General features: G+C 42.4%; 72 protein-coding genes, 1 rRNA gene and 4 pseudogenes. 42 read left to right on the top strand and 35 right to left on the bottom strand.

Annotated features, from left to right (window positions below):
• From rrf to ACROAE_RS17050, 4 genes are all read left to right on the top strand, one after another.
• Window positions 1-108, top strand: a 5S ribosomal RNA gene (rrf, locus tag ACROAE_RS17065); the annotation flags it as partial.
• Window positions 109-694: 586 nt separating this feature from the next.
• Window positions 695-1,720 carry an HlyD family secretion protein gene (locus ACROAE_RS17060; RefSeq protein ID WP_432403965.1) on the top strand — a complete coding sequence of 342 codons (1,026 nt, stop codon included), beginning with the start codon at window positions 695-697 and terminating at the stop codon, window positions 1,718-1,720.
• Between the two features lie 15 nt (window positions 1,721-1,735).
• Window positions 1,736-4,492, top strand: coding sequence for a ribosome-associated ATPase/putative transporter RbbA (gene rbbA, locus ACROAE_RS17055; protein WP_432403962.1), 2,757 nt, complete (start codon window positions 1,736-1,738; stop codon window positions 4,490-4,492).
• 3 nt (window positions 4,493-4,495) lie between these two features.
• Window positions 4,496-5,620, top strand: a complete 1,125-nt coding sequence (locus ACROAE_RS17050) for an ABC transporter permease (protein ID WP_432403958.1) — start codon at window positions 4,496-4,498, stop codon at window positions 5,618-5,620.
• Between the two features lie 98 nt (window positions 5,621-5,718).
• Here ACROAE_RS17050 and ACROAE_RS17045 read toward each other — a convergent pair whose 3' ends face one another.
• The gene (locus tag ACROAE_RS17045; protein WP_432403955.1) at window positions 5,719-5,949 is read right to left on the bottom strand and encodes a hypothetical protein; all 231 of its coding nucleotides are present in this window, start codon (window positions 5,947-5,949) and stop codon (window positions 5,719-5,721) included.
• Window positions 5,950-6,312: 363 nt separating this feature from the next.
• Between ACROAE_RS17045 and ACROAE_RS17040 the strand changes: the two genes are divergently transcribed.
• Window positions 6,313-6,759, top strand: coding sequence for an Hsp20 family protein (locus ACROAE_RS17040; RefSeq protein WP_432403952.1), 447 nt, complete (start codon window positions 6,313-6,315; stop codon window positions 6,757-6,759).
• A 135-nt stretch (window positions 6,760-6,894) separates the two neighbouring features.
• Here ACROAE_RS17040 and soxR read toward each other — a convergent pair whose 3' ends face one another.
• Entirely contained in the window at window positions 6,895-7,341 is a 447-nt protein-coding gene (gene soxR, locus ACROAE_RS17035; RefSeq protein WP_432403948.1) for a redox-sensitive transcriptional activator SoxR, read from the bottom strand.
• Window positions 7,342-7,438: 97 nt separating this feature from the next.
• Between soxR and ACROAE_RS17030 the strand changes: the two genes are divergently transcribed.
• Window positions 7,439-7,858, top strand: a complete 420-nt coding sequence (locus tag ACROAE_RS17030) for a VOC family protein (RefSeq protein ID WP_432403945.1) — start codon at window positions 7,439-7,441, stop codon at window positions 7,856-7,858.
• 57 nt (window positions 7,859-7,915) lie between these two features.
• Here the strand turns inward: ACROAE_RS17030 and pepE are convergent, their stop codons facing one another.
• On the bottom strand, window positions 7,916-8,626 hold the full coding sequence (pepE, locus tag ACROAE_RS17025) for a dipeptidase PepE (protein WP_432403942.1): 711 nt from the start codon (window positions 8,624-8,626) through the stop codon (window positions 7,916-7,918).
• A 265-nt stretch (window positions 8,627-8,891) separates the two neighbouring features.
• On the opposite strand from pepE, the gene htpX reads away from it, so the two are divergent.
• Complete coding sequence (htpX, locus tag ACROAE_RS17020) at window positions 8,892-9,755, top strand: protease HtpX (protein ID WP_432403938.1); 864 nt, start codon at window positions 8,892-8,894, stop codon at window positions 9,753-9,755.
• A 280-nt stretch (window positions 9,756-10,035) separates the two neighbouring features.
• Complete coding sequence (locus tag ACROAE_RS17015; protein ID WP_432403936.1) at window positions 10,036-12,531, top strand: EAL domain-containing protein; 2,496 nt, start codon at window positions 10,036-10,038, stop codon at window positions 12,529-12,531.
• A gap of 62 nt (window positions 12,532-12,593) precedes the next feature.
• Here the strand turns inward: ACROAE_RS17015 and ACROAE_RS17010 are convergent, their stop codons facing one another.
• Window positions 12,594-12,956, bottom strand: coding sequence for a hypothetical protein (locus ACROAE_RS17010; protein WP_432403933.1), 363 nt, complete (start codon window positions 12,954-12,956; stop codon window positions 12,594-12,596).
• 22 nt (window positions 12,957-12,978) lie between these two features.
• Complete coding sequence (locus ACROAE_RS17005) at window positions 12,979-13,242, bottom strand: hypothetical protein (protein WP_432403930.1); 264 nt, start codon at window positions 13,240-13,242, stop codon at window positions 12,979-12,981.
• 135 nt (window positions 13,243-13,377) lie between these two features.
• On the opposite strand from ACROAE_RS17005, the gene ACROAE_RS17000 reads away from it, so the two are divergent.
• The 4 genes from ACROAE_RS17000 (at window position 13,378) to ACROAE_RS16985 (ending at window position 17,918) form a co-directional block, all read left to right on the top strand.
• The gene (locus tag ACROAE_RS17000) at window positions 13,378-14,880 is read left to right on the top strand and encodes an ATP-binding protein (RefSeq protein WP_432403926.1); all 1,503 of its coding nucleotides are present in this window, start codon (window positions 13,378-13,380) and stop codon (window positions 14,878-14,880) included.
• Window positions 14,877-15,581 (top strand): response regulator, encoded by a 705-nt coding sequence (locus ACROAE_RS16995; RefSeq protein ID WP_432403922.1) that lies wholly within the window; start codon window positions 14,877-14,879, stop codon window positions 15,579-15,581. The genes ACROAE_RS17000 and ACROAE_RS16995 overlap by 4 nt, the downstream gene beginning before the upstream one ends.
• Window positions 15,582-16,110: 529 nt before the next feature.
• The gene (locus ACROAE_RS16990; RefSeq protein WP_432403919.1) at window positions 16,111-16,983 is read left to right on the top strand and encodes a 6-carboxytetrahydropterin synthase; all 873 of its coding nucleotides are present in this window, start codon (window positions 16,111-16,113) and stop codon (window positions 16,981-16,983) included.
• A 119-nt stretch (window positions 16,984-17,102) separates the two neighbouring features.
• Complete coding sequence (locus tag ACROAE_RS16985) at window positions 17,103-17,918, top strand: M23 family metallopeptidase (protein ID WP_432403975.1); 816 nt, start codon at window positions 17,103-17,105, stop codon at window positions 17,916-17,918.
• Window positions 17,919-18,189: 271 nt separating this feature from the next.
• On the opposite strand, the gene ACROAE_RS16980 is transcribed toward ACROAE_RS16985, so the two are convergent.
• Window positions 18,190-19,809: an NAD(P)/FAD-dependent oxidoreductase gene (locus ACROAE_RS16980; protein WP_432403916.1), complete on the bottom strand. Its 1,620-nt coding sequence runs from the start codon at window positions 19,807-19,809 to the stop codon at window positions 18,190-18,192.
• Window positions 19,810-20,027: 218 nt separating this feature from the next.
• On the opposite strand from ACROAE_RS16980, the gene ACROAE_RS16975 reads away from it, so the two are divergent.
• Entirely contained in the window at window positions 20,028-20,693 is a 666-nt protein-coding gene (locus ACROAE_RS16975) for a DUF3047 domain-containing protein (RefSeq protein WP_432403913.1), read from the top strand.
• Window positions 20,694-20,875: 182 nt separating this feature from the next.
• Here ACROAE_RS16975 and ACROAE_RS16970 read toward each other — a convergent pair whose 3' ends face one another.
• The 4 genes from ACROAE_RS16970 to ACROAE_RS16955 all read right to left on the bottom strand — a co-directional run bounded on the left by ACROAE_RS16970 (window position 20,876) and on the right by ACROAE_RS16955 (window position 25,363).
• A complete protein-coding gene (locus ACROAE_RS16970) occupies window positions 20,876-21,211 on the bottom strand; it encodes a DUF1971 domain-containing protein (RefSeq protein WP_432403911.1) in 336 nt (111 codons plus the stop codon).
• Between the two features lie 259 nt (window positions 21,212-21,470).
• Entirely contained in the window at window positions 21,471-22,616 is a 1,146-nt protein-coding gene (gene norW, locus ACROAE_RS16965; RefSeq protein ID WP_432403907.1) for an NADH:flavorubredoxin reductase NorW, read from the bottom strand.
• Window positions 22,613-24,106, bottom strand: a complete 1,494-nt coding sequence (gene norV, locus ACROAE_RS16960) for an anaerobic nitric oxide reductase flavorubredoxin (RefSeq protein ID WP_432403904.1) — start codon at window positions 24,104-24,106, stop codon at window positions 22,613-22,615. The genes norW and norV overlap by 4 nt, the downstream gene beginning before the upstream one ends.
• 423 nt (window positions 24,107-24,529) lie before the next feature.
• Window positions 24,530-25,363 (bottom strand): LysR family transcriptional regulator, encoded by an 834-nt coding sequence (locus ACROAE_RS16955; protein ID WP_432403901.1) that lies wholly within the window; start codon window positions 25,361-25,363, stop codon window positions 24,530-24,532.
• Window positions 25,364-25,488: 125 nt separating this feature from the next.
• Here ACROAE_RS16955 and ACROAE_RS16950 point away from each other — a divergent pair, with 125 nt between their 5' ends.
• From ACROAE_RS16950 to ACROAE_RS16940, 3 genes are all read left to right on the top strand, one after another.
• Window positions 25,489-26,700 carry a YbfB/YjiJ family MFS transporter gene (locus tag ACROAE_RS16950; RefSeq protein ID WP_432403898.1) on the top strand — a complete coding sequence of 404 codons (1,212 nt, stop codon included), beginning with the start codon at window positions 25,489-25,491 and terminating at the stop codon, window positions 26,698-26,700.
• Between the two features lie 120 nt (window positions 26,701-26,820).
• Window positions 26,821-27,135 (top strand): hypothetical protein, encoded by a 315-nt coding sequence (locus ACROAE_RS16945; protein WP_432403895.1) that lies wholly within the window; start codon window positions 26,821-26,823, stop codon window positions 27,133-27,135.
• A gap of 331 nt (window positions 27,136-27,466) precedes the next feature.
• The gene (locus ACROAE_RS16940) at window positions 27,467-27,925 is read left to right on the top strand and encodes a GNAT family N-acetyltransferase (RefSeq protein WP_432403892.1); all 459 of its coding nucleotides are present in this window, start codon (window positions 27,467-27,469) and stop codon (window positions 27,923-27,925) included.
• A gap of 45 nt (window positions 27,926-27,970) precedes the next feature.
• Here the strand turns inward: ACROAE_RS16940 and ACROAE_RS16935 are convergent, their stop codons facing one another.
• Both ACROAE_RS16935 and ACROAE_RS16930 read right to left on the bottom strand, forming a co-directional pair.
• Complete coding sequence (locus tag ACROAE_RS16935; protein WP_432403890.1) at window positions 27,971-28,540, bottom strand: VOC family protein; 570 nt, start codon at window positions 28,538-28,540, stop codon at window positions 27,971-27,973.
• Between the two features lie 39 nt (window positions 28,541-28,579).
• Window positions 28,580-29,062, bottom strand: coding sequence for a L,D-transpeptidase family protein (locus ACROAE_RS16930; protein ID WP_432403972.1), 483 nt, complete (start codon window positions 29,060-29,062; stop codon window positions 28,580-28,582).
• A 210-nt stretch (window positions 29,063-29,272) separates the two neighbouring features.
• On the opposite strand from ACROAE_RS16930, the gene ACROAE_RS16925 reads away from it, so the two are divergent.
• Both ACROAE_RS16925 and ACROAE_RS16920 read left to right on the top strand, forming a co-directional pair.
• Window positions 29,273-30,103: an ion transporter gene (locus ACROAE_RS16925; protein ID WP_432403887.1), complete on the top strand. Its 831-nt coding sequence runs from the start codon at window positions 29,273-29,275 to the stop codon at window positions 30,101-30,103.
• A gap of 87 nt (window positions 30,104-30,190) precedes the next feature.
• On the top strand, window positions 30,191-31,687 hold the full coding sequence (locus tag ACROAE_RS16920; RefSeq protein WP_432403884.1) for an MATE family efflux transporter: 1,497 nt from the start codon (window positions 30,191-30,193) through the stop codon (window positions 31,685-31,687).
• A gap of 523 nt (window positions 31,688-32,210) precedes the next feature.
• Here ACROAE_RS16920 and ACROAE_RS16915 read toward each other — a convergent pair.
• From ACROAE_RS16915 to ACROAE_RS16900, 4 genes are all read right to left on the bottom strand, one after another.
• Window positions 32,211-32,438 carry a DUF2986 domain-containing protein gene (locus ACROAE_RS16915; protein WP_432403881.1) on the bottom strand — a complete coding sequence of 76 codons (228 nt, stop codon included), beginning with the start codon at window positions 32,436-32,438 and terminating at the stop codon, window positions 32,211-32,213.
• A 203-nt stretch (window positions 32,439-32,641) separates the two neighbouring features.
• Entirely contained in the window at window positions 32,642-33,091 is a 450-nt protein-coding gene (locus ACROAE_RS16910; protein ID WP_432403879.1) for a hypothetical protein, read from the bottom strand.
• A 163-nt stretch (window positions 33,092-33,254) separates the two neighbouring features.
• A complete protein-coding gene (locus ACROAE_RS16905; protein ID WP_432403876.1) occupies window positions 33,255-33,611 on the bottom strand; it encodes a glutaredoxin family protein in 357 nt (118 codons plus the stop codon).
• A gap of 107 nt (window positions 33,612-33,718) precedes the next feature.
• Window positions 33,719-36,991: a DUF748 domain-containing protein gene (locus tag ACROAE_RS16900; protein WP_432403873.1), complete on the bottom strand. Its 3,273-nt coding sequence runs from the start codon at window positions 36,989-36,991 to the stop codon at window positions 33,719-33,721.
• Between the two features lie 369 nt (window positions 36,992-37,360).
• Here ACROAE_RS16900 and ACROAE_RS16895 point away from each other — a divergent pair, with 369 nt between their 5' ends.
• The 4 genes from ACROAE_RS16895 (at window position 37,361) to ACROAE_RS16880 (ending at window position 39,230) form a co-directional block, all read left to right on the top strand.
• Window positions 37,361-37,744 (top strand): GNAT family N-acetyltransferase, encoded by a 384-nt coding sequence (locus tag ACROAE_RS16895; protein WP_432403868.1) that lies wholly within the window; start codon window positions 37,361-37,363, stop codon window positions 37,742-37,744.
• Window positions 37,745-37,905: 161 nt separating this feature from the next.
• The gene (locus ACROAE_RS16890; protein ID WP_432403866.1) at window positions 37,906-38,604 is read left to right on the top strand and encodes a DUF445 domain-containing protein; all 699 of its coding nucleotides are present in this window, start codon (window positions 37,906-37,908) and stop codon (window positions 38,602-38,604) included.
• Between the two features lie 97 nt (window positions 38,605-38,701).
• Window positions 38,702-39,052 (top strand): VOC family protein, encoded by a 351-nt coding sequence (locus ACROAE_RS16885; protein ID WP_432403864.1) that lies wholly within the window; start codon window positions 38,702-38,704, stop codon window positions 39,050-39,052.
• Window positions 39,033-39,230 carry a DUF1289 domain-containing protein gene (locus tag ACROAE_RS16880; protein ID WP_432403862.1) on the top strand — a complete coding sequence of 66 codons (198 nt, stop codon included), beginning with the start codon at window positions 39,033-39,035 and terminating at the stop codon, window positions 39,228-39,230. Before ACROAE_RS16885 ends, ACROAE_RS16880 begins: the two co-directional genes overlap by 20 nt.
• Window positions 39,231-39,274: 44 nt before the next feature.
• Here ACROAE_RS16880 and ACROAE_RS16875 read toward each other — a convergent pair whose 3' ends face one another.
• Both ACROAE_RS16875 and asnB read right to left on the bottom strand, forming a co-directional pair.
• Window positions 39,275-39,778 (bottom strand): GNAT family N-acetyltransferase, encoded by a 504-nt coding sequence (locus tag ACROAE_RS16875; protein ID WP_432403860.1) that lies wholly within the window; start codon window positions 39,776-39,778, stop codon window positions 39,275-39,277.
• Between the two features lie 87 nt (window positions 39,779-39,865).
• A complete protein-coding gene (gene asnB / locus ACROAE_RS16870; RefSeq protein ID WP_432403858.1) occupies window positions 39,866-41,530 on the bottom strand; it encodes an asparagine synthase B in 1,665 nt (554 codons plus the stop codon).
• A gap of 509 nt (window positions 41,531-42,039) precedes the next feature.
• Here asnB and ACROAE_RS16865 point away from each other — a divergent pair.
• On the top strand, window positions 42,040-42,441 hold the full coding sequence (locus ACROAE_RS16865; RefSeq protein WP_432403856.1) for an ACT domain-containing protein: 402 nt from the start codon (window positions 42,040-42,042) through the stop codon (window positions 42,439-42,441).
• 207 nt (window positions 42,442-42,648) lie between these two features.
• Here ACROAE_RS16865 and ACROAE_RS16860 read toward each other — a convergent pair whose 3' ends face one another.
• Both ACROAE_RS16860 and ACROAE_RS16855 read right to left on the bottom strand, forming a co-directional pair.
• Window positions 42,649-44,301 (bottom strand): M28 family metallopeptidase, encoded by a 1,653-nt coding sequence (locus tag ACROAE_RS16860; RefSeq protein ID WP_432403854.1) that lies wholly within the window; start codon window positions 44,299-44,301, stop codon window positions 42,649-42,651.
• 139 nt (window positions 44,302-44,440) lie between these two features.
• Window positions 44,441-45,187, bottom strand: a complete 747-nt coding sequence (locus ACROAE_RS16855) for an HAD-IIA family hydrolase (protein ID WP_432403851.1) — start codon at window positions 45,185-45,187, stop codon at window positions 44,441-44,443.
• Window positions 45,188-45,716: 529 nt separating this feature from the next.
• On the opposite strand from ACROAE_RS16855, the gene ACROAE_RS16850 reads away from it, so the two are divergent.
• On the top strand, window positions 45,717-47,330 hold the full coding sequence (locus tag ACROAE_RS16850; protein ID WP_432403849.1) for a methyl-accepting chemotaxis protein: 1,614 nt from the start codon (window positions 45,717-45,719) through the stop codon (window positions 47,328-47,330).
• A gap of 150 nt (window positions 47,331-47,480) precedes the next feature.
• Here the strand turns inward: ACROAE_RS16850 and ACROAE_RS16845 are convergent, their stop codons facing one another.
• Window positions 47,481-48,857, bottom strand: a complete 1,377-nt coding sequence (locus tag ACROAE_RS16845) for an L-serine ammonia-lyase (protein ID WP_432403847.1) — start codon at window positions 48,855-48,857, stop codon at window positions 47,481-47,483.
• 220 nt (window positions 48,858-49,077) lie between these two features.
• Here ACROAE_RS16845 and nagZ point away from each other — a divergent pair, with 220 nt between their 5' ends.
• Window positions 49,078-50,106, top strand: coding sequence for a beta-N-acetylhexosaminidase (gene nagZ, locus ACROAE_RS16840; protein WP_432403845.1), 1,029 nt, complete (start codon window positions 49,078-49,080; stop codon window positions 50,104-50,106).
• 769 nt (window positions 50,107-50,875) lie between these two features.
• Window positions 50,876-51,066, top strand: a pseudogene (locus ACROAE_RS16835) (IS66 family transposase); the annotation flags it as partial.
• Window positions 51,067-51,164: 98 nt separating this feature from the next.
• On the opposite strand, the gene ACROAE_RS16830 reads toward ACROAE_RS16835, so the two are convergent.
• Both ACROAE_RS16830 and ACROAE_RS16825 read right to left on the bottom strand, forming a co-directional pair.
• Complete coding sequence (locus ACROAE_RS16830; protein WP_432403843.1) at window positions 51,165-53,195, bottom strand: TonB-dependent receptor; 2,031 nt, start codon at window positions 53,193-53,195, stop codon at window positions 51,165-51,167.
• Window positions 53,196-53,238: 43 nt separating this feature from the next.
• Window positions 53,239-54,234 carry an alpha/beta fold hydrolase gene (locus ACROAE_RS16825; protein WP_432403841.1) on the bottom strand — a complete coding sequence of 332 codons (996 nt, stop codon included), beginning with the start codon at window positions 54,232-54,234 and terminating at the stop codon, window positions 53,239-53,241.
• 319 nt (window positions 54,235-54,553) lie between these two features.
• Between ACROAE_RS16825 and ACROAE_RS16820 the strand changes: the two genes are divergently transcribed.
• From ACROAE_RS16820 to ACROAE_RS16805, 4 genes are all read left to right on the top strand, one after another.
• The gene (locus ACROAE_RS16820; RefSeq protein WP_432403839.1) at window positions 54,554-56,974 is read left to right on the top strand and encodes a TonB-dependent receptor; all 2,421 of its coding nucleotides are present in this window, start codon (window positions 54,554-54,556) and stop codon (window positions 56,972-56,974) included.
• Window positions 56,975-57,082: 108 nt separating this feature from the next.
• Complete coding sequence (locus ACROAE_RS16815) at window positions 57,083-57,850, top strand: SDR family NAD(P)-dependent oxidoreductase (RefSeq protein WP_432403836.1); 768 nt, start codon at window positions 57,083-57,085, stop codon at window positions 57,848-57,850.
• Between the two features lie 145 nt (window positions 57,851-57,995).
• Complete coding sequence (locus ACROAE_RS16810) at window positions 57,996-59,060, top strand: VOC family protein (RefSeq protein WP_432403834.1); 1,065 nt, start codon at window positions 57,996-57,998, stop codon at window positions 59,058-59,060.
• Between the two features lie 62 nt (window positions 59,061-59,122).
• Window positions 59,123-61,552 carry a PQQ-binding-like beta-propeller repeat protein gene (locus ACROAE_RS16805; protein WP_432403832.1) on the top strand — a complete coding sequence of 810 codons (2,430 nt, stop codon included), beginning with the start codon at window positions 59,123-59,125 and terminating at the stop codon, window positions 61,550-61,552.
• A gap of 76 nt (window positions 61,553-61,628) precedes the next feature.
• On the opposite strand, the gene ACROAE_RS16800 is transcribed toward ACROAE_RS16805, so the two are convergent.
• The 4 genes from ACROAE_RS16800 to ACROAE_RS16785 form a co-directional block, all read right to left on the bottom strand.
• Window positions 61,629-62,270: a TetR/AcrR family transcriptional regulator gene (locus ACROAE_RS16800; RefSeq protein WP_432403830.1), complete on the bottom strand. Its 642-nt coding sequence runs from the start codon at window positions 62,268-62,270 to the stop codon at window positions 61,629-61,631.
• Window positions 62,271-62,660: 390 nt separating this feature from the next.
• Complete coding sequence (locus ACROAE_RS16795; RefSeq protein WP_432403828.1) at window positions 62,661-63,665, bottom strand: peptidoglycan binding protein CsiV; 1,005 nt, start codon at window positions 63,663-63,665, stop codon at window positions 62,661-62,663.
• On the bottom strand, window positions 63,665-67,189 hold the full coding sequence (gene mfd / locus ACROAE_RS16790) for a transcription-repair coupling factor (protein ID WP_432403826.1): 3,525 nt from the start codon (window positions 67,187-67,189) through the stop codon (window positions 63,665-63,667). The genes ACROAE_RS16795 and mfd overlap by 1 nt, the downstream gene beginning before the upstream one ends.
• A 65-nt stretch (window positions 67,190-67,254) precedes the next feature.
• A complete protein-coding gene (locus tag ACROAE_RS16785; RefSeq protein WP_432403824.1) occupies window positions 67,255-67,863 on the bottom strand; it encodes a hypothetical protein in 609 nt (202 codons plus the stop codon).
• A gap of 157 nt (window positions 67,864-68,020) precedes the next feature.
• Here ACROAE_RS16785 and ACROAE_RS16780 point away from each other — a divergent pair, with 157 nt between their 5' ends.
• The 5 genes from ACROAE_RS16780 to ACROAE_RS16760 all read left to right on the top strand — a co-directional run bounded on the left by ACROAE_RS16780 (window position 68,021) and on the right by ACROAE_RS16760 (window position 71,997).
• Window positions 68,021-69,265 carry a lipoprotein-releasing ABC transporter permease subunit gene (locus tag ACROAE_RS16780; protein WP_432403822.1) on the top strand — a complete coding sequence of 415 codons (1,245 nt, stop codon included), beginning with the start codon at window positions 68,021-68,023 and terminating at the stop codon, window positions 69,263-69,265.
• Window positions 69,265-69,978 carry a lipoprotein-releasing ABC transporter ATP-binding protein LolD gene (gene lolD, locus ACROAE_RS16775; protein WP_432403820.1) on the top strand — a complete coding sequence of 238 codons (714 nt, stop codon included), beginning with the start codon at window positions 69,265-69,267 and terminating at the stop codon, window positions 69,976-69,978. The genes ACROAE_RS16780 and lolD overlap by 1 nt, the downstream gene beginning before the upstream one ends.
• Entirely contained in the window at window positions 69,975-71,216 is a 1,242-nt protein-coding gene (gene lolE, locus ACROAE_RS16770) for a lipoprotein-releasing ABC transporter permease subunit LolE (protein ID WP_432403818.1), read from the top strand. Before lolD ends, lolE begins: the two co-directional genes overlap by 4 nt.
• A gap of 17 nt (window positions 71,217-71,233) precedes the next feature.
• Complete coding sequence (locus ACROAE_RS16765; RefSeq protein ID WP_432403816.1) at window positions 71,234-71,473, top strand: DUF3624 domain-containing protein; 240 nt, start codon at window positions 71,234-71,236, stop codon at window positions 71,471-71,473.
• Window positions 71,474-71,565: 92 nt separating this feature from the next.
• Window positions 71,566-71,997 (top strand): MarR family winged helix-turn-helix transcriptional regulator, encoded by a 432-nt coding sequence (locus ACROAE_RS16760; RefSeq protein WP_432403814.1) that lies wholly within the window; start codon window positions 71,566-71,568, stop codon window positions 71,995-71,997.
• A 97-nt stretch (window positions 71,998-72,094) separates the two neighbouring features.
• Here the strand turns inward: ACROAE_RS16760 and ACROAE_RS16755 are convergent, their stop codons facing one another.
• Window positions 72,095-72,604 carry a DUF2062 domain-containing protein gene (locus tag ACROAE_RS16755; RefSeq protein ID WP_160054206.1) on the bottom strand — a complete coding sequence of 170 codons (510 nt, stop codon included), beginning with the start codon at window positions 72,602-72,604 and terminating at the stop codon, window positions 72,095-72,097.
• Between the two features lie 45 nt (window positions 72,605-72,649).
• The gene (locus tag ACROAE_RS16750; RefSeq protein ID WP_432403978.1) at window positions 72,650-72,787 is read right to left on the bottom strand and encodes a hypothetical protein; all 138 of its coding nucleotides are present in this window, start codon (window positions 72,785-72,787) and stop codon (window positions 72,650-72,652) included.
• Here ACROAE_RS16750 and ACROAE_RS16745 point away from each other — a divergent pair.
• The 5 genes from ACROAE_RS16745 (at window position 72,735) to ACROAE_RS16725 (ending at window position 79,145) form a co-directional block, all read left to right on the top strand.
• Window positions 72,735-75,095: a DNA internalization-related competence protein ComEC/Rec2 gene (locus tag ACROAE_RS16745; protein ID WP_432403969.1), complete on the top strand. Its 2,361-nt coding sequence runs from the start codon at window positions 72,735-72,737 to the stop codon at window positions 75,093-75,095. The two genes, ACROAE_RS16750 and ACROAE_RS16745, sit on opposite strands and share 53 nt — an antisense overlap.
• Window positions 75,096-75,131: 36 nt before the next feature.
• Window positions 75,132-76,943 carry a lipid A export permease/ATP-binding protein MsbA gene (gene msbA / locus ACROAE_RS16740; protein ID WP_432403812.1) on the top strand — a complete coding sequence of 604 codons (1,812 nt, stop codon included), beginning with the start codon at window positions 75,132-75,134 and terminating at the stop codon, window positions 76,941-76,943.
• 12 nt (window positions 76,944-76,955) lie between these two features.
• Window positions 76,956-77,963 carry a tetraacyldisaccharide 4'-kinase gene (gene lpxK, locus ACROAE_RS16735; protein WP_432403810.1) on the top strand — a complete coding sequence of 336 codons (1,008 nt, stop codon included), beginning with the start codon at window positions 76,956-76,958 and terminating at the stop codon, window positions 77,961-77,963.
• Window positions 77,953-78,129 carry a Trm112 family protein gene (locus ACROAE_RS16730; protein WP_160054202.1) on the top strand — a complete coding sequence of 59 codons (177 nt, stop codon included), beginning with the start codon at window positions 77,953-77,955 and terminating at the stop codon, window positions 78,127-78,129. The genes lpxK and ACROAE_RS16730 overlap by 11 nt, the downstream gene beginning before the upstream one ends.
• A gap of 260 nt (window positions 78,130-78,389) precedes the next feature.
• The gene (locus ACROAE_RS16725) at window positions 78,390-79,145 is read left to right on the top strand and encodes a serine/threonine protein phosphatase (RefSeq protein ID WP_432403807.1); all 756 of its coding nucleotides are present in this window, start codon (window positions 78,390-78,392) and stop codon (window positions 79,143-79,145) included.
• Between the two features lie 158 nt (window positions 79,146-79,303).
• Here ACROAE_RS16725 and ACROAE_RS16720 read toward each other — a convergent pair whose 3' ends face one another.
• The 4 genes from ACROAE_RS16720 to ACROAE_RS16705 all read right to left on the bottom strand — a co-directional run bounded on the left by ACROAE_RS16720 (window position 79,304) and on the right by ACROAE_RS16705 (window position 87,698).
• Window positions 79,304-80,194: an MBL fold metallo-hydrolase gene (locus ACROAE_RS16720; protein ID WP_432403805.1), complete on the bottom strand. Its 891-nt coding sequence runs from the start codon at window positions 80,192-80,194 to the stop codon at window positions 79,304-79,306.
• Between the two features lie 104 nt (window positions 80,195-80,298).
• A complete protein-coding gene (locus ACROAE_RS16715) occupies window positions 80,299-83,364 on the bottom strand; it encodes an efflux RND transporter permease subunit (protein ID WP_432403802.1) in 3,066 nt (1,021 codons plus the stop codon).
• The gene (locus tag ACROAE_RS16710; RefSeq protein WP_432403800.1) at window positions 83,361-86,612 is read right to left on the bottom strand and encodes an efflux RND transporter permease subunit; all 3,252 of its coding nucleotides are present in this window, start codon (window positions 86,610-86,612) and stop codon (window positions 83,361-83,363) included. Before ACROAE_RS16710 ends, ACROAE_RS16715 begins: the two co-directional genes overlap by 4 nt.
• Before the next feature lie 12 nt (window positions 86,613-86,624).
• Window positions 86,625-87,698: an efflux RND transporter periplasmic adaptor subunit gene (locus ACROAE_RS16705; RefSeq protein WP_432403798.1), complete on the bottom strand. Its 1,074-nt coding sequence runs from the start codon at window positions 87,696-87,698 to the stop codon at window positions 86,625-86,627.
• Window positions 87,699-88,013: 315 nt separating this feature from the next.
• Between ACROAE_RS16705 and rhlP the strand changes: the two genes are divergently transcribed.
• A complete protein-coding gene (rhlP, locus tag ACROAE_RS16700; protein WP_432403796.1) occupies window positions 88,014-88,853 on the top strand; it encodes a rhombotarget lipoprotein in 840 nt (279 codons plus the stop codon).
• Between the two features lie 381 nt (window positions 88,854-89,234).
• Here the strand turns inward: rhlP and ACROAE_RS16695 are convergent.
• Window positions 89,235-89,844 (bottom strand): annotated as a pseudogene (locus ACROAE_RS16695) (ISAs1 family transposase).
• 8 nt (window positions 89,845-89,852) lie between these two features.
• A pseudogene (locus ACROAE_RS16690) lies at window positions 89,853-90,421 on the bottom strand (IS3 family transposase); the annotation flags it as partial.
• A gap of 67 nt (window positions 90,422-90,488) precedes the next feature.
• Here ACROAE_RS16690 and ACROAE_RS16685 point away from each other — a divergent pair.
• Window positions 90,489-90,630: pseudogene (locus ACROAE_RS16685) on the top strand (IS4 family transposase); the annotation flags it as partial.

Below are 90,630 nucleotides of genomic sequence, written 5' to 3'. Positions count from 1 at the left end.
CCATAGAGCTGTGGCACCACCTGATCCCATTCCGAACTCAGAAGTGAAACACAGTATCGCCGATGGTAGTGTGGGGTCTCCCCATGCGAGAGTAGGTCATTTCCAGGCGCCTAATTTACTCGAAAGAGTAGTGATAAGCCCGTTGCTAACGCAACGGGCTTTTTTACGTCTTGAATTTGAGCAAATAGTATTGTGGTTGAAATATTCAGTGCTTGAATGCGTAGCAGAGAATGATCAAACTTTTGTACTTATTTTAAGTTATGTCCGCTTATTCACTCTAACTGTGAGGCAGATCAAGGTTTAACCTGTTTTATTGATACAAAATTTAATTGAGTTAATACACTAATTTATCGTTTGAATGGGGGGGAGCGTTGTGAATACCGTTTTCTACCTTGCTAAATATCATCATTTGCTGCACTTGTGCGTTAAATAAATACATCGACAAATGAAATCTAGATTTATCTGTGAGGATAGCGGTTTTTACAATCTGATATTGATTCGCTTTAGTTGTTATTGCAACTAGGTAACATATTACGAGCCGTTGTCTCTTCTCATTTTATGCATGTCTGGCTCTCTAGCCGATTAATACTGTTCAAGGTTGTGGTGCCGAGACAAGGTTTTTGACAGAGATTGAATAATGTCAGCTTGTTGCGTTAAAAAAGATTGCTGTCACTCATAGAAGGATTTTTAGACAATGAATAACATACTGAAGAGAGTTATATATATCGTTGTTTTTATAGTGCTTATTTTTTCTTTTTGGTGGGGGTGGCAATATTTACAAGTCGCTCCGCTAGCCGATGGTTTAGTGTCAGGTAACGGCAGAATTGAAGCTGTAGAAGTTGATGTATCAACTAAAATAGCGGGACGGGTCGATACCATTTTGGCTCAGGAAGGGGACCTTGTTAAAGAGCAACAAGTTGTCGCGCAAATTAATACCGATCAATTGCGTGCTCAACTGCTTGGTGCTGAAGCTAATGTGGCCAGTGCTGAAAGCCAAGTTGCTTCTGCTCTGGCAACCATCGAGCAGGCAAAGGCTGAGGAAGTGTTAACCGAACAAGAATTGTCTCGGGCTAGAGCACTGGTAAAAGATAACCATATTAGTAAAGAAACCTACGATACAAGAGTCAGTCAGGTTGCTGTAGCTAAAGCTGCGCTTCAAGCGGCTAAGGCAGGCCTTGTGTATCGTGAACGTATGGTGGATGCTGTTAGGGCCAGTACCAAAGAAATCCAAACTCAAATTGATGATTGTGTGCTGAAATCCCCAGTGACTGGTCGAGTGATATACCGACTTGCCGAACCAGGTGAGGTGCTTGGCAGTGGTGGCAAAGTGTTGACTATGATTAACCTTGCTGATGTCTATATGGAGATATTTGTACCTTCGGCACCAGCAAATCGTATTGCGATAGGTGCAGAGGCGAGAATTAAATTAGATGTTCTCGATTATACCATTCCTGCATCGGTGAGCTTTGTATCACCCGAATCACAATTTACCCCAAAGCAAGTTGAAACCCTCAGCGAACGTGAAAAACTGATGTTTCGTGTTAAGGTGCGGATCCCTCAATACCTAGTTCAAAAACACATAGAAGATGTTAAGACTGGCGTGCGTGGCGTGGCTTATATACGCCTGACACCTTTACCCGGAGAGCAGCTGACTCCGTGGCCTGATTTTCTTCAACAATTGTTGCCAGACTCTGAGCCTAATTCAGTCAATCAACATTAATGTGGGTACATAATCATGGACCAACAACACAATCCGATCGTCTGTATTAACAATGTTAGTCATAGATATAAAAAAGTCATGGCGATTGAAGATGTCACACTCAGTATTCCTTCAGGACAAATGGTGGGTTTGCTCGGCCCTGATGGGGTGGGTAAATCAACCTTGTTGGCACTGATTTCTGGGGTCAGAAAATTACAGAGTGGTAATCTTGAAGTGCTTGGCGGTGATATGGCCTCGGCTCGACATCGCTCAAATGTTGGCCCTCGTATTGCTTACATGCCTCAAGGACTTGGCAAGAATTTATACAGTGAGCTCAGTGTCGCCGAAAACCTCGACTTTTTTGGTAAATTATTTGGCCAGGGAGCCTCTGAACGTAAAACCCGCATTGACCGACTCACCCATGCAACGGGCCTTAATGCATTTTTATCACGGCCAGCAGGTAAGTTATCCGGCGGGATGAAACAAAAACTCGGTTTGTGTTGTTCGCTTATTCATGACCCGGATTTATTGATATTAGATGAGCCAACTACCGGGGTCGACCCTCTCTCTAGACGACAATTTTGGCAGTTAATTAACACAATACGCAGTGAACGGCCTAGCATGAGCGTGATAGTGTCTACCGCTTATATGGATGAAGCCGAAGGATTTGATTGGTTGGTGGCTATGGATGCAGGCCATGTGTTGGACTCGGGCACACCTGAAGCACTCAAACTCAAAACCCAATCTGAAAATATCGAACAAACTTTTACTCGGCTACTACCAAAAGAAAAGCGCGGCAGTGGTAATGAGCTTGTTATTCCTCCTTTTGAAAAAACCGATGCTTCACCTGCAATTACTGCCAAAGGGCTAACCCGGCGTTTTGGGGATTTTACTGCTGTCAGTAATGTGAGTTTTGACATTCAAGCCGGTGAGATTTTTGGCTTTTTGGGCTCAAATGGTTGCGGTAAAACAACCACCATGAAAATGTTGACCGGACTGTTACCTGCGTCAGAGGGTGAGGCGTTTTTATTTGGTAAGCCTGTCGATGCCAGCAATATCGACATGCGCAATCGAGTAGGGTTTATGTCGCAAGCTTTTTCCTTGTATGGTGAGCTGACGGTTAAACAGAACTTGACCTTGCATGCGCGTTTGTTCCATTTATCTGCGTCGAAAACCACAGAGCGAATTGATGTACTGGTTGATCGCTTTGGTTTGCGTAAGCAAATGGATGATTTGGCATCATCACTGCCACTTGGGATCCGCCAACGCTTGTCGCTTGCCGTTGCGGTGATCCACGAGCCTGAAATGCTGATCCTTGATGAGCCCACATCGGGTGTTGACCCTGTTGCACGTGACGAATTTTGGGAATTGCTTGTTGAGTTGTCACGTCGCGATAAAGTCACCATATTTATTTCAACCCACTTTATGAATGAAGCGTTACGGTGCGACCGTATTTCATTAATGCATGCAGGTGAAGTCTTAGTTTACGATGAGCCACAACACCTTGTTGAAGCCAAAGGGTCAACGTCGCTTGAAGAAGCTTTTATCAGTTATCTTGAAGATGCGATAGGCCAGCCCCCTCAAAAGCAAGCGCAATTTGAAATAGCCCCTACCTCAGAACCGACGGCATTAACCCAAAGCCAACCACAGCATGCAAAACGCTTTGGCTTTAATTTATCGCGGTTGCTAGCGTATAGTTATCTTGAAATGATGGCGGTAATGCGTGACAAAATTCGCCTCGCATTTGCGTTTTTTGGCAGTGTGATTTTGTTGATTGTGATTGCTTATGGGATCTCGTTAGATATTGAAGATCTGACTTTCGCGGTGCTCGATTATGACCAAACACCGCAAAGCCGAGAATACGTTAGTCACTTTCAAGGCTCTCATTATTTTATCGAAAGACCTGTATTACAAAGTAAAGACGAACTTGAGCGGCGTTTACAGTCTAACGATATCACCTTGGCGATAGAGATCCCGGCCGGTTTTGGTCGCGATATTAAAAAGGGTCAGACTGCACACGTTTCGGCATGGATAGATGGTGCTAATACCACCCGAGCCGGCACTATCGAAGGCTATGTCACTGGTGGCTATATTTGGTACCTGACACAATTAGCGACAGAATCCGGGGTTGATGCCAGTGCACTGTATAATGTCGATTTGCAGTCTCGTTATCGCTATAACCCTTCATTTGAAAGTATTTATTCCATTGGGCCTAAAACGCCAGCGTTATTGTTATTGTTCTTTCCGGCAATACTCATGGCTGTGAGTATCGCCCGTGAAAAGGAAGTCGGCACTATCACTAACTTTTTTGTTACGCCAACCAATAAGTTTGAATTTCTTATTGGTAAACAGCTGCCGTATATCGCTATTGGCATGATCAACTTTTTTATTTTGACATTTTTGGTGGTGTTTTTATTGCAGGTTCCATTAAAAGGCAGCCTATTGGGGCTCACCGTTGGGGCGTTTTTTTATGTGTGCGCTTCAACCGGCATTGGTTTAGTGGTGTCATCTGTCACTAAAACTCAAGTCACCGCGGTGTTTGCCACCACTATTGTATCGTTATTACCCACAGCGCTGTTTTCGGGGCTAGTGCAACCTACATCCACGTTAGAGGGGGGCGGGTACATTATCGGTATGGCGTGGCCGGCAACCTATTATATGCATTTGAGTGTGGCGGCATTTACTAAAGGTTTGCACTTTTTTGACCTGATAGGCGACATCATGATGTTGTCGATATATGGTCCTATTTTAGTGGTTTTTGCTGCGGCGTGTTTGAAAAAGCAGGAGGCATAACCGATGAAAATCTGGAGCAATATTTTCTGGCTTGGTACTAAGGAGCTTCGCAGTGTCATGGGTGACGTGACCATGATAATACTGATTGTGTTTTTATTCAGTGCGCAGATTTATTCGCGTTCAACCGCCATTAGTGAGTCGGTGAATAATGCATCCATTGCGATTGTCGACGAAGACCACTCAACGCTGTCGCGTAACATTGCCAATGCTTTCTATCCTCCTTATTTTAAGTTTGCAGAGCAAATATCTGCCAGTGAGGTAGACCAAGTAATGGATCAAGACCGCTTTATGTTTGTGGTGAGCATTCCACCACGTTTTGAGGCAGATGTGCGTGATGGACGCTTACCGAGTGTGCAAATCGATGTTGATGCAACCGCTGTGACTCAAGCAAGTTTAGGTAATAGTTATATTCAAAGTATCATCACCAAGGAGGTTAACTTTTTTGTTAATCGCTCTAATGTAACCATCGATTATCCCGTAGTATTAGTCCAGCGCCGTGCATTTAATCCTAATGGCACCATGAGCTGGTTTAGTTCAATGGGAGCGCTGCTCGATAATGTCACCTTGTTGGCTATTATTCTGACAGGCGCTGCACTGCTGCGTGAACGTGAGCATGGCACCATTGAGCATTTACTGGTTATGCCGCTGACGTCATTTCAAATCATTATGTCCAAGGTATGGGCAAACGGACTTATTGTGCTGGTTGCTTTTTCGTTGTCACTTTTCTTTATGGTCGAAACCTTGCTGGATGTCCCCATTGCTGGATCCCGTTGGTTATTAGTGGGTGGAACAACGATTTACTTATTTGCCGCAGCCTCGATTGGGATTTTTCTTGGCACCATAGCCCGCACCATGGCGCAGTTTGCCTTACTGTTAATGATTGTGATTATCCCCATGATGTTACTGTCTGGAGGGATTACGCCCATTGAGAGTCAACCTGCCATTGTTCAACCATTCACATGGATATTCCCTTCGCGGCACTTTATGGCATTTTCGCAGGCGGTGGTTTTTCGTGGTGCCGATTTTAGTATTGTGTGGCCAGAGTTGCTGAATATTATTGGGCTTGGGATGGTGTTTTTTGTGAGCAGTTTAGCGCTATTTAGGCGCTCAATTTCGGTCAATAAATAACCGTAAACAGTTAACTGGTTGTTTGTTTCGACATGCCGTTAAATCATTAAGCCACCGATAATGGTGGCTTTTTGGTGTTAACAACAATAAATACTCTGTTATGCGTTATTAATTTTTTGTTTTAAGTCATACGCGTCTTCAGTAATCACTCGTTCTAACACTTCAATACGTTGACGTAACGATCTGATTTCATCGTGCAGTGACTTATTGTTGTTTTCTTGTTGGTTTGCCGCCAGGCTTTGGCGCTCTTTAAGCTTCATAATACTCACAATAAAACTGCCTATAATGGCGATAATTGGGATTAATAGTGCCAGTGTTGCAGGGTTCATAACATATCCTTATTGATGTATTGCGTTGAGAGTTATTGTGACGTTTTCAAATATAATTACCAGTGACAAAAGTCATTTAAACAGGTTTGCAGGCGTAATTGATTATAATGGGTTGTATTTAAGCTATTGAAATATTGTTGTAATTTAATATTTTTATCTATTTTTTTAAATTTATTTATTCATTTGCCTTGATATCAAACACTGTGTCCATATATCTAATTTTGTAGCAGGATAGATAACGAAACGCTCGAATGAGGTTTTACTACTCTGACTATGACAGTGCCGTAAGGGCTGTTACTCACATTGCCACTGTTATGAAATAGTGGTCATTTTTTACATATTGCTTTAGACAAGGATATGAACATGCGAAACTTTAATCTTACACCAGATTTAACACCTCTTTACCGTAGTGCGATTGGTTTTGACCGTTTAGCCCAACTGGCTGAACATGCAGCTGCCAATAATGCTAACAGTGGTTACCCTCCCTATAATATTGAACTGCTTGGGGAAAATCGTTATCGGATCACTATGGCTGTAGCAGGCTTTGCAATGTCTGAGTTAGACATTATGAGCGAGGGTGAGAAACTGTTAGTTAAAGGTAATAAGACGACAAAAACCGATGACCGTAAGTACTTACATCAAGGCATAGCAGAACGTGGCTTTGAGCGGACATTCCAACTGGCCGATTACGTACGCGTTGTGGGTGCGGAATTAGAACATGGCTTATTAAATATTGATTTAGTACGTGAAATTCCTGAAGCAATGAAGCCTCGTAAAATTGATATTGTCAGTACAAACACACTCGGTTAACCCAGTGTAGTTCAGCATATGGGCAGGTAAAGTGGTGGCTTAAAACTTAATGCGACCACTTTATCGTTTATCTTCTTCCTATTGTTTATCACTCCCCAATTTAGCTTATTGCTTACGCCTAGTGTCTATTTGATACTAGGCTTTTTTGTTTAACAGTACAGGCCCCGGACCTTGTGGTTCGAGCAGGTCATCTGGGTTATACAAAGGGCAATGATTCATCGATAAACAGCCACAACCGATACAACCTTCAAGTGAATCTTTCATACTTTGTAATCGACTAATACGCTGAGTGAGTGTGTCTTTCCAATTAACTGATAATGCCGCCCAGTCTTGTTTGGTGGCTGTCCTGCCATTCGGCAGAGAGGCAAATGCGCTGCCAATTTCATCTAAAGATATGCCTAATTGTTGCGCCGCTTTGATAAGTGATATTCGTCTAATGACATCGCGTGAATAACGACGTTGATTACCTTGGTTACGCCAACTGCTAATCAGGCCTTTTTGCTCGTAAAAATGGATTGCAGAGATGTTAATTCCACAACGCTTTGCCACTTGGCCAACACTCAATACTGCTTCTTCTGACATATACACTCCAAATTTTTTATTATTTTGGCAAAATTAGCGCTTTACCTCAAGTTAACCTGAGGTATTAAGCTGTGTTGCATTAATCATAAGGAGATAAGTGATGCGATTAGAACATTTAAATTTGGTAGTGAATGATTTGGAAGAAACATTGGGTTTTTATCAGGCTGCGTTTCCACATTGGCGAGTACGTGGTGGCGGTGAGTCTATATGGCATGGCACCCCACGGAAATGGCTACATTTTGGTGATGATTACCATTATTTATCATTGAATGATTCTGGTACAGGAAATATGCGTGATGTTAAAAGTAACGCTTTGGGTTTAGCTCACTTTGCCTATGTGGTGGATAATATCGATGCGTTAGTGACACGGTTAGCGTTGGTGGGGTTTGGCGTTGCTATTATGGGCGCAGAAGATTTTGCTTATAAAAGTCGTTATTTTATTGACCCTAATGGATTTGAAATTGAATTTGTTGAGTATTTGACTGATATTCCCAGTGAGAGAAATCAATATGATTAATGATACAACCATGGGGCTTATGGCTTTATTTCATAAACCCCATAGAAATGATCTTAGTTATTTGAGGTATTCAGATAAGTCACTGTTGGCGTCAATTTCGACTTCTTGTTGCTTACCATGAAATAAATAGGCAGTTTGATCGCCAATTAACGTCAATTTATCTCCCTGACGCCATAATGCACTACCTTCTTGGATACCGATAACGGGGGTTAACGGGTCGACAATGGTAAACTCTAATAATCGTTGCGCACGAGTTTCGCCGTTATGTCCTGGCATTTGGTAATTAGTGTAATGCGGGTTTAACTGAAAGGGCAGAATACTTAATGCAGTAAAAGAAGGAGGCTCTACAATAGGCATATCATTGGTGGTACGAATACTGGTACCTGTGATGTTTGAGCCTGCACTCCAACCTACATACGGCATGCCATTTTGAACTTTTTCACGGATTAAATGCACTAAATCGTAGCGGTATAGCTCGTTTAACAGTTGGAATGTATTGCCTCCACCAACCAAAATCCCCGCAGAATCTTGAATGGCTTGTTTAGGGTCGGCAAATTGATGAATACTGCTAATGGTTATTGGCAGAGGGTCTAGTGCTGTTTGCACTTTTGTTAAATATTCATCATAACTGACACTCACGCCTGCATAAGGAATAAATAGCCATTGTTGCCCTGGTTGAGTGAGTGGGCGGATAAGCTCAACCGTGTGAGTTAAATAGGCTGAATCACCGACGCGCGAGGCGCTTAACATTAATGCATTAATGCTCATAAAAATTCCTTTTTTGTTCTTATTTTCGATAGTTTATCAAAGATTAACCATTGCATACACTGAGTTTATCATCGATTGATGTTTTTCAGTTTCAATTAATAATCTCTCCCTAGACTCTGCTCGCTAGATTTTTAAGTAGGGTTTTATCGATGTAAAAAGACTCATAAATCTTTTTTAATATAACTAAGCTTGAATTCTAAAATTATGGACATATTATGTCTGTAGTAACAATCGTAAATCGGCATTTTGCCATACAGGAGCTTAAATGAAGCGTATATTTTTGTTGATCGCAACCAACCTTGCCATATTACTGGTTGCCTCAATTGTTATGTCTATTCTAGGGGTTAATACCCAATCTATGGGTGGACTGTTAGTATTTGCTGCCATTTTCGGTTTTGGTGGCTCGTTTATCAGTTTAGCCATTTCAAAATGGATGGCTAAAAAGACAATGGGTTGTGAAGTCATTACCCATCCACGTGACAATACAGAGCGCTGGTTAGTTGAGACCGTGGCTCGCCAAGCAGAAAAGTCTGGCATTAAAATGCCTGAAGTTGCGATATATCAATCACCAGAAATGAATGCATTTGCCACTGGTCCAAGCAAAAACAACGCACTTGTCGCGGTTAGCTCGGGTTTACTTTACGGGATGACTCAAGATGAAATCGAAGGTGTACTTGCCCATGAAGTGAGCCACGTTGCTAACGGTGACATGGTGACATTAACCTTAATTCAAGGTGTGGTGAACACCTTTGTTATTTTTGCTGCTCGCGTGGTTGCTGGCATTATCAATAATGTTGTGTCTAGCAATGATGAAGAAGGTGAAGGCTTAGGCATGTTTGCCTACATGGCAGTGGTTTTTGTATTAGACATGCTGTTTGGTATTTTGGCCTCGATGATCGTGGCTTACTTCTCACGTATTCGCGAATTTAAAGCTGATGAAGGTGCAGCTCGTTTAGCGGGTAAAGGTAAAATGATTGCTGCGCTAGAGCGTTTACGCCAAGGCCCTGAATCAGGCGCGATGCCAGCACAAATGTCGGCCTTTGGCATTAACGGTAAACGGTCAATGGCAGATTTTATGATGAGCCACCCACCGTTAGAGAAACGCATTGCAGCATTAAAAAATCTTTAATCACTAATATTTACAGTTTGTTAGATGGTAAAGTTAAATAAGGAGCCTTAGGGTTCCTTATTTGTTTTAAAAACCTAACTTATGATTGAATATTGTGATTAATTTGTTCATCCATAGCGTGTTATCAATATTTATAGCTTATAGTTATCCATTGTTATGTTGTTTATACTGGGATTAAGATAGGCTGGTCTATTGCCTGTTATATGCTCAATGAAAGACTAGTGGCTTTGCTGGCGATAAGTAGGTCGCGATTATTAATGTATAGATTTAGGAAGGTGTTATGCTAACAAAAGCTATTTCTCAAGCTCAACTCAGAGAATGGCAGCAAGAAATAAATGATATTTCTGCCGAGTTTCGTCTCACCGTTACCTTTAGTCAAATAAACATTACTGATCATCGAGTGCAGGACATTTGCATTAGCCAAAGCGCAGATGAGCGTACTCGTCAGCAACACCAAATCAGCTTGTTACAACATCTTTGTCTTATCCCTACCGTCACAGCATCAGATGGTCAAAATGCAAAAGTGTACCACCAGTTAATCCGCGATCAGCATGGGTATGTATTAGCTGCACTCAGCTTTAGCTCAATCAATCATAATCTTAATAAACCAGAATTATTCCAAGAGCTCACCGCGATTCAAACACGCATTGCTGATATGTTGAGCAGTGCCATACGAGTCTATGTGCAAAATATCGATCTCGAGATTAAACATGATCAACAGGTGACACATGATGTTGATGTTCAGGCTTTTATTGATGCATTTGATGAACATGTGTGGATAAAAAATACTCAAAGTATTTATATCGCTTGCAATAAAAGTGTCGAACGCGCTTGGCGAAAATCAAAAGAGCAAATCGTAGGTAAAACCGATTTTGATTTATTTGACCAACGTACAGCAGAACAGTTTCTTGAAAGTGATAAATTGGCTATTGATACTGGCTCTACGGTAGTGGTGTCTGAATGTGAAGAAGTGGATGTTAATTTTAATAAAGTCTGGCTAGAAACCATTAAAGCGCCCGTGTTTAATGCCCAAGGTGAATTGACGGGTGTTATTGGCATGACCCGCAACATTGCCAAGCACAAAGAGGCACAAGACCAACTCATTCTGGCTGCTAATGTATTCCAAAATGCTGTTGAAGGAGTCGTTATAACAGATAGCGACGGCAATATTACTGAAATTAACCAAGCATTTACTGATATTACCGGATACAGCCGCGAAGAAGTGTTAGGCCAAAATCCACGAATGTTAAGATCAGGTCGTCATCCCAAAAGCTTTTTTGATAAGTTATGGAACACGCTATTGGTGCAGGGAAAATGGCATGGTGAGATATGGAATCGCCGTAAGCATGGCGCAATTTTTCCTCAAGCCATTACCATTAGTGCGGTATTTGATAAACAAAATATCATTCAATATTACGTCGCGGTATTTGCTGATATTTCGACACAAAAGCAAAATGAAGAAAAGCTGAAGAATTTAGCTTATTTTGACCCATTGACGCAGCTGCCTAATCGCATGCAATTTATGTCTTTGTTAGAACAAGAAGTTAACCACTCTCATAGAGCCAAAAAGCAACTTGCGGTTGTTTTTCTTGATATCGATTTTTTTAAGCATATTAACGACAGCCTTGGCCATGTTATGGGCGACGAAATATTAGTTGAATTAGGCAAGCGCTTGTCTTATGCATTATCAGATTTCGATGTGTTAGCCCGTCTAAGCGGTGATGAGTTTGTTGTAATGCTGCCCAATATTATGAGTACTGATTATGTTACATCAACTCTCGACCGTATTCGCAGTGTTTTTGAATTACCCTTTATCCTTGATAATGCACAGTCTGTAAGACTGACGGCCAGTATGGGGATCAGTATTTACCCCAGCGACGGTGATGATCATGACAGCTTATTGCGCAATGCGGACGCCGCAATGCACCGAGCCAAACATGACGGCCGCAATAACTATGCGTTTTATACTGAGTCGATGACCAAGCAAGCTATTGTGCAAATAAAGTTACAAACGGCGTTACATCAAGCTCTCATCAATGAAGACTTTTATTTAGTGTATCAACCTAAGCTGGCATTAAGTGATTTATCAACGTGCGGATTTGAAGCGTTAATACGCTGGCATGACTCCATTTTAGGGGATATATCTCCTGGTGAGTTTATCCCTATTGCTGAAAAAATTGGTTTAATTTGGGATATCGGCTTATGGGTGTTAAAAACGGCTTGTTTGCAAGGTGTTGCGTGGTTAACTCAAGGGAAATCTTTTGAGCGTATCTCGGTCAACGTCGCCAGTTTACAATTGCAGCGCAGTGACTTTGTTGAAAAAGTTAGGCTGATTTTATTGGAAACAGGCTTGCCGGCAAAACACTTAGAGTTAGAAGTGACAGAATCTTGCATGATGCACGATCCTGATGCCATTATTCGTGATTTAAAACTATTAGGTGCGATGGGTATTGCATTGAGTATTGATGACTTTGGTACTGGATATTCGTCATTAAATTATTTGAAGAAACTCCCCATTGATAAGCTTAAAATCGATCAATCTTTTGTGCGTGATATTCCGCACGACTCGAATAATACGGCCATTGCCAAGGCGGTAATTGCATTAGGCCACGCATTGAATTTACAAATTATTGCTGAAGGGGTCGAAACGCAAGCCCAGGCAGATTTTTTACGCATTAATGGTTGTGACTTTGCCCAAGGTTATTTATACAGTAAACCAAGATTACCAGATGCATTAGCCGATTTTTTACCACCAGTGGCTGGTGTTAGCCCTTAAATATTGGCATAACGAAAAAAGCCAGCAATGTTATGTGCTGGCTTTTTATTTACGCAGGAGTGTTATGCGTATACGTCTACATTCACGGTAGATGATTTACTGTTAGCGGTTTGTGTCTCGCCACTATTGTAAATACTGTTTAAAGCTTCATAAAAAATACTGCCGATATCATCATCTGATAATCCTTCAGTCATTGGCTTTAACTCATCTAAAACTGACTTTAATTCAATTTGCTGTTCTTCAGTTAATGATGCCAGCATCTCTGTCGTTGATTGCTGCTCTTCTTCTGTCAATGTCGACACTGCACTGTCTAATCCTGGTGGAACTCCACCTTTTGGTGGTGGCGGACCGTCAGGACGAGGTGGACGTTGTGTACTCTCTGTCGATGACATTTGCATCGAGGTACTGCCACTAGTTACTTGCATATTCCCTCCTTAATATTTTGCGTTAACTACTTTTTTTCGGTGGTTTATTCGAGTCATCTGGCGCATTGTCTGGCACAGCTACTAATTTACCGTCTATCATTTTGCAGGTCGCTTCAAGGGTATCACCACGTCGATTTTCAAAGCTGACTTGACTGTTTTCAGAACTGCTTGCACAGGCATCAATTGCCTCCTGTGGTGGTTTGCGACCGGGAGGATTGGCAAACACAGCTGCAGAGACAACTAAACTCAATGTAAGTAAAGTGATATTGATTGGGTTAAGGGTCATGATGGCATTCCTAAATGGGTTTCTTAAGGTAATATAAACCAACAATGTGGAGAAAATGTGCAGAATTTAAGGAGATTGTATTCAGATTTTACGCGTCACTAGTGCAGCGTTATATTGCTGGTTATACTGTATTTTATGCAAATATCCCAAAAACTATTTTTAGCCTTTGTTGGCTTAACCAGTATTGTGCTTATCGCCACGTTATCGTTAGCGCGGTGGAGCTTTGACCAAGGTTTTTTAGATTACATTAATAGCTTAGAGCAAGAGCGCCTGGCCAGCTTGTCTGAAGATATATTGACACTCTATGCAACCAGTTTACCTGCAGTAACAGAAGAAGCAGAGTCGGTACTTGGTTGGTACAAGCTTAGCCAAAACTCACTAAACCAAACTATTTTGACACACTCTCGTTTGCCGCGTATTCCCAGAGACAATAACGCCAATGGCTTTGATAAACCACCTCGTCCGGCTGGTCGATTAGCAGAACAACCACGTCAAGGCCCTCGTCAACCACCACCTAATATGCGTCCAGGCGCTTCGAGCCATCGCGGTGGCCCACCGACAGGGTTATATTCGGCTGACGATCAATATATTGCAGGTACTGTAATCGATAAGAAAGTCGATACCATTAGTTATCCGCTGATGTACAACCAACAAGTGATTGGCTACTTATACAGTAATCCCATGCGAGAAATTGTTTCGTCATCTGCAACGGCATTTGCCCAGCAACAGCGATGGACGAGCGTTGGCATTGGCCTTGTGTGTTTATTATTAGCCAGTGCAATTGCATGGTGGTTAGCACGCTTTTTATTGGTGCCGGTAAAACAAGTGATGTTAGGTGTGTCGTATTTGTCTAAGGGCGATTATGACCAGCGAGTCATGGACACTCAACGTGCCGATGAACTCGGGCAGTTAATGGCTAATATTGATCATTTAGCGATGACGTTATCGAAAAACCGCAGTGCTAAAAATCGTTGGTTGGCAGATATTTCCCATGAGTTACGCACACCGTTGAGTATTTTATGTGGCGAGATAGATTCAATTAAAGCAGGGATCAGAGCATTTGACTCAACACAGCTCATATCGATTGAACAAGAAGTATTAAGAATGAAGCATTTGGTCGACGATTTGTATGAATTGTCATTGTCAGATGTGGGTGGACTTCGTTATCACTTAACGACGGTAAATATTAGCGAGTCGTTAGACAGCACCTTGGTTAGTATTGCTTCATCTATGCATGAAAAAGGCTTAACGCTGAGTAAACAGATTGCGCCAATGCTATTTGTTTCTGCTGATGTTAGGCGTTTAGAACAGTTGTTTATTAATTTATTGATGAACGCGATGGCGTATACCGACAGCCCTGGCAATATAGACGTACAGTTAACATCGCAAGCAAGTACGGTTATTTTAACCATTAACGATACCAAACCCAGTGCGACAGAAGCGGAATGTGAACATTTGTTTGAACCTCTGTATCGCCAGGATACAGCAAGGACTCGCAGAGGCAGTGGTGCAGGTTTAGGGCTTACTATCTGTAAAAATATCGTCGAAGCGCATAACGGTAGTATTACCGCAACCCCATCATTAATGGGTGGATTATGCATTAGAGTCCAATTACCTTTGTTAAGGAAGTCAATATGAGTGGATTTGCTCATCAACAGCCAATGACCGTATTAGTGGTAGAAGACGAGCCAAAGATTGCACAGATATTGGTTGATTTTTTATCGCTAGAAGGCTTTAACACACAAGTGCAATATGACGGTAGGGATGTGATTGAAACGATTAAAACTCAGTCAATCGACTTTGTCATTTTAGATTTAATGTTGCCTTATAAAGACGGCCTAACGATTTGCCGTGAAATTCGTCAGTTTTCTATGATGCCAATATTAATGCTCACTGCTCGCGTTGACGAAATTGACCGATTGATGGGACTGGAACTCGGAGCCGATGATTATGTGTGTAAACCTTTTTCGGCAAGAGAAGTGGTTGCAAGAGTTAAAACCATTTTAAGACGGGTTGAAAATACCCAAGGCAGTCAAAATGAACAAATTATTCGATACAAACACATTGACTTAAATATTGAGCGATTTAAATGCCATGTTGATAAGCAAGAAGTTGAGTTAACACCGGTTGAATTTAGGTTGCTACAAACAATGCTCAAACGTCCCGGTGTCGTGCACTCTCGCGACAGCTTAATGCAAGTGTGTTATGTCGATGATCGTATTGTTAGCTCTCGTACTATCGACAGTCACGTCAAAAACTTACGGCATAAACTGGCTCAGGTGACTAAACAAAAAGAAGTATTACACTCTATTTACGGAGTGGGTTATAAGGTCGAGTAATCGATACCCTGTTTACATTAACTCCTTGAAGTCTGCACATTTTCTGCACGGTTATTTGTTATTGTACTGAAAAGGATTTCGTAGGGATAACCGCATGTCTTCATTGATGATTTATTTACTATTGTGTTGCCAGTGTGTGATTCTTATCAGCTTGCTGGTGGTCTTTTTTAACGCAGAACTAGACCCAAATTTAACCGATCCCGATTAACGTGGTTCATTTTACCGCTTTCATATCTCACCGTGACGCTTACCTGACACCATGTTCATATCAATGGATTAAATTACTCGTTAAACATTAGCGAGTTTTTTTAACTAATCGCTTATGTTTACTCGCTCCGTGGCTGGCTTTTGTTTAGAATGTCTGTGTTATTGGCATTAATTATGAGTTGGATGACTTTTTCGTCTAAGTATTAGACCAAGGAGTGATAGCTCATCGTATAAAGATGCCATAAGATACTTTTTCCACTGGCAAGCGCCATTCGGAATACATTTAAACTGAGGTGGACTGTTTTTCTGCCTAGGAGCATTAATGCAACTGTTTGTAAAAGATTTAACCGTTATCGATTTTTCATACCTTTGCCCCATTCGTGGCATGGTAGGAGAAAGCTGGATCGTCGATATATTGTTAGATGGTGGTTTAGATGACCAAAATATGGTGTTGGATTTTGCTAAAGTAAAACGCATCATTAAAAATACCATAGACGATGTTGCTGATCATCGCTTACTTATCCCTACCGCCTGCAGCGAAGTACGTTGGCAGCAAAAAGGCGATCGGGTATGGATGGATTTCTCAAGTCAAAAAGGTGACATTCACCTAGCGTGCCCGTCGCAAGCTTTTGCGCTTATTCCAACCGAAATTATTGATTACGAAAGCGTTAACGACTTTCTCAAAAAAGCCTTGCGTGAAGCATTACCCGAAAATGTTCAAGGTATTAGCATAACGTTACGTAGTGAAGTGCTTAATGCACCGTTTTACCATTACAGTCATGGTTTACGTAAACACGACGGTAACTGTCAGCGTATTGCACACGGCCATCGAAGCCCTGTTACCGTATTTGAAAACGGCATCGCAGAACCTAAGTGGGACCAATACTGGGCTGAACGTTGGCAAGATGTGTATCTCGGTACCGAAGAAGATCTTGTACCGGTTGATACCTTAGCATTGTCTAAACAAACCAATATTAGCGATAAAACCCATTTTGGTTTCCATTACATGGCGCCTCAAGGTGATTTTCAACTTGCGATGCCAAAAGAGTGCTGTGATTTGATCCCGCACGACACAACGGTCGAATTACTCGCAGATTACATGGCCAATACATTGGCGAATAAAGTGCCAGAAAGTCACTTTAAAGTGATTGCCTATGAAGGTATTGGCAAAGGGGCCATTGCGGTAAAAGGTTAATCGAGTAATATAAACGGGCTGCCAAAAGGTGGCCCTTTTTTTATTTATTTCACAAGGAATGCGCTTTAATGTTATTAAAAAAATCTCCTGGTAAAGTGATTTCTGTCGCCGCCATATTGATGGCGAGCTTATTGTGTTTTAGCACCTTTGCAGCAGCCGTGACATTTCAAGGCCAATTTGAGCAAGGGGCATTAGTCAGAGGTAGCGTGCCAGCTGGCAGTAAAATATTACTTAATGGTGAAGCGGTAAAAGTGACTCCTAATGGACAGTTTGCGATTGGTTTTGATCGTGATGCCGCCGTTGACCAACTCTTTAAAGTGACTTACCCAGACGGATTAACCGAAATTAAGCCGCTAAAAATTGCAACCAAACAATACAAAATTGACCGTGTGACTGGGATTAGTCAAAAAATCATGAAACCTGATCCTATCGCGCAGGCAAGGGCGGCGAAAGATGCGATACAAACCCGAGCAGCGCGAGATATCTTTAGTGAACAACAGGCTTTTATGCAATCGTTTATCTGGCCAGTAACTGGCAGGATTTCGGGCGTTTATGGTAGTCAGCGGGTTTACAACGATGTACCTGGCAATCCACACTTTGGTGTTGATGTCGCGCGTCCAACTGGCACCGTTGTCGTTGCACCTGCTGATGGTGTGATTACGTTAGCCGAGCCAGATATGTTTTATTCTGGTGGCACTGTGATTATCGACCACGGTTATGGCGTGAGCTCTACCTTCTTGCACTTGAGTAAACTGTATTTAAAGGTCGGTGATAAAGTTGTGCAGGGTGATAACGTCGCTGAAATCGGTGCCACCGGTCGAGTAACGGGTCCGCATTTAGATTGGCGTTTAAACTGGTTCCAAATGCGTTTAGATCCCGTCTCGATTGTACCGCCAATGGCGGCCGTGCTGGCAGCTAAAAAAGCGGCAAAATAGTATTAAGCCACATGTAGGGTTTAGGTATGGTTATTGAACCTGAACCTTCTATTGATGGGTCATGTTATTTGATAGTCATGTTATTGAATTGAACGTGGACTGCTTATTTTTTAATGCTTACTGCTTACTTCTTACTTCTTGAGCTATCAGAAGATTTCATCATGAGTAGCGGTAAGTTAGAGCGTTCGGGTTAAGTAGAATATTATTGTTGCGGTGAGCAAGCAGTAAACAGAGCATTCAATTATGATTGCTCTGTTTACTCAGGATGGATTTAACTGTTTGTCATTTCTTTAATCATGTCTAACGCAACGGCTTCTGCAATACTGATACCGTCAATACCCGCCGATAAAATCCCGCCAGCATAACCGGCACCTTCACCTGCAGGATATAAACCTTTGGTATTAATGCTTTGGAAATCAGCACCACGTTTAATCTGTACCGGTGACGAGGTACGAGTCTCAACGCCGGTTAACATGGCATCTTTACTGTCAAAACCACGAATTTTTTTACCAAATGCCGGGATGGCTTCACGAATAGCATCGATAGCAAATTGCGGTAATGCATCGCTTAAATCGGTCATTTTTACGTTAGGTTTATAAGAAGGCTCAACGTTTTCAAACGGTTTACCCACTCCCGCCGCTAAAAAATCGCCAACCATTTGTGCAGGAGCGTCGTAATTACTGCCGCCCATGATATAGGCGTGGCGTTCTAATTTACGTTGTAACGCAATACCTTGAAGTGGATCGTTATCAAAATCACTTGGATCAATGCCAACTACGATGGCACTGTTGGCATTACGTTCACTGCGCGAATATTGGCTCATGCCATTAGTCACTACCGCATGTTCTTCTGACGTAGCCGCCACAACCACACCGCCAGGACACATACAAAAGCTGTAAACACTGCGACCACTTTTACAATGGTGGACTAACTTATAATCAGCTGCCCCTAACATTGGGTGACCCGCGTTAATGCCAAAGCGATCTTTATCAATCATCTCTTGCTTGTGTTCAATACGAAAGCCAATCGAAAATGACTGCGCCTGCATATACACGCCTTTATCATGTAGCATTTGGAAAGTATCGCGGGCGCTGTGACCAATAGCAGCAATGACATGCTTAGAATGTAATACTTCGCCATTTCTCAGCGTCACACCCGTGACTTGGCGGTCAGTAATATTGATTTCATCAACACGGGTTTCAAAGCGAATCTCACCGCCTAATCGAATGATCTCACGGCGCATTTTTTCCACCATGGTGACCAACTTAAAGGTACCTATATGTGGTTTACTCACATAAATGATTTCAGCGGGTGCACCCGCAGCCACAAATTCTTGTTTAACTTTTAAGCCTTTAAATCCAGGGTCTTTAACTTGGCTATATAACTTACCATCAGAAAATGTACCCGCGCCACCTTCACCAAATTGTACGTTAGATTCTGTGTTTAACTCACTGGTACGCCAAAAGCGGAAGGTATCTTTAGCACGTTCGTGGACAGATTTTCCACGCTCTAAAATAATCGGTTTAAAGCCCATTTGTGCCAACATAAGCCCAACAAACAAGCCGCAGGGTCCCATGCCGATAACCAGTGGGCGTTCCGTTAAGCCTTCAGGTGCTGTTGCGACATATTTATAGTCGGTATCTGGCGATACGCGGATATTATGGTCGTCAGCAAGTGATGCCAATAACGCGGCTTCGTCTACGTTGGCTAATGTCACATCTAATGTGTAAATTAACGAAATTAAATTCTTTTTACGGGCATCATATCCACGCTTAAACACATGTATATCAACCAGTTGATCCGCTGAGATAGAAAGCCTTTGCAATACGAGCTCTTGCAGCGCATCTTCATTATGGTCGAGAGGCAATTTTATTTGGTTTAAACGGATCATGATTTACCTAAAAATAGACTTAAAAAAACAGCGCGTAGTTTACGTGATTTAACATTAAAATGAAATTATCTATTGATGGTACATGAGCTATGTCTTGCTGCATTCTTTATCATCATGATTAATGGGTAAAATAGCTCACTCAGTGTAGCCCATTCTAGTGGATGAGCTGAGCGTATGAGCTGAGTGTTTATAAGTGAGTAGGGGAATAGGAGATGCATATGTTGCGATGGATGATATTACTTTGTAGCGTAACCGTTTGTGTGAACGTGCAAGCTGCTATTAATGTGACTTTATTGAGTGATAACGGGATTGAGAGTTGGACTTCTAAAGTATTCTCTGGTGAATCAATTTACAGCGTTGAAGACTATAAAGGGCGCCTAGCATTAAAAGCACTCAGTCATCATTCTGCATCAGGACTGGTGCTAGAAAAGCAAATTGACCTCATTGCTACGCCTTATCTAAACTGGAGTTGGTTAGTTGAACAGACGTTGTCGCCGTTAGACGAGCGCAGTAAAGCGGGAGATGACTTTGTGGCGCGAGTTTATGTGGTTATGGATGGCGGTTTTATGGTGTGGAACACCAAATCATTAAACTATGTTTGGTCGAGTAATCAAGACAAAGGCTTGGTGTGGAACAACGCTTTTGCTGGCTCAAGTGTTAAAATGATGTCTGTGCGAGGACAGCAATCGCAACCCGGTCAGTGGTATGACGAAAAACGCAATGTGTACCAAGATTTGATTGACACATTTGGCGATAAAGGCAGTGAAAAAGCTAACCGCAAAGCGTATCAATACATCGATATGATTGCGATTATGACCGATACCGACAACAGCGGCAAAAATGCAGAATCGTATTATGGTGACATAATATTTACTGAAAAATAGTCACTGATCAACCGGAATTCACTGGGTACTAAGCGGCCTAACTAAGCCACATTGCTTGTTACTTTACCGTTAATTAAAGCGCTGATTAAACTTTATATCAATCGCTTGCATGTATCTCATACAAGCGATTTATCTGTAGAGGATATGTCTTTAATAGCTTTATTAATCAGAATAGTAGTGCATTATTTTTTGTTAAACATCGCCTGGCCGGTTTTATCTTTTTCAGACCAGAAATTAATATTGAACTGGGCATCAGGGCTTAATTCAATACGGTGCCAGTACTCCGGTGGGCTGGTAGCAAATTGGCCTGCATTAATCACGACTTTCACTTCAGGTTCAGTCGCTTCGCTGTTGGCAAAACCATAATACGTGACCACGCCTTCCATGACACAGAGCTGACCAAAAACACCTTCGGCGGTATTGTGGTGACTTAGCAATGCATCTGGCACATTGTCTTTAGTGAAAAATGGTGTAGAACGCTGAATAGTCCAATTTGCTGGGATACGTTGATGAGACATAATGTTCTCCTAAATAATCTGAACTTGGGATAATAAACGTCTTTCAATCAGTCCTTTGCCCTGCTAACTGCGTTGAATCGACTTACAATAGGCTAGGTATTGACACGTCAACTCGCCTTGTTAGCATAACAAATGACAAGCTTGAAAGTGAGGGGGTTTACATGCTGATGTTAAATAGCATGAGTTCATCCCTTATCCACAATTCAGGTTAAATTGATTGATGAGTAGGCTTTAAGGGTAAAGCCTACTCGATTAAATACTAAAGGCTTGCTGGTAAGGCTCTAAGTAATGGGAATGTATTGCTCATGTGTCCTTGGGTTACCACAAAGCCAATAATTTGTTTTTGCTCGTTGTAGGCTTTTACTGAGCAACCAGTGGCGTCAATATCAATTTGCCATGAAGCCACATCCTTAACGGTGCTGCCGCCTAATTGAATTGGCATGTGTGGCGTTTTAACTTTCACTAGCATAGGCGGTAGCTTCAAATCTGTTGGTTGACCGAGTAAGGTTTTTGCTAATGCATTGGCACTTAACAAGATAGGCTGTAAATAGGACATCACCTTACCGTTGATTTCGGCGCAATCACCTAAGGCGTAAATGTTATTCACAGAGGTTTGCAGCTGGTTATTAACCACTAAACCGTTATTCACTTTACATCCAGATTGACGGGCTAAACCAACATTAGCCTTCAATCCAGCAGCTGAAATGACGCAATCAATATCCACTGTTTTACCTGAGCTCAGCGTGGCGCATATTGCCGAGCAGTTGTGATCTAATGAGTTTATTGTTTGACCAAATTCAAACTCAACGCCAGCCTCAATTAACTTGTGTTGCAGTGCGGTCGCGACGAGCTCTGGCAACATATTCGCCATTAAGCCTTTGCTTGGCTCTACCATCACGATTTGTTTACCGCAGTGACTTAAATCCATGGCGATTTCGGTGCCTATAAGCCCAGCGCCAATAACCAATACTCTCTTTGCCTCGCGTAATTGCTGCTGTGCGCTTTCAAACTCTTGTAAGCTGTTTAAGGTAATGACTTTATTGGTTGCGTTACCTTGCATGGGAGGCACAAATGTTTTTGCTCCAGTAGCCAATACCAATTGTGAATAAGGGTAGGCAGTACCATTAACCAATACACTTTGTTGTTGGCTATCAATGCTGTCTACTCGAGTGAGTGCATGCAAGGTAATATTGTACTCTGAAGCAAACTCCTGAGCCGACTGACGAATTAAATCGGCGCTTGTCTGCTGGAGACTGAATGCATGGCTTAAATCTGGTTTATTGTAATCATGACCGTCATCAAGAGTAAAAACCGTTATGGGTATGTGCTTGTCTGTGCGCCTAATCGTTTTGATTAACTGATATGAGCCAAAGCCGCTACCGATAATGATGATAGGTGCATTCATGATGCTTTCCTCGCGTCAATAGGCACAAATACGTCTTTACCTAAACCACAATCAGGGCAAAGGAAAAAGTCAGGTACCTCACACCAAGGGGTTCCCGGCTGCACATCTTGATTTGGCTCACCTAATACCGGTTGATAAACCCAGTTACATACCGTACATAACATGTCTTGTTTATCGTCACTGCTGGTGGTTGATGCGCAAGATGTTTGAGCAGTAGGTGTTTTCACTTCTGGCATTTTTAAGGGTTTGTATTGGGTAAGGGAAGATGAAATGGAATCGACATTACTGAGATCATGTAACGCCCAGCTCTTGGCTATTTGGCGGCCATGCTCACGGCATTCGCGCATTGCTTTACCGTCTGGTTTCCATTTTGTTTTTAGGCCAACAGTGGTTTCAAACCCGGCGTCAGTCAGGCGGGTATGAATACGGTCAACAGCGCCGCCATTCCAACCGTAACTTCCAAAAGCACCGGCTTTTTTATCTTTAAAACGTAAACCGGTTATTTCTTCTAACATGCCCGCGACTTTTGGCATCATGACGTTGTTCATGGTTGATGAGCCGACTAAAATGCCTTTAGAGCGAAATACATTCGCAAGAATGTCATTTTTGTCGTGACGAGCCACATTAAACACTTTTACAGACACACCAGGATCGACATCATGGATCCCTTGAGCAATGGCATCGGCCATCAAACGGGTATTGTTAGACATTGAGTCGTAGAAGATTGTGATGCGATCCTCTTGATAATTATCAGCCCATTGTAAATACTGATGAATAATCTGAGTTGGGTTATCTCGCCACACGACACCGTGGGCAGTGGCAATCATATCAACGGGAAGGTTAAAGCCCAAAACTTCGTTAATTTTTGCGGTCACTAATGCGCTAAATGGAGTTAAAATATTGGAATAATAGCGCAAGCATTGATCCATTAATTCAATTTGATCAACTTCGTCATTAAACAGGCGTTCATCGCAATAATGCTGACCAAATGCATCGTTACTAAATAACACCGCATCTTCGGTTAAATAAGTCATCATGCTGTCTGGCCAATGTAGCATTGGGGTTTCAATAAAGACCAATTGCTTGCCATTTCCGATATCTAGGCTGTCGCCAGTTTTGACAATATTGAAGTTCCATTCAGGATGGTGATGTAATCCGGTAATGGAATCGATAGCATTTTCGGTACAATAAATTGGGGTATTAGGAATTTTTGCCATGAGTGCGGCTAATGCGCCAGAGTGATCTTCTTCAGCATGATTAATGACAATGTAATCAATTTTATCGAGATCAATTTCCATCTCAAGATTTTGAATAAATTGCAGGCTGAAGCGATGGTCAACTGTATCGATTAAGACATTTTTTTGTTCACGAATAAGGTAACTGTTGTAACTCGTGCCTTTAGTCGTTTTATATTCAGTGCCATGAAAGTCTAATATTTCCCAATCGCGTTGGCCAACCCAGTTGATGTTATTTTTAATGTGAATGGTCATAAGTACACCTGTAATAAAGTAGAAGTTAATGTTTAAAGATGAAGTTTCAAAAGTTAACTTCGTTATTGCAGATGGCATGCCAACTAGCTAAGTGATTGATAAGTATGTGACTGATGATATTTTTGTGGAATAAGCACTGTCATAATGACATTTATAATCAGTGTCTTTATGACTGCGAATTGTCATTTTGACTATATCGGAGTGATTGTATTGGGCGTGGCTTTACTCAAGTGGCGTTATTGATGAGACTTTATTCAAGTGATTCTATTCAAGTGATTCTAATCAAGTGATTCTATTCAAGTAGCTACCAGAACAAATTGTGATTGAGTTGATTGTCGTACTTTATAAAGGGTTAGTTGATTTGTATGGCAGAGCCATCACGGTAATGAATAAACCATTGTTGATGACTTGAACAGACCGTTATTACTTGGTTAACAGCTTTGCAAGGGTCAATATTCCTGACTCTAGCGGGCTATTTTTGTGGTAGACAATCGATAGCTGAACATGTTTTGGACCATGGCTCACAGGCGTCATAACCAGAGACTTTTCATAACGACTGCCAGCGACCATATTTTTGCCAATAATGGTATAACCTAACCCCGCAGCGATGCAGCCTAACACACCATCAGCACTACTCATTATCATTAGCTCATCACTGCCACGACCCGCTTGTTGTCGCCAGAGCATGGCATGTTGTCGATAACCACACCCTTCATCTCTAACCAATAATACTGGATCATATTCGCTGTCTCGCGGTGTTACCATGATCAACTCTTCTTTAACGATTGGGATCACTACCAGATTTTCATGCTGAGGAGCATTGCCTATTGCAGCGCAATCGACTTTATTATTGAGTACCGAAAACACTAGGCGTTCGCTAGTATCGGTATGGATTTTGGTTTTAATTTCAGCATGGTTGAGCTTAAGTTGTTTGAGCGCTAATGGCATGTGTACGGCAGCAAATGTTTCAGGCATGCCAACACGCAGTTCATAGGTGTTTTTATTGCGTGATATCGCTGAAATAGCTTGGTATTCCAGTTCTAATATTTGTTCTGCATATTCGTATAACAGCTGTCCGCTGGGCGTGAGTTGCAGTTTTCTGCCTGTTAGGGTAAACAGCTTGGTGTCTATTTCGGTTTCAAGCTTTTTAATCCTATTGGTAATATTGGACTGAACGGTATTGAGTTTATCGGCTGCGCCTTTAATACCTTGTTCGTCTACTACCGCTTTGAACGTTTTAAGCGTCAATATTTCCATATAGCTCCAATATAGTGCTCAGTATAGTTCTCAATACAAGAAGTTTAAGTTCTCAATAATTCAATTTTTTAGATTAACAGGTTGACGTATTGTCAGTGAATCATTTTTCGATTAGGCGACAATAAATGTTAATGGAACTGACAAAATTTCGGGTTTATTTGGCAGGGATCTGCAGTTTAATCGTCACCGTTGGCGTAGCACGGTTTTCCTACAGTTTGCTACTCCCCGTAATGCAGGACAGTGCTGGCCTAACCGAGTCTGGAGGTGGTTGGTTGGCAACCGCTAATTTTATGGGTTACATGAGTGGTGTTTTGCTTGCTGCGAGCCTGCATAATCTGCACTACAAATACCATTTACAGCGAGTGTATTTACTCTTGAGTGTGGTGACTTCTGTCGCCATGGTGATGACGACTGACATTGTTGCATGGGCTGTATTGCGTTTTATTGCAGGGATTTGTGCCTCTGGCGGCTTTATTATTGCATCTGGGCTTATTTTAAAATGGTTGGTAAGACACAATCATCGTGCAGAATTAGGTATTCATTTTGCAGGCGCTGGCCTGAGTATTATTATCACTTCACTCTTGTTCGAACTGATGCTTGGGTTGTCTGCTGATTGGCAACAACAATGGTTAGCGCTTGCGGTGTTGGCGCTAGTGGTTTCTGTTCCCGCCTGGTTATGGATGCCGCATCCCTCTGCGGGTGAACAACAAGGGGAGGTTGCGCAGGACAATCCACCAACAAACACATTTAAGTTACTGATGATGTCTGCCTATTTTTGTGCCGGCTATGGATATGTTGTGAGTTCAACCTTTATTGTCGATATTGTTGAGCGAACTGAAGGGCTGCAAGGCCAAGGTGGATTAACTTTTTTATTGATTGGACTCGCCGCCACTCCCGCCGCGTTAATATGGGACCGGATTGCGCGTAAAACAGGTTTCCTTAAAGCACTGTTAGCCGCGTATTGTTTGCAAGCTGTGGGGATTATTCTGCCTGTACTTAACGACAGCTTAGCCGTGGTCATTATTAGCGCATTGTTATTTGGTGGCACCTTTATAGCGTGTGTCAGCTTAGTGCTTACCATGGCAGGGAAGTTCTACCCCAGTAATCCCGCGAAGTTTATGGGTACCATGACATTAGCCTATGGCGCCGCGCAAATAATTGCACCAGTGCCAACGGGTTACCTCGCCGAATTTTTTGGCAACTATGACATTGGTTTATACGTTTCTGCCAGTGTGGTGATGATGGGAACGCTATTTTTACTCGGCTTACTTAGACTCGAAAGCCGCGCAGTGGTGAGTAAGCGTATAGGCAAAGAAAATCAGGTGGTTATTGGTTAAATACAGAAGTACATCATAATGTTAAAACCAAGCATTTAATTTCTAGCGGACAATAAAATAATCAGTTAATTTATTGTGTATTTTCCATAAGATTTTATGTCACGCGAGGGATGACGATATATGAAGTGTTTAGGACTAATTGCGTTATGTATATCACTAAGCGGTTGTGCGACTGGTTATCAAGCTTATACGTGGTCTGGTGGATATAAAGACAAAGTGTTGGCTGAAAATCATTACCTTGTAGAATATTATGGTAATGGCACAACCTCAATTGAAATGCTGAACATGTTTTGGAGTACTCGCGCCATTGAATTATGCCCAAATGGCTATGATGTTATCGATGAAAATAAAGGCAAAACGGATGGTGGGATTTTTTTAGGCGGGGTGACGTCTATTGATCATCCCTGGTTAAAAGCTGAAATTCAGTGTAAATAATAAGCAGTATTATACCAATTCCATTAATTATGTGACCAATCAGAGTCACTCAGATTGTTCAGTTTGAGGCGCATTGTTGAAATAATGGTTATTCCCTTCTAAGACAATGCAACAAAGAAATGAACGGTCTGAGTGCCTCCTGCAAGGCGGGTTTCTGTGCCTTCTATGCTGCTTAATAGCATTTTGACGTAGAACAACTATGCCTACAATTCTATTACTTGCCTAAAAGACACAGAACTCCCGCTGAATGACCAGATAATTAATAGAATTGGTATTATATCTGTGGTTGGACGCTTAATTAATAATCTCAACGCAAAAGGAATGTTAGTCGATGGATATTTTGGTGGATGATTTACAAGGTGCTGGTGTGATTGAATTATTACAAGCGCACTTGGCTGACATGTATGCGACTTCACCACCAGAGAGTGTGCATGCGTTAGATATCGATGCGCTAACTCATCCTAGTATTACGTTTTGGTGCGCGAAGCTTCAAGGCGAAGTGTTAGGTTGTGTGGCGATAAAAGAGCTCAATGAAGCCCATGACGAAATTAAGTCAATGCGCACATCCGCAGCGGCGAGAAACCAGGGTGTGGCGACAGCCTTGTTATTACATCTGCTCAATGAGGCTAAACGTCGAGGTTATCAGCAGTTGAGTTTAGAAACTGGCTCGATGGACTTTTTTGCCCCCGCAAGACGTTTGTATCAACGTCATGGTTTTGAATATTGCGGCCCATTTGCGAATTATCAGGCTGATCCTAATAGTCTATTTATGACCCGATTCATTGATTGAGTGAATAGATATCAGCGTTGATTAAGCTCGAGCCGAGTAATGTGGTTACTGTTCGCTGGCGATAATAGTTTGAATATCATGCGGATGCACTTTTAAACAAATGCCATTGGCTTTAAATGCGATGGTTGGGTTGGCTAAGCGTTCGTTATCACCTTTTGGTGAACTCTGTTTCACTTTAATCTTTCCAATCCCAGCTTGAGCATTCTCTATGATGCTGGCCAATTGTGGTGCTTGTTCAATTAGCTCGGCAACAAGGGCTTCACAGGTTTGTGCTTGAGAGGGAAACACCAATTCAATGTGTTCCCATCCTTCTACCGGATAGGTTTTATCTGATGGGAAGGGCAGCTCAACACAATTAATCTGCATTTTACCTATCACTAAGGGCTCAGTTAACTTGATGATTAAAATGGGTCTGCCATTAATCATGTTATTTGAAATAATCTCGCCATATTGGCTAAATTCATCAGCAAGTAACTGCGCTGTTTGGTTGTTATTAACCCGCAATGCGGCGTGATCAGCCTGTAAAGATAAACGGTCTAGCCCTAACTGCTCAATAAAGGCGGTTATCCGCACGCTAAAGTCAGCCCAGGTTTGTTGTAGATGTTGGTAGTTCATGTGCACACTCAAACAATTATTAACGTAAAACGGCAGTGGCTATGGCCAAATTTCAATTGGAGTGCCGGCATCAATCATTTGCCAAAGCTCGTCCATTTCTTTGTTGGTTACCGCAATACAACCGTTGGTCCAATTGTACTTTTGAGCTTCTTCTGGCGGTAAAGGTGAGCGTGGGTTTTCACCGTGGATCATAATCATGCCACCGGCGCGAATGCCTAATGCATCAGCACGTAATTTATCTTCTTCATTAGGGTATGAAATATGAATCGATTTATAAAAAGCGCTGTCAGATTTTTTATAATCTAAGGTGTAACGACCTTGTGGGGTGCGCTGATCACCTTCTTTGAGTTTGTGTCCTTGCGGTACATCGCCCATGGCTATCAGGTAACTCTTAACTACTTTACCGTCGCGCATCACAGACAAGCGAGATTCTGATTTGTTCACCACCACGAGGTCAACTTTGGCTTTTAATGATTGAGATGAAGAAGCATTTGCCAACAGTGGGCAAAAAAACATAACCATAAATAATATAGACAACGCGCGCATGAAATCTCCGTAAACCAATGACCATTTTAATTTTTATTGTAAAATGACTAATTCCGAATGTTAAAACTCGGCAGTCAATGTTAGATTTTAACGACATCAAGGGTTAATTGATATTAGTTAACCGAGTTTATTTGCAAGTTTTTTGCAAGTTCGTCTAAAAGATTGCCTAATATAGCGAAACCTGAAATGAATGCCGAAGAAAAGTCCGACAGTCCGCTAAAGCAAAAACTCCGAAATGTTATTTTTGGCACTGAAACGCCAGAAGGTAAACGTTTCGATATCATTTTGATGATATGCATTGTGCTGAGTGTGGTGTTGATTTTTATTGACACTATTGAGCACATCAATGAGCAATATGGTCAGCTTATTAGTATCGCTGAATGGAGCTTTACGGTATTGTTTACCGTTGAGTACATATTACGCTTATATTGCTCGCTCAATCGCTTACATTATGCTCGCAGCTTTTTTGGCCTGGTCGATTTAGTGTCGATTTTGCCCAGTTATTTAGGCTTGATTTTCCCAGGGGCAAACGTGGCCTTAGCACTACGAGTGCTGCGTTTATTCCGGGTATTTAGAGTGTTAAAGCTATTGCGCTATTTAAGCGATGGCCACTTGTTATTAAAAGCCATGGTGCAGTCTAGCCGTAAAGTGTTTATGTTTTTCTTTTCGGTCAGCCTCATCATCATGGTGCTCAGTGTGATTATGTATGTCGTCGAAGGGCCTAATAATGGCTTTACCTCGATCCCTAAATCCATGTATTGGACCGTAGTCACGATTACCACCGTAGGGTATGGCGACATTACGCCACAAACGCCACTAGGTCAGGGTATTGCCGCATTAACCATGTTAATTGGTTATTCGATTATTGCCATACCCACGGGGATTTTAACCGCGGAGATTTCTCATGAGATGGTGAGAACCCGTGATTTACGTAAGTGCAGTAATTGTGGCAAAAAAGGTCACGACAACGATGCTGATTACTGTAATCACTGTGGCAGCGAGTTAGAAAAACTCTGATGTGCATCATTAATGTTGCCATTTTATAGACCCAGCGCTTTATCATCGAGATTGGTTTTGCTGGGTGATTTTTATTAAAGGATACGCATGACCACAGCTAAGTTTGTCGAAGGTCCTATTTTACGTCACATATTGGTGATGAGTTCGACCGCGGCGGTCGGCATTTCGGCGTTATTCGTTGTTGATTTACTCGATATTTTCTTTTTAAGTTTATTGGGTGAAATTGAGCTTGCAGCCGCAGCGGGTTATGCCAGTACGATTTCATTTTTCACCACCTCGATTGGCATAGGTTTATCGATTGCGCTTGGCGCTTTGGTGTCCAAAGCCATCGGTTCAAAAAATATCAAGTTAGCCAAACGGTTATTTTTAAACAGTGCCATAGTGACGCTGTTAACCAGCGTGCTGGTGGCCATTGTTGTATACCTCTTTATTCCAGAATTACTGGCACTTGTTGGCGCTACTGGGCGAACTGCTGAACTGGCTGAAAGCTACTTAACAATATTAGTGCCTTCGTTACCGTTTATTTGTTTAGCCATGGCGTTAGGCGGCGCACTGCGTGCGGTGGGTGATGCTAAATTGTCGATGATGTCGACACTCGCGGGTGGTGGCGTTAATGCCGTGCTCGATCCGATCTTTATTTTTACCTTGTCTATGGGCATAGAAGGCGCTGCTGCTGCGTCGGTATTGGCGCGTATCGCGGTATTTATTATCTCTGCTCGCGGGGTTGTCGTTAAGCATAAGTTATTAGGTCAATTTTCCTGGGTTGAGTTTAAACAAGATTTAGGGGTTATTTTTGCGATTGCAGCGCCAGCCATGCTGACGAATGTGGCGACTCCTATTGGTAACGCTGTAGTAACGCGAGCGATTGCAGATTTTGGCGACAGTTATGTGGCCGGCTGGGCGGTGCTAGGTCGGTTAATTCCGGTGACCTTTGGGATGATTTTTGCTTTATCGGGTGCCGTTGGCCCAATCGTGGGTCAGAATTTTGGTGCGAATGAGTTTGAGCGAGTAAGGCTAAGCTTGACCAAGGCTATTCAATTTTGTGTTGTGTATGTATTAGCTATGTCGTTGCTGCTGTTTTTACTAAAAGATGTGATTATCAGTAGTTTTGATATGAAAGGCGATGCTGCCGAATTGATTTTGTTTTTCTGTCAATATATCGCTGTGTTCTTCATTTTCTCGGGGATATTATTTATTGCCAATGCCTCATTTAATAACTTAGGCAAAGCGAAGTATTCGACGATGTTTAATGTTGGCAAAGCCACGATTGGCACGATCCCTTTTGTGTATTTTGGTGCGCAGTGGGGCGGGGTGTACGGCGTGTTAATTGGCCAGGTGATTGGCGCGATTATCTTTGGCGTTATCGGTATTGTATGTGCTTATCGATTAGTGGATAAAATCAGCCAGCAAGGCTTGGTATCAGCCGGTGCCAACAAGCAATTACTGGAAGATGATGCCATCAATATTGATATGGTTGCCGCGCCATCGCCTATGCCAGGACGAACTCAGATGGCGCAGTTAGACGAAGAGCCCTTGTGCAAGCAATTAGCTGAGCAAGAGACACGTAATACCAATCGGCATTAATAAAGAACCACTCAGAATACGTTCAGCTGTTTTTGATTAAAGCGTCGCTATAGCGTCATGGTTGTTCTTGTTCGAATGGCGAGTGCGCAGAGCAAAAACGGCTAGGACATTCCTTTTAGGCGAGTGTTTAATACCAATTCCACTAATTATCTGGTCATTCAGCGGGAGTTCTGTGTCTTCTAGGCAAGTAATAGAATTGTAGGCATAGTTGTTCTACGTCAAAATGCTATTAAGCAGCATGGAAGGCACAGAAACCCGCCTTACAGGAGACACTCAGACCGTTCATTTCTTTGTTGCATTGCCTTAAAAGGGAATAACCATTATTTCAACAATGCGCCTCAAACTGAACAATCTGAGTGGCTCTGATTGGTCACATAATTAATAGAATTGGTATAAAGGGCTTACACTGCGTTGCATGACTTTGACAGAGAACCACTATACATTCAGTCATACGCCATTAAAAAAGCCCTTATTGCATGCAATAAGGGCTTTTTAGTCATTAACGTCTAAGGTATTAATGAGCTTATTTGTTGTCTGAATCTTCTGTCGCAGTGTCAACAACGGTCGTTTCAGTTGTTTCACTCGTATCAGCAGCTTGCTCAGCCGCCTGTGCTAAGGCGATTTTTTCGCGATCAGCTTTAGAAATATAACGTTCAACCGTTTTAGTGCTTGGGTTCGATGGCACCACTTTGTTGGCACGTGCTTTGGCACGTTTGGCCAACTTTTTGATCATCTCTTGCTTTCTATTCATCTGACTTCTTACTGTGTAAACGACAAACTATTCATATCATTTCAGAAGATAAATGGCTTATCAAAGCGTGAAGGCGCTGGTCTAACGGCCGTCGGCAACTTCACGAGAAAATTGGAGGCTAATTCTAGCTCAATTGCGGTGCTGGATACAGCAATTTATAACAAGCACAACAAAGCGCCGCTCAAGAAGCTGTTGCTGTGACATTAGCGACCGAATTTTTTAATGTCTTCTTCAGTCGCGCCGTCATTACACTCACCGCGCACTTCTGCACGATCGGGTTCCACATAACGACTTAACTCGACAAAACTCGTTTTGCAGTAACCACTCATTTCGATGGTTTTTTGTAGGCCCAAATCAACTTGTTGATGCCACAACTCAAGGCGTTCTTCGGCGTTGCGTTGTTCAATTAAATAACTTTGCATGTCTTGCTTACGGCGGTTTATACGTTGGTCGTGAGGTTGTTCGCCAGGCAGAGGGCGATCTGTTGCCGTGGCCAATTTTGCTCTATAGGTGAATAGCTTAATGCCGTCACCTTTTATTTGCGTGCTAAAGGTGTCGCGAAATTGTCCGGCAAAATCCATTGGGTCGGGTGGGCTTGAACTGCATGCACTCAATAACACCACGCTACATATTACCAGACTATTTTTAAACACAGATAAACCCCTAAAGCAAAATAATGGCGTAAATCATAACCTAAGCGGTTGGAAGGATGATAGCCCACAGCAAGGTAAATTAACTTAAAGAGAGGGTTTACACTGTTAAACAGCCAAAAATAAGCCGCAACAAGTGCGGCTTATTTATTAATGCTCAGGGCATCTAGGCAAAACGTTCGTTCAAATAGCTCGTAATGGCTTTAGACTCGTACAACCATTGTGTTTGGCCATCTTGCTCGATACGTAAGCAAGGTACTTGTAACTTACCACCTTCTGCTGTGAGTAAGGCTTTGTTGTGTTCTTGTTTGGCATCAACAATATTGATGTTCAAGTTTTGACGGCGCATTTCACGACGTACTTTTACACAAAACGGACACGCAGCATATTGATAGAGCGCCAGTGCCTGAGTTTGTTGGTCGACAACGGCTTGTTGTTCTTGCGGGCGTTGACGTTTTTTAGGCGCAAATACAAAATTTAATAATAAAATAATTCGACCTAAAATCCAGCGAACAATGAACATATCTATCCTCAAGTATCATCATGTGAAGACCAAAACCTTGTGGTGGCATGGCCTTAATTAAATTAGCCGCAGTCTACTCCAACTTAAGCGCAGATAACAAGCTCGGGTTATTTTGCTTGTAGCTCTAACAACGCCGATGCCGCAGTTTGATTGGTGTTTATACGGCTTTCGAGTACAAAAACTTTTCCAGCATCAATTTGGCCCTGTTCGACTAAATAGGCTTTCACTGCTCTGGCGCGTGCTTGAGCAAGTAGACCTAAATCATCAATGCTGACGTCTTGATTGTTTTTTAACATATTGTAAAGCGCGATGTGCCAGCGCGTAGTGAGCTCTTGTGGGCTAAGCTCTGGGGCTTCTGTTAATAAAGCCTGCTTAATGTCGTCTGGCAATTGTCCTAACTCTTGTTCCACTAATGTATAAAGCGCATCGGTTAGCGGGCCTGACACTGGGAACTGGCTTGCCGATAAATGTTTAGGCAGCGCACGCAGCTTAATAGAAGCCGTTTTAGCCAGTTTTTTATGTAATTTCAGTTCTGCCAGCGCAGGTTTGTCGTTAGCCACATCAACACTACCCTTAATATTAAGATTCAATAACGGTCTTTCGATTAAGGCGCTGGCCAATTTATCCAGGGTGACTTGTTGTTGATGCTCAATGGCGCTGACACCATAATCAAAGCCGACTTTATCGATGGCTTCTTCACCGCCAACTAGCCCTGCAATAAATGAGAATGGTGAGGTTACCGCCTTGGTGATTAAGTTACCGATGGCATTTATAATAATACTGCCAAAACTAAAACTGGGTGAGTTAATGTCGCCAGACACATCTACCCCTAAATCAATCACTCCGTGACGGTCTTGCAGCAATGCCACTGCCAAGCTAACCGGTAAACTGGTTGCTAAGTCGCTATTACTGCGTTTACCCAGTTTGAGCTGGTCGATAACCAGATGATTGCTGCCAACAAGCACGTTGTCTTTTAATTTATAGTTTAAATCAAGCGACAGCTGGCCTTTATCGATGTAATAGCCAGCGTAAGTGCCCGAATAAGGGTTAACCGATGTGAGCTCTACTTTTTTGAAGTTGAGGTTTAAGTCTAAATACGGTTGTTCTAACAGAGGATTGACATCACCCTTTAAAGTCACTGGTGCATATTTATCTATTTTACCGGCTAAGTCGACTGATGCAGTGGTTTGCGGGTTAGACGATAAATTAGTGATTTCGCCATTGAGCATTTCGATGCCGGAAGCAAAATTGGGCGTTAACGAGTTATCTGCGAAAAAGGCTGAACTGTCTTTAACGCCAATTTTGTTAATGTTGAGCTGCATTTCAGGCGTATCTGTTGTGGTTTCTTGTTTGGCGTTTTCATTTGCAGCCGCTAACTTTGGCTCCGTCGAACTATCCTTTGCAGTCGCGTCTGCTTGGTCAGGGCCATTGTCATGGATCAATTGGCTAATGTTTGTGCTTCGGTCAGCTGAAATAATTAAACGCGCGAAGAGGGCGTCGAAGTTAATCTCGTCTATGTCTATTTTGGCTTGTTTACGGTCATAAGACAGTTGGTTTATCGCCATGGTTTCCCAATTTAATAAAGGCCGCTTAAGCATATTATCTGTAATGTCGAGTTGTTCAATTTTGGCACTGCCTTGATAAATTAAGGTTTCGTTAGCGTCTGCAATGAGTTTTCCTTGCGTTGAAAATACCCCATCTTCTAACGTGACGTTAATATAAGGAGCGATATACGGCTGCAAGCGCGTCAACATCATGTTGCTAAAATCTATGTCAGCAACAATACTTTGCGCCAATACATCGACTTGGCCAGTGGAACTCAATTGGCTCTGCTCGTTAATCACGGTTGAGAATTGATAATCTATCGGGCTAGAAAAGTCTGATATAACTTTGCCGGTACTGACATTAATCGGGCCGAGTTGCCATATGATAATGTTGTCGCTAGCAATGCCTTCACCTAATGTTACCTGGTACTGTTCAAGCTTGAATTTGTTGAGCGTAACGAGCCATGGCTTGCCTTGACTGTCTGTGCCCGAGGATTCAATTTGCACCGCAGTGTCTGGCGTTTCTGTAGCTATCGTTTCAGTCGCTGTCGTATCAATAGCTATCGTTTCAGTAGCTGCAGTTTCAATAGTTGTAGTATCAATAGCGGCGGTTTTTGTTTCTGGGTTTTCAATCTCAGAAGTTGCAGTTGCTGTGGTTTCCGTTTCGGCAGTTTTTGTATTTGTGTTTGTTGTTGCAATCGCTGCATCGTCACTGCTAACCACAAGCTCAGTGTTTTTTGGGAGTAACAAGGCAACGAGATCTGCACCTGTGGGAGTAATATTCAGGTTGATTTTGCCATTTTCGCTGTAAAACTCATCAATGGTGACCTGTTGTTTTGGGGTATCAACATTGATGTTATTTAACGCCAGAACGCCAATCGAGATTTTTTCATCTTGTAGGTGTACCGCTTTTACGTTTTCAATCACCACGCGTGCTTTGGCAATGTGAATGTCGCTTATTGGCTCAAATTCGGCATTTTGCAGCGCAACACGAAAGTGTCCATTCACGCTGAGTTGGCCTTGGGCTAAATTGATGGCAAACAATTGGTCGATAAAAGACCAGTAACGCGATAAATCGATTTTGGCAACGTTGATATCACCCTGGAGCATGAGCGGTGCCAGCTGTAGCTGACCTTGAAGGCTTAATGCCCCTTGGAATTGATCTTCAATGGCGATATTAAATTGATTAACCAAGTTTTGCTGATCATCAATAGCCGCCATAATGCTGTCAAATTGGCTTAGTTTTAGTTGAATATTCGGGTAGCTGATTTTAGTGTCAGTGACCTTATCGTTTAACGTAAATGTCCCGTCAATGAGTTGAATGTTTGCCATGCGCATCGACAACATTTCTGCCGATTGAGGTTGTTGCTCTGCTTGCTGCGCGCTGCTATTACTGGCAATACGTTCAATGATATCAGTGAAGTTAAACACATCATGTTGCTGGCTATCTTGGCTGCGGCTAACTTGAATTTTAGGTTGTTCAAGCACGACATCTTCGAGGACCAGGCCCATTAACCGTATAGATTGCCACACTTGTAAGTTGGCATATAAGCGCTCAAAACTGACAAACTGAGTGTCTTGTTTTTGTTCGTTTATCGCAAAGCCTGTGACGGTGAGTTCTGTCGTAAACGGATTAATTTCAACGTTTTGCAATGTCACCTGACGACCCAATATATCGCTTAATTGCTGTGGCAGTTGTTGTTTAGCAACCGCAGGAATTAATCCGCCTAAAATGGCACACAAGAGTAGATACACGCTTACGAGCCAAAATAGCCATTTTTGATAGCGAGGACGGCGTTTAAAACTTGTGCGAAGTTGAGCAAAAAAGGATTTCATAGGAGATTTCTTGATAAATGCAGGGTCACAGTGAGTTATAGTAACAAATAAATTTCGTTACTAGGGATTATTTTACAGTAGAAACAGATTAATTTACTTTGGTCTTTATTGATGCTAGATTGTTAAATATCTAAATTAAGTTTATGTAATTAATAGGTTTTATATTCGTATTGTGATGATGTTTTGTTCGCTTAGCAAACTAATGCTTTGTTAACATTTAGATTCACAATCACAATCACAATCATGATCACATTCATTGTCTGTTTGCGCATAAAACCACTGGGTTGTTAACGGCGCGTAGCATAATGACTCATTAACTTAATCAATAGCGACTCATCTCGCTGTGATGACTATTTTCAAGGATGATAAATGCAAATTCGTCTTGCTTCGAGCATCGATTTAGAACCACTGAGCGCCTTATTTGATTTGTATCGCCAACAATTTCATCAACCTAAGGATTATGCTGCTTGCCATGCCTTTTTAAAGCATCGTCTTGCTGAAAATGACACCATGATTTTTGTGTGTATTAAAGACGATCATATGGTGGGCTTTACGCAATTATACCCATCATTTTCATCTTTATTACTCGCCCCCGTTTGGTATTTAGAAGACGTGTTTGTGTTAGCGGAATATCAACAACAAGATGTTGTTGATAAAATGCACCAAAAGGCTGAACAGTTGGCACAAAGCACTGGGGTGTTATTGATCAACCGTTATGAGCAACAGGTGTTAAAGGAACAATGTACTGCTTAAGCTTTATTAGTTTGCAGTTTATTGACGGCCACTCATAACAAGCTATAAACCTCGGTTCCATTTTCTGATAAAATGACCGAGGTTTTTTTGTGTCCTCTATATAGTTACTGCATTCAAGGTGTGGCCGATTATCGGGACGGGATAATGTTAAGGAACAGAGATTGAACAAGAGCGTAGCGACAAATTTAATAGCCGCCATTTTTGTATTGGTCGGTTACGGCTTAGAGCAGCAAATCGTATTAACCATAGGCTTATTTGCATTATCTGGCGCAATCACTAACTGGTTAGCGATCCATATGCTGTTTGAAAAAGTCCCAGGGTTATATGGTTCTGGCGTCGTGCCATCACGTTTTGAAGAATTTAAAGCCGGTATTCAACATTTAATGATGCAGCAGTTTTTTACCCAAGAAAACATTGACCGTTTTTTAACGAGCAGCAGTGCCAGTCATATTGATTTAACGCCCGTGATTGAAAAAATTGATTTAGCGCCGTCTTTTGATGCGTTGGTTGATACGATTGAGAAGTCATCGTTTGGTGGCATGTTAGCAATGTTTGGCGGCACTGAAGCGCTTATCCCATTAAAAGAGCCCTTTATTGAAAAAATGAAGCTATCTTTGGTCGAATTAGCGCAAAGTGATCAATTTAACGCTATTTTAGTTAGTGAGCTTGAACAACCGAGTGTCATGGCAGATATGCAAGCTAAGGTCGCCAATATTGTTGAGCAACGCTTAAACGAGCTAACCCCAGAGTTAGTCAAGCAGATAATACAAGATATGATTAAAACCCACCTCGGTTGGTTAGTGGTATGGGGCGGGGTGTTTGGTGGCATTATTGGTGCTGCAGCGGCACTGATACAGTAAGACGTCACTTAAGGCATTTTGCTCACATTAATCATCGACTCGTTTTATGCTCATCATCTAATAGCCAGTGTGTTTAACACCTTTAATTGAGGTCAATATGAGCCAGCACAACAAAATTAATTATTTAGAAATACCGGTAAAAGATGTGTTGGCCACTAAAGCCTTTTTTAAGCAAGTGTTTGGTTGGCAGTTTCAGGATTACGGTCCTGATTACAGTTGCTTTTTACAAGTGGGTATTGACGGCGGTTTTTACCAGTCGTCTACCCAGTTTACATTAGCAACAGGCAGCCCATTGATTGTACTTTACAGTCAAGATTTACTGGCGACACAAACTGCAATTACTCAAGCGGGCGGTGCTATCAGCCGTGATGTTTTTACTTTCCCCGGAGGTAGACGTTTTCACTTCACCGACGTAAATGGTAACGAATATGCCGTATGGTCAGAATAATCGCTCGACAGTTGAAACACCTTGTGTCCGCCATTGTTGCTTAGACAGCAACGATGTGTGTTTAGGTTGCCATCGCTCGTTAGATGAAATCCTAGCGTGGCATTCGATGAACGATCAACAAAAAACTGCCTTGTTCGGCATTATGCAGCAACGCGCAATTGCGAGTAAACATCGCTAATCTGTGGTTTCACCAGCCTATTTTTCCTATTTTTCCTGTATTGCCTAATTTGTTTGCGGTTCAATATCGGTTCTAAAGAGCGTAAACCCACGCGCTTGATAGTTATGTAATGCACTGGGGTGATCTAACGAACACGTATGCACCCAAACACGTTGAGTATTGGGTAATGCCCACGCATGTTCGATGGCTTGTGTGAGTAAATCGCCACCAAAGCCCTTACCAATAAACCGCTCTCCTAGGCCAAAATACATTATTTCTACATTGCCAGCTTCTTGTTGCTGTAATTCAAAATAACCAGCTGGTGCCCCCTCAACATAAGCAACATACAAGTGCAGGTTTTCCGCTTCGCTATAGGCTTGCCATTGGTTGTCTGTCCACGCCAGTTTATCGGTCCATTCCCATGCCGCGCCGACAAACTGATACAGAAATCGATTGAATTCAAATTGTTTAACCTTGGTCTGGATTAACGTTAAACCGTTAGATTGCGGCTTAGCGTTAAGTTGACTGCGGTCGGTCATTTCTAAATTAAAAATACTGATTTCTGGCATCTATCGGATTCTCTTTTTGTGCTTTTGAGTGGTTAGTATAAACAAAAACACCACCTAGGTAGGTGGTGTTTGCTATGCGACTTGCAATTAATAAGCGCTGGCGTGAACGTTTTTCACTGCACGGCCCGATGGGTCGTTAATGCCTTGTAAGCTTGCATCCCACAATAGCGCTTCTGGTGTAGAGCAGGCCACTGTTTTGCCACCTGGTACCGTTTCTGCTGCACTGGTTAGTGGGAAGAACTCTTCAAAGAAGCTGCGATAGAAGTACGCTTCTTTTGACTCTGGCGTGTTGTACGGGAAACGGAATTTAGCGTTAGCAAATTGCACGTCATCAACGTTGGCTGCCGCGTGAGCTTTTAAGCCGTCAATCCACGAATATCCCACACCATCACTGAATTGCTCTTTTTGACGCCACACCACTTCTTTAGGCAATTTGTGCTCAAATGCCTGGCGTAAAATGTGCTTCTCGATGCGACCGTCTTTAGACATCTTCGCTTCAGGGTTAATGCGCATTGCTACATCAATAAACTCTTTATCTAAGAAAGGTACGCGTGCTTCTAGTCCCCATGCTGCCATGGCTTTGTTAGCACGCAGGCAATCAAATAAGTGTAACTTATCAAGTTTGCGCACTAATTCTTCATGAAACGCTTGGGCGTTAGGCGCTTTATGGAAATACAAGTAGCCACCAAATAGTTCGTCAGCACCTTCGCCAGACAACACCATTTTAATGCCCATAGCTTTAATTTTACGTGCCATTAAGTACATTGGCGTAGCGGCACGAATAGTGGTGACGTCGTATGTTTCTAGGTGATAAATCACTTCTTTAATCGCATCTAAGCCTTCTTGGAAGGTGTACACAATTGGGTGATGAATAGTGCCAATAGCATCGGCCACTTTTTGCGCCGCAACCAAATCAGGAGATTCTGCTAACCCTACTGCAAATGAATGCAGTTGTGGCCACCATGCGCCTGTTTCTCCATCGTTTTCAATACGGTGTTTTGCATATGTTTGGGTAATGGCTGAAATCACTGATGAATCTAGGCCACCAGACAATAATACTCCGTAAGGAACATCCGACATTAATTGGCGTTTCACCGCCGCTTCTAATGCGTCACGTAATTCTTCAATGCTAGCTGGGTTATCTTTAACGGCGTCAAAATCGCGCCAGTCACGATGATAATACTGAGTTGGTTTACCGTCGGCAGAATATAGATACTGTCCTGGATAAAACTCAGCAACAGTTTTACATACTGGCATTAATGCTTTCATTTCAGAGGCAACGTAGAAGTTACCAGACGCATCAAGACCGGTGTAAAGTGGGATAATACCCATGTGGTCGCGACCGATTAAGTAAGTGCCTTTGGCTTTGTCATACAGTACGAATGCGAAGATACCGTTCAGTTTGTCTAAAAAGTCACAACCGTATTCTTGGTAAAGTGACAAAATCACTTCGCAATCTGAGTTGGTTTGATACTGGTATTTGTCACCTAGCTGAGCTTTTAACTGCTTGTGGTTATAAATTTCACCGTTTACGGCTAATACTATGTTGCCATCAAGACTGATAAGCGGTTGCGCTCCGTGGTCAACGTCAACAATCGATAAACGTTCATGCGCTAAAATGGCTTTGTCATCAGCATAGATGCCAGACCAATCTGGACCGCGGTGACGCAGTAGCTTTGACATTTCTAACGCCACCTGGCGAAGTTTACTTGCATCAGTTTTGATGTCTAAAATTGAAAATATTGAACACATAATACGGCTCCAGCAGCGTTAGCTAATCTTTATCTGTTTTCTACTTTGCCAGTATTTTTGTTAACTGCCAAGTCAATTTTTTGAGATAACATCATAAATATGGTGTTTTTAATGGTTTTATCTCTTTTAAATATCTTTTTGTTTGAGTAATGTTTTGTGAAATTGCTATTTATCTGCAGTATCTTTATTTTTATCGCGATAATGGCTATTTTTTTTAAGATTTCATAATCAAATCCCACTAAAAGCCATAATTGCACTAATGCTGTGCGCTTGATGTTTATTTGAGCAAAAGTGGGGCTTAATGGTCATTTTACGGCATTAACATGGCCATAATAGCGCCTACGGGACATGCAGATGCGCGATAATGGGGCTTCTATTCACTCACAGGTAGCCAATCATATCTAACGAGTGATGTGTTTTAATACTCGATATGATCACTTTTTTTGCTCACTCAGCCGAACCTGATGAATAACATCATTTTATAACGAAAACTTATTGAAGGAGAAAGAATGGTAGGTGAAACAAATTTAACGACATTACTCTCATCAATGTCACCGGTATTGTTAGATGATGAATACGTTTTTTGCTCAGTGCCGGGCGGCCAATATGGTGATTATCAACGCTTATCGCCACTGGCGACCTTTCGCGAATCAGAAGGGTTGACGTTAGTATTAACCAAAACGGCAGCGCTAGAGGGTGGCTTGTCTTTTGAGTCAGTGTTTAAAGGCATTACCTTAACGGTACACTCTAGTCTTGATGCCGTTGGTTTAACGGCAGCTGTGGCTAATAAACTCACCGAAAAAGGCATCAGTGCCAATGTCATTGCCGCTTATTATCATGACCATATTTTTGTGCAAACCGAAAAGGCGGCTTTAGCCATCGAAGCCCTAAATGAATTTAGCAACCTGTAGTCACGTTTATCCAGCGGCTTGGCTCACACAACGCTTACATGACACAAAGATTAATGGCACAGATGGTTACTAGCAAAATAATAGCCAAATACTAGCCAAATACTAGCCAAATACTAGCCAAATACTAGCCAAATACGAATAAAAAAAGCCCATCAAATACATGATGGGCCAATCCTTGCTGGGGGGAAGGAATTCGGTGGTGCTGCGCTAATCTGCAGGACGTAATTGATTAAATTCAGAACCGGCAAAGTAGCCAGGCCAATCTTGATTGTTACCTAACTCAGCAGCTGCTTGGTAGTACACGCCCAAATCTTGCAATGCACCAGATAAATCCCAATCTGCATGGTAATGATCGCATACGTTGTGATAACAGCCTTTCATTTGCTCACTCATTAGCGCTTTATATTTCGCGGTTGCTTCATCAAGCGGCTCTGCGCCGCCACCGGCAAATACGGCTGGAACGCCTAACTTGGCAAAACTGAAATGATCTGAGCGGAAAAAACCGCCAGAGGCTGGATTGCTTTCACCAGTGGTGACCCGGTTTTGACTTGCCGCAGCCTTATCTAAATACACTTCTAACTCGGACTGGCCTTTGCCGACAATGGTGTAATCTTTGGTTTTGCCATACACATTGGTACTGTCGAGGTTAAACACTGCAACCGTTTTATCGATAGGATAAAGCGGATTGGCTGCGTAGTAGCGAGAACCGAGTAAGCCTTGCTCTTCACCCGTGGTAGCAATAAAGGTTAATGAGCGTTTAAGGCCATTCCCCGCTTTAGCTTGCTCGGCAAATTGACGCGCTATTTCTAATATGCCCGCTGTGCCTGAGGCATTATCTAGGGCGCCATTGTAGATTTTGTCGCCTTCTTTACTGTCATCGGTACCAATATGATCCCAGTGGGCGGTAAACAGAATATGCTCATTAACCTGGCTAGTACCAGGTAAGGTAGCCACGACATTATAACTGTCGGCATAGTCCGCTTTATTGGTAAATTCGATAGAGGCATTTTGGGCTAAATCAACGTTTAATGCGCTGTCTGCCGCGCGGTCCATTAACGAGGGTAATGATAAACCCGCTTTGTTAAACAAGTTGTTGGCACTGTCTAAGGTTATCCAACCTTCAACTTGTACTCGTTTGTCTTGTTCAGTTTTGTTCAGCACTAAATCTTGTTGCGCACCTGTCCAGCTATTTTCAACCACCGACCAAGGGTAGGATGCGGGTTTGGTGTCGTGGATAATAATCGCGCCCAGCGCACCTTGACGGCTGGCTTCTTCAAATTTGTAGCTCCAACGGCCGTAATACGTCATGGCATTGCCGTTAAACTTTTTATCATTAGGATGCGCAAAACCGGGATCATTAACCAATATAATGGCTATTTTTCCTTGCATATCGATGTCTTGATAATCGTTCCACTCGTACTCAGGTGCATTAATGCCATAACCCACAAACACCAATGGGGCATCCTTGATACTGACTTGTTGGTTGTCGTGGCGACTGCCCAGCACAATATCTTGGCGATATTGCATTGCTATACCCGCTAAATTAACCTTTTGTTGTTCGCTCGCGGTGTAACTCACCATCGGCACAGGCTGTAAAAAGCTGCCATTATTTGCACAGGTAAGACCCATTTTAGTAAAAGCGGCAGACAGATAGTCAAGGGTGAGTTTTTCACCGTGGGTCGTGGGCGCACGGCCTTCAAATTTGTCTGATGATAAGGTTTCGATATCGGTTCTAAAGCGCTGCTCGTCAAAGCTCACTTGAGTTGTTTTTGTTGGGGTATCTTGTGGTGGGGTGGTTGACTCACCACCATTACATGCACTGAGCAGCGCTACGGCGCAAAGAGGAAACAGTCGTTTCATGCTCTATCCTGATTATCGTTTTTATTATTTCGGACCAGCATAATGAATCAAGCCAGCGCGCTATGACAAGGGCTCTGGCTTGATAATGTGTTACCTAATGTAAATGTAATGGCTTAATGTAATCGTTAAATGTGTGGCCTTACACCACGTCAATATCACCGGCGCAGGCAAACACATGGTTTGGTCTAAACGGTTCTTTATCGATGTCGCTCATTTGGCTCACGCCACTGGTGACTAAAATAGTTTCAAGCCCTGCTTGAAAGCCCGCTAAAATATCGGTGCGCATATTGTCACCAATAATAATGGTATTTTCAGAATGGCCTTGAATGTGGTTCAGTGCGGAGCGAATAATCCATGAGCTTGGCTTGCCCACGTAAAAGGGCATTTTGCCTGTTATACGTTCAATAGCAGCACACAATGCGCCACACGCGGGGCTAAATGCTGGGCCATGTGTATCTGGATTGGTGGCAATAAATCGTGCACCGCCCGCCACAAAACGTGACGCTTTATGGATCATTTCCCAGTTGTATGAGCGCGTTTCGCCCACAATAACAAAATCAGGGTTAATGTCGGTAATCGTAAAGCCTGCGTTGTACAACTCGTGGGTGAGGGCGCCTTCACCAATCACATAGGCCTTGGTGCCGGTTTGGTGTTTAAGAAAATCCGCCGTTGCCATTGCCGAGGTATAAAAGCAGGTTTCGGGTACATTAATGCCCGCCGCACCCAGACGGTTTTGTAAATCTTTACCGGTTTGTACAGGATAATTGGTGAGAATAACCAGCGGATTGCCTTGCTCTAAGATGCGGTGAATAAATTTATCACTACCAGGGATTAACTTGTTGTCGTGCAGTAACACACCATCAATATCACATATAATATTTTTCATTCTTTCATTTCTTCCTTCAAATACAACCTACTTACATCTAATGCTAATTCAGACTAGAAAACAACGATTAAATGCAAAAAATGCAGGTATTGAATTAACAGCACTATTCGTTAAATGAAGGTTATTTGAAGGGATAAATAAGAGTGATGGTTATGTTAATTATTACTTTCATTGTGCTAACACATATACCTCCTGTCGTGCAGTCACACCTTTAGCTAGATCGTTAGGTTACCTTTTTCATTTCGGACCTCCTTCCTAAAGCGTTCCTAGCACACTCAGTGGGTCTTTCAAGCGACAAAATAACGCAAAAAACAGCAAAGCCATTTCTATGTGCTTCAGGCTAAAGTATGATGATGTTATAAATTTGTGAGGGATTATAGGTTTTTAAGGGTTTTGGACTGTCTGTATAATGCATTTTCTATGTTTATAAGATGTAGTGCATATAATTGATTTACACTTAATGACAGTCAATATACCGAGCGTTATCCTATAAACAGGATCTACTTATTCCGATACAGGTGCCTCAATAATGTTTGATTTATCTATCAAAAAAATGCTCCAAATCACAATCACGCTTTCCTTGTTGGCTTTAGTGATTTTGATTTCGGTCAGTAATATTCAACAAACCCATATTCATGAAGGTGTCGTGCACGAAGAGGCGCAGGTTAATGCTATTTTCGCGCTTAAAGACACGCGTTATTTTGTGGTGCAAATTCAGCAATTTTTAACCGATGTTGGCGCCACCAAGAGCGATGAAGCTAAAGCGGAAGCATTAGAAAGCCTAAACGGCGCACTCGAAAAGCTTGATTTATTGATTGCTGTTGCGCCAGAGGTGAGTCAAAGAGCGCAAGAGATTAAACGCAAGGTCAATGATTTGCATGCCTCTGGCGTTAATATGGCTGATGCTTATTTAACTCAAGGTACTGAAGCGGGTAATCAGCTTATGAAAGGGGCGGGTGGATTTGATGAAGTGTCATCGAACCTTGCTGATGATTTAGATTTATTGGCTGATGAAATTGATGGTAAATTTGATGCCGCGGTGAAAGAGACCTTATTCGCCACGCAATCTGCTGCCAGCGTGCAATTGTGGGGTAATATTGGCCTCGGCGTGTTTCTGACCATTATTTTATTGCTGCTTTACCGCGCGATTGTTAACCCTTTGAGAATATTAGATGATTCGATGCGCAATATCGCCTCTGGTGCAAAAGATTTAACGGTCAAATTGGATGACAGCGGCAATACTGAAATTGCCAAAGTGGCACGTAGCTTTAACCTGTTTGTACGCCAAATACGCGAGTTAATTACTGACTTTAATGACAATAGTCAACAATTGGGCACGGCAAGCGTGCAGTTAACCTCTTCAAGCAATGAAACCTTAGCCGGTATGCAGCGTCTACAAAGTGAGACCGAGCAAGTAGCAACAGCGATGAATCAAATGCAAGCCACCGTGATAGAAGTGGCGAACAATGCCGAATTAGCCGCCCAAGCAGCCAAGGACTCTGATACCCAAGCGGTGCAGGGTGATAAAGTGGTTCAGCTTACGATTACCTCAATTGAAGCATTAGCCAATGGCGTTGAGCACGCAGCCACCGCGTTACATCAGCTTGAAAAAGATACCGATAATATTGGCAGTATTTTAGATGTTATCCGCAGTATTTCTGACCAAACCAACTTACTGGCTCTTAACGCCGCGATTGAAGCTGCACGTGCGGGTGAGCATGGCCGAGGCTTTGCGGTAGTGGCGGATGAAGTACGAACATTGTCAAAACGCACGCAAGATTCGACCAATCAAATTCAGCAAATGATTGGTCAGTTACAAAACGGTGTGAAAGATGCGGTGACCGTAATGGATTCAAGTCGTCAGCAAGCATTTAAGAGCACAGAACAAGCCGCGCAAGCGGGTGAGGCACTCAGTAAAATTACTGAATCGGTTGCGACTATATCGAATATGGCGACTCAAATTGCTACTGCCGCTGAAGAACAAACCGCAGTGACGGATGAGATTAATCGTAATATTGTTAATATCAGCGACGAAGCAGGATTAACGGCGAACAACGCGCAGCAATCTTACAGTGCCAGCGTGCAAGTAGATGAGTTATCGCAGCAACTGCGTGGACAAATTGGTCAATTTAAAACGCATTAGTTAATGGTTTAATCCACCATACGATCACTATATGTGGTTATTGATTTGATTGATAAAATGATACAAAAATGCCTGTTAGCGATAACAGGCATTTTTTATTGTGTTGATGTGGTTAATGGTTAATGGTAAGTAATTAACCGCTAATCAGGCTTAACATTCAACGATGTTAACCGCTAAACCACCTTTGGCAGTTTCTTTGTATTTGCTGCGCATATCTTTACCGGTGTCCATCATGGTTTTGATGACTTTGTCTAACGACACCTTGTGATTACCGTCGCCGCGCAGTGCCATGCGTGAGGCATTAATGGCTTTCACCGCGCCCATCGCATTACGTTCAATACACGGCACTTGTACGAGGCCGCCAACAGGATCGCAAGTTAACCCAAGGTTATGTTCCATGCCGATTTCGGCGGCGTTTTCGACGTGCTCAACCGTACCGCCCATAATTTCGGTTAATGCACCTGCTGCCATCGAGCAAGCTACGCCTACTTCACCCTGACAGCCTACTTCAGCGCCAGAGATAGAGGCATTTTTCTTGTATAAAATACCAATTGCAGCTGCCGTGAGTAAGTAACGGCTACAGACATCAATGTCGACTTCTTGCACAAACATATCGTAGTAACACAATACCGCAGGGATAATGCCCGCAGCACCGTTTGTTGGTGCGGTAACAACGCGGTCGCCCGCGGCATTTTGCTCGTTAACCGACAAGGCAAATAAATCAACCCAATCCATTGCGGTTAGCGGATCAGTATTATTACGACCTTCGGCTTTTAGGCGGCGATAAAGTGCAGGGGCACGACGACGTAGCTTTAAGCCGCCAGGCAAAATACCTTCTTTTTGATAACCGCGCTCTACGCAGCTTTTCATGGTTTGCCAAATTTTCCACAAACCTTGTTTAATGTCTTCTTCGCTGGCGATGCTCATTTCGTTAGACATCATTAACGATGAAATGCTTAAACCGTTATCGCAGCACAGTTGCAATAAATGCAAAGCACTGTTGAAGTCGTAGGGGGCTTGTTCAATCGGTGTGGCAGGTGAGGCATTACGTTGGGTAATTTCATCTTCATCAAGAATAAAGCCGCCGCCTACAGAGTAATAGGTGCGCTTATAAATGCATTCGCCTTTTGATAGCGCGTATAACGTCATGGCGTTTGCATGCGCAGGTAAGGTTTTACGTCTGTGGTAAGTGACGCCATCATCACGGGTAAACTTAACTAAACGACCATCGGCCAGAGTGAGTTGTTGGTTTTTTGAGACCGCGTCTAAAATGGCATCAACCCCATCGGTGTCAACGGTTTCAGGATCTTCACCCATTAAGCCTAAAATGACCGCTTTACCGGTACCGTGGCCTTTGCCTGTTTGACCTAAAGAACCAAACAATTCGGCTTGTAATTCATCGGTTTGATCCAATAAATTGTTGTCTGCTACATGTTGAATAAAAATTTTACCAGCCTTCATCGGGCCCATCGTGTGGGAGCTTGAAGGACCAATACCAATTTTGAACATGTCAAATACACTAATCATCTTGTGTAACCCTTGCTGAGTCGTTTATTGTTTTCGTTATTAGTGAGTATAATCGCCTTATATCAACTTGGCGGTTTATCTCTTTTGTGAGCAGAGTATCCCACAGTTTGATGAATGACAGTTCATTAGATTTTTTTATGCATAATTTTCACATTAGCTTGTCTTATCATGCACAATAACCGCAATATTTAGACGTTGACGATACGATTAGGGGAACAGTTTGAGCTATTTAATGATGGATTTAGCCGGTTTAACAGTATCAAATCTGGAAACCGAGCAGTTACAACACCCAAAAGTGGGTGGGATAATTTTATTTACACGCAATTTTGAAAATAAAAACCAGCTAATTGAGCTAGTTAAGCAAGTTCGCCGCATTCGGCCAGAATTGTTAATTGCCGTAGACCACGAAGGTGGCCGGGTACAGCGTTTTCGTGAAGGTTTTAGTTTAATTCCTGCGATGGGTGATATTTTACCCGCTGCGAACATGGATTTAACATTAGCAAAACAATGGGCGAAAGAATGTGGCTTTTTAATGGCGATAGAGCTACTTGCGTGCGATATTGATTTAAGTTTTGCACCGGTCTTAGATGTAAACGGTATAAGTGAAGTGATTGGTAAACGCAGTTTTAGTCCTAACCCTGCACACGTCAGTGCGCTAGCTGAGCAGTTTATTATCGGCATGAACGAAGCGGGTATGGCAGCAGTAGGTAAGCATTTTCCTGGACACGGCAGTGTTGCTGCCGATTCGCACATTGCAATGCCAGTAGACCCTCGCACTAAAGATGTGATTGACGCATTTGATATGGTGCCATTTAAGCAACTGATTGGCCAAAAACAGTTGCAAGGAGTGATGCCCGCGCACGTAGTGTATTCAGCTATTGACCCTAATCCTGCTGGGTTTTCAGCATACTGGTTACAAACGGTATTACGTCAACAATTGGCGTTTGACGGGGTGATATTTTCTGATGATTTAGGCATGAAGGGCGCGAGCTTTGCGGGTAACTATCAAGGACGTGCTAAAGCGGCTTTAGAGGCGGGATGTGACATGATTTTAGTGTGTAACGACCCGACAGGCGTTAATGCATTACTGACTGATTTTGTTTGGCCAGCAGATGAGCCGCTGCATACGGCATTGGCGCTTAAAAGTCAGCCTGCGCAAGTGTGCCATGCTCTAGAGCAGCAATCCCGCATTCAAGCGGCGCAAGTGCTCATGTTGGAAATAAATAATTTCATAAAATCGCTAATGTAATTATTAGGGTATTCAAGTATTTGTCATTGCGGCCATGGTGATCATTTATTTTGAATTATTCGGCATTCAATACAGGGTAAAATCGCGCTTCGATACGACCCTGTTTTGCTTTAGCTAGTTTAAACCGAAAAGCGGTTTTCAGTGTCTCTGAAAATGCTTTTCTACTGTGTTATGTCTGTTGCTTTAATTACTTTTAGGGGCAAAAAGTAATCTCGACCTTGCTTACTAATGTGATCTGCAATGTTAACTTGGTAACCCGTAACATTGATTGAAATAAAAGCACCTTCGATGTTCAGAAGTTTTATTCAAGCTAGGTGGTAGTGATTCCATTAGACTTTTCAGAGGTTTTTATTTGGTAAGAACAACGTCGTTTTATTAAGAAAGCATATTCATCACATGCATGTAAACGTCTAACGAAGTAAACCTAATACTGATGTTATGTTTCTCTAATAATACCTGCTCAATGAGCAATTTGGAGCTGGTGATGAAAACTTACAGAACCACTACTCAGTGGCAGATGCTACTTCAGCAACGTAGCTTGTTTAGTGGCACTACTATCGAATTTTGCCAACTACATAAAATCTCTATCATCACTTACTATAATTAGCGTGCTTTACTGGTTGAGTACAAGCCTAATTCAACTTTGCCAATGCTGTGCCTGGCTGCGTGGTTGATTATCTTTAATGATATTAAGATCATACCAAAAAAGAGACAAGCTTAATTGACTGTTCTGCTTAGCCGTCTGAGTTGGTCTACCTTCATGCTGTCATGGGCTCATACTCGTCGTAAATTTATCGACGAGAAAAAACTACAAAGGAAAAATATAACCGGTAGAGTTGATGTGATACTAAGCCTTATCCAAAAGTTGTACGGTGTTGAGCCACGGGTAAAAGTGTAAAGCAGTGATGAAAGTACGTCGCTAGACAAGAGGTTAGTCTGCCTATTCTAAGCAAGCTTAAACATCACTTACCTTGATGAACAGTGTCAACTCAAGCCGGACATTGGCAGCCTGTTACATCTGACTTTAAACAATCGGTGCAGTTAGCTAGTCGATTACACTAGAAAGTATATTTTAACGAAAAAAATAAAGAACGGGGTTCTCCGATAAAATACGAGTATTGATTAAAACTAAAATCCGCTCTTTCTGCATAGTTTTGATTAGTTAAATTTAATATACGTGCACTAAATGTTAAATTCCTATGGATGTCAGTATTCATTCTCAAGTTCAATAAATTATGACCTTCATATTCAGAGGTATTCTCAGGGTTCAAGAAATAATTACCTAAGTGAATCCATTCAAGTTCAACTCTTGACCCTTGATCACTGTTCCATCCTAACTGCACACTCCCCATGTGCTGTGGTGCAGTGTCTATTTCATTTCCTTTGATATCATTATGACTTAGATTCAGTGTTGAATTATATTTGTGGTTTGCCAAAGTACCATTAGCATTTAGGTATAATCTATACGGTAATTGATAATTAAGACTTAATTCAAAGCCATTGTGTGACGTTTTGCCATCACTGATATTCTGTCGATTAGTATCTTGAAATATAAAATTATCTTTTTGCATCGTAAACGCGGTTATATCGTAGTAAATATCTGAATATTGCCCTCGTAATCCAATTTCAAAGGAGCTGATTTGCTCAGGTTCTAAGTCCGCGATTTGTTGCCCTGCTTGCAACCGAAATAACTCTGTAGCTTGAGGTGCTCTATAACCTATTGAATAAGTGGAGTAAATACTATGTTTATCACCAAGTAAATATTGGCTGCTTAACTGATATGCTGGTTCAGCAAATGTAACATTTTGATCTTTAGGTCGAGTGAATCTACATTTAGTGACATTAACATTGCAAATATCACCATCGGATAAATGATTTTTATAATTATACTTAGTTTGTTCTAATCGAACCCCTGCAGAGAGTGAGCCTTTCGATGACCAAGCCCAATTAAGTTGGCTGTATAAGGCTAAAATCTTTGCATCTACGGTGTAATTATAATGAACTCCAGTGGGGGTTGTAGGTGAAAAGTCTGCAGCTTGGGTTTCTGTTAAGTCGCCTGCTGTAAGATCTATATCTGCACCTAAATGCCATTGCGCATCGCCAAATTTTTTTACCATATTTGTTTTTAACCCAAGTCCCAGTTGATCATTTTCTTCTAATGGTTTCCAAGGCAAATAATGTTGCAAAAAGGCCATATCGGTCCAACGAACATATGGAGTAATACTGTAGTTTGTATTTTGATCAACCTGTATATCTACTTTGCTATATGCTCGCACCGATTTACTGTCTCGAAACGCTTCTGGATTTGGATTAACTTGTCTTAAACTGTGATCTTTATAAGCTTCAAATCCGGCAACTAATCCTGCCGTTTCTTGATTTAAATTTGTAACAGCGATAACGCTTTTAACATCGAGTTTATGTGTTCGATATTGATGTATTGCCGTCGCTTTTTGTTGTTCATAACCACTGTCATTTTTATAACCACCATCTTGGCTAGTATTGCCAAAAAACATGATGGCGTGGTCATCCATTAAACGTGTTACGCTTATATGATTATTCAAATAATCGTGGGGACCAATGCCAATTCCTATGGAGTTTGTTGCTTGATCTATTGGATTAGGAGTAATGATGTTAATAACACCATGAACAGCATTTGTGCCAAATAAAGTACTTGATGGCCCTCGGAGTACCTCAATGCGTGCAGCTTGTTCACTATTCACATCAAATAACTGATTTGCATTACAAAAGCCTGGAGCTCGAACTGAAATACCATCTTGTGCTATGACAAATGCCCCACAGCCTCCTGCTCCCGTTAATACGGGGGAGCGGATCGCCGTTAAATGCTCTTGTCCATTTCCGCGGCTAATCCAACCGCCAGCTACGCGTGAAAAAGCTTGATTAATGTGTTCATGTTCAATAAAACCTAATTCTTCGGCATTGATTACCGCCAAATTACTTGCAACAGAGAGTAACGGACTCTCTGTTGCAGTAGCTGTTACTGTTATTTGTTCAATAGATTCATTTGAGGTGTTTGCTAATACAGCGCCATTAGCAAGTAGAAGCGAAAATGTAATTATTTTTAGTTTCACAGGTATTCCTAATCTTCATTTGCTCAAGGTTTTAAAATGATACTTATTGCGTACTAATAAATTGCCCAATATAATCAATAACTTGGTTTGTGTGATCTAAAAAGGGTGTATGACTGCTTGTATTGATTACTTTTATCTGTAGATTATCGACAAAACGAGGTATTTCTCGAAATGTGTCGTTAGAAAACGCTTTGTCATCTTTCGACCAAATTAATAAACTGGGAACAGTGACCCGAGCAGCTTTACTCGGCCAATAACTCTTTTCATTAATATCATCAAAATTAGGAATATTGGCTTTATACCAATTAATCGCTGCTTCTGCAGCACCTGCCTGACTCCATGCCGATAAGAATGCACGCTTAAATTCATCACTTAACACACCTTGTTCATGCAGTTTAGCCAGTGCCTCGCCCCACATTAATTCAGGTCCTTTAATATAAAAGTAGAGTTTTCCAACCCAACTTGTCATTTTACTGATATATCCAGATGCAGCCCTTTGTGAATCACTGTTTGACAGCATATTTAACATGACATTATATGGTGGTGCATTAATAACGATAAGTTTATCGACGAGTGCAGGATGTTGCTGAGCCACTGACCAAGCTAAAACGCCTCCCCAATCATGACCAATGATAATAACGGGTCTATCATCTGCTACATATTTAATTAATTCAACAACATCGCTCACTAAACACTCGATTTTATAATCATTTATTTCGGGTGGTTTTTCAGTAAAACCATAGCCTCGATTGTCTGGTGCAACTACATGAAATCGTTTGCTTAATGGTTTTAGTAATGGATCCCACGTTTCACCGAAATATGGAAAACCATGCAAGAGTATTATTACAGGGCCTGAACCTGACTCAACATAATGAAACCTAAGTCCATTTATCATTACAGTGTTTGATGAATAACCCAAATAGCTCTTTGGCTCGTTAACTTGTTGTAATGTCAGTGTGCCCTGATTGTTATCACAACCAGAAATACTCACAAAACCTGCTATCGAGATCAAAAAAGACAACATAATTGTTATTTTCATATTTCCTCTATGTATTAATTAAGTTCGAACAAATCAAATTACTAGTGAACACTTCGACATTAAAATGAAAAACAAAATTAAAAACAGGTTTAACACCTTTAAAACAATGACTAATCCACATTTATCGTGTTTTTAAATAGATGTTGAATCATATTTATAGCGCCAAACCATAAGTTTATCAAATAAAAATATTGACTACTGAACAATATGTCAATAAGTTATCAGTCATTAGTGACACATTGCGTAATAGCGCTGCTGGTTTGTCAATTAACGCCGTATCTTGATTAAATAAACATTACAACAAGGGATGCACTTACGTATGACTACATATATAAAAAAAATAAAAATCATTGGTACAGTGATGGCTATACCATTTGCGTTATCGTCTATTGCGCAAGCAATTGCAGCTGAATCTAATGGGGCACAAAAAGAACAGACTGAAATTGAAGTCATTACTGTCACGTCTGAAAAACGGGTATCAACTCTGCAAGAAACGCCTATTGCAATTAGTGCATTTAATGCAAATGAATTAGCCCGCCAAGATATTGAAGAACCCAATGACATTCAATTTGCTATACCGAATGCAATGTTTACCGATCGCGGCACTTACAATATTCGCGGCGTGGGAAATAATGCAATTGGCGCATCAGCAGAATCTGGCACAGGGGTTCATGTTAATGGGATATATTTAACGGCTCCGTCAGCGTCAAATGAGTTTTATGATTTACAGACCATTGAAGTATTACGTGGCCCTCAAGGTACCTTATACGGGCGCAATACCACTGCGGGTGTAGTGAATATGATCACGCAACGCCCCACAGAAGATTTTGAAGCCAGCATTAACGTTGAGGTTGGTAATTACAACAGCCTTCGTACTGTTGGCATGGTCAATATCCCCATTAGCGACAATATTAAACAACGGTTTGCGTTTAACACCGTTAAACGAGATGGGTTTACCGAAAATATTGCCACGGGTAATGACATTGACGGTCGTGACCAATTCTCTGTTAGAAGTACAACAGCATTTCAGCTCAGTGATGCACTTGATGCCACTTTATTTGCGCAATATTATAAAGAAGATAGCAACCGCTCTAATCGACGAGGTGTGCGTTGTATCTCTGATCCCATCTTAGGTTGTGCCTCTGACAAAACTGGCTTTGAATTTGTTGATTCAGACTATTTAGACGGTAATCTTAAGGCTGCATTAGGTGCATCAGCCGCTATTGTTAGATCTGACTTTTTTAATACCAATCCAGATGGGTCAATAAAAATTAACCCTAATGACCCGCATAAAGTCAATCTTGATAATGACCCTATCGCTATAGCCGATGATTTGCTAGTCTCTTTCGAACTCAATTATGTCATTGATTCTGGTATATTTACCAGCGTAACTGCATATCATGATAGAGACAATGCTGGTCAACGAGATTACGATAATGCCAATGGGTCTAATGCTTTTTTGATCCCTGTTAATTACGTTTTCAATGATGATGTTGTATTACAAGGCACTCGCAATTACGAAGCGGTACAAGTGCTAGAGGCGACATCAAAGCAATATAGCCAAGAGTTTCGTTTCGTGTCTGATTTAGATGCTAATTTCAACTACACGGCTGGGGTCTATTGGTTAAATTATGAATCAGACTCAAGAGTCGCCACCTTCGTCCCTTATCTTAGTTTATTAGCTTCGGCACTGCGTCTTCCAAATGAATTCCATGAGTTTGACACTCGCACGCCTGAACTTGATACAAGCTCATGGGCGATTTTTGGTGAAACCTACTTTGATTTAACCGAAAAGCTTAAATTAACAACGGGTATTCGCTATTCAAATGAAGAGAAGAGTCAGTCAACACAAACCGTGTCTCCGTTAAGTTTTTTACAACCAGGCTTCGATCCAACCGCATTTGAGTATTTAGAAAATGACTGGCAAGAAACCACCGGAAAAATTGGCTTAAGCTACGACGCTGATATCAGCTTTACTGATGACACACTATTTTTTGGTACATTAGCCCGCGGTTACAAAGCTGGCGGCTTAAACCCAGGTGGTGCAAGCAAAAAAGCATTTGACGCTGAATATATTAATTCTATTGAGTTTGGTACCAAAAACACCATGCTTGATCGCCGCTTACAAGCTAACGTCACCGTGTTTTACTATGATTACTCAGACATTCAACTGGGTGCATTAGAGCAAGGTGGAACCGGCGCAGCGATTACAGATAACACAGATGCAAAAGTATCTGGTGCTGAGTTTGAATTTGTCGCAATGCCAATTGCCGATTTAATGTTTAATTTGAATGTGGCATTACTTGATTCAGAAATCACCGGCACATTCTCAACACCAGACGGTAGCTTAGGTCGCACGGCAATAGCGCCAGATGTTAAAGGTAATTCTTTGCCTTATGCACCAGAATCTTCAATTCAATTCGGCGTGCAGTACACTCACGGGATTTTCAACGATTTAGAAATTACCTACCTTGCACAAACATACTGGCAGGACGATTTCTATGCCCGCGTATACAACACGTCTACAGATAACATTGACAGCTGGAACCAGACTGATTTTACCGTATCAATTTCAGACACTTACAAACTATGGGAAGTTGAAGCGTTTGTGAAGAATGTCAGCAATAACGACTCAGTCACAGGCTTATCTGTAGAAAACTCATTAACGGGTAGATTCCGCTTACCCGCTATTTTAGACCCGATTCAATATGGGGTGAGATTTCAGTACCGTTTTGAATAATAAAAACTGACGCAATGGATATTACAGTAAATAGTATCGCCCTCTGTTAAATGTTGGCGTTACTACTTATCTAGATTTTTTAATTTTTTCAGATAGAAGATACACAATATGAATTTAAATTTAAACGGTAAACGCGCGATCGTAACGGGTGGAAGCAGAGGCATTGGTAAAGCAGTTATTGATAACTTTGTCGCTGAAAACATGCAAGTTGCCACTTGTGCTAGAGGCTTAGCTTCTTTAGAAAAAAGCTTAACAGAATGGAATAAAGCGGGTACTTGCGTAACAGGTCAGTCAGTTGATGTTACTGACGAACAGGCATACGCAAATTGGTTTGAGCAGTCGGTTCAGCAACTTGGCGGATTAGACATACTCGTCAGTAACGTAACAACCCGTATTGAATCTAAAGGGATAGAGCGCTGGAAAGACACCTTTGAAGTTGATTTATTACAACATATTCGTGCAACTGAATTAGCACTGCCCTACTTAAAAAAAGGAAACCAACCTGCCATTGTTTATGTGGCCTCTATTGCCTCGGTGATGACAGCTAATATGCCAAGCGAAGTTGAATACGGCACGATGAAAGCCGCGTTAGTGTCTTACGCCACTCAGCTAGCAAATCAATTAGGTCAATTCAATATTAGAGTCAATTTAGTCTCGCCTGGTCCCATACATCACGAACAAGGGTTTTGGGAAATGGTTAAACAAAAACAGCCTGATTTATATCAACGTGCATGTGCTGTGTCGGTCTTTAATCGTATGGGTACACCAACCGAAGTAGCTAACGCGATCACTTTTTTATCAAGCCCAGCAGCATCAAATATTACTGCGGTAAACTTACGAGTTGATGGTGGAGCAATTAAAACGGTGAACTACTGATCCTTAATTACGTCGCCACAAATACGGTGTTAAAAACTCGCTATTGACACTTTAACCAGTAATAAGGCGTAATATATTATTCCCCCCCCTTATTAAGGCATAATCTGTGTTTAATGGGGGTATATTGAACAAGAGAGGAAAAATCGTGCGTACTATAAAAATTATTGTGGGTTTAATCATATTTCTGTTGTTAACCGTACTCAGCGGTTACTACTGGTTGACTCAACCACCGGTACAAGCCAGTAATCCTGTTATTACCGGTGTTCATTATGTAGGCATGACAGTAAGCAATCTTGAACGAGCTTCTACTTTGTATCAGCAAGCAATGGACCTTAAAATCGCTCACCAAGACACGATTGATAATAGCCCGGTAATTAATACGCTTACGGGTAGAGAGAATACTCAACTTAACACTCAATTAATGGCCAGTGTGAACGCCCAATTACGTTTTATGGATTTTGGCACAACTTCACATTCAGCACACTCACATAAATTTGTCGACGCAAATGGCCCTGGAATTGCTCATGTCTGTTTTCAAGTAAATGAAACAACTAAGGCTTATGATAAATTCTTAGCTGCTGGTGCGACGCATATCGGCGCCGCCGAAATGATACAAATTAACCCTAAAAATCCTGTTTATTACGCATATGCGAGGGATCACGACAACATCATGGTTGAAATTGAGCATGTTGATGTTGCGGCACTGAATTTACCCACTCCACCGAGTAATGAATACCGTATTAGACACATCTCGTTAGCAACCACAGATATGGAGCGTGCAGTTAAATTTTACTCCCACTTGTTAGAGACTCAAAACCCTCGACGAGCAGGCCGATTGATTGCGCTAAAAGGTGAGAAAGTCGATAAAGTTTCAGGCTTTGACAAAACTGAATTAGAAATGGCTTGGTTTCAAGTTCGTAATTTAGAACTCGAGATTATTCAATACCACAACCCAGCTCCGACCTCTTCAGACACACCACGTCCTATTGACGCACTTGGATATAATATGATTGTTTTTGATGTCGTTAACCTCGCTAAAGCAAAAGAGAAACTGCTTGAAGCAGGCGGAACAATTGTGTCTGAGAATCAGCCATTAGATGGTAATGACATTTTATTTGGTCGTGATGTAGACGGTAATTTATTGGGTTTCCAATCCTTACCCACAGACTCTATTTTTTCAGCTAAACAATTTGCAAATAATGGTACTTAAATAACCTCAACCAATTTAATACCAAAGACCCTGTAAAAGTATTGTCGGAGAATTAGCTCATTATGCTAGCAAGAATTATTAACTGGTTTGTCATCATTGTATTCATAGTCATCGGACTATGTTTAACCTTGGGTGGCGGTTATCTGGGCTACCTTGGTGGCAGTTTTTATTATGTGATCACGGGCATAAGTTTGATTGTCATTGCTTACTTAATGATAAAACACAATCCCAATGCAGCAAAATTTTACGGCCTAATGCTGCTGATATCATTATGTTGGTCAGTGTATGAATCACACTTATACTTATTAGCGTTACTTCCCCGTTTAGCCACATGGTTAGGCTTAGGTTTATGGTTTATTACACCTTGGTATCGCTCTACATTAATCCAAACCGAAACAACTTATCGCCATCGCTGGATAGCATTGCCTAGCATAGCAACAATCTTATTATTAACCGTAGCATCGCTGCAAGGTTATGAGCAAAATGGTACAGGTACCGTTCGCGATATAGCCAAAAGTGAGCCAATAACTGACTGGCGTCAATACGGTAATACCGATGGCGGCACTCGCTTTGCTGAATTAGATCAAATCAACAAAGACACAGTAAGTGGGCTTAAAGAAGTATGGCGCTACCGCACCGGTGTTTCCGAAGATTTTAAAATGACCCCGCTGCAAGTGGGCAATACTTTATACATTTGTGGTGCTCAAAATGTCTTGATGGCAGTTGATAGTGACACGGGTACAGAGTTATGGCGTTATGACCCTAAAGCGGTTGTGCCTGATGCACATCAATACGCACGTACGTGCCGCGGGATAAGCTATTACGAATCCCCTCCAGATTATCAAGGCCAATGCCCAACTAAAATTGTTACGGGTACGGTTGATGCTAGATTATTAACCGTCAATGCCAAAACTGGTGAGTTATGTACTGATTTCGGTGATAACGGCATTGTCGATCTCCGCCAAGGTTTAGGTGAGCATTTAGCAAAACAATACTATGTTACTTCACCAGTATTGGTTGCCGATGATGTGTTTGTGGTGGGCGGGCTTGTTTTAGACTCACAAGATCTTGGTTTACCATCGGGTGTAGTTCGTGCCTATCATGCTGATACGGGTAAGTTTGCCTGGGCATGGGATTTAGGTAATCCAGGTTATTATGGCGAACCTAAAGCTGGCGAAACATTCACGCCTGGTACACCCAATGTATGGTCGATAATGAGTTACGATGCTGAATTAGATCTCATTTATGCGCCGACAGGTAATGCCAATCCAGACTACTTTGGTGGTGCTCGACGTGATTTTGATGACGAATGGTCATCGTCAGTTGTGGCATTAAAAGGCGCAACAGGCGAGCCTAAATGGAAGTTTCAAACGGTTCATCATGATATTTGGGATTACGATGTTCCGGCTCAACCTGTATTGGTTAACGTAGAACGTGAAGGTGAAATGGTACCTTCTGTCGCCGTACCCACTAAAACAGGAGAGATATTTCTGTTAGATCGACGAGATGGCACTCCGGTTCATCCCATCGAAGAAAAGCCAGTACCACAAAACCCTGTGATTGATGAATACTTATCTGCCACACAACCGTCATCGCCATTACCTAACTTTCATCCGCATCGTTTTGAAAAAGACATGTGGGGTTTAACACCTGTAGATCAACTAGTCTGCCGCATAATGTATAAACGAATGCGCTATGACGGACTATTTACTCCGCCGACGCCAGAAGGCACATTGGCTGCACCGGGGAATTTTGGTGGCTTTAATTGGGGCAGTGTTTCAGTAGACGCAGACAATGGTATTTTAATTGCCGCTCCGATGTTGCTTGCACATACCCTTATTGCCGTATCACCAGAACGAGTTGCTGAAGCGGGTCCTAGAGCTGCATTATTATTGGGTGAAGAGCATCCTGCTGTAAGAATGGATATTAATGCGCCTATGCCAGTAAGCCGTGAACCAGATCCGACTGATCCCTATGATTATGCTCGTATTAAATATTACGGATTAATCTTACCCTTTATGTCAATCATCGGTTCACAAGTGCCTTGCTTTGAACCTCCTTGGTCATTGATTGCTGCGATAGATCTTAATACAAAAGAGCTGCTTTGGAGTCGACCATTAGGCAGTATGAAAGATTCAGGACCATTTGGAATACGTTCTGGCTTACCTTTTGATGTTGGTACTGCTGTACGCGCTGGTACACTAACAACACGTGGCGGACTGACTTTTATTAGTTCGACGATGGACAGTACTGTACGTGCTTATGATATACGTACTGGTGAACTGAAATGGTCTGACGCGTTACCGGGCAATGGTCAAGCAACACCAATGTCTTACTTGTCGAACAAAAACGGTAAGCAGTATTTAATTGTGACTGTACCAAACCCAAGCTGGCGTTACCCGCGAGATCCTAAATCCAATACCTACTCTGATTCTCAAAGTGTGGTAGACGGTAAAGGCGGTTATGTTATTGCTTATGCTTTAGAAGATTAAGTACCATCACAGTAATAGAAAAAGCCGAATCATCATCGATTCGGCTTTTTTTATTTAAAAACTAACGCAGTCATTTTTATATTTGTACTGGTTTTTTCTTGATAAGCTTAAATGAGGTTTTATAGCTTTTTGCTAATGCTTCTATACTGCCAATAATCATCGCAACGGTAATGTCTTCAATCGTTTGGCGTGGCACATTGTTTTTAATCAAATAATGTCCCGCAGCCGCTGGCATACCAAAAGAGATATCGACTGCCGGCAAAGCTATCTCCATATCAATATCAAAATGATCCCGTACAATTTTGGCTAAATGCCGTACGGCGGTGTCTCGACTAAACTCAGTAGGATCGCTTATATCTGTCAAGTTTGGTTCAGCGGTTAATCTATCTAGGATCAGTCCACGTTCTTCCATATAGGTTAAATAAGCGGTTGTGACTCGACGTACTAATTGTTCAAATGTTTCAGCACTTTGAGCTGCCTGGTCTTGTAAAGCTCTTAAACGTTCGTATTCTCTTTTAAGTAACGTCTGAAGCATTTCTTTAATAGTAGGAAAATAGGAATAAACCAGCGATTTACTTATTCCAGCCTCTTTGCCTATACGATCCATACTTAACGATGATACGCCTTCAGTTGCAACAATATCAGCTACTCTATCTAGAATTAAATCTTTTCTAACATCAGGAGCAAGTCGAGTTCTTTTTTTCTTTACTGTAGCCATACTGTAGACGGGACCTTTATGCTGCTAATTCATGAATGGGCTGGATTAAATAGAAAGTTCATCATTCGCTTTAGAAAATCAGTATAACTATTTTCAGCGTGTTGTTACTACATTTGAAGAAGTATAAGCGTCAAATAATTCATGTTATCTAAAAGATATACTTCGTTTATATCATTTGAATAATGTGTCATATTTACATTGTTTGCACAGGAGGATTACTTTAAAACTTATATTTTATAGATACTTGCGAAAGTGTGAATGCCACGTCAAGTTGAGAACAGCTTTTGATAAATAAGTTATCGATATAAATGCAAAAGACGCTTAATCAACAGATTAAACGCCTTTTAGTCTCTCTTGTTTTAACTCAAATTAATATCTTAATAATAGAAGCTAATTTGAGCCAAAGTCTGAACTGGTGGCGTTACTCACAGAACGAGGCACAGTTAAATCAATAGGCTTTACGTTGGTAGGTTGCGCCATTTTACGAATTTGCATCACAATGCCCATTTGTGGGTGGTCAAAATAATGTAACTCGCCACTTTTTACTCGGCGGTTTTGAATTAACGGAATACTTTGCAGGTAAGGGGCTAATTGCTTTTTACCATCAATATCTAATGCAGCGTATTCGTTAAACGCAGCAGGAGTCGATTCAATCATTTTTTGGGTTGGTTTACGCAACGCCAAATTATTTTCGATGTACAGGTAATGGCTTAGGTAAATGTTAATTGAGCCATCTAATTCCCACACAGGGCTGATTTTCGGTGCATCATAAAACCCACCCAATGCACTGTAATCACCTGCAGGCATGCTGTTACTGCTGTCTGCGGGTTTATTCACGCTTAAGCCGTGGTAATCAAAAGTTTTAGAGAAATCTTTACCACCAAAAATACGCACCGGTTTTGCCGCTCGACGAGACTGCATATTTTGCTGCCAGGTTAAGTGCACTAAACCTTTAACATAGGGTTCACGACTGATGGTGCGAATAATATCGCTAAATTGCCCTTGGCTTTGTGCCAGCAATAATGGACCTTGACCTAAGTAAGCCGATTGTGGGCTACTTGCACCAATATTAAAAGGCACCTGGCTTGGGTGAGTGGCAATATTATTACTCACTTTAGGGTCGTTGCAGTTGCTGGTGTCACTGGCCCAGTCGGTAGACGAACAACCATTGAGTCCCACAGCAACGCCAGTGATGTCGGTGCTGATCACCGGAGTGATAATATCGACAGTATTATTGGCTAATTTGGGTGGTGATGCATCGAGCCATTTTTCAACTGATGGATGTTGGCGTTCAAATACAAATACTTCTACTTCAAACCATGATTCTGCATGGGCTGAAAAGCTGTGGGATAGCGCTGTGATAGCGGCGATAGACATCGCAAATTTACGAAGCACTATTTGTCTCCAGTTTGGTGTTTAGCGAACTGTTCAAGCAAGGTATTGACTAATTCAAGACGCTCTTTGCTTGTTTCAGCAGGAATGGTGAACTTTAACTTATTTGGCCCGTCCATTCGATAGATTTGTGGCTGGTTTTGCAACAAACCAATAATAAACATTGGATCAACGCAGTTTTCAGGGCCAAATTCAACGCTACCACCTTTGGCATGCATTTCAATTTTAACGATTCCCAGTGCGGTTGCTTGATGTTTAAACAAGGTAATGGCCATTAAATTACGCGTTGGCTGCGGCAACATGCCAAAACGGTCAATAAATTCGACTTTAAGCTCGTCGAGCATATTATCGTTTTCGCAATTGGCGATACGTTTATAAAGTGACAAGCGCATATTGACGTCGCTGACATAATCTTCAGGCAGCAAAGCAGGGATACGTAAATCGATTTCCGCTTTGGCGCTCATCATGTAGGCAAGTGAGGGCTCTTTACCTTCTTTTAATGCTTTAACTGCAGACTCGAGCATTTCCATGTACAAGCTAAAACCAATTTTAGAAATATGACCGCTTTGCTCATCACCTAATAATTCACCTGCGCCGCGAATTTCTAAATCTTGGGTGGCAAGCATAAAGCCTGCGCCAAGGTCTTCTAATGCGCCAATGGCTTCAAGACGTTTACGGGCATCGGGTGTCATGCGTTTTGGATGCGGCGTCATCATGTAAGCATAAGCTTGATGATGCGAGCGCCCCACACGACCACGTAATTGGTGTAACTGGGCTAAACCAAACATATCGGCACGGTCGATAATAATGGTGTTGGCACTGGGTACGTCGATACCCGTTTCGATAATAGTGGTACACACCAACACGTTAAAGCGCTGGTGATAAAAGTCTGACATCACTTTTTCAAGATCGCGTTCGCGCATTTGCCCATGGGCCGTCACTACACGAGCTTCGGGTAATAAGTCGCGTATGTCTTGTGCTGTCTTTTCAATGGTTTCGACATTGTTGTGTAAATAATATACCTGACCGCCGCGTAATATCTCACGTAAAATGGCTTCGCGCGCAGTGGCTTTGTCGTATTCGCGCACAAAGGTTTTTACCGCTAAACGTTTTGCGGGTGGCGTGGCGATAATCGACAAATCACGCATGCCAGACATGGCCATGTTAAGTGTGCGTGGAATGGGTGTGGCGGTAAGGGTTAAAATATCCACATTGGCTCGCAATGCTTTAATCTTTTCTTTTTGACGCACACCAAAACGGTGTTCTTCATCGATAATCAACAAACCTAAATTGTTAAAGTCGGCTTCTGCTGACAATAGTTTATGAGTACCAATAACAATATCGACTTTACCTTCAGACAGTTGCTCTACGACACTTTTTTGCTCTTTGGTGGTTCTAAAACGCGACATCACTTCGATGACGATAGGCCAGTCTGCAAAACGGTCTTTAAAGTTTTCGTAATGTTGTTGCGCCAATAGGGTGGTCGGCACCAATACAATCACTTGCTTACCTGCATTTACGGCGACAAACGCCGCGCGCATGGCGACTTCGGTTTTACCAAAGCCCACATCACCACACACCAGACGGTCCATAGCCAGCGGGGCTTGTAAGTCTGCCAGTACGGCATGAATCGCTGTTTCTTGGTCGACGGTTTCTTCAAAAGGGAACCCCTGGCTGAATTGCGCATATTCTTGCTCATCAATGGCCATGGCTTCACCTGGGCGAGCTTGACGACGGGCGTACACATCTAATAACTCTGCCGCAACGTCTCTAATACGCTCAATGGCTTTGCGTTTTGCTTTTGCCCAGGTTTCATTTCCCAGTTTGTTTAAATGGGCGTCACCGTCGCCACTGGCATTAAAGCGACTGATCAAGTGCAGTGATGACACTGGCACATAGAGTTTATCGCCGCCTGAATATTCTAGCTTTAAGTATTCGGCGACTAAGCCACCGGTATCAAGTGTTTCAAGACCTTGATAAAGCGCCACACCGTGTTCTAAATGCACAATAGGCTGACCGACTTTTAGCTCGGCTAAGTTTTTAACTAAGACATCTGAACTGACTTGTTTCTGCTTTTCGCGGCGACGTTGCTGTGAAATTCGTTGGCCGAACAGCTCTGTTTCACAAATAACGCTTACCATACCTCTTGGTGTGTCTGTTAATACACAACCACGGCTGAGCGGCGATACCATTAAGCCGATGGCATCTTTGGCTGCGAGGTAGTCATTTAAATGATCGAACAGCTTGGGTTTAATGCCAATTTTGGCAAACAGTTCAAGTAAGGCTTCGCGGCGACCTTCGGATTCGGCGCTAAACAATAATTGCGACTGTGTCGCGCTGTACTCTTGCAGCGCAATTAAAGGCTGCTTGAGTTTGTGGTTGGCATTAATGTCGGGCAGTTTTTCAACATTGGCCATAATGGCGTGTGCTGGTAAATCGATTTGCGCTAGAGGCTGACCGGCATTGTCGGTGTCGTTAGCATGGATTTGCTGAATAACTTGCGTGCGCGATAACGGTTTGAATGCGGCAAATAATTCATCTTGCAATAAATACAATTCTTGCGGCGCCAGCAGCGGCCTTAATGGGTCAATGCGTCTGTCTTCATAACGCACCGCCACTTCGTGTAAATGATTTTTACTGGCTTTATCGATATCACCTAGGGTAATTAATTGACTGTCGTTAGGTAAATAGTCAAATAGTGTTGCGGTTTCATCAAAAAACAGCGGTAGGTAGTTTTCAATGCCAGCGGGCATCAAATTGCGGCTAACCAATTGATAAACAGACTCTGCTTCTTTTGATATCACTTCAAAGCGTCGACGATAGCGCTGTCTAAAGCCTTCAATAGCGTGGCTGTCTGTTGGGAATTCTTTTGCTGGCAACATGCGAATGGCATCGCGCGCCATGCCAGAACGTTGGGTGTCGACATCAAAAAATCGAATCGATTCGACTTCATCATCAAATAATTCAATGCGCAGTGGTTGGCGAGAGCCAGTAGGGAAAATATCAATGATAGAACCGCGGATCGCAAACTCACCGTGCTCATACACTTGGTCTACTAAGTGATAGCCTGTGTCGGTAAGATGTTGTCTTGCTTGTTGCAAACTGTATGTGTCGCCTTTATTGAGCACCATGACATTGGCGGTCATAAATGATTTTGGCGGCAGGCGCACCATTAAGGTATTAACTGGAACAATAACCACGTTGTGCTGGCTTTGACTAATATTGGCGAGGGTTTCGAGTCGCTGAGAAATCAAATCTTGATGTGGTGAAAAACTGTCGTAAGGCAGGGTTTCACGGTCGGGAAATAAGCACACATTAACTTGGCTGTGTTGCAATAAATAGCTTAGCTCTACCTCAAGCGACAACGCACTTGGGGTGTCGTGGGTGACCACTAGGCTGGTACCAGAATGTTGCTGAATTAACTTGGCTAAGGTGATGGCTTGAGATACCCCACCTAATGTTGCCAAAGTTTGCATTTGTTGGCCTTTTTTTACACTCGGCGGCGTGAGTACACTAAATTGTTTCATTAAAATCTTTTTCAGTTCCGTTTGCTGTCAATTTGTATTGAAACGCCATTATGTTTACGCGGTTGTTAGCGTCGTTGCTTATCAATATTCTGTTTACGTTTTTTAAGCATTTTTTGTTGCACGCCTAAGCTGGCTTTAACAAGTTGTTCAATATCATCTTCAAGAATTTGACTAAACTCAAGTTCAGCATGCCATTGTGGTGTGCTGTCTTGATCTTCTCGGTCATCTTGGTTAATAGGCGAACACTGTGTGACCTGGCAAATGCATAATAAGGCGACCACTTCTGTGTGCAAATAAATATGGGTTTTATAATAATCTCCCACGTTTAGTGCAAACGTACTGGTGATGCTGATGCCACTACCGCCGAATTGATTACCTTTAACGTGCTGACCTTCTTGCACTTCTTTTTCAAGGACATGTTGCAATACTAAATCGACCTTGCGAGATTGCAACTTTAAAAAATCCACTACCGCTTTGGCGTCATTATCTAAATTACGTAATTGTAAAAGGCAACTGGCTTCGAGGGTTTTGACTTCAGTCAATAACCTTAAGCCCACCGATTGCATGTCTTTTAGCTCATCTTCACTTGGTAAACCTTGGCTTGCATCCCACGGCGACAAGTAAGCGTTAAAGTTATGAGGCACACTAAAATAAGAATTGCTGTCAGGTATCAAGGTTTGCCTCTTTATTTATCGCACTAATAGCCCTATTATCGTGCCCAACTTAATGATTTAGCAAGTCATACACAATGGCTTGTTGTTTTCATCTTCTAAATTAGCTTGATTGTCAGACTAATACGCTGTGATTAGCGCATAGGATTAGTATTTTTTTATGAATTTCGGATTTTCGTTTTTTATCGGCTACCGTTACTGGCGTGCCCGAAAAGCCAATGCTTTTGCCTCATTTATTACCTTTTTTGCTGTTTCGGGTATTTTTTTGGGTGTAGCAGCATTAATTGTGGTCAGCTCGGTAATGAATGGCCTCGAAGGCCAATTAAAAAACCGTATCCTGGGTGCTGTGCCGCAATTAACCTTAATCAGCGAGCCAGGCTTTACTGATTGGCAGCCGCTGAGCCAGCGTGTGTTGGCTGAAGATGGATTAAGCTCTAGCATCCGAGGCATGGTGCCAAGCACGACCACACAGGCGATGATCCAATCGAGCAAAAACATCAGTGCGGTACAAGTGTATGGCGTGTATCCACAGCTTGAGCAAACATTGTCGAGCATTGCCTCGCATACCTATTCAAATGCCTTTGAGCAACTTACTGCGGGTGATTACCATATTGTCCTTGGCAGCGAGTTAGCGCGAAAGCTTGATGTGAATACCGGCGATAGAATTCGATTGCTCAGTGGCGATGGTGTGGTGTATTCCCCTATGGGCCCGGTGCCGAGCCAGCGTAAATTTACTGTGGCGGGCGTATTTGAAATGGGCTCACAGGTTGATGGCAGTGTGGCGTATGTGCATTATCAAGATGCGCGCAAGTTGATGCGTCAAAACAGCCAACAAATAAATGAGTTACGGGTGTATTTGTCCGACCCTTTTACGGCTCCGCAAATGGCCTCAAAAATGGTGAATGCCTTTGCCAAGCAAGGCGTTGAGATTAAAACCAGTGATTGGCGTCAAGACTATGGTCATTTATTTTCTGCTGTGAAGATGGAAAAGAACATGATGTCGTTAATGCTGAGTTTAATTGTGGCCGTTGCCGCATTTAACATGGTGTCGGCACTCGTGATGATGGTGGTGGATAAAACCACTGACGTTGCCGTGCTTAAAACCCAGGGCGTGACCACATCATCTGTGATGGCTATCTTTATTGTGCAAGGCCTGTTAAATGCATTACTGGGTTTAGTTTTAGGCACGATAGTCGGCATAGGCTTAACCCTTAATTTAAACAGTATATTGTCGGCGCTCGGCATTGCCATTTTAGGGGCAGGGCAAACCTTGCCGGTTGCCTTGTCAGTCACCCAATTGAGTTTCATCATTGTTGGCTCGCTATTAATTACCTTACTTGCCACTCTTTACCCTGCGCTGTCGGCTGCAAGGGTTCAACCCGCTTCTGCTTTGAGATACGAATAATGAGTCAAACACACACAGCGTTATTACAAGTTAACCACGTTAGTAAGCAATACCATGATGGCGAAGTCACGACTCATGTGTTGTCTGGCGTTGACTTAACGGTTTATAAAGGCGAGCAATTAGCCATTGTGGGGAGTTCTGGCTCAGGTAAAAGTACCTTGTTGCACATAATGGGCACCTTAGACACCCCGACAGCGGGCTCTGTGCTGCTTGACGGCGAAGACTTGTATAGCATGTCTGCCATGAGACAAGCTCAGGTGCGTAATCAAGATTTAGGCTTTATTTACCAGTTTCATCATTTGTTGCCCGAGTTTACCGCATTAGAAAACGTGGCAATGCCGGCATTTATTCAAGGCAGAGATAAAAAGCAAACCTTAGCCGATGCGCAAAAATTACTTGAGCGTGTGGGGCTTGGGCATCGTCTAAACCATATTCCGGCGCAATTATCAGGTGGCGAGCGTCAACGAGTAGCGATTGCTCGGGCGTTAATTAACAAACCTAAATTGGTACTGGCCGATGAACCCACTGGTAACCTTGATGCCAGCAGTGCCGATAATGTCTATGCGATGATCCGTGAATTGGCTCAGCAGTTTGATACCGCATTTGTTGTGGTGACGCACGACCATAAACTCGCCGCTAAAATGGACCGTCAATTAACCATGAAAGATGGTGTGTTACAAACCGTAGCTAACACAACAGGGCAAGCCGAATGAGTAAGTGGTTACCGTTAACAATAGGTTGGCGCTTTTTTCGTGCTAAACAATCCAATAGCTTTATTGGGTTTATTTCGTTTGCCTCAACGGCGGGTATCGCATTGGGTGTGGGCGTGTTGATTTTATTGCTGTCGACCATGAACGGCTTTGAAAAAGAGTTACAACAACGGTTATTGGGCGTAGCGTCTCATGGTGAGCTAGTGGGTGTTAATGAGCCGATAGCCGATTGGAAAGTGATTGCAGACAGTGCGCAACACTTAACACAAATTACCGGTGTGGCGCCGTTTATTCGCTTGCAAGGTTTAGTGCAAAAACCGGGAGGCTTTCAAGGCCTTGTGGTCAGCGGGATTGATATTAATCACGAAGCTGATGTGTCGACTATTAATCAATATATGTCTGCTGCAGCGTGGCAATCTTTGCAAGGTAATCAAAATAATATCGTTTTAGGACGCAGTTTACTCGATAAGCTACAGCTCAAAGTCGGCGATACCGTCGCGATGTTCACCCCTGATGCCAATAATAGCCAATTGACCTCGGCCAAAAGCCATCGTTTTGTGGTATCGGGTGTTTACAATGTGGGCGGCGAAATTGAATCAACCCAAGCTTTTGTGCCCATTGAATATTTAGCCGAAGTTTTAGGGTTAGGTACTGGTGTTAGTGGGGTGCGTATACAAGTCGCTAATGTGCTGAATGCCGCTTCAGTCACACGTGATTTAGGCTTTGCTCAGGAGCAATATTTATACATTAATGATTGGACCCGCTCGCAAGGGCACGTTTATCAAGATATTCAATTAGTGCGCTTAGTGATGTATTTAGTCTTGGCGCTGGTGATTGCAGTGGCATGTTTTAATATTGTCTCGACATTGGTGATGGCCGTGCGCGACAAAGCCTCAGAAATTGCTATTTTAATGACTATGGGTATCAGTCGCGGTGCGATAATGACCATTTTTATGCTGCAAGGGGCGTTAAATGGCATCATGGGTTGCACGATTGGTGGCATCTTAGGGGTGATTTTTGCGTATAACTTAAGTGCTATTGCTCAGGGGCTTGAACAGCTTTTTGGCTTTCAGTTGTTGGCATCTGATATCTATTTTATTGACTTTTTACCGTCTGAATTACATAGCCAAGATGTGGTTGTTGTCATCATAATGGGCTTGGTAATGAGTTTGCTCGCCACGATTTACCCAGCCTGGAAAGCAACTAAGATTGCTCCTGCAACGGCATTAGCGGGTCGTTAAGGTGTGCAGGTAGTTTGATGGCATGTAATCAATGTACTGACTCAATATTTAAACAAAAGATTGGCCGCTGTAAGCGCTGTATGCTGCAACTCACGGTATTGAGCTTACTGACCTGGCCAATGTGGTGGTATTACTTTATTGATACGCCTAAAACCGTTGAATCTATAGCACTCTTATTTTTTGCCATTAGTTTTAGTGGGTTGTTGGTTTTGCATTTATTGGTTTGGCTTTATCGCCGTATAATGTTTAATGAGTGAGTGACTAGCCTTGAGCGCACTCGATCATGTTACTAATAATGAATAACCGTTTCTCTATCATTGTATGAGTAAGTTAACACTGAGGATGGCTTGTGTCTGAGAATATAAAAGAGCCGCTGTTTAATTTATTACACAGCATGAAGCGTTCGTTACGCCAGGCAATGGATAGTAATGATTTAGGCATCACACCGCTACATATGCGGGTGCTTAAAATAATATCGTTTAACAATAAGCAGGTGACTGCTAACGATATTGTTCAGAAAACCCTACTCGATAAAGCTCAGTTGGCGAGACTGATTAAAGAATTAATCAGCTTGGATTATGTGTTTAAGTTAGACAATCCGACAGATAAACGCAGCTATTTTTTAGGCATCAGCCCAAGTGGAAGCGAAGTGGTGAAACGGTTAACGGTTACCGAGGATCGTGTTAATGAGATAATGAAAACAGGCTTAACCGAACAAGAAATTGCTGATTTTGCGCGGTTAGCAAAACAAATGGCGCATAATTTAAATCATCAAGACTGACATCTCTGCAACCGCGGATAACCCATTTACAAAACAAAAGGCCACAATATTCATTGTGGCCTTTTTTGATCTACTGAGCTTGTGTCACAGATCCGTATTACTCGCCTTTACGCTTTTGCCATTTAAACAAAATTGAATAACGCCACATGCTTTTTATCACCACAAAACCGATCAGCGCAGAAATAATGGCTAATGCTAAGCAGCCAACCAAAAAAGGTGGACCGATAGTCGACACTGAGGCTTCAATCCACGCCCATGTGGCTTCAAATTGAAATGCTTGTGCTTTATGGCCAAGGATTTTAGTCCCTAACAAATACGCGCCATAAAACATAATGGGCATAGTTAATGGGTTCGTGATCCACACAAGAGCAACTGCGACGGGTAAGTTAACATTAAATAAAATGGCAAAACCGGCTGCCACGACCATTTGAAATGGCATGGGGATCCAAGCCACAAACAAGCCTACAGCAAACGCACCAGGTGCTGATTTTCGGTTTAGAGCCCATAAATTTGGCTTGTGTAATAATTTGCCAAACATCCGTAAATACTTATGTTCACGGAGTGTTTCTGGTTTTGGCATAAACCTTTGTATTAATTTTTTTGGCATATTCGTCGATTAATGTCTTAACTCATTCACTATGAATCGATTTATCTATGGCTTTTGTGCCTGTTCTTTATCAGCGATGTTATGGCCATCGCTGGCACCCATCTGGTGTTTGCCTATCTTGTGCTTACTGGTGTTGTTCTGCCTTAAAAAAGCGTCCTTTTTAGCAGGATGCTTTTTCGCCATTCTGTGGCTCAGTGCGTTTTTTCAATGTCTTTATTTGCACCAAAATGCTGAAAAACCCCAACAAATTCAATTTACGGCGCAGATAGTAACACTTGTTAGTCAAAACAGCGACTGGATAAGTTTCGATGTGCGGGTTATGCCACCACGACAAGACCGATCGTTATTTGAAGCCATAGCGTTCTCTAATGTGCAGCGATATTACCGATTAACTTGGCAAAAGCCAGCGAAAGTTGAGCCTGGGCAAATTTGGCAATTTAGTGCTCGAATGAAAGGGATCAGCAGTATTCAAAACCAAGGAGGGTTTAACCAGCAAAAGCACTTCATTAGTCAGCATATTGTGGCAAAGGGACGGGTTAAGCAGGCTGCATTAATCAGCAGTGATACATCGGTTAGACAATATATTATGGATAGGACACTGCCTATCCTACAGGGCTTATCCCAAGGTGATATTTTACAAGCCCTCATATTTGGCGATAAACGTGCGCTCGATGAAACTCGATGGCAACAACTTAGGCAAACAGGTGCAGGGCATTTGGTGGCGATATCTGGCTTGCATTTATCTGTGGTCTTTGGCCTGTTTTATGGTGTATTGCTGTTCTGTTCCGCTGTATTGCCTGCGTCGCAACATGGTGGGAAAGTGCAAGTTATTATGCTCGCAGCAGCGCTGATTACCTTGGGTTATGGCTACTTATCGGGGTTTGGCATTGCAACTCAACGTGCGTTATTGATGATGTTATTGTTAGTTGTCTTTAGTGTCATTAAGCAATTTAGCCACAGTTGGGACCGATTGCTATACGCGCTATTTTTTGTATTACTGTTAGATCCCGTTGCCACCTTAGGAGCTGGTCTGTGGTTATCATTTTTAGCACTCGCTATTATTTTACTTGCCGTAAAACCGCAATCGTCCACAGCGCCATCAGCTTCAATACGCGCAGAAGTTACTGTGATCAATATCTGGCAACGGCTATTCATCAAGTGCCGTGAAGTAGGGGGTTACTTGTTGAATGCGGTTAAGACGCTGTGGTCTATCCAATGGCGTTTAGCATTGGGATTAGGTGGATTGCAGGCCATTTTATTTGGGATGGTGACGCCGCACAGCATTTGGTTAAATTTATTGTTTGTCCCCTGGTTTAGTGTGGTGGTTATTCCATTGACCATGTTGAGCTTTTGCTTGTGGTTATTGAGTTCGACCTTGTTAACTAGTCTCGGTGTTGAACAACACGTGATTGAGAATATAGGCACAACAATACTCAGGTTGGCAGATGTCAGCTTAGTGCCGTTTGTTGAACTATTGCAGTTTAGCGACCATTTACCTTTAGCACTGTTGCCTATTACAGAGCAGGTGCTTGCTGCGGTGTTGTTTATGTTGATAGGCCTGACATTGGTCTATCTGCGGCCTCATATTGGTGTTGATAAACGCCTTATTCGTTATTGCTTAATGATAATGTGCCTGCCTGTAGGGGTTCACTTACTGAGCTCGTTACAACGGCGTGATGAGCCCCATCATCAGTTTAATGATGTGTGGCAAATGCATGTGTTAGATGTCGCCCAAGGCATGGCGATTGTGTTGCAGCAGGGCAAGCATGGTTTTATTTACGATGCTGGTGCCGCTTTTGGTGAGTTTAGTTATGCTGATAGAGCGATACTGCCCTTTTTGACTTCTAGAGGTATCACGGATATTGATTACATTATTGTTAGTCATGATGATAACGATCATGTCGGCGGATTAAGGGTATTATCCAATGCATTTCCTGCCAGCCAATTGATTGCTGATTTTGACTTAGCAGGGCACACCAATAAACCGTTGAGCCAACGGTGTCGTGATAATCTGGTTTGGCACGGTTTGGATGTGCATTTTATAGATAATCAATTGCTTAATGGCAATGATAATAATAACTCTTGCGTGATGAGTGTGACCGATGGCAATACACGTGTTTTATTTACTGGGGATATAGAATCTCCACGCGAGCAATCGTTACTGCAAACTCAAACGGATGTTGAAGCCGATATTTTACTGGTTCCTCATCATGGTAGCCGAACATCTTCTACTCCCGCCTTTATTGATGCGGTTCGCCCTGATCTTGCAATTGTGACGGCAGGCTTTGCTAATCAATATGGCTTTCCTAAAAATGATGTTATGGCGCGCTATCAACAGCGGCATATCCGCACATTACAAACCGGACACGAAGGTCAAATTAGTATCACGTTTACAAAAAATGACTACAGAATAGCCACTTATCGACAACATTTAGCGCCATTTTGGTATAACCATTTGTTTAAATTTGGTGAGTCACTTAAAGCAGAGTAGAATATACTTATGTTTGCTAGTTAAGTATTGGATTCAATGTCAGCATCAACTTCTAATGAAAAAAATGAAATGTGGATCGTTTTTAAGCGCCTAATGACTTATGTCGCGCCAATGAAAACCATGTTTATTATGGCCGTGCTTGCGCTCCTCACCTATGGTGCAGTCGACGCCGCTTTTATTGCCTTTATTAAACCGTTTATTGACGAAGGTTTTAGCCAAACGCCAACTGTCGTAGCTGGGGTCGATGTGCCTACGCACGGTGGGTTTAATGCCGATAACGACATTATGTTTATGGCGCCGATTGTGGTGATTTTAATGTTCACGTTGCGCGGGGTGGCTAACTTTGTGTCTACCTATTGTGTGTCATTTATCAGTGCACAACTGATTATGGATATGCGTCAGCAAGTGTTTGAGCATTATTTACGGTTACCAGTAAGTTACATTGACCGTGAAAATAGTGGTAATTTAATCTCTCGCGTGACCTTTGATACAGAACAAATAGCTAGAGCATCTGGCAGCGCGCTTATTTCTATCGTGCGCGACAGCATGACTGCAGTGGGTATGCTGGCGATTATGTTTTATTACTCGTGGAAACTGTCACTGTGTATTTTAGTGATAGGACCCATTATCGGTATCGTGATAAGCGTGGTTAGTCGCCGCTTTCGTAAAGTCTCTAAGCAAATTCAATCAGCGATGGGCGGTGTTACCGCAACCACTGAGCAAATGATTAAAGGCCATAAAAACGTGTTGGTGTTCGGTGGTCAGAAAACAGAAGTAGACCGTTTTTTTCAGGTGAATGATCGTAACCGTTATCAAAATATGAAACTCGCCGTCGCTCAGGCGGTGAGTCAGCCATTGATTATGGTGATAGGGTCGTTTGCACTGGCATTTGTATTGTATGCCGCCACATGGGACAGCATGAAAACTGATTTAACCGCAGGTACGTTTGCGGCTATTTTAGGTGCCATGCTTGCTATGTTACAGCCGATTAAAAACTTAACCCGTGTTAATGCTGAGTTTCAGCGCGGTATTGCCGCGTGTACCACAGTATTTGAATTATTAGACACCGCGCCTGAACCCGATAATGGCCCGTTTTCTATTGAGCGAGTTAAAGGGAAGTTGCGTTTTGACAATGTGACTTTTGCTTATCCAGAACAAGCAAAACCGGCACTTAATGGGATTAGCTTTGAAGTTCAGCCAGGTAAAACAGTGGCGTTAGTTGGCCGTTCTGGCTCTGGTAAATCTACCATTGCCAGTTTGATCACCCGTTTTTATGGTGGCTTGAGTGAGGGTGATATCACCCTCGATGACACCAGCATTTATGACTATCAGCTCAAGTCTTTGCGTAACCAAGTGGCACTTGTGTCGCAGCAAGTGACGTTATTTAATGACACCATTGCGAACAATATTGCTTACGCCTACCCAGGTGAAGTGACGCGCGAACAAATCGAACGCGCAGCTGAGCTTGCTTATGCCATGGAGTTCATTAGCACTTTACCGGATGGGCTGGATACACAAGTAGGCGAAAATGGCGTGCTATTATCTGGTGGTCAACGTCAACGTATCGCCATTGCTCGAGCCATGCTTCGTGACGCGCCAGTGCTGATTTTAGATGAAGCAACCTCAGCGTTAGACACCGAATCTGAAAAAGCCATCCAAAAAGGCTTAGATAATTTGCGTCACAATCGTACTTCAATTGTCATTGCCCACCGTTTATCGACGATTGAAAGTGCCGATGAGATTTTGGTCATTGATCAAGGGCAAATTGTGGAGCGCGGTAATCACAGTGAGCTGATATCCCATGCGGGTATTTACGCGAATTTATACAAGATGCAGTTTAGTCAGTAAGGGTTCGGTGGAATGCAGCAATTAATCCATCGTATCTGGTACCACAATCATTGGGCTAAATGGTTATTCTTGCCACTGTCCTGGTTGTTTGGTGTGATATCCATGTTAAGACGAACTTTGTTCAGTCTGGGTATTCAGCACGCTACCACATTACCTGTGCCTGTCATTGTGGTGGGCAATATCACCGCTGGTGGCAGTGGTAAAACACCTACCGTGATCTACTTGATTGAATTGCTGCGTAAGCAAGGCTACACCCCAGGCGTGATTAGCCGTGGATATGGCGTAGAAATACCAGGTTGCTTAGCGGTTAATGCGGGGGCTAAAGCCACTGAGGTGGGTGATGAACCGGCCATGATAGTCGCTCGAACTCAGGTGCCTATGGTAGTGGGCGCGAAACGTGTCGATGCTGCCAATATGTTGTTAGCCAATAATGATGTAGATGTGATTATTAGTGACGACGGCTTGCAACATTATGCGTTAGCACGAGATATTGAAATCGCCTTAGTCGATGGTGAACGTCGATATGGTAATCAATGTCTTATCCCAGCAGGCCCGCTACGCGAAGGGCTTTGGCGTTTAAACAGTGTTGATTTTGTGATCAACAATGGCGGCCCAGTACAACAAAATGAAGTGTTAATGAGTTTAACGCCAGCACCGCTTATTCAAGTGAGTCAACCCGATAGTGTGCCACTGTCCATATCGCAAGACGTGGTTGCCATGGCGGCTATTGGTAATCCACAACGTTTTTTTAATACACTGACACAATTAGGCTATAACCTAGCCAAAACCGTTGAGTTTACCGACCATCAAGCTTTTTCGGCGACAGAGTTACATACCTTGTCGCGCGAACACCCATTAGTGATGACTGAAAAAGATGCGGTTAAATGTCGCGATTTTGCTGAAAGTCACTGGTGGTATTTACCGGTAAATGCGAAACTTACCCCAGAATTTGATCACGCATTGTTGAGCCAATTACAGCAAGTGGCTCAAACTAAAAAAGGACTGTCTCATGGCATTTGATAAAAAACTACTCGAAATTGTGGCTTGCCCAGTATGTAAAGGTAAGTTGGAATACGACAAAACAGCACAACAATTGATCTGTAAGTTTGATAAGTTAGCTTACCCTATTACAGAAGGTATCCCGGTGCTATTAGAAAACCGTGCGACACCTTGGGTTGCTGAATAAACCGTAAACACGTAAACCGTGATATGGTGCTTTAAACGTCCTTCGGGGCGTTTTTTTATGCCCGTGTTTCAAACTTGACTGAATTCGACAACGGATGTTATCGGTGTATTTAGAATGTTAACACGCTATAAGGAAAGTGAAGCTAAAACGCTAAAAGCATATCTAATAACAAGAAAAACCATTGGTTTAATTGAACTTATTATCAGTGAGGCAGATAATTTACCTATCAGTAATACACGTGTTTTTGACTAGGTAGTCTTATGGCTGAACATGAAGGTTTTCAACAATTAGTTGCTGAAGTCATTCGTGAACATCGCGGTGAGCGAGTGGTCTCGTTTGAGTTTGAAGGCAAACGTTATTGGCTTAAGCAAGTGGAGAAACTGGCAGGCGCGATGCGTTTGCTTAAACAAAATTCAACACTCGCATTACACAAAGAAATAAACGTACTCACTGAGTTGGCTAAGCATGGCGCACCAGTGCCAGCGGTGGTTGAAGTCGGTGATGGTTATATGGTGATTGAAGATGCGGGCGCAACGATTAAAGATTTGCTTGCCCATGATAAAGCAGCGCTCTTGCCCATTATTCTTAATGATGTCGCGATTGCCTTGGCAAGGTTGCACGCTATGCATTTTTCACACGGTCGTCCAGCTCTGCGTGACATCAGTTGGCAAGATGGCGAGGTCAAGTTCATTGATTTTGAAGCGCATCAACAGGACAAATCGATAGTATCGCAACAAGTGAGAGATTTGCTGGTGTTTATTCACAGCTTGTATCGTTATATTGGTCCTCGAAATGCGTTGATTTCTCACGCTATTGACGCTTATCGTGCCGCGGGTGGCGAATTAATATGGCAAAAAGCACAACAATTTTTAGCGTCTTGGCAATGGTTGTATTATTTTGCTTGGCCATTTCGTTATGCTGGTGGCAAAGATTTAAAACCCGTGTATTGGGTACTTTGGCATTTTAGGCAACAAGATAGATTGCCGTGCGAGACTAAAACAAAAAAAGCTTGCTGATGGGCAAGCTTTTTTGTTTTATACCGCTATTGAGATTCAGTTTGGGTATGTACTGTTGTTGCTTAGTGTTATTGATCAGTAAGCTTTTTTAACGCTAGTTATTCAGTGCCATTGATTAATTGACTGTCATTAATTGTAAGTCACAGATAGATCGTCAGTTATTGCACGTCAGCTTTTGGGCTGAGATCTTCATACAAGGTGTCTATCCATTTTTCTGCTGAGATAAACTGCCATCCCCAATTTTTATACTCTTTGGGTACGCCTTGTTGTTTGATTTTAGCCAGGTCGTGACCCATTTCAATTTCGCCGCGCATCCAATTAATACAATCATCAAGCATATGCTTAAATTTCAATAATTCGTTACGGGTTGCTAGTTCACCATGGCCTGGGATCACCTGCACCTTATTATCGAGTTTGTCTAAAATTGCGCTGACATTGTCACGATACCCTATTACGGAACCGCCACCTTTTAGGTCTATGTAAGGAAAGCGGTCTTTAAAATACAAGTCGCCCATGTGGATAATGTTGGCTTTTTGCCACATGACGACACTGTCACCATCGGTATGGCCTGGACCCAGGTGGATCACTTCTAGGGTATCTTGATTAAAATGAATCGAGATGTTTTCAGCAAAGGTAATGACCGGTAAGGCTGATTTTGGGGTTTTGCTGTCTTCACTTAATCGTTTTAATACATTGTGGTGGGCTAAAATGGTACCCGTGGCACCAAAGTGTGCATTACCACCGGTATGATCGCCATGGTAATGAGTATTAACAATGTATTTAGGCACTCCAGCTTGTATCTCATTTAATGAGGCTGATATTTTATCGGCTAATGGCGCGAACTGATCATCAATAATCAAAATACCGTCGCTACCCGCTGATACGCCAATGTTGCCGCCAGCACCCATAAACATATAGGTATTGTCATTGAGCTTTTTTGAGGTGATGTTGACATCGCTCATGCTGTCATCGGCTATTGCACTGCTACTGATCGCCAATAAGGCCAATGTGCTAAGTTTAATCATCTTTGTTTGAAATCTCTGTTTCATTTTTGTCCCTTTATTTGTGCTGGATAACTGGTAATCAACTACATTAATACTGATGCTCTGGCCTGTTTGATCACTTTTAGGTTACAAACTTGTTATTAAATATCTTATCGGGTCCAAGGTAACAGCTTTTGAGCAAAATTGTTGGCTAAACCCAATCGAATCGCAGACTTATGGCGAACTAAGTATAGTGCTTGATAACACAAAGGCACTAAATACAAGCTGGTGACAGTGGAGAAGGTGAGTCCGCCGATAATGGCAATGGCCATTGGTGAATAGGGTGGGCCGCCGCCACCGATTTGGGTGTCGCCCATGGCTAATGGTACTAAGCCGAGCACGGTTGTGGCTACCGTCATTAATACCGGACGTAAACGGGTAATACACACGCTAATAATGGTATCGCTCAGTTTATCTAAATCCGGTGTCATTTGATTAATTTGATCCACCAATACAATACCGTTATTGACCACAATACCCATTAAAATCAAGATACCAATCATGGCCATGACCGACATGGGTGTGCCCGTTAACCACAAAGCCCAAAATACCCCAGTAATGGAAAACATTATCGAGGTGATAATGGCGGTGGGTAGCAATAATGATTCAAACAATGCTGCCATGACGATATAAATCATCGCGATAGCTAAAATCATGTTCACTGCCATGATAGATTGGTCTTCATCTTGACGTTCAAAACCACCACGTAGCGAGTAGCCATATCCGTAAGGAAAATTCACCGAATCCATGACTTGGGTGATTTTCTCTTGTGCTTCTTCTGTGGTGAAGTCATCTAGGTTTGCGCCAATCGACAACGCAGTTTGGCGATTAAAGTGTTTAATGGTGTCAAAGCGTGGCACTACCGTGGCTGTGGCTAAACTGTCGAGCGTGTAAACACGGTCACCCTGGCGAATAATCGGCAATTGTTTGAGTTTTTCAAGCGAGTTTTGCCAGCTTTTATCATAAGCCAGCTCAATACGAAGCTCACCGCTTGGATCATGCCTAAATGAACGTAAAGGTGACCCTCTAAGGGCGATAGCAATGTTAGAGGCGATATCGCTTAAGGTCAGATCAAGCCTTGCAGCCATTTCACGATCAATCACCACAACCACTTCCTGTTGGGCGCCGTTGACTTCTGAGCGCACATCAACAAGACCTTCAATGTTACTCAATAACGGCAAGACTTGTTCACTGAGGCGAATGAGCTCGGTGGTAGAGCGACCTGTTAATGTGACCCGTATTCCGCTATTTTCATTGCCCCATCCAAACTGAGGTGTGGCAATAGAGAATTTAGGGAACCCTTCGCGGATCATCTTTTTCAACTCGCTCATTTCAATAGGAATATCTTTTTTTAGCAAAATGGTTGATTGCGCATCTTGTGGCGCGTAATAACTGTATACCGCGTCGATATAAAAGGTGTCTTTGTTGCTGTAGAGGTAATCCTCCATGCGATTAATCATCGCTTCGGTCACAGCCAAATTATGCCGACCTTCTAATTGATAGTTAATGTATAAGCGGTCATTGCCTTCGCCATCACCTTGGTCTTGTTGCACTAAACTTAATGGTAGGGCAGTTGATACGAGTAGCGCGATAGCAATCACTCCAGAACGTTTAGGGCGGGTTAATATCCAGGTTAAGCTGCGTTGATAAAACAGCCCTAAACGGTTGTGGTCATTAACGGGTTCTACCTCAAAGTGAAAACGATTAAGCATCAGTGGAATAAGCGTTTTAGCCACTAATAAAGAGGCCGCTAACGAGATACAAATAGCCACGGCGACGTGTTCTAAAAAGATGGTCAGCTGGACTTTAACGCCAAAAATATTGGGTAAAAATACGATTGCAGTAGTGAGTGTGCCCGCCAATATCGCCAGTGAGACTTTTTCAACGCCTGTTAATACTGCCAGCTGATTGGCTTTTATTTGGCAGGTATCATCGATATGTGCGGCTTGCTTTTCTTGCAGCACACTTTCAGTGACTACCACGGCATTATCAATCAGCATACCGACGGCTAATAACAGGCCCATCATGGATAAGATATTCAGGCTGTAGCCTAAAAAATACATTCCGGCCAGGGTCATGCATAACGAAATCGGCACAGATGACACCACGACTAAAGTCATTTTGAGATTGCGTAAAAACAAATACAACACCCCAAATGATAATACAGCGCCCATTAAACCAGACAGCAATAAATCCTTAAGAGATGATTTAACGCCGTAAGCCTGGTCTTCCATGATAAACAGTTTAATGCCATTAAATTGCTGGTCTTGTTTAACCTGTTCGATGACCTTAAGTACCCGATCAGACACTTCAACCAAGTTAGCACCGGACTCTTTAAATACATCAATCCCCACCGCATACTTTTGATCTAAATGGCGGCCTTCTACTTTCTCTGGTAAAGCGTAACTGACCGTTGCGATGTCTTGTAAATGAACGCCAGGTACAATCACCAGCGCATTGATGTCGTCTAGGCTGGTAAATTCTCCTTTTGGCGTCACCTGATACACCTGTGAATTGGTGCGAATGGTTCCAGCACTAATAACAAAGTTTTCGGATAATAAGCGGGTGCGTAAATCGAGGCTGTTGATCTCAGACGATGCGAGCTTGTCGGCATTTAATCTAATTTCAATTTGTTTTTGTTCTACACCATACAGGGTGACTTTAGATACCCCATCGACGCGCTCGAGTGGTTTACGTAACTGTTTATCGAGTAAATCAAAAGCATTTGATAGCTCACGTTCACTTGATATTCGGATAGTCAGCACTGGCATGTCGGCCGTCGAAAACTGCTGGATCATGACTCGCTCGACATCGGTCGGCAGTAAGTGACGCACTGAATCGATTTTTTCACGCGCTTCTAAGCTTTTAGTGGCAACGTCTTCACCCCATTTCATATTAAGCTGAATAAAAGCGCCATCTTGGGTTGAGTCAGAGCGCACTTCTTCAATGCCGCTCATGGTAGCGAGCGACTCCTCTAACACTTTGGTGATGTCACGCTCAACTTCAGCTGGGCTAGAGCCTTTGTAAGGCACATTAACCATAATTTGCGGAATATCGATGCCAGGAAACATCTCTAACGGCAGCATGCGGCTCGCGGCCATGCCAAAGAGCATTATGGCCAAGAAAAACATGCTGGTGGTGACCGGACGCTTTATCGCTAATTGAGTGATATTCATGCTGGTGTCTCCGCATTATTTATCGCTGCGTCATTAGTCGCGTATTGCTTACGGTCAAATAGGGCATAAAGCGCTGGAATAACCAGTAATGTCAGTAATGTTGACATGCTTAAGCCAAAGATGACGGTAATGGCCATGGGGGCACGCACTTCACTGCCATCGCCCATGCCAATCGCCATGGGCAATAACCCGAGTGTGGTGGTGAGGGTTGTCATCATAATCGGGCGTAAACGCGATTGCGCAGCGTCATTAATGGCGCTGATTTTATCCTGGCCTTCACGGCGCAGCTGGTTAATACGGTCAACCAATACAATGGCATTATTCACTACAATCCCTGCCAGCATAATAAGCCCAATAAACACCACTACACTTAAGTGTGTCCCGGTGATAAATAATCCGACAATACTGCCAGCAACGGCCATTGGCACCGCAATCAGAATCAACAATGGATGCAATAGTGATTCAAACTGGCTTGCCATTACTAAGTAAACCAGAAAGATGGCCAACACTAAGGCGATTTTAAGCGAGTCAAATGAGTGTTCCATCTCTTCGTTCTGGCCACCAAAACGTGCCTGGATAGAACTGGGCAGTTGCTGTTTAGCCAGTATCTGTTGCGCTTCAAGCACTGCTTCACTTAAATCCCCGTAAGCTAAGTTTGATGACACAATCGCCACCCGTTGTTGGCTTATACGGTTAATGGCTGAGGGGCCAATTTGCAGATGCACTGCGGCAATCGCACTGAGCGGGATAGGCTGCTTGCTATTAGGGTTAATAATTAATGATTCTATGTCGCTTATTTGATCGCGTTCCGCTAATTCGCTGCGCACTAAAATGTCGACTTTACGATCTCTAACCGTAAATTGACTGGCAATAGTGCCACCAACACGCTGCGCGATACGATTGGCGACCGTTGGTGCATCCATACCGAGTGCCGCTAAACGTTCATGATCAAAGCGAATGCTGATTTCAGGTTGGCCATCTCGCAATGTGGTGTTGATGTCGCTAAAGCGGTCATTTTCACCTAAGGCTTTCACTAGCTGATCAGCACTTTGCTTAAGTAAACTTAAATCATAGCCCGAAAGCTCAATTTCTAACGGGGTTTTAAAACTAAACAGTTCAGGGTGCTCTATTTGCGCTTCAAGCTCAGGAATATTACGGGCGGTTTTGCGTAGCACCTGACTGACCGCATTAAAGGCTAAATGGTCGGCTAATACTACTTGTAAACGGCCCCAGTTCTCACCGCCACGTGCAGTGTCTGATGTCATTAAACCACCGCTACCAGCCTGGCTATAGGCGTGTTTTACATCATCGCGGTCTTTAATCGATAAGGCCAGTTGTTGCAAAACCGCATCAGTCTCGCTGACTTCGGTGCCGGGCGGCAATAATATTTCTACATAGAACTCGCCCTGGTTCATGGGCGGAATAAGCTCCATACCGAGCCTAGGCAACAAGCTGCTCGATGCCAAGGTCATTACCAGCGCGATAACAACCGTGAGGACTTGATGACGCAGCGCATGGTGTAAAATACGGTAATAAAATGATTCAACAAGGCGATAAACAGCATTAAAAGCGGCGCAAAGGGGCGTTAATATTAATCCCAATACACTGCTGACGAACCGACTGATAACAATAATCGCGGTGAGTAATCCTGCGGGTAAATAGCTGAATAATAATGTAAATGGAAATTTTACTATCGCCAAGAGGTAATATCCAATTTTGCCTTTAACGCTAGTGGGTTTGGCAACTTTTGGCGTTTCGACCGGCTCTGGCAGGCTGGTAAATCCTTGGCGAGATGCCAACATCGGGATGGCGGTTAGCGCAACAAATAATGAAGCCAATAACGCAAAGGTGACGGTTAATGCCTGGTCTGCAAATAATGCCCCGGCAATTCCGTCGACAAATACTAACGGTAAAAACACCGCTAACGTAGTTAATGTTGAGGCAAAAATAGCCCCCGCGACTTCTTTACAGCCGGTGACGGCAGCATCAACTTTGCTCATTCCGAGTGATTTATAGCGATCAATATTCTCGAGTACCACAATGGCGTTATCGACTAATAAACCGATAGCCAGCGCAATACCGCCAAGTGACATAATATTTAAGCTGATGTCGGCAAAATACATCATATTGAAGGTGGCAATGACCGAGAAGGGGATTGAGATGGAGATGATTAACGTGGCAATAATATCGCGTAAAAACAGATAAATAACCAACATGGCCAATAAGCTACCAAACAATGCTGCCGAGGTGACTTCATTGACAGCGCTTTCAATAAATTCTGATTGATCGTAGATGACTTTTAATTGATTTTTATTGCCTGCTAAATTGATTTTGGCCAGTTCATCTTGCAGCTTTTTAGCGACAGCAACCGTATTTGCGTCACCTTCTTTATAAATGGCGAGCTCAATCGACTCCATATCACCAATACGCGTGATGTCGCTACGCTCTTTATAGGCGTCTGATATGACTGCAATGTCAGACAGTCTCACCAAGGTTTGCTCGTTACGATAAACAATGACCTGGCCAAGTTCTGCTAATGAGTTGAATTGATTTAAGGTTCTGACTAGGTATTCTTTGTCACCTTGTATAACTTTACCGGCAGATAAATTGATGTTTTCTTCATTAATACGACGTTTAATTTGGTCAGCATTGAGGTTTAATTGACTGAGCTTTTGTTGATTTAGCTCAATATGCACTTCTTGCTCGAGTCCGCCCGATAACCTAACGGCGGCCACGCCCGATAACGCTTCAAGGCGACGCTTAAGTTCTTCATCGGCAAAGGTGCGCATTTGTTTAAGCTGCTCAGCATCAGCGTTGGGCACTGAAAATGCTAAGCGCATAATGGGATCAAGATTAGGGTTAAAGCGCAATAACAACGGTTTATTAATGTCTAATGGTAGCTCAATGGTGTCGATTTTTTCACGCACCTCTAGGCTTGCCATGTCCATATTTGTGCCCCATTCAAACTCGAGCACCACATCAGACATACCAGAGCGAGAAATCGAACTAATTTTACGCAAACCTTTTACCACACCGACCGCTTCTTCTATGGGTTTTGACACCAGTTGTTCAATCTCGACCGGTGCAGCGCCATCATATGCGGTACGAATAGTCACGCTAGGGTAGCTTAAGTCGGGCAGCAACTTTACTGCAAGGCGTGAAAATCCCACCATACCAAATAACATAACGGCAAGCATGAACATCCACACAGTCACCGGACGGTTAACTGAGGTATTTATCATTGACATGATCTTGCTCCGTTATCGAATGGCTGCAAAGCTAAGTGGGGTGATAATTTCTACCAGAGATTGGTCTTTGAGATTTTGCTGGCCGCGGATCACAATTTGTTCGCCTGCGCTAACGCCCGATACAATTTCAACGGTGTTGTTTTCACGGTAACCTAGGCTAACTTCACGGCGCTCTGCTTTAGTGTCGTTAATCACATACAAGGCTTGAGTATTGTCTTGGTTTATCAAGGCATTGTATGGCACGGTTAATACATTTTGATGGGTATCGTATTTAAGCTCGACGCGAGTAAACATGCCTGCTTTTAAGGTTGCATCTTGATTGGGTACCGCCAATGTCACTTTAAAGGTGCCGCTTTGGGCATCAACAATTGGACTTATCCGCAATACTTGTGCATCGATACTGCTGTCATTATTACTTTGATGTTGCTGCACTATGCTGGCATGTTGACCAATGCGTAAGCTGGCAAGTTGCTGCTCGGGTAAATGTAAAATTCCATGCAGTTGGTCTTGATTGACGACATAAAACAGCTCTTGAAACTCTTTAGCCATATTGCCGAGCTTAATGTGACGGGTAGCGATAACGCCATTGATAGGCGAGGTGATTTGGCTTTCTTTGACTTGAAGCTCAGCAAGATCGCGTTGTGCTTTTGCCGCCTGTAAGTTGAACTCGAGTTTAGCCATGGCATCCTGGCTAATAAACTCTTTATTGATCATTTTATTTAAACGATTTAATTCTTGCTCAATGATCTGTACTTCAGCTTCAGAGCGATTGAAATCGTAACGTTGACGCTTAGCATCAATCACTGCAAGCACTTGTCCTTTAGTGACTCTATCGCCTTCTTCAACATTTATCGCTTCAACAATTCCCGCTATGCGGCTCATCACATGCGACTCTTCTGGTGCTTCGAGTGTGGCGGTTGTGCTATAAAATGACGACACGTTACCCGTTTCAACCAATGCCGTTTCTACTGGGATAGCAAATTTCTCTTCTTCTTTTGCTTGCTCTGCTTCACCTGAGCATGCACTAAGGGCTGCAATGCAAAGTAGTGGGATTGCCATTTTTTTCATGCTGTTAAACCTATCCATGGGGTACCTGCCAGTGTTATATTTTTAATTGAGTGACGGTTAAGCATGATGCTATGCCTTTATTGGTAAACGTCACGTTATCATTTGTAACGAATGTTAATGCGTGTCGATATCCCAATAGAAAGCACATAGTGTGCCAATAATGTTAACTGTTATATAACAACGGTTTAGTTGTTTTCTGTGAGTAAGTTGGTAAAATTGACAATGTTACAATAGTGAAAAAGATTAACTTTTAATGAGATCCGTTAACCGACTGATTAACGAGTATTTGATTGGGTATATACACGGACATAATTACAACAAAAGGAAACGTGAATGAGAGTAACATGGTTAGTAGTGGCTGCATCTGTCAGCCTATTATCGGCTTGCAGTATGCTAATGAGTCAACAAACGGGCAAGCAATCTGTTTCAAGCAGTTTAATGGATTTTCTTTATCCTGAAAAAACAGATAAAGCCGCCCACAGTCCTGAAATCCCAGTGTTAAGTTTACCTGTTAATGTCGGGATTGCCTTTGTGCCTTCAAGTGGCTTGAACAGCGATGCCATTCATAATAAAGATCAGTATGAACTACTGGAAAAAGTCAAAGCAGCGTTTGTAAAATACGATTATATTGACCGAATTGAGGTTATTCCCAGCACGTATCTGGCTGGTGGTGAAGGCTTTACCACATTAGAACAAGTAGGGCGCTTATATAATGTCGATGTGATGGCATTAGTGTCTTATGATCAAGTGACTCAGTCGGTAGAGAATAACGCCGCATTGTTGTACTGGACGATTGTCGGAATGTACATTATTCCTGGAAATGAAAACACAGTGCAAACTTTTGTTGATACTGCAGTGTTTGATATTAAAAGCCGCAAAATGCTTTTTAGAGCACCAGGAATAAGTAAGCTCGAAAAACGCACTACTGCTGTCGGTATAGACGAAACATTGTCAGAAAAGTCGATGGAAGGATTTAATATCGCCGTGACGGATATGAGTCAAAACTTAGAAGATGAATTAGCGCGTTTTAAAACAAGGGTAAAAGAAGAGAAAATCGCTAAGGTCGAACACAAAACTAATTACAGCGGTGGCGCGATCGAACCTTTACTGCTGTTTTTAATGTGTCTCATTGCAATGATAGTGACATTGAACAGAAAGCGTAAACTCAATTAAAGCGATCGATGGTAACGATAATAACAAAAAAGCGCCTTTCGGCGCTTTTTTAGTTTGGTCAATCAGAAGATAAACACTTATCAATGTTTTAATAATTACGTGCTGACTCCCCAATGTATAACTTCAGCCAATAAGACCCTTAATGAAAGCAAATGGCGTGCGCAAGAAACACTATCGTTAGTTTTGGAGACATTAATTAAAATCATGTTACTAGCGATTGGTATTTAGCGTTCTTCTGTATCAAGGGTTGATCATACTCAGGGGCTGATTACACTTTTTGACCAGCACCAAAAATCATTACTTCCCTGAAATCATCACTCCAACAAGCCCTATTGAATTTCTGATTCTGGCTTGTTTTAGCGGGATGTAGCTTCACTAGATTTAATGCCCAACGCCTAAAATAGCCAGAATACTGGCACCATCCTCATCATACATTTTCTGCTTATCTTCTTGAAATAGTGTATCTAAAAGCCAATGCTGATTATTTTTCGTTTGCCTGTGAGCCCTAATCGCTGTACCAAAGGCTTCTGATGTCAGCACTGCACTGCTGACATAAAAATGCGTATCTATACTGGTTTTGTTACCCACTTTTCGATGACGCTCTACAGCGATTAATGTTTTTAATTGAGACCATTTCATCTTTATCTCAGCGGGTAAATTCAATGGACACTGAAACGTTATCCGTTTTTCAACTCGACCATGGCCTTTATCACCTTGCGTACAGCTTTGGCTGATTACCTTTGACTTGCAAAATACAATGCCCACCTTCTTTGACAATATAATCAAGTGTTTGTGTCTGGCAATGCAGCGTATCAAATGTCAGTAACTCAGACTTCAAATCAAGACACGTCAGCAATTCTTGAACGAGTTTGAGTTCACTCTTTTTGCTTGCACCTGATTTAGCGCTGAAGACTAAACTAGAGCCGGTATCATATGCAGTGACCATATGTAATGCAGTGCTTGAGGCTGATGCTTTAGCACCTTTAAGCACTTTCCCATTAATCCCAATTTTTTCATTACGCTAGCTATGGCGTAAACCCCAACCTTACAATTTAAATCTAATAAATCAGCCTGTATTCGACGTTTACCATACGTCGAGTGTGACTCAGAGAAAGTTTGCTCTATCAATTGTATCTGAGCTTGTTTTTCAACGCTTTTGGGGATCGGTTTGTAATAGAGACTACTGCAACTGATCTCGAATACTCGGGATAATTCACTCATTTTAAAGCCTGGGTTTGCTTTCTTTACTTCGCGCATCATTTTAAGTTTTGATTGTCTCGAATGAAGAAAGCTGCAGCCTTTTTTAAGATATCATTATCCCTCATGGCTTGTTTTAGTTGGGCTTCTAGAAGCTGTATTCTTCGTTGTTCTTCAGTTAATGCTTTGGTATTTTCCGGTGTTTTACCGGCTAATTCAGCCTGGTACTGCACTTTCCATCTAGACACCGCAGATTTACCTGCACCTGACATATCTTCAATTTGCTTGTTCGTGTAACCCTGTTCGACCATCAGCTTGGCATATTGTAATTTTTGAAGAGGGCTGACAGTGATTTTAGTTTTTCTAATCATAATAAATACCTTTAAGATTTTGCATATTTTAAGCTATAAATCTCTACAGTTTCATTAGACCATTACACTTGCCGGAGTGAAACTTAAAGACATCACGCGTCGCACCAATCGCTCAGAAGTGCTTGACCTAAAAGCCCAGCGGGGAACGCAGGAATTTCGAGTGATAAGGCGTTGGTTTGCAGAAGAAAAACGATTTTGCATCTGGCTAA

The organism is Shewanella sp. MF05960, from assembly GCF_050849305.1.
Taxonomy (GTDB): Bacteria; Pseudomonadota; Gammaproteobacteria; order Enterobacterales; family Shewanellaceae; genus Shewanella.
The sequence above is the reverse complement of the archived record's forward strand: the minus strand, read 5'-3'. Positions and strand labels throughout refer to the sequence as shown.

Coding starts and splice junctions, on each gene's coding strand:
- ACROAE_RS17060 (WP_432403965.1), top strand. CDS start 695: ATGAATAACATACTGAAGAGAGTTATATATATCGTTGTTTTTATAGTG.
- rbbA (WP_432403962.1), top strand. CDS start 1,736: ATGGACCAACAACACAATCCGATCGTCTGTATTAACAATGTTAGTCAT.
- ACROAE_RS17050 (WP_432403958.1), top strand. CDS start 4,496: ATGAAAATCTGGAGCAATATTTTCTGGCTTGGTACTAAGGAGCTTCGC.
- ACROAE_RS17045 (WP_432403955.1), bottom strand. CDS start 5,949: ATGAACCCTGCAACACTGGCACTATTAATCCCAATTATCGCCATTATA.
- ACROAE_RS17040 (WP_432403952.1), top strand. CDS start 6,313: ATGCGAAACTTTAATCTTACACCAGATTTAACACCTCTTTACCGTAGT.
- soxR (WP_432403948.1), bottom strand. CDS start 7,341: ATGTCAGAAGAAGCAGTATTGAGTGTTGGCCAAGTGGCAAAGCGTTGT.
- pepE (WP_432403942.1), bottom strand. CDS start 8,626: ATGAGCATTAATGCATTAATGTTAAGCGCCTCGCGCGTCGGTGATTCA.
- htpX (WP_432403938.1), top strand. CDS start 8,892: ATGAAGCGTATATTTTTGTTGATCGCAACCAACCTTGCCATATTACTG.
- ACROAE_RS17015 (WP_432403936.1), top strand. CDS start 10,036: ATGCTAACAAAAGCTATTTCTCAAGCTCAACTCAGAGAATGGCAGCAA.
- ACROAE_RS17010 (WP_432403933.1), bottom strand. CDS start 12,956: ATGCAAGTAACTAGTGGCAGTACCTCGATGCAAATGTCATCGACAGAG.
- ACROAE_RS17005 (WP_432403930.1), bottom strand. CDS start 13,242: ATGACCCTTAACCCAATCAATATCACTTTACTTACATTGAGTTTAGTT.
- ACROAE_RS17000 (WP_432403926.1), top strand. CDS start 13,378: ATGCAAATATCCCAAAAACTATTTTTAGCCTTTGTTGGCTTAACCAGT.
- ACROAE_RS16995 (WP_432403922.1), top strand. CDS start 14,877: ATGAGTGGATTTGCTCATCAACAGCCAATGACCGTATTAGTGGTAGAA.
- ACROAE_RS16990 (WP_432403919.1), top strand. CDS start 16,111: ATGCAACTGTTTGTAAAAGATTTAACCGTTATCGATTTTTCATACCTT.
- ACROAE_RS16985 (WP_432403975.1), top strand. CDS start 17,103: ATGGCGAGCTTATTGTGTTTTAGCACCTTTGCAGCAGCCGTGACATTT.
- ACROAE_RS16980 (WP_432403916.1), bottom strand. CDS start 19,809: ATGATCCGTTTAAACCAAATAAAATTGCCTCTCGACCATAATGAAGAT.
- ACROAE_RS16975 (WP_432403913.1), top strand. CDS start 20,028: ATGTTGCGATGGATGATATTACTTTGTAGCGTAACCGTTTGTGTGAAC.
- ACROAE_RS16970 (WP_432403911.1), bottom strand. CDS start 21,211: ATGTCTCATCAACGTATCCCAGCAAATTGGACTATTCAGCGTTCTACA.
- norW (WP_432403907.1), bottom strand. CDS start 22,616: ATGAATGCACCTATCATCATTATCGGTAGCGGCTTTGGCTCATATCAG.
- norV (WP_432403904.1), bottom strand. CDS start 24,106: ATGACCATTCACATTAAAAATAACATCAACTGGGTTGGCCAACGCGAT.
- ACROAE_RS16955 (WP_432403901.1), bottom strand. CDS start 25,363: ATGGAAATATTGACGCTTAAAACGTTCAAAGCGGTAGTAGACGAACAA.
- ACROAE_RS16950 (WP_432403898.1), top strand. CDS start 25,489: ATGTTAATGGAACTGACAAAATTTCGGGTTTATTTGGCAGGGATCTGC.
- ACROAE_RS16945 (WP_432403895.1), top strand. CDS start 26,821: ATGAAGTGTTTAGGACTAATTGCGTTATGTATATCACTAAGCGGTTGT.
- ACROAE_RS16940 (WP_432403892.1), top strand. CDS start 27,467: ATGGATATTTTGGTGGATGATTTACAAGGTGCTGGTGTGATTGAATTA.
- ACROAE_RS16935 (WP_432403890.1), bottom strand. CDS start 28,540: ATGAACTACCAACATCTACAACAAACCTGGGCTGACTTTAGCGTGCGG.
- ACROAE_RS16930 (WP_432403972.1), bottom strand. CDS start 29,062: ATGGTTATGTTTTTTTGCCCACTGTTGGCAAATGCTTCTTCATCTCAA.
- ACROAE_RS16925 (WP_432403887.1), top strand. CDS start 29,273: ATGAATGCCGAAGAAAAGTCCGACAGTCCGCTAAAGCAAAAACTCCGA.
- ACROAE_RS16920 (WP_432403884.1), top strand. CDS start 30,191: ATGACCACAGCTAAGTTTGTCGAAGGTCCTATTTTACGTCACATATTG.
- ACROAE_RS16915 (WP_432403881.1), bottom strand. CDS start 32,438: ATGAATAGAAAGCAAGAGATGATCAAAAAGTTGGCCAAACGTGCCAAA.
- ACROAE_RS16905 (WP_432403876.1), bottom strand. CDS start 33,611: ATGTTCATTGTTCGCTGGATTTTAGGTCGAATTATTTTATTATTAAAT.
- ACROAE_RS16900 (WP_432403873.1), bottom strand. CDS start 36,991: ATGAAATCCTTTTTTGCTCAACTTCGCACAAGTTTTAAACGCCGTCCT.
- ACROAE_RS16895 (WP_432403868.1), top strand. CDS start 37,361: ATGCAAATTCGTCTTGCTTCGAGCATCGATTTAGAACCACTGAGCGCC.
- ACROAE_RS16885 (WP_432403864.1), top strand. CDS start 38,702: ATGAGCCAGCACAACAAAATTAATTATTTAGAAATACCGGTAAAAGAT.
- ACROAE_RS16880 (WP_432403862.1), top strand. CDS start 39,033: ATGCCGTATGGTCAGAATAATCGCTCGACAGTTGAAACACCTTGTGTC.
- ACROAE_RS16875 (WP_432403860.1), bottom strand. CDS start 39,778: ATGCCAGAAATCAGTATTTTTAATTTAGAAATGACCGACCGCAGTCAA.
- asnB (WP_432403858.1), bottom strand. CDS start 41,530: ATGTGTTCAATATTTTCAATTTTAGACATCAAAACTGATGCAAGTAAA.
- ACROAE_RS16865 (WP_432403856.1), top strand. CDS start 42,040: ATGGTAGGTGAAACAAATTTAACGACATTACTCTCATCAATGTCACCG.
- ACROAE_RS16860 (WP_432403854.1), bottom strand. CDS start 44,301: ATGAAACGACTGTTTCCTCTTTGCGCCGTAGCGCTGCTCAGTGCATGT.
- ACROAE_RS16855 (WP_432403851.1), bottom strand. CDS start 45,187: ATGAAAAATATTATATGTGATATTGATGGTGTGTTACTGCACGACAAC.
- ACROAE_RS16850 (WP_432403849.1), top strand. CDS start 45,717: ATGTTTGATTTATCTATCAAAAAAATGCTCCAAATCACAATCACGCTT.
- ACROAE_RS16845 (WP_432403847.1), bottom strand. CDS start 48,857: ATGATTAGTGTATTTGACATGTTCAAAATTGGTATTGGTCCTTCAAGC.
- ACROAE_RS16825 (WP_432403841.1), bottom strand. CDS start 54,234: ATGAAAATAACAATTATGTTGTCTTTTTTGATCTCGATAGCAGGTTTT.
- ACROAE_RS16820 (WP_432403839.1), top strand. CDS start 54,554: ATGACTACATATATAAAAAAAATAAAAATCATTGGTACAGTGATGGCT.
- ACROAE_RS16815 (WP_432403836.1), top strand. CDS start 57,083: ATGAATTTAAATTTAAACGGTAAACGCGCGATCGTAACGGGTGGAAGC.
- ACROAE_RS16805 (WP_432403832.1), top strand. CDS start 59,123: ATGCTAGCAAGAATTATTAACTGGTTTGTCATCATTGTATTCATAGTC.
- ACROAE_RS16800 (WP_432403830.1), bottom strand. CDS start 62,270: ATGGCTACAGTAAAGAAAAAAAGAACTCGACTTGCTCCTGATGTTAGA.
- mfd (WP_432403826.1), bottom strand. CDS start 67,189: ATGAAACAATTTAGTGTACTCACGCCGCCGAGTGTAAAAAAAGGCCAA.
- ACROAE_RS16780 (WP_432403822.1), top strand. CDS start 68,021: ATGAATTTCGGATTTTCGTTTTTTATCGGCTACCGTTACTGGCGTGCC.
- lolD (WP_432403820.1), top strand. CDS start 69,265: ATGAGTCAAACACACACAGCGTTATTACAAGTTAACCACGTTAGTAAG.
- lolE (WP_432403818.1), top strand. CDS start 69,975: ATGAGTAAGTGGTTACCGTTAACAATAGGTTGGCGCTTTTTTCGTGCT.
- ACROAE_RS16765 (WP_432403816.1), top strand. CDS start 71,234: ATGGCATGTAATCAATGTACTGACTCAATATTTAAACAAAAGATTGGC.
- ACROAE_RS16755 (WP_160054206.1), bottom strand. CDS start 72,604: ATGCCAAAAAAATTAATACAAAGGTTTATGCCAAAACCAGAAACACTC.
- ACROAE_RS16750 (WP_432403978.1), bottom strand. CDS start 72,787: ATGGCGAAAAAGCATCCTGCTAAAAAGGACGCTTTTTTAAGGCAGAAC.
- msbA (WP_432403812.1), top strand. CDS start 75,132: ATGTCAGCATCAACTTCTAATGAAAAAAATGAAATGTGGATCGTTTTT.
- lpxK (WP_432403810.1), top strand. CDS start 76,956: ATGCAGCAATTAATCCATCGTATCTGGTACCACAATCATTGGGCTAAA.
- ACROAE_RS16730 (WP_160054202.1), top strand. CDS start 77,953: ATGGCATTTGATAAAAAACTACTCGAAATTGTGGCTTGCCCAGTATGT.
- ACROAE_RS16725 (WP_432403807.1), top strand. CDS start 78,390: ATGGCTGAACATGAAGGTTTTCAACAATTAGTTGCTGAAGTCATTCGT.
- ACROAE_RS16720 (WP_432403805.1), bottom strand. CDS start 80,194: ATGAAACAGAGATTTCAAACAAAGATGATTAAACTTAGCACATTGGCC.
- ACROAE_RS16715 (WP_432403802.1), bottom strand. CDS start 83,364: ATGAATATCACTCAATTAGCGATAAAGCGTCCGGTCACCACCAGCATG.
- ACROAE_RS16710 (WP_432403800.1), bottom strand. CDS start 86,612: ATGTCAATGATAAATACCTCAGTTAACCGTCCGGTGACTGTGTGGATG.
- ACROAE_RS16705 (WP_432403798.1), bottom strand. CDS start 87,698: ATGGATAGGTTTAACAGCATGAAAAAAATGGCAATCCCACTACTTTGC.
- rhlP (WP_432403796.1), top strand. CDS start 88,014: ATGAGAGTAACATGGTTAGTAGTGGCTGCATCTGTCAGCCTATTATCG.